This is a genomic window from Roseomonas sp. KE0001 (assembly GCF_016107285.1).
GTDB lineage: Bacteria > Pseudomonadota > Alphaproteobacteria > Acetobacterales > Acetobacteraceae > Pseudoroseomonas.
The window spans coordinates 111,079-223,693 of sequence record NZ_RCVQ01000007.1 but is presented as its reverse complement, the minus strand read 5'-3'; the positions used below and the strand labels follow the sequence as shown (position 1 = coordinate 223,693).

Below are 112,615 nucleotides of genomic sequence, written 5' to 3'. Positions count from 1 at the left end.
TTCGAGTCCCCCCTCTCGCATATCCGCGCGATCCCTCCATTCCCCGCCTCCGTCGCGTTCCCTCAGGGCGGCCCCGCATTCATCCCCAGATCCGGTGGATCAGCCTGGGGATAAGTCACGGACAAGCCGGCGAGGCGACCGGCGGGGCGTCGCCCCGATGGCGGAATCCGCTGTGCCTGACAGCAAACTCCGCAAGTCGGAAAATCCCCGGTCCCGCCTCGTCTCGGCGCCGCATCGTCCCGCGCGCCGGCCTCAGCGGTCGGTGAGCCGCAACTCGATGCGGCGGTTGCGGGCCAGGGCCTCGGGCGAGTCGCCGGGGTCGAGGGGCTGGTGCTCGGCGAAGGCGGTGGCCGCCACATGCTCGGCCGGCAGGCCCTCCGCGATCAGCAGCTGCGCCACGGCGATGGCGCGGGCGGAGGAGAGCTCCCAGTTCGAGGCGTAGCGCGTGCTGCCGCGGATCGGGCTGCGATCGGCGTGGCCGTCGACGCGCAGCACCCAGGGCAGGTCCGGCGGGAAGCGGCGGCTCACCTCCAGCAGCTCCCTGGCCAGGGATTGCAGCTGCTGCCGGCCGGTGGCGGAGAGTTCGGCGCTGCCGACCGGGAAGAGCACCTCGCTCTGGAAGACGAAGCGGTCGCCGACGATGCGGACATCCGGCCGGTCGCCCAGCACCGCGCGCAGCCGGCCGAAGAAGTCGCTGCGATAGCGCTGCAACTCCTCGACCCGCGCCGCCAGCGCGGCGTTCAGCCGCTGGCCGAGCTGGGTGATCTGCGCGTCCTTGTCGCGCCCTTCCTGCTCCTCGCGGCTCAGCAGAGCCGAGACGCGGGCGATCTCGTCGCGCAGCTCGGTGACCTGCCGCGTCAGCAGCGCCACCTGGGCCCGCGCGCTCTCGGCCAGCCGGGCATGCTCGCCGCTCTGCGCCTCGGCCGCCGCGCGCGCCTCGCCCTCGCTGCCGGCACGGGCCAGGGCCTGCTCGGCGCGGCGCTCCAACTCGTCGCGCAGCGCGGTGAGCTGCTGCACCTGCTGGGTCAGGCGGGTGATGTCGGCCAGCCGTGCCTCGATGGTGGCGCGGTCGGCGGTGACGGTCTGGTTGAGCCGCGCGGCCTCGGCGCGCAGGGCCTCCACATCGCGGCGCGCGGCGGCGAGCTCGGCGACGGTGGCCTCGCGCGCCGCCTCGGCCTGGCCGGCGCGACCCTGTGCCTGGGCGAGCTGCTGCCGCGCGGCGGCCAGGGCCTCGCGCTCGGCCGCCAGGGCGCGGCGCGCCTCGGTCAGGTCGCGCACCGTCTGGGCGGTGTCGCCGCCCAGCGTCTCGGCGCGCGACTGGGCGGCGCCGAGACGCTCCTCCAGGCTGGCGATGCGGCTGGCGGCGCCGCCGGCGGCGAGTTCGAGATCGGCCAGCCGCGCCGCCAGGCCGTCCCGCGCGGCTTCCAGCGCGGCGCGCTCGCTGCCCTGTCGGTCGCGCTCGGCGCGCAGGCTGCCGACCTGCTCCAGGGCGGCGTCGCGCGCGGCGGCGGCGGCGCGCAGCTCGTCGCCCATGCGGGCGAGATTGCCGCGCAGCTCCTCCCCCTGGCTCCGCTCCAGCGACAGCATGTCGGCCAGCTCGGCGACCTGCCGGTTCAACCGGTCGAGCGCCTGGTCGCGCGAGGAGAGGGTGACGGAGAGGAAGCCCTGGGCCAGGACGAAGACCAGCAGGACGAAGATGATGACCATCAGCAGCGTGGACAGGGCGTCCACATAGCCGGGCCAGGCATTGACGCCCTCGCGCTGGCCGCGCCGGCCGCTCCCGAGCGCCATGGCTCAGCCCCCTCCGGCCGGCGCCTGCCTCATCGCGGCCCGTCCTCGGCCAGGGCGGCGATGGTGCGGGAGAGGACCTTGATCTCGCTGCGGATCTCGGCGGTCGCCTGGGCGCGGCCCTGGGCGACATCCTCGGTCAGGCGGGCGAGGTAGAGCTCGATGTTGCGCAGGTGGATGCGGGCGGCGTCATCCTCCGCACTGCCCTCGGCGAGGCGGGCGATCGCCGGGGCCAGGCCGGACTGCGCCTCCGCCATGCGCTGCATCAGCACCTGGCTGGCGCGCATCTGCTCGGTCATCACCGAAAGCCGTTCGGTCAGGGTGTGCAGGGCCTGGGCCGAGGCGGCGCGGCCTTCCTCGCCGCGCGCCATGATGCGCTGCAGGTTCTCGAGGTTCTCGGCGGTTTGCTCCAGCAGCGCCTGGACATAGGCGGGCACCGAGCCGCCCATCTCGCCATCCCCGCCCAGCACGCCGGAGGAGAGGCGGGTGACGCCGGCGAGCCATTCCTCCAGCTCGTAGTAGAAGCGGTTCTGCGCCTGCCCGGCGGTCAGGTCGAGGAAGCCCAGCACCAGGGCGCCGGCGAGGCCGAGCATGGAGGAGGAGAAGGCGATGCCCATGCCCGACAGCGGCTGCGCCAGGCCGGACTTGAGCTGGTTGAACAACTGGTTCAGGTCGCCGGAGCCGACCGACATGGAGTTGATCACCTCGGCCACCGAGCCGATGGTCAGGATCAGGCCCCAGAAGGTGCCGAGCAGGCCGAGGAAGATCGACAGCCCGGTCATGTAGCGCGACAGCTCGCGGCTCTCGTCGAGGCGGGAGGCGATGCCGTCGAGTACGCCGCGCATCGCCGGGGCGGAGAGCGAGAGGCGCTCGCCGCGGCGGGCCGAGAACATCGAGGCCATCGGCGCCAGCAGCCGTGGCGCGGCGCGCGGCGTGGCGCCGGTGCGGTTGCCGCGGAAGCCTTCCAGCCACTCCACCTCCGGCTTCAGCCCGAGCACCTGGCGGATGTTCCAGGCGATGCCGAGCAGCAGGACGCCGAGGATGACCGTGTTCAGCACCGGATTCGCCGCGAAGGCGGTCAGCAGATTGCCCGAGAGCACGACGCAGAGCAGGGCGACGGCGGCCAGGAAGGCCAGCATCCGCAGCAGGTAGTGGGTCGGGCGTGTCATGGGCGGGTCGTGCTCGGCTGGAGGGCCGGGCTCTCCGGCGCGGCGCGGAGAGTGGGCGGTATCAGCAGGATGGCGTCGCGGGCCTCGGAGGTGCGTCCCAGGGGGCGGGTGTCGATGCGCGTGCCGTCCAGCCCGCCGCGCTCGAGGGCGGCGCGGATGGCCAGGCCATGCGCCAGGGAATCGCGACGTGCCACCGAGACATCCTGCACCGGCCCGGCGACCTGCGCCAGCAGCGTCACGCGGCCGGCGGTCGCGGTCGCGAGCCAGCGGCCGATCTCGGCGAGGGCGGCCGCGGCGGCGGCGTCCGGCGCGCCGCGCGCGGCCGGGCCGGTGACCAGCCAGCCCCCCTCGGGCGCCGGCGCGATGCCGCGGGGGAGGGCGATGTCCGGGCGCGGCAGCGGAACGCCCGGGCGCGGCGCGCGGCTCAGATCGGGCGGCGCGGGCGCGGCGGCGGCGGGCGGCGGCAGCGTGGCGGCCTCCTCGCCGGCGGCGGCGCGGCAGGAGGCGGCCGGCGGGAGCAGCAGGGCGAGGCCCAGCAGGGCGGCCCGCCCCGCCGGGGCCGGGCTGCGCGTCAGCGGCGGGCGGGAGCGGCGGCGCGCGGGGATCGACGGGGGCGGGGCCATGATGCGCGCACCCTAGGTTGCGGCGGCGGCGGCGGCAACAGCACCGCCCGCCCGCGCCGGCGGATCAGGCCTCGCCGCGGCCTTCGGCGCGGGCGCGGCCCACCACGGCGATGCCGTCCTGCACCACCTCGCGCAGCTTCGGCTGCAGGAAGGGGTTGCCGGCGACGATATGGCCGCTGGCGTAGCAGTCGCCGCCCTCCGGATCGGTCGCGATGCCCCCGGCCTCCTTCAGGATGACCAGCCCGGCGGCGACGTCCCACTTGGCCATGCCGAGCTCCCAGTAGCCCTCGTAGCGCCCGGCCGCGGTCCAGGCGAGGTCGAGCGAGGCCGAGCCCATGCGGCGGATGCCCGCCACATGCGGCATCAGCCGGGCGAGGGTGGCGCTGAACTCCGCCTTACGCTGCACCTTGGCGAAGGGGATGCCGGTGGCGAAGACGGCGGAGAGCATGTCGCGCCGGCCGGAGACGCGCAGGCGGCGGTCGTTCAGGAAGGCGCCGCTGCCCTTCTCGGCCCAGAACAGCTCGTCCGCGGCGGGGTTGTAGATCACCCCGGCGACGACCTCGCTGGTGGTCTCGCCGGTGCGCCTCTCGATGCCGATCGAGACCGACCAGTGCGGGATGCCGTGCAGGAAGTTGGTGGTGCCGTCGAGCGGATCGACCACCCAGCGCCATTCCCAGTCCTTGTCGCCGCTCTCGCCCTGCTCCTCGCCCAGGAAGGCGAAGCCGGGCCGGGCGCGGCCCAGCTCGGCGCGCAGCGTCTCCTCGGCGCGCATATCGGCCTGGGAGACGAAGTCGCCCGGACCCTTCATGCTGACCTGCAGCTGCTCCACCTCGCCGAAATCGCGCAGCAGGCGGCGGCCGGCCTTCTGGGCGGCGGCGACGACGACGTTCAGGGCGGGGGAGAGGCGGGCGGAAGGGGCCACGGCGCGGATACTCCGGCGGAAGGGGACGGTGGGTCGGTCGGCGGCCCCGGGGGGGAGCGGAAGGGCCGCCGCGAAGGGCCTCAGCCCTTGGCGCGCTCGACGTAGGAGCCGTCCTCGGTCTTCACCACGATCCGCTCGCCGGCGGTGATGAAGGGCGGCACCATGGTCTTGACGCCGTTGGAGAGAAGGGCGGGCTTGTAGGAGGAGGAGGCGGTCTGCCCCTTCACCACCGGGTCGGCCTCGGCCACCTCCAGCGTCACCTGCTGCGGCAGGTCCATGGCCACCGGGTCGCCCTCGATGAGCTTGACGGAGACCGTCATGTTCTCCTCGAGGAAGGGCAGGCGGTCGCCCAGGATGGCGGCCGGGACGATGGTCTGCTCGAAGGTCTCGGGATCCATCAGCACCAGGTTGTCGCCATCGGCGTAGGAGTAGGTGAACTCCTTGTCCTCGGTGGTCAGGCGCTCGACGGTGTCGGCGGTGCGCCAGCGGTCATCCTTCTTGGTGCCGGTCTTGATGTCGCGCATCTCGACCTGGATGAAGGCGCCGCCCTTGCCCGGGGTGATGATCTGGATCTTCAGCACGGTCCAGCGGCGGCCCTCATACTCGATGACCTGACCGGGGCGCATCTGATTGGCCTGCTGCTTCATGGGCGGGGCACCTGCTCGATGGAGACGTGAAGGAACGAAAAGGGCGGCAGGCGGCATGGCGCCACCGTCCGGGCGGCGCGCGCTTTAGCCTGTCCGGGCGGCATCAGGCAACCTCGCGGTCGGGACGGGGTGAATTTCGCCGGCGGTCAGGCCATCAGTGCGCCACGTGCCCGAACACGGCCTGCAGCAGGGCGAAGAGCGCGCCGCCGGCCAGGAAGCCCACCAGCGTGCCGTTGATGCGCACGAACTGCAGGTCGCGCCCGACCCGCAGCTCGATCTTCTCCACCACCGTGGCCGTGTCCCAGCGCGCCACCACGCCGGCGATGAAGTCGGCGAGCTGCGCCTGGGCGGAAACCAGGCTGCCGCGCAGCGTGGCCTGGGCGAGGTGGTTGAGCCGGGCGCGGGCGCCCTCATCCTCGGCCAGCAGCGTGCCGAGATTGGCGAAGGTGCCGGTCAGGAGGCTGACGCTGCGCCCGGAGGGATCGGCCGCGTCCGCTGCCAGCGCCGCCTTCAGCCGCGACCAGACATCGAGCAGCCAGGCGGCGACGGTCGGGTGCGCCAGGGCCTGCCGCAGCGCCCGGCCGATGGCGGTGGCCCGCTCGGGGTCGTTCTCCAGGCGCTCGATCTCGCTCTCCAGCCAGGCCTCGAAGGCATGGCGGAGGGCGCTGTCGTCCGGCGCCACCTTCTCCAGCTCCTGGTTGATGCCGGTGAGGATGCGGCGCGCCACGGTGCCGCCGGCCAGCCAGCCCACCACCGCGCCGCCCTCGGCGCGCACGCGGGCCTGGATGGCGGCGCGCAGATCCTCCTCCTTGGCCGCGAGCAGCGCCTTGATCTGGCTGAGCGCCAGGCCGAAGACCGCCTGGTGCTGGCCGCTGGCCATCATCGCGCGCAGCAGCCGCGCCAGCATCCGCGCCGCCGCCGGGCCGGAGACCATGCGCGGCAGCAGGCGCAGCAGCACGCGCCGGGCGCGGCCATCCTCCACCGCGTCCAGCAGACGGGGCAGGCTGGCGGCCAGGGCCTCGGCGGCGGTGCGGCTGGTCGCCGGGTCGGCCAGCATCCGCCGCAGCAGCGCGGCGAGATCGAGCCGCCCGAGCACGCGCTGCATCTCCGCCTCGGTGAAGACATGGTTGGCGACGAAGCGGCCGAGGCCGCGCCCGAGGCGCTCCTTCTGCCGCGGGATGATCGCGGTGTGCGGGATGGGCAGGCCGAGCGGGCGGCGGAACAGCGCCGTGACCGCGAACCAGTCGGCCAGCCCGCCGACCAGCCCGGCCTTGGCGGACGCCTGCAGCAGCTCCGTCCAGTACCCGGGCGGCAGGCGGTAGGCGCCGAGCATCAGCGCCGCCATGAGCAGCAGCAGCCCGCCGGCGAAGCGGCGATAGCGCCGGAGGTTGCGGCGGAGCTCGGCCTCCGGATCGGGCGGAAGCGGTCGTTCGGGAGGGGGGGCCATGCCGTGCATCGGGCCAAAGGTAGTGCGCCTTCCCCCCGGCCGGGAGCCGGGCGGGCGAGAAAGGCGCCTTGCCTCGGCCGGCGGGGATGTTATTTCATACCATGTGATGACCCGCGCCGGCTTCTCCCTGCCCGATCCCCTCGACCTTGCCGCTGGCGCCGCCGCGCGGCTGGTGCTGGCCGTGCCGCTGCTGGCGCTGCTCTGGGGCGGCGTGGCCTGGGCCCTGTCGGTATGAACGTCTTCGGCATGAACCCCGGCGGCATGAACCCGGTTCTGGACCACGGCATCGAGTTGGCCGACCTGACCCTGACGCATGGCCGCCGGCCGGCCGTGCACCATATCAGCGGCCGCTTCGCGCCGGGCAGCCTGACCGCCATCGTCGGCCCCAACGGCGCCGGCAAGTCCACCCTGCTGCGCGCCATCGCCGGGCTGCACACGGCGCAGGAGGGGCGGGTGCGCTGCCGCCGGCAGGACATTGCCCTGCTGCCGCAGGCGGCGGCGCTGGACCGCGCCTTCCCGATCTCCTGCCGGGAGGTGGTGGAGCTGGGCCATTGGGGCCGGGCCGGCGCCTTCCGCGGGCTGCGGCCGCAGGAGCGCGCCGCGGCGCGTCGGGCGCTCGCCGCCGTCGGGCTGGAGGGCTTCGAGGCGCGGCCCGTCGGCAGCCTGTCCGCCGGCCAGTTCCAGCGCGTGCTCTTCGCCCGGCTGCTGGTGCAGGACGCGCCCGTGATCCTGCTGGACGAGCCGTTCAATGCCGTCGATGCCCGCACCGCCGCCGATCTGCTGGCCCTGGTGCGCCGCTGGCATGGCGAGGGCCGCACCATCCTGGCCGTGCTGCACGACCTCGAGATGGTGCGCGAGCAGTTCCCCGAGACCCTGCTGCTGGCGCGCGAGCCCATCGCCTGGGGGCCGACGGCCGAGGTGCTGACCGCCGCCAACCGGCTGAAGGCGCGCATGATGGCCGAGGGCTGGGACCAGGAGGCCGAGGCCTGCATCCGCAGCGCCGCCTGACGCCATGCTGGCGCTGCTGCACGACTACGCCTGGGCGCCCTTCGCCGAATTCGGTTTCCTGCGCCGGGCGCTGATCGGCTGCCTGGCGCTCTCCCTCGCCGCGCCGCCGCTCGGCGTGTTCCTGGTGCTGCGGCGGATGAGCCTGACCGCCGACGTGCTGGCGCACGGCATCCTGCCCGGCATCGCCGCCGGCTTCCTCGTCGCCGGCCTGTCCGTCACCGCCATGTCGATCGGTGGCCTCGTCGCCGGTCTGGCGGTGGGCATCGGCGCCGGGGCGCTCTCGCGCGCCACGGGGGGGCGGGAGGATGCGGCGCTGGCCGCGCTCTATCTCGTCGCCCTGGCGCTGGGCGTGACGCTGATCTCGACCCGCGCCGGCTCGGTGGAGCTGTCGCACCTGCTGTTCGGCAGCGTGCTGGGCGTGGACGATCCGGCGCTGCTCATGATGGCGGGCGTGGCGAGCCTGACGCTGCTGGTCCTGGCCTTCGCGTGGCGGCCGCTGGTGCTGGAATGCTTCGACCCCGGCTTCGCCGCCGCCGCCGGGGCGCGGGGCGGCGCCTGGCACATGCTCTTCCTGGCGCTGGTGGTGCTGAACGTGCTGGCCGCCTTCCAGGCGCTCGGGACGCTGATGGCGGTGGGGCTGATGATGCTGCCCGCCGTGGCGGCGCGGCACTGGGGGCGGAGCGTCGGCGGCATGACCTATGCGGCCGTCGGCATTGCCCTGGTCTCGGCCTGGGCGGGGCTGCTCTTCTCCTACCACCTCGACCTGCCGAGCGGCCCGGCCATCGTGCTCGTGGCGGGGGCGAGCTGGGTGCTGTCGGTTCTGGCCGGGCCGGTGGATGGGCTGCTGCCCCGCCTGCTGCGGCGCTCGCACCTCACCGGCTGAGCGGCCGGTTCCGTCAGGTCCGGCGCGCGGGGCGGTCGCCGACCGGGATGCCGCCGTCGCCGAAGGGCTGGGTCGGGGCGGAGCGCGGCGAGGGCGCCGGGGCCGAACTGCCGAAAGGCTGGGTCGGTGCGCCGCCCCGCAGGCTGTGCCGCTCCATGCAGGCGATGACGGCCTCGGTCACGGCGGAGGTTCCGCGCAGGTTGAAGCTCCAGTCCGGCTCCGAGCCCGCCGGAAAGGTGAGGGACATGGCGAGGCCCCCGCGGAACTGCCGCAGGAAGTCCACGATCTTCTCCGTGCCCGAGAGGTTGAAGTTGATCCACCGGCCTTCGCCGCGCGCGGTCGCCGTCCAGGCGGGAAGGCCGTCGATCGTCAGGGCGACGGGAATGGCGGTGCCCTCCGGGATGCGCCAGTTCTCCTTCTTGACCTGGATGCTGAAATGGTCGTTGCCGGAGAAATGCTTGATGGCGAAGAAGCGCCCGGCGGATCCGGCCGTGCTGAGCCCGCAGAGCGCGGTGCCCACGTTGCTCCGGCCCTGGAAGGCGTCCCATCCGCCCGCGCGGGCGATATCATGGACCTGAGCCGCGGCGGGAGCGGCGAGGCTCAGCAGGACGGCGATGGCGAGGGCAACGGGGCGGGACACGGCGCGGGCTCCTGTCAGTGAGATAATCTCATGACACGAGACTATTGCCGTCCCGTCGTCCCAGGAACCAGAATCGGCCGATCGCACCGGATCGTGTTCAACCGTGGGTGCCCCGCCCCGGCCTCAGGCCACGCTCCGCAGCAGCTCCGGCGCCGCGCCCAGCAGGCCGGCCGCGCTGCCGATCAGTCCCAGGGTCAGCACATAGCCCAGGATCGCCATGGCCCCGTCATTGGCCACCAGGGCCAGGGCGAAGACGGCGATCACCGCCGCCACGACGGTGGTGGAGAAGGGTAGCATCTCCAGCGGGGGGATGCAGAGGGCCAGCACCATGCAGGTGGCGGCGATGGCCCGCGTGCCCAGCCCCTGCGTCACGCCGGTCAGGCGGGGACGGAACAGGCGGTCGACGAAGCGGGCCGGCCGCCGCAGCAGGCGCATCGCCCGATGCAGGCGGTGGCAGCCGAGGCTGTGGCGGCACAGGCGTCGCGGCACCCAGGCCTCCCGCCGCCCCAGCACCATCTGCCCGGCGAGCAGCAGGATCATCAGCGCCATCGCCGTCGGCAGGCCGATGATGCCGGAGAGGGGCGACACCACCACGACCGAGGGCAGCAACAGCAGCGCGCCGAAGGAGCGTTGCCCGATCTGGTCCAGGATGGCCTGGCAGGAGACGGTCTCGGCATGGGCGCAGGCGGCCTCGACGCGGTCGAGCAGGTCGTTCAGCCCGGCGGGCGGCGGAAGAGGGGCGATGCGCCGGCGCTGCATGGCGCCCTGGAAGGCGCGCGCGATGAGGTCGCGGCTAAGCCCGCCTCCGGAACGCCCGTCCGGGCCCCGCCCATCTCGCCCGCGCCCTGTCGCCATGCCACTCTCCCTCCTCCCGACCCATGAGGAGAATCCATGACCGGAACCACCCTTGTCCGCCGCCTGGCCGAGGAGCAACGCCTCTGCGGTGCCACTGTTGCCAATGGCCTGGTCTTCCTGGCCGGCCAGGTGGCGGATGACGCCAGCCTGGGTGCCGAGGGCCAGACCGCCGACATCCTGGCGCAGATCGACGCCCTGCTGGCCGAGGCGGGCACCGACAAGCGCGCGCTGCTGCAGGTGCAGATCGTGCTGACCGACATCGCCGACGCGCCGGCCATGAACCGCGCCTGGGACCGCTGGCTCGATCCCGCCCACAAGCCCGCGCGCATGACCATCGAGGGGAAGCTGGTCGATCCGCGCTGGAAGGTGGAGATCACCGGCATCGCCCTGGCGCCGCGCTGACGCCGGCCGGCGCGGCCGCGGGGAGCAGGCGGAGAATGCTCTCGAAAGCGTGAGGAAAACGCTTCAATCCGGCAAGGCTTCGCGGCATTCTTCCGGGCGGCGGTCGCCATGCCGGGGTCAAAGCCCGGCCGCGCTTCCGCCGCAATCGCCGGACAGGCTGCTGTCCTACGCCGAGAGAGTGGCCGCCGCATGACCAGCGCATCGCATCCCCAGGCCTCCGGGTTCCTCCGGTGAGCGACGCCGGCATCCCGCTGATGGCGGCGGAAGGCTGGGCGGGTCGCCGCGTTCTGGTGACGGGCGGGGCCGGCTTCCTCGGCAGCGGGCTCTGCCACGCCCTGGCGGCGCGCGGCGCCCGCGTCACCGCGCTGGACGCCATGCTGCCCGAGGGCGGCGCGAACCGCGCCAACCTGGCAGGGGCGGGGGTCGAGCTGGTCGAGGCCGATCTGCGCGAGGCCGATCTGGCGCCGCTGACGCGCGGCCTCGACGCGGTCTTCAACCTCGCCGCCCAGACCAGCCACGCCGGCAGCATGGCGGACCCGTTCGCGGATCTCGCGATCAATGCCACGGCGCAGCTCCGGCTGATCGCGGCGCTGCGTCAGGGCTCCCCCGGCGCCGTCGTGGTGCATGCCTCGACCCGCCAGTTCTATGGCCGTCCGCTCTACCTGCCGGTGGATGAGAGGCATCCGCTGAACCCGCCCGATGCCAACGGCGTCTCCAAGCTGGCGGGCGAGCAGTACTGGCTGATGGAGGGCCGGGTGACGGGCCGCCCGGTGGTCTCGCTGCGGCTGACCAATTGCTACGGTCCACGCCTGCGCGTGAAGGATGCCCGCCAGACTTTTCTCGGCATCTGGTTCCGCCGCCTGCTGGAGGGCGAGCCCTTCGAGGTCTGGGGCGGGGCGCAGCTGCGCGACCTCGCCTATCTGGACGACGTGGTGGCCGCCTTCCTGGCGGCGGCCGTGACCCCCGCCTGCCACGGCGGGGCCTTCAACATCGGCGGTGCCGCCCCGGTCTCCCTGCGGGATCTGGCGGAGGCCGCCATCGCCGCCCATGACGGGCAGGGCCGGTACGTGGTCAAGGAATTCCCCGCCGACCGCGCGCCCATCGACATCGGCAGCTTCCATGCCGACGACACCGCCTTCCGCAAGGCCACCGGCTGGGCGCCGGCGGTCGGGCTGCCGGAAGGGCTCCGCCGCAGCCTGGACTGGCTGCGGCCGCGCCTCGCCGACTACCTTTAACCAACTGTCACTGCCGGCCGAGCGGCCGCGCCGAGGAGATGGGCCGATGGACGTGCCCGTGATCACCGTTCCCCAGGCAGACCCGGGCGCCGCCTACCGCGCCCAGCAGCCGGCGATCGATGCCGCCGTCGGCCGCGTGCTGCAGTCCGGCTGGTACATCCTGGGCTCGGAAGGCGCGGCCTTCGAGCGGGAGTTCGCCGAATGGCTGGGCCTGCCGCGCGCCGTCGGCTGCGCCAATGGCACCGACGCGCTGATGCTGATCCTGCGCGGCCTCGGCATCGGGCCGGGGATGAGCGTGGTCACCGTATCGCACACCGCCGTCGCCACGGTCGCCGCCATCGAGATGACCGGGGCGACACCGCTGCTGATCGACATCGACCCCGACACCTACGGCATGGACCCCGAGGAACTGGCCGCCGTGCTGGAGGACCCGCCGCCGGGCCTGCCGCCGATCCGCGCCGTGATCCCGGTGCACCTCTACGGCCATCCCTGCGACATGACGCCGATCATGGCGGCCTGCCGGGCGCACGGCGTCGTCGTCATCGAGGACTGCGCCCAGGCGCATGGCGCGCGGATCGACGGGCGGATGGTCGGCACGCTGGGCGACGCCGCCGCCTTCAGCCTCTATCCCACCAAGAACCTGGCCGCGCTCGGCGATGCCGGCATCCTGGCGACGCGGGACGAGGAGCTGGCGGGGAACATCGCCGCCATCCGGCAATACGGCTGGAAGCGGCGCTACATCTCGGACGCCATCGGCGTGAACAGCCGGCTGGACGAGATCCAGGCCGCCGTGCTGCGCGTCCGCCTTCCGCTGCTGGCCGCGGGCAATGCGCGCCGCCGGGAGATCGCCGCGGCCTATGACGCCGCCCTGGCCGGCTCGGCCATCGCCGCGCCGGTCCGCCGGGCCAATGTCGAGCATGTCTATCATCAGTACGTCATCCGCAGCCCGCAGCGGGACGAGCTGGCGGCGCGGCTGCGGGCGCTGGGCATCGGCACGGGCATCCACTACCCGGTGCCGGTGCATCTGCAGGAGGCCTATCTCGGCCGCACGCCGGTCGGCCCCTCGGGCTGCGCCGAGACCGAGCTGGCCAGCCGCGAGGTGCTCAGCCTGCCGATCCACCCCGAGTTGACCGACCGGCAGGTGGAGACGGTCTGCGCGGCGCTGCGCGTCGTCGCGGGGTGATACGGACGCGCCTTCGAGCTCCGCCGCATCGGTGAGGCCCGATGGGCGCCGCCCGCGACGCGATGCGCGGAAGGACGGTGGAATCGCGGCAGGGCTCGCCGGTCATGATGGTCCGGCCTGCCCGGAGCGCGGCGGGAGCGGGGGTGAAATCCTGGCGAAGCCCGGCCGCTTTCGCCTATAGGACGCCGCTGCCCTTCCCCCCGTGCCCTTCCCTTGGCGGATCGATCCCGCCCCATCCGGAAGAACCGTGCCATGCTGCGCCTGACCGAACTGAAGCTGCCGCTCGACCACCCGCCGGAGGCGCTGCGCGCCGCCGTCCTGGCGCGGCTCGCGATCCCGGAGGCCGAGCTGCTCGGCCTGGAGGTGTTCCGCCGCGGCTACGACGCCCGGCGGAAGTCCGACATCCAGCTGATCTACACCCTGGACCTGACCTTAAGCGACGAGGCCGCGGTGCTGCGCCGGCACGCGGGGGACCGCCAGATCGGCCCCAGCCCGGACATGCGCTACCGCTTCGTGGGACGCGCGCCCGAGGGGTTCGCCAACCGTCCGCTGGTCGTGGGCGCCGGGCCCTGCGGTCTGCTGGCCGGGCTGGTGCTCGCGCAGATGGGCTTCCGTCCCATCATCCTGGAGCGCGGCAAGGTGGTGCGCGAGCGCACGAAGGACACCTGGGGCCTGTGGCGCAGGTCGGTGCTGAACCCGGAGAGCAACGTGCAGTTCGGCGAGGGCGGCGCCGGCACCTTCTCCGACGGCAAGCTCTACAGCCAGATCAAGGACCCGCAGCATCACGGCCGCAAGGTGCTGGAGGAGTTCGTCAGGGCCGGCGCGCCGGAGGAGATCCTGACCGTCTCCAAGCCGCATATCGGCACCTTCCGCCTGGTGACGATGGTCGAGAGCATGCGCGCGACGATCGAGAAGCTGGGCGGCGAGTACCGCTTCCAGAGCAAGGTGACGGACCTCGAGATCGAGACGCGCGGCGGCGCGCGGCAGGTGCGCGGCGTGGTGCTGGAGAGCGGCGAGCGGATCGGGGCCGACCATGTGGTGCTGGCCCTCGGCCACAGCGCGCGCGACAGCTTCGCGATGTTGCAGGCGCGCGGCGTCTACCTGGAGGCCAAGCCCTTCTCCATCGGCTTCCGGATCGAGCATCCGCAGGGGATGATCGACCGCTGCCGCTTCGGCGATTTCGCGGGGAACCGGACGCTGGGCGCCGCCGACTACAAGCTGGTGCATCACGGCCGCGACGGCCGCTCGGTCTACAGCTTCTGCATGTGCCCGGGCGGCACGGTGGTGGCCGCGGCCAGCGAGCCGGGCCGTGTCGTCACCAATGGCATGAGCCAGTATTCCCGCGCCGAGCGCAACGCCAATGCCGCCATCGTCGTCGGCATCGAGCCGGAACGCGACTATCCCGGCGGGCCGCTGGCCGGCATCGCGCTGCAGCAGCGGCTGGAGGAGCTGGCCTTCGAGGCCGGCGGCGGCGACTATCGCGCGCCGGCGCAGACGGTGGGCGACTTCCTGGCCGGGCGGCCCTCCACGGCGCTCGGCGAGGTCATCCCGTCCTACAGGCCGGGTGTGACGCCGACCGACCTCGCCGCCTGCCTGCCGGACTACGCGGTGGCCGCCATCCGCGAGGCGATCCCGGCCTTCGACCGGCAGATCCGCGGCTACGCCCGGGCGGACGCCGTGCTGACCGGCGTCGAGACCCGGACCTCTTCTCCGGTGCGCGTCCGCCGCGGGGCGGACGGGCAGAGCCTGAACACGCAGGGCCTGTTCCCGGCCGGGGAAGGGGCGGGCTATGCCGGCGGCATCCTCTCCGCCGGCGTGGACGGCATCCGGACGGCCGAGGCGGTGGCGCGCAGCCTGCTGGACCGGCCCCTGGCCGAGCGGGCGGCCTGAGCCCCGCATCGCCCTCGCCTTTTTCCACTTTATGCCGCAATCTCACCAAAATGAGAGCTTAGCCATCGGGCTGCCGCCGCATGGCCGCGAATCGAAGCCCCGAGGGGCGACAGGGGGTTGGTGACGTGAGTTACAGCTTGCCGGGCGCGCCAGGGGAGCTTCCTCGCGGCGAGCAACGCCTGCGGGATGACACGCGGCTGCGCTGGATCTGCCTGGGCCTGGTGGGCGCGACCCTCGGCCTCGTGCTCTTCGCCCTGCTCCGTTCGCCGATGAAGGACGACGTCGCCTGGCTGCTCTGGGTGGCCCGGCAATGGCTGCGCGGCGAGGAGCTCTACATCGACATCGTCGAGGTCAATCCGCCGCTGATCGTCTGGGTCAGCGCCATCCCGGTGATGATCGCCGATGCGCTCGGGCTCACCGCCAAGCAGGTGGCGCTGCCGCTCTTCGCCGCCGCCGCCCTCGGCTCGGCCTGGGGCACGGCGCGGCTGCTGCGGGGCGTGGCGCCGCTTTTCGCCCAGCCGGTGGCGACCTTCGCGGCCATCGCCTGCGTGCTGCTCGCCATGCCCGGTGTGGAGTTCGGCCAGCGCGAGCACCTCATGGTCATCGCCGTGCTGCCGCATCTGGCGCTGCTGGTCCGCAAGCTGGAAGGCCTGCCGGTCCGGCGTGGCCTCGCGCTCGGCGCCGGGGCGCTGGCGGGGCTGGGCTGCGCCCTGAAGCCGCGCTATCTGCTGGGGCTGGCGGTGATCGAGCTGGCCGGCTGGCTGCATCGGGGCTTCCGCATCCGCTTCTCGCCGATCGCCGCCTTCGCCGTCGCCGGGCTCTACGCGGCCAGCATCCTGGTCTTCTATCCCGCCTTCGTGGAGCGCGCCGTGCCGCTGGCGCTGACCCTCTATGGCGGCACGGATTCCAGTTTCTGGGTGCTGCTGCGGGAATCGCGCCTGCTGCTGGCCGGCCTTGCCGTCTGTGCCCTGCTGCTGGCGGTGACGCCGCGGCGCGATCCGCTGTTCAGCCTGCTGCTGGTCCTGACCGGCTTCGCCGCCGCCGCCACGATCGTCATGTTTCTGGACGGCAAGAACTGGTTCTACCACCGCATCCCCGCCCTGATGATGGTGACCTTCGCGCTGCTCTGCTGGGTCATCGAGGCGTTGCGGCGCGGCGCCGGCGCGGCGCGTCTGCGGCCCGTCCTGCTGCTGGCCGCCCTGGCGCCCCTGACGCTTTTCGCCGCGCAGACCTCCGGCCGCCTCTATGAGCGCCTGGTGCTCGCGGTGGAGCCGGACACCACCACGGAGGTCCGGCTGGAGCGGCTGATCCGGCGCGAGAAGGTGCGCAGCTACGTCGCCTTCTCCGAATGGATCGGCCTCGGCTTTCCGGTGATCAACGACACCAACGTGACCTGGGCCTCGCGCTTCGATTCCATGTGGGCGCTGCGCGGCGAGATCTGGAAGGCGCGACAGGACGGCGTGGCGCCGGAGGAATGGCCGATCCGCCACTGGGTGGTGCAGGACTTCATGGAGGGCTGCCCGGACCTCGTCGTGGTGGACCGGCGAGGGGAGGCGATGAACTACCCCGCCATCCTGTCCCAGGCGAATGCCGGCTTCGCCGCCGTCTGGGCCCGCTACCGGCAGATCGCCGTGGTCGATGGGCTGCAGGTCTATCGCCGCCAGGGCGAGGGCTGCGGCCAGGCGGCCGGCACCGGGTGAGGTGCCGCCCGGCCGGGCCACAGGGCCGGCGGTTCAGAGGTTCGCCGCCTCCAGCCGCAGGATCGCCCGCGCCAGCGCCTGGGCCCGAGGCACCATGCTCGCGACCTCCAGATACTCCTCGGGGCTGTGCGCCTTGCCGCCGACCGGCCCGACGGCGCAGAGCGTCGGCGCGCCCTGGGCGGCGGTGAAGCCGCTGTCGGCGCAGCCGCCGGTGAACTCGCCCGCCGTCTCGAAGCCGCTGTCGGCCGCCGCCGCCCGGTAGAGTTCGAAGGCCGCCTCGGTGCCGGCGTTCCGGGCCAGCGGCAGGAACTCGCCCTTGATCGACAGTCGGGCGCTGGTGCCGGGGACGAAGCTCCGCTCCACGATCTCGTGGATGCGGCCCATCACCATGTCGCGGTCGGCGGGCTCGACATAGCGCAGATCGATCTGCCCCTGCGCCCAGGGCGCGACGGTGTTGACGCTCTGCCCGCCCGAGACCAGCCCGACATTCAGGGTGATGCCGCGCGCCAGGTCGGTCAGCGCATGGATCGCCCGCACCTTGCAGGCCAGCTCCTCGATGGCGCTGATGCCGGCCTCGAAGTTGCCGCCGGAATGCGCGGCCTTGCCGGCGATGTCCATCACCATGAAGACGCCGCCCTTGCGACCGGTCACCACGCCGCCCGAGGGCCGGCCGGGCTCGCTGTTGAAGACCACGCGGGCCTGCCGCGCCTCGGCCTCGATCACCGGCCGCCCTTCCGGCGAGCCGATCTCCTCATCCCCCGTGAACAGCCCGACCAGCGGTCCCGGCGCCCCGCCGCAGGCCTGGAAGGCGGCCAGGACGAACATGTTCTGCACCAGTCCCGCCTTCATGTCGCAGACGCCCGGGCCGGTGGCGATGCCGCCCTCGACGCGGAAGGGCCGGCGCGCCGGCTCGCCCTTGGGAAAGACGGTGTCGCGGTGACCCATCAGCACGATGTTGCGCCGCGCATTGCCAGCGCCGCCGGCCCCCGCCGCCTCTCCGGCCACGGTGGCGCGCAGGCAGTCGCCGTAATCGCGGCCGGGGATCACCTCGACGGGAATGGCGTGGCGGCCGCAGAACGCCTTCACGCGCTCGCCCACCGCATCGACCCCGGCCTTGTCGTAGCTGCCGCCATCGGTGTTCACCATGGCCTCCAGCTCGTCCAGCATCTCCTGCTGGCGCCCGGCCAGCCAGGCCGCGATGCGGGATTCCAGATCGCTCATGCGACTCTCCTCTGCCTCGAAAGGGCGCCAGGGTGGCCGAAGCCGCGGGTGGCGGGAAGGCATGGACGCCCCGGCGCCGGAACGGCAAGATGCGGCCGGCCGGTTCGACCGCCCAACGGGAGACAGCCATGCAGCTTCGGCGGCGCCTGCCGGTTCTGGCCTGCGCGGTGGCGCTTCTGGGCCTCTCGCTCAGCGCCCTGCTCATGGCGCAGTGGAGCGAACAGCTCCGGGACATGCGGGAGGCCCACCGGCGCAGCTTCCGTGCCGCCGACGTGGCGCGTTCCCTGTGGTCCGACCTGCACGATGCCGAGACCAGCCTGCGCGGCTTCATCCTGACCGAACGGGCCGGCGACCTCGGCGACTACGAGGCGGCGATGAGGCGGATCCCGCCCCGCCTGGCGGAGCTCCGCCGGATGGAGCCGCTCAGCCCGCGCGAACGCAGCCTGGTGGCGCGGCTGGAGGAATGGACCGATCTGCGGCAGGATGCCCTGACCCACAGCCTCGCCATCGTCCGCCGGGATGGCTTCGAGGCCGCGCGCGCCAGGATGCAGCAGGATGACGGGCGCGAAGGCACGCAGGCCATCCAGTCCCTGATCGACGAGCTGCTGGCGACCCGGCGGGCGGAGCTGGAGAGGAGCAGCGCGCTCACCGAGGCGGGCGACCGGCGCAATCTGCTCCTGGGCGTGGTGGCCTTCCTGATGGCCGCGGCGATCATCCTGGGCGGAGGCCTGCTGATGATGCGCGGCAACCGGCGGCTTCGCCTCGCCGAGGCGGCGCTCGATGCCAAGAGCGCGGTGCTGCAATCGACGCTGGAGAGCAGCCAGGAAGGCATTCTCGCCTTCGATGCGGGGGACGCCCTGGTCGCCTGGAACCGGCGCTGCGCCGAACTGCTGGACCTGCCGGCCGGGCTGATGCGCGCCGGCACGCCCCGCGCCGCCTTCGAGGCTCTGGAACTGGGGCGCGGCGCCGGCGCGTCCGGGATCTTCCTGGCGGGGGAGGGCCGGGCCGGGCCCCTGGCGGCGCGCCGGGGCGAGCGGATCCTGGAGGTGTATCGCAATCCGATGCCGGAGAGGGGATTCGTCCTGACCTGCATCGACGTGACGCGGCGGGAGCGGGAGGAGGAGCGCGCCCGCCAGGTGCAGCGGATGGAGGCGATCGGCCAGCTCACCGGCGGGATCGCGCACGACTTCAACAACCTGCTGCAGGTGATCAGCACCAACCTCGATCTGCTGGCGATGCAGATCGGCGGCAGCGAGACGGCGCGCCGGCAGCTGCGCCATGCCCGCTCCGGTACCGAGCGCGGCGCGCAGCTCACCCGGCAACTCCTGGCCTTCGCCCGGCGGCAGCCGCTGGCGCCGCGCGTCCTGCATCTCGGACGGCTGGTGGAGGAGACCGCCGAACTGCTGCGCCGCACCCTCGGCGAACGCATCGCCGTGGAGACGCGGGTGGCGCCGGACCTCTGGACAACGCGGATCGACCCGGCGCAGCTCGAGAACGCGCTGCTCAACCTCGCCATCAACGCGCGCGACGCCATGCCGGAGGGAGGCCGTCTGGTCCTGTTGCTGGCCAATGCCACGGCGGAGGAGATCCGCGGCCGGGAGCGCGCGGATCCGCCGGTGGGCGATCACGTGCTGCTCGCGGTCGAGGACAATGGCATCGGCATGGGGCCGGAGGTGCTGGCGCGTGTCTTCGAGCCATTCTTCACGACCAAGTCGGAGGGGCATGGCACGGGGCTCGGCCTGCCGCAGGTCTATGGCTTCGTGCGGCAGTCCGGCGGCCATGTGCGGATCCACAGCGCGCCGGGACACGGCACGGCGGTCCGGCTCTATCTTCCGCGCAGCCTGTCGGCGGCCGATCCGGAGGCACCGCCGGAGGAGGCGGCGCCCGCGCCGAGCGGCCAGGGCACCATCCTGGTGGTCGAGGACGATGCCGAGGTGCGCGAGGCGGTGGTCGACATGCTGCGGCATCTCGGCTACCGGGTGCTGAAGGCGGAGGACGCTGCGGCCGCGCTGACCGTCCTGTCGAGCGGGCTGCATGTCGACCTGCTGCTGACCGATGTGATCATGCCCGGGCCGATCCGCACGCCGGAACTGGTGCGCCGGGCCTGCGAAATGATGCCGAGGCTGAAGGTGCTCTATACGTCAGGCTATATCGCGGACGCGCTCATCCATGACGGCAGGCTGGACCCCGGCGTGCAGTTGCTGAGCAAGCCCTATCGCCAGGAGGATCTGGCGCGGCACCTCCGCCGCGCCCTTCCCGGCGGTCCATCCGAAGGGCCGCCGGGGGAGCCGCCGAAGGAGCCGTCTGAAGAGCCTTCGCCGCGGCTGGCCGCGCCGGCCGGCCGGGCGGGCGGCGCCGCGCCGGCGGGCGAGGCCGGTCAGGCCGAGGGCTGGCCCGAGGGCGAGGTCGTGCTGCTGGTCGAGGACGATCCGCTGATCCGCATGAACCTGGCGCAGATGGCAGAGCTCTTCGGCTTGGTGCCAGAGGAGGCGGATCGCGGCGAGACGGCGCTGGCCTGGCTGCGCAGCCACCCGGCGCCCGCCGTCCTGGTCACCGATCTCAGCCTGCCGGGCATGAGCGGGCTGGCGCTGGCCAGCGCGGCCAGGGCGCTGCATCCCGCGCTGCCGGTGGTGCTGGCCAGCGGCCACGCCGAAAGCTCGATCGACCTGCCTCCGGAGCTGCGCGGGGGCCTGGTCTTCCTGGCCAAGCCCTTCGCCATGCACGAGCTGGAGGCGGCGCTCCGGGAGGCCTGCCGCAAGGCCACCGCGATGCACTGAGGCGGTCCGGCGGCGGGCGGTCCGGCGGACCGCCTCCCGGCGCCGGGACCGTCAATGATGGTGGTGATGACCGGCGCAGGCCTGCGCCTCCGGCCGGGCGACGGGCGGGGCGGTGGCCAGTTCCAGCGCCCGCGCGGCCCGCAGGCAGAGATCGTCGCGCAGCTGCGCCGCGGCGATCTGCACCCCGCGCGGCATGCCCGCCTCGTCCAGGCCGAAGGGCACGGTGATCGCGGGCTGCCGCGTCAGGTTGAAGGTCAGCGTCCACGGCGCCCAGTCGCGCCACAGCGCCTCGGCCGGCTTCACGGTCGGCGCGTCGGCATCGAAGGCCGCGGTCGGCGTGGTCGGGCAGAGCAGCAGGTCGTAGCGCTGGTGGAAGCGCGCCATGGCGTGGGCCGCCTCGGCCCGCAGCGCCTCCGCCGCCATGAGGTCGAGGGCGGACAGGCCGGCCTCGCGCCCCGCCACCTCCAGCAGGCCGGGATCGAGCAGGGCGCGCTTCTCGGGGGCCGTCGCGGCGACCTGCCGCGCCAGGGCGGCGCCCCGGATCCGCCCGAAGGCCGCCCGGGTGTCCGGCAGGTCGGGGTCGGCATCCTCGACCAGGGCGCCCTGTTCCGAGAGCAGGCGCGCCGCCGCCAGCACCGCCGCCTCGCCCTCGGCATCGACCGGCAGCGCGGCGCCGAGCCGGCGCACCACGGCAACACGTAGCCCGGCCACGCCCCGCTCGATCCCCTCGCGCCAGTCGCGCGGCTCCTCGTGCAGGCAGAAGGGATCGCGGAGGTCCGGCTGCGCCATGGCGGACAGCATCAGCGCCGCATCGCGCACCGAACGGGTCATCGGCCCGGCACAGGAGAGCTGGCCGAAGCCGCCGGGGAAGAGGTCCTGCGGCCATTGCGGCACACGGCCGTGGCTGGGCTTCAGGCCGACGAGCCCGCAATAGGCGGCCGGGATGCGGATCGAGCCGCCGGCATCGGTGCCGGCATGCAGCGGCCCGAAGCCGGCCGCGCCCGCCGCCCCCGCGCCGGAGGAGGACCCCCCCACCGTGCGCTGCGGATTCCAGACGTTGCGGGTGATGCCGTGGAGCGGGCTGTCCCCCGGCGTCTTCCAGCCGAACTCGGTGGTGGTGGTCTTGCCGAAGATGACGGCGCCGGCCGCCTTCAGCCCGGTCACGGCCGGGGCGTCCCCGGCGGCGGGCCGGGGGTCCGTGGTCTTGCTGCCGCGCCGGGTCGGGAAGCCCTGAAGGTCCATCACGTCCTTGACCGTGACCGGTACGCCGTCGAGCGGCCCGATCGGCCGGCCGGCGGCCCAGCGCGCCGCCGACTCCCCCGCCTGGGCCAGGGCGCGCGGGTTCAGCACGGCGAAGGCATTGACCCAGGGGTTGTAGCGGGCCACGCGCTCGAGCACCGCCTGCAGCGCCTCCACCGGCGAGAGGCGGCGGCGGGCATAGAGGTCGAGGAGCTGCTCGGCCGTCATCAGGGCCGGATCGGTATCGGACATCGGGGACTTCCGCTTCCTGCTTCGGCGCCGGTTCTGGGCCAGCGGCCAGGGTGGCGCAACCGCCGCCCGGTGCCACCCAGGACTGCCCGGCGGGAGGGGCGGCCCGCGCCGATCCAGGCCGCAGGATGTGCATGCTGCATTGCAGCAACGCCTGCCGGCCATGCAAACGCGGGGACGCCGGCGGCGTTGGCTGGAAGGTCCTCTCAGGGAGTGCATGCCATGGCTCAGCCGACCGTCGCCGACATCTTCGCCGAGACCCTCGCCACCGCCGGGGTGGAGCGCATCTATGGCGTGGTGGGAGACAGCCTCAACGCGCTGACGGAGTCGCTGCGGGCGCAGGGGCGCATCGACTGGGTGCATGTGCGGCACGAGGAGGCGGCGGCCTTTGCGGCGGGGGCGGAATCCCAGCTCACCGGCCGGCTGGCGGTCTGCGCCGGCTCCTGCGGGCCGGGCAATCTGCACCTGATCAACGGCCTCTACGACGCGCACCGCTCGCGCACCCCCGTGCTCGCCATCGCCGCGCAGATCCCGAGCCCCGAGATCGGCTCGGGCTACTTCCAGGAGACCCGGCCCGAGGCGCTGTTCCGCGAGTGCAGCGTCTATTGCGAGACCGTCTCCGATGTCTCGCAGATGCCGCGCACCCTGGAGCTGGCCATCCGCGCCGCCGTCGGCCGGCGCGGCGTCGCCGTGGTCGCGATGCCGGGGGATGTGGCGATGCGGGCCGCGGCGGCCCCGGCGCGCGCGACCGCCGAGGCGCTGCTGCCGCCGGCGCCCCTGTCGCGCCCCGGGGAGACCGACCTCGACCGCCTGGCCGACCTGCTGAACGGCGCTGGCAAGGTGACGCTGCTCTGCGGCCGGGGCTGTCAGGGCGCGCATGCCGAGTTGCTGCAACTGGCCGAGGCGCTGAAGGCGCCCATCGTGCATGCGCTGGGCGGCAAGGACTTCGTCGAATACGACAATCCCTACGATGTCGGCATGACCGGGCTGATCGGCTTCTCCTCCGGCTACCACGCCATGATGGGCTGCGACGCCCTGCTGATGCTCGGCACCGACTTTCCCTACCGCCAGTTCTACCCGGAGGATGCCCGGGTGGCGCAGATCGACCTGCGGCCGGAGAATCTGGGCCGGCGCACGCGGATCGACCTCGGCCTCGTCGGCGATGTCGGCGCCACGCTGCGGGCGCTGCTGCCGCGGCTCGCCGTGAAGCAGGACCGCCGCTACCTCGACGCCTGCCTGAAGCACTACCGCAAGGCGCGCGAGGAGCTGGACGAGCTGGCCCAGGGCAGCGCCGGCAGGCCGCCGATCCACCCCCAGCACCTGGCGCGGGTGCTGAGCGAGCAGGCCGCGGAGGATGCGGTCTTCACGGCCGATGTCGGCACGCCCACCGTCTGGGCGGCGCGCTATCTCCGCATGAACGGCCACCGGCGCCTGCTCGGCTCCTTCGTGCACGGCTCGATGGCCAATGCCCTGCCGCAGGCGATCGGCGCGCAGGCGGCCTTTCCCGGCCGGCAGGTGGTGACGCTCTCGGGCGATGGCGGCTTCGCCATGATGCTGGGCGATTTCCTGACGCTGGCGCAGGAGAGGCTGCCGGTGAAGGTGGTGGTGTTCAACAACGGCTCGCTGGGCTTCGTCGAGCTCGAGATGAAGGCGGCGGGCCTGCTGGAGACGGGGGTGGAACTGGTCAATCCGGACTTCGCCGCCATGGCGCGCGGCGCCGGCGCCTTCGCCCTTCGGGTCGAGGATCCGGGCGCGCTGGAGGATGCCGTCCGATCCGTGCTGGCGCATCCGGGCCCGGCGCTGCTGGACGTGGTGGTGAACCGTCAGGAGCTGACCATGCCGCCCAAGCTGACCCTGGAGCAGATGAAGGGCTTCAGCCTCTACACCGCGCGGGCCGTCATGAATGGCCGGGGCGACGCCGTGATGGAACTGGTGCGGACCAACCTGTTCCGCTGAGGCGGCGTGGACGGCGGTGCGCGATACCGGCAGACTGGCCGGCATCATGATCGCCCAGCATCCCTTCCGCCTGTTCCTGAACCCCAACCCCGGCACGCCGGGCGTGGTGGTCCTGCCCGAGAGCGGCTTCCGCCGCGCCGCCGCCGAGATCTCGGCCTGGCCCGGCTATGCCGTGACGCCGCTGCGCGCGCTCGACGCCATCGCGCGGCAGGCAGGGCTCGCCGCGGTGCATTACAAGGACGAGGGCGGGCGCTTCGGCCTGGGCAGCTTCAAGGCCCTGGGCGGCGCCTATGCCGTGGCGCGGCTCCTGGTGTCGGGGCTGGCGCGGCGCGGCGTGGCGCAATCGGCCAGCGTGGCGGACCTCATGGCGGGGCGGCATGCCGGCGCGGCGGCGGACGTCACCGTGACCTGCGCCACCGATGGGAATCACGGCCGCTCGGTCGCCTGGGGCGCGCAGCGCTGCGGCGCCCGCTGTGTCATCTTCGTGCACGAGGCGGTCAGTCCGGGCCGGCGCGAGGCCATCGCCGCCTACGGCGCCGAGATCCGCGTGGTGCCGGGCAACTACGACGACGCCGTGCGCGTGGCGGCGGAGACGGCGGAGCGGGAGGGCTGGTTCGTCGTCTCCGACACCTCCTACCCCGGCTATACCGAGGTTCCGCGCGACGTCATGCAGGGCTACCGGCTGATGGCCGAGGAGGCCATGGCGGCGCTGCCCGCCCCGCCCACGCACATCTTCATCCAGGGCGGCGTCGGCGGCGTGGCGGCGGCGGTCTCCGCCCAGGCCCGCGCCCGGTACGGCGAGGCGGTGCCGCGCCTGGTCGTGGTCGAGCCGGAGCAGGCCGCCTGCCTGCTGGCCAGCGCCGAGGCTGGCCGTCCGTCCACCGTCACCGGAGACCTGCACACGCTGATGGCCGGGCTGGCCTGTGGCGAGCCGAGCCTGCTCGCCTGGCAGGAGCTGGAGCGGGCGGCCTTCGCCTTCATGGCCGTGCCGGACGCGGCGGCGGTGGATGGCATGCGGCTGCTGGCGCGCCAGTCGCCGCCCGTGGTGGCGGGGGAGAGCGCCGTCGCCGGCCTGGCCGGCCTGCTGCTGGCGGTGGCCGACCCCGCGGCGCGCGACGCGCTGGGCCTCTCCGCCGACAGCCGCGTGCTGCTGTTCGGCACCGAGGGCGCCACCGATCCGGCGCTTTACGCGGAGTTGGTCGGCACGCCGCCCGGCTGAGTGTCTCCAGAGCGTCACGCAACCGAAAAGCCTCTGTCACCCGAAGCCGTTAAGTCCCGCCCCCGATCTGGAGAAGGGGAGCGGGATCATGCATTTCCGCAGGACGGCGCTGATCGCCGCGATGGCCATCGCTCTCGGCGCCACGGGCGCTGAGGCGCAGGAGCAGCGGCAGAAGTTCAACTGGTGGTACGGGCTCTCCGGCCAGCTCGGCGAGGTGATGCAGCAGTACTGCCGGAACTTCAACGCCTCGCAGACCGAGTTCGAGATCGTCTGCACCGGCCAGGGCGAGTATCAGGACGCGCTGCAGAACACCATCGCGGCCTTCCGCGCCAAGGCGCACCCGACCATCGTGCAGGTCTATGACGTCGGCACGACCGACCTGATGCTCTCCGGCCAGTACGTGCCGGCGCGCGAGCTGATGGCCCAGAACGGCTACACGGTGAAGTGGGACAACTACATCTCCTCGATCGGCAACTACTACGCCACCAGCAAGGGGGAGATGCTGAGCTTCCCCTTCAATTCCTCCACCGCCGTCATGTACTGGAACCGCGACGCCTATCGCGCCGTCGGGCAGGAGGCGCCTCCCGCCACCTGGCAGCAGGTCGAGCGCGCGGTGCGCGCGCTGAAGGCGCAGGGCCATGCCTGCCCGATGGCGATCGACTTCGATTCCTGGCAGCACTGGGAACAGTTCAACGCCATCCACAATCTGCCGATGGCGACGAAGGGCAACGGCTTCGGCGGGCTCGACGCCGAGATCAGGATCGCCCCGCTGTTCCGCCAGCACGCCAACACCCTGTACAACTGGTACAAGGAAGGGCTGATCCAGGTCCGCACCCGGCAGGGTGGCCGCAACCTGCCGGAGAGCTTCGCCTCGGGTGACTGCGCGATGATGATGTCCTCCATCGCCAACCACGCCGCGATCACCCGGACGCAGAAGCAGGGGCTGGACTGGACCCCGGCCATGCTGCCGCTCTACGAGGGCCACAGCCGCACCAACAGCATGGTGGGCGGCGCCTCGCTCTGGGTCCTGAAGGGCCGCCCGGCGGAGGAGTACAAGGGCGCCGCCGCCTTCCTGAACTTCATCGCGCAGCCGCAGCAGGAACTCTTCATGGCGCAGAACACCGGCTACATCCCGGTGACGCGCGCCGGCTACGAGGGCATCAAGGCCAGCGGCTTCTATGACCGCCCCGAGAATCGCGGGCGCGACATCGCCGTCGAATCCCTGCTGGCGACGGAGCCCACCGAGAATTCGCGCGGCCTGCGCCTCGGCAACTTCATGCAGGTGCGTGCCCTCTACGCCAGCGAGATGCAGGCCGCCTTCGCCGGCCAGAAGACGGTGGACCAGGCGCTGGACGCCATCGAAAGCGAGGGCAACAAGCTGCTCCGCCGCTTCGAGCAGACCTATCGCGGCAAGAGCCTGCCTTGACGCCGCCGCCGCGCGGGGAGGCATCCCCCCGCGCGGCTCTCTCCTGACCCGATCGGGGATGACCTCGCTTGCAACGCCGCGCCACCTTCCGCTCGCCCTGGCTGCCCTGGATGCTGGTCCTGCCGCAGCTTCTCATCATCTTCGTCTTCTTCTACTGGCCGACCGGGGAGGCCTTTCAATGGGCCTTCACCCTGGAACAGCCCTGGGGCGGCGGCCGGGAATGGGTCGGCTGGCAGAACTTCGCCGAGGTCTTCTCGAGCCAGCACTACTGGTCCTCGGTGCGGATCAGCATCCTCTACGCGGTGGCGACCTCGGCCCTGGCCATCGGCATCGGCCTGCTGCTGGCGCTCTTCGTCGACCGCGAGGTGGCGGGCAGCCGCGGCTGGCGCCTGGCGCTGATCTGGCCCTACGCCATCGCCGCGCCCGCCATCGGCATGATCTTCCGCTTCGTCTTCGATGCGCGCGCCGGCGTCTTCAGCCTGTTCAACGCCATGATGCCGGGCCTGTGGGACCCGTCGCTGAACGGCACGCATGCCCTGCTCATGCTGATCCTGGCCGGCGCCTGGCAGCTCGTCGCCTACAACTTCGTCTTCTTCCTGGCGGGTCTGCAATCCATCCCGCGCGGGCTGAACGAGGCGGCGGCGATGGACGGCGCCGGGCCGCTGCGGCGCATGCGCGACATCCAGATGCCGCTGCTGGCGCCGACCTTCTTCTTCCTCGTCATCATCAACCTGACCGACAGCTTCACCAACAGCTTCGGCCTGGTGGACATCATGACCGCCGGCGGTCCGGCCCGCGCGACCGACCTCATGGTCTACAAGATCTATTCCGACGGCTTCAAAGGCCTCGACTACTCGGGCGCGGCCGCGCAGAGCATCGTGCTGATGGGCCTGGTCGTCGCGCTCACCTTCATCCAGTTCCGCTTCGTCGAGCGGAAGATGCACTACCGCTGAAGGGGACGCATCATGGTCGAACGCCGCCCCTGGCTGGATCTGGCCACGCACCTGCTGCTGGCGCTCTCGGCGCTGTCGCTGCTGCTGCCGGTCTGGCTCGCCTTCGTCGCCGCCACGCATGACCTCGCCGGGGTCAACCGCATGCCGATCAACTGGCTGCCCGGCGCGCATCTCTGGGAGAATGTCGTGGCGGCCTGGGAGCGCGGCCACTTCGCCCAGCGCTTCCTGACCAGCCTCGGCGTCGCGCTCGGCGTCACCATCGGCAAGATCGCGCTCGCCATGCTGGCCGCCTTCGCCATCGTCTTCTTCGAATGGCGGGCGCGGATGGTGGTGTTCTGGATCATCTTCATCACGCTGATGCTGCCGCTGGAGGTCCGCATCGTGCCGACCTACGCGGTGGCGGCCAACGCGCTGCGGCCGTTCCAGGCGATCCTGGACGTGACCGGGCTGACCGGGCTGATCGAGGCCGTGGCCGGCATCCGCATCAGCCTGGAATGGCAGATGCTGAACAGCACGGTGGGGCTTGTGCTGCCGCTTGTCGCGACCGCCACCGGCACCTTCCTCTACCGCCAGTTCTTCCTGACCATCCCGGAGGAGCTGGTGGAGGCCGCGAAGATGGATGGCGCGGGGCCGCTGCGCTTCCTGCGGGATGTGCTGATGCCGCTCTCGCGCACCACCATGGCCGCGCTCGCCACCATCCTCTTCGTCTATTCCTGGAACCAGTACCTCTGGCCGCTGCTGGTGACGACGGAGCCCGACCGCGCGACGGTGATGGTCGAGCTCGCGCGCATGGTGCCGCGCGGCGACAGCCTGCCGGAATGGAACATCGTCATGGCCGGCGCGCTGCTGGTCATGCTGCCGCCGCTCGCCATCGTCGTGCTCATGCAGCGATGGTTCGTGCGCGGCCTGGTGCAGACGGAGAAGTGAGACATGGCCGCCATCGAGTTCATCGCCGCGCGCAAGAGCTACGGCGCCAGCATCGCCATCCACGAGCTGGATCTCGTCCTGCCGCCCGGGGCCTTCACCGTCATCCTCGGCCCCTCGGGCTGCGGCAAGTCCACGCTGCTGCGCATGATCGCCGGGCTCGAGGGCATCAGCGGCGGCGAGCTGCGCATCGGCGGCGCGCGGATGAACGAGCGGGAGCCGAAGGACCGCGGCTGCGCCATGGTCTTCCAGAACTACGCGCTCTATCCGCACATGACGGTGGCGGAGAACATCGGCTATCCGCTGAAGGTGGGCGGCGTGCGGCGGGCCGAGCGGCAGGCGCGGGTGGCGGAGGCGGCGGCGGCGCTCGGCCTCGATGCGCTGCTCGATCGGCGGCCGGGCCAGCTCTCGGGCGGCCAGCGGCAGCGCGTGGCCATGGGCCGGGCCATGGTGCGCCGGCCGCGCGTCTTCCTCTATGACGAGCCGCTCTCCAACCTCGACGCCAAGCTCCGGGTGCAGATGCGGCTCGAGCTGCGCCGCCTGCACGAGCAGCTTGGCGCCACCTCGGTGCTGGTCACGCACGATCAGCAGGAGGCGATGACGCTCGCGGACCACCTGGTGGTGATGCGGGGCGGCCGGGTGGAGCAGGAGGGGCGCCCGCGCGAGGTCTATGCTGCGCCGGCCAGCCTCTTCGTCGCCGGCTTCCTGGGCACGCCGGCGATGAACCTTCTGCCGGGCGCGGTGACGCCGGACGGCGCCGGGCTCCGCCTGGAGGGGGGCGTGGTGGTGCCGCTGCCGCTTCGCCTGCCGGCCGGGCAGGCGGTGACCCTGGGCATCCGCCCCGAGCATGTGGGGGAGGGGGATCTGGAGGCTGAGGTGGCGCTGGTGGAGGATCTCGGCGCCAGCCTGCTGGTGCACGCGCGGCTGGCGGGCGGGGCGGCGATGGCCCTGCACCGGCCGGCGGAGCTGGCCCCGGCGCGGGGCGCCGCTTTGCGCCTGGGCTTCGACACCGCCCGCCTGCATTTCTTCGACAGCGGGAGCGGGCAGCGGATCGGCGGCGAGGGCGGCCGTGGCGCCTCGCCGGCGGGGGCGGGGGAGGCCGCGCGGCGGCCGGCGCTCCTGGCCACGACGTGACAGGCGTGCAAATATGGCAGCCTGTCTGAGAATATCCTGGGATCAGAACTGATGACGATGTCTCGCCGCACTCTCCTCGCCGCGGGCGCCGCCCTGACCGCGCCGCTGGCCATGCCCGCCCTGCTCCCCGGCACGGCGCGGGCGCAGGAGGCCTGGCCGAACCAGCCGATCCGCCTGGTGGTGCCCTTCTCGGCCGGCGGCCCGACCGACATCCCAGCCCGGCTGATCGCGGAGGAACTGTCGAAGACCCTGCCGCAACGCGTCATCGTCGAGAACCGCACCGGCGCCGGCACCGTGGTCGGCGCCGATGCCGTGGCCAAGGCCCCCAAGGACGGGCACACGCTGCTCTACACCACCATCGCCCAGGCGGCGATCCGCGCCATCTACCCGACGCTGCCCTTCGATCCGGTGAAGGACTTCGCGCCCGTCGCCATGGTCGGCACCATCCCGATGCTGATGATGGTGAACAAGGACGTGCCGGCGAAGACGCTGCAGGAACTGATCGAGCTGTTCCGCAAGAATCCCGGCGAGTTCGACTACGCCAGCACCGGCAACGGCGCCGCGCTGCATCTCGCGAGCGAGCTGTTCTTGAAGCAGGCCGGCGGGCTGAAGGTGAACCACATCCCCTATCGCGGCTCGGCCGCCGCCATGCCGGACCTGCTGAACGGCACGGTGGCGATGATGCTCGACGTGGCCAACAGCGCGCTGCCCTTCGTCCAGCGCGGCGAGGTGCGCGGCCTGGCCATCTCCTCCGCCGAGCGCATCCCGCAGCTGCCGGACATGCCGACCTTCAACGAGGCCGGCGTGCCGGGCTACGAGGCCTATACCTGGCACATGGTGCTGGCCCCGGCGGGCACGCCGCAGCCGATCGTCCAGCAGCTCAACGAGGTGATCAACAAGGTGATGGCGATGGACACGGTGAAGGCACGCCTCGCCGACCTGACCATGACCACCCGCAGCGACACCACGCCGCAGACCGCCGCGAAGTGGCTGACGGATGAGATCGCCAAGTGGGAGCCGATCATCAAGGAGGCCGGCATCAAGGCCGACTGAACCTTTCCGCCGCCCTGGCACCGCGGATGCCGGGGCGGCGCGCTCTCAGCCCAGTTCCGGCCGCGGGGCCGCGGCGGCGGCCTCGGCGGGAAAGACCGGCAGCAGCCGGCCGTGCTGCCACTGTGACAGCACCAGGGGCGCGCGCCGGTTCTGCCCGGCCTCATCGAAGGCCGCGCCCCAGCCGAAGGGGCCTTCCGCCGCGCTGATGTCGAGCGCCAGCACCGCCGCCCGGATGCGCCCCGCCTCCAGCGAGCCGGCCTGGTGCAGCGCCTCCAGGCAAAGCGTCGCCCCGGCGCAATTGGCCAGGCTGTGGCCGGAACGGGGCGGATGGCCGTAGGTGCCGGTATAGGCCTCGGCCAGCTCGCGCGCCGCCTCGCCGGCCGGCCCGGCCGCGGCATAAGGCGGCACGTCGGCGCTCATCACGCCCTCGAAGGCCCGGCCCATCGCCTGCGCGGTATCGGCGAGGCTGTATCCGGCCCCGGCGCCGATCACCATGGCCGGGCGCCACTGCGCCTCACGCATCGCGCGGAACAGCGTCAGCACCTCGCCGGCGGGCCCCGTGTGCAGCAGGAAGCGGGCGTGGCCGGCGCGCAGCCGCTGCACCATCGCCGGCAGGTCCTGCCCGCCCGGCACATAGGGGAAGCGGCCCAGCAGTCCGGGCGCGCCGCGCAGCCCCGCCTCCTGCAGCCCGCCCACCGCCCGGCCGCAGAGGCCATCCTCGTGCAGCACCGCGATGCGCGGCTCGCCGCCCTCGCCGGGCCAGAGGGCCGGCACCAGCTGCGACACGGCGCGCAGCGACAGCAGGGCGAGGTCGCCGGCATGCGGGCAGGTGCGGAAGACATGGCGGAAGCCGCGCCCGGTGATGGAATCCGCCGTGGCGCCCAGCTCGAAATAGGGCATGCTCTGCAGCTCGGCCGCCTGGGTCGCGGCGGCGGAGAGGACCGACGCGCCGGTGCCGAAGATCGCCGCCACGCGCTCGGGGCCCGCGGCCGAGAGGCGCCGCACCGCCTCGCCGGCCTGCGCCGCGTCCGCCGCCTCCGCGCGCACCAGCCGCAGCGGCCGGCCCTGCACCCCGCCCAGGCGGTTGCGGGCCTCGACCGCCAGCTCCAGGCCGCGGAAGCTCTCATCGCCCAGAAGGGCGAAGGGGCCGGAGGAGGGATAGATGGCGCCGATCCGCAGCTCCGCCGCGGAAGCGCGTGCCTGCGCCCGCGCGGACCGGCGCGGCCATGCTCCGAGCGCGAGGGCAAGCCCCGGCAACACGCGGCGGCGGACTGGCGGCATGGACCCCTCCGGCAGGGCGGGCGGAGGCCCATGCTGGGGCCACCGCGCGCGCCGTGCAACAGCCGCGTGCCTTTTCGGTGACAGATGGTCCGCGCCGCTTGACGGAACCTCCCGTGGCGCCGACCCTCCGCCTCCGCAGGATGATATCTGCGCGAGGAAGGGACGCCGATGACGAAGCCGCCGCAGGAGATGACGTTCATCACCCATGGGGAGGGCGGCGGGCCCGAGGTGCTGGTTCCTGCGCGCGGCCCCCTGCCGCGGCCGGGGCCGGATGAGGTGCTGATCCGCGTGCTCGCGGCCGGGGTGAACCGGCCGGACGTGCAGCAGCGCAAGGGCCTCTATCCCCCGCCGCCCGGCGCCAGTCCGGTGATCGGCCTCGAGGTCGCCGGCGAGGTCGTCGCCGTGGGGGCCGAGGCGCGCCGCTACAAGCCGGGTGACCGGGTCTGCGCCCTGGCCAATGGCGGCGGCTATGCCGAGTACTGTACCGCGCCCGAGGCGCAGACCCTGCCCTGGCCGTCGGGGTTCGACGCCATCCGCGCGGCGGCGCTGCCGGAGACCTATTTCACCGTCTGGGCGAACCTGTTCGGCCATGGCCGGCTGAAGGCGGGCGAGACGGTGCTGATCCATGGCGGCACCTCCGGCATCGGCGTCACCGCCATCCAGCTCGCCAAGGCCTTCGGCGCGCGTGTCCTCGCCACGGCCGGCAGCGACGAGAAATGCGCCGCGATGCTGAAGCTCGGCGCCGATGCCGCGATCAACTACCGGACCCAGGACTTCCTCGAGGAGGTGCGCCGCCTGACCGACAAGGAGGGCGTGGACGTGCTGCTCGACATGGTCGGCGCCGCCTACTTCCAGCGCAACCTGCGCTGCATGGCGAAGGACGGCCGGCTGGTCATCATCGCCTTCCTGCAGGGACATGAGGCGGAGAAGGTGGACCTGCGGCCGATCATGCTGAAGCGCCTGACCGTGACCGGCAGCACCATGCGCCCGCGCACCACCGCCGAGAAGGGCGCGATCGCCGCCGAGCTGGAGGCCAGGGTCTGGCCGCTGCTGGCGCGGGGCGAGAGCGGGCCGCTGATCCACAAGGTCTTCCCGCTCGCCGAGGCCGCGGCCGCGCATGCCCTGATGGAGAGCAGCACACACATCGGCAAGATCATGCTGGCGGTCGCCGACCACTGACCTGCGGATGCTCCGCCTCGCCGATCTCCGGCTCCTCCTCATCGCCGTCACCCTCTTCGGAGGCGCCTGGCCGATCACCAAGGCGGCGCTGGCGGATGCCACGCCGCTCTGGTTCGCGGTCTCCCGCACGCTGCTCGGCGCGCTGGTCGCCGGGGTGGCGCTGCTGATCCTGCGCCGGCTGCGCCTGCCGGCGCGGAGCGACTGGCCGGCGGTGCTGGCGGTCGGCCTGCTGCAGCTCGGCGGCTTCTTCGCGCTCAGCCATCTGGCCGTGGCGCTGGTTCCAGCCGGGCGGACCGCCGTGCTGGCCAATGTGACCATCTACTGGCTGGTGCCGCTCTCGGTCCTGGTGCTGCACGAGCAGATCTCGCCCGGGCGCTGGCTGGCGGCGGGGCTGGGGCTCGCCGGCGTCGCCGCCCTGGCGGGCCCCTGGGCGGTGGACTGGGGCGAGCCGGGCGTGCTCCTCGGCCACGGCATGCTCGTGCTGGCGGCGCTGCTCTGGTCCTGCGCCATCATCGTCACCCGCCGGGTGCCGCCCCGCGCGACCATGCTGGAGAACCTGCCCTGGTGCTTCCTGCTGGGCGGGACGGTCCTGGTGCCGATGGCGCTGCTGATGGAGCCGGGGGGCGGCATCGGCCCCGGCGCCTGGCCGCATGCGCTGGCCGTCGGCTGCATCGTCGCGCCGCTCGGCACCTGGGCGGTGATCGAGGCCGGCCGGAGGTTGCCGGGCGCGGTCTCCTCCGTGGGCTTCCTGCTGGCGCCGGCGATCGGCGTCATCGTCTCCACGCTCTGGCTGGGCGAGCCGTTGGGGATGGACGTGATCATCGGCGGGCTGCTGATCGGCAGCAGCGTGATCGTCGCCACGCGCGGGTGAGGGGGGAGCGATGCGGTTGCGGAGCGTCGGCATGGGAGAGGGCGGCACGCCTCTGGTCCTGCTGCACGGGCTGTTCGGGCAGGCGCAGAATTTCGCCGGGGTGCAGAGAGCGCTGGCGGCCTCGCGCCGCGTCCTGGCGCTGGACCTGCGCAACCATGGCGCCTCGCCGCACGATGCGGAGATGAGCTATCCCGCCATGGCCGCGGATGTGGCGGAGACCCTGGCGGCGGAAGGCGCCACCCCGGCCATTCTGCTCGGGCACTCCATGGGCGGCAAGGTGGCGATGACGCTGGCGCTGACCCGCCCGGACCTCGTCGCCCGGCTGGTCGTCGTGGACATCGCGCCGGTGGACTATCCACCGGCCTTCCGGCCCTATGCCGAGGCCATGCTGGCCCTGCCGCTGACCCCCGGCCTGACGCGGCGACAGGCGGATGCCGGCCTCGCGGCCGCCATTCCCAGTCCCGGCGTGCGGGGCTTCCTGCTGCAAAACCTGGACCTGGGCGGCGCCGTTCCGGCCTGGCGCAACGGCCTGGCGCAGACCGCCGCGGCGCTGTCCGTGATCGAGGCCGCGCCGCCCTGCCCCGACGGCGCCGGCTATCCCGGCGCGACGCTGATCATGGCGGGCGAGACCTCGGATTACATCCGCGCCGAGCACCGCCCCCTGTTCCGGACGCTGTTTCCGGCGGCGCGCTTCGCCACCGTGAAGGGCGCCGGTCACTGGGTCCATGCGGAGAGGCCGGAGGGCTTCCTCGCCGCGCTGGGCGCCTTCCTCGACTGAGAACCCGCCGGGCGCCGAGGCGGCCCGGCCGGCGCCTCAGGCCGCCGCGGCGGGCATCTCCCGCAGCAGCTTGTCGAGGGTCAGCGGATAGTCGCGCAGGCGCACGCCGGTCGCGTTGTACACCGCGTTGGCGACCGCCGCGCCGACGCCGCAGATGCCGAGCTCGCCGATGCCCTTCGCCTTGATGGGGGAAGATTTGTCGTCCTCCTCCTGCAGGAAGATCACGTCCATATGCGGGATGTCGGCATGCACCGGCACCTGGTACTCGGCCAGGTCGTGATTGATGAACAGGCCGTGCCGGCGGTCCACCACCGCCTCCTCCATCAGCGCCGCGCCGATGCCCATGGTCATGCCACCCAGGCACTGGCTGCGCGCCGTCTTGGGGTTCAGCACCCGGCCGGCGGCGGCGACGCTGAGCATGCGGCGGATGCGGATCTCCGCCGTGTCGGCATCCACCGCGACCTCGCAGAAATGCGCCCCGAAGCTCGCCTGGGCATACTTCTCGCTGAGGTCGCCGAACTCGATGCCGGCCTCGGCCACCAGCCCCTCGGCTCCGGCGATATCCGCCAGGGCGATGCGCCGGTTGCCGGCGCGGATCCCGCCATCCTCGAAGACGGCGTCATCGGCGTTGAAGCCGGCCTTGCGCGCGATCATGCCTCGCAGCTCCGCCGCCGCGGCGTAGACGCCGGCACCGGAGCTGTTCGCCCCCCAGGAGCCGCCGGAGCCGGAGGCCTTCGGAAAGTCCGTGTCGCCCAGCCGCACCGTCACCGCCTCGAGCGGCAGGCCCAGCATCTCGGCGGCCACCTGCGCCAGGATGGTGTAGCTGCCGGTGCCGATATCGGTCATCTGCGTCTCGACGGTGAGTTGGCCCTGGCCGTCGAGGCGCAGCCGCGCCTGGGAGGGCTGCGCGAGGTTGGGCCGCACGGCGGCGGCGACGCCGAGGCCGATCCGCCAGCGCCCCTCGCGCCGCAGGCCCGGCGCGGTGCGCTTCTCCCAGCCGAAGCGTTCCGCGCCGACACGGAGGGATTCGACCAGCTTGCGGCTGGAGAAGGGCTTCGCCGGACCTTCCTCCGGGGCGTATCCGACGTCGTTGCGCACCCGCAGCTCGATGGGGTCCATGCCGAGCTTCTCGGCCAGCTCGTCCATGGCGCATTCCAGCGCCAGAAGGCCGACCGCCTCGCCGGGCGCCCGCATCGAGCCGGCGAAGGGAAGATCGAGCGTGGCGAGGCGGTTGCGCGTCATGCGGTTCTCGCCGGCATAGAGCAGGCGGGTCTGGCTGGAGGCCTCCTCGGCGGTGCCGCCGCTCTCCTGGTCGCCCGACCAGCTTTCATGCGCGATGGCGACGATCCGCCCGTCCTGCTCGGTGCCGATGCGGAGGCGCTGGATGGTCGCGGCGCGATGGGTCGTGTGGTTGAAGATCAGCGGCCGGCTGAGCGCCACCTTGACGGGCCGGCCGAGCAGCCGTGCCGCCAGGGCGGACAGAACGGCATCGGCATAGACCTCCAGCTTGGAGCCGAAGCCACCGCCGACATACCGGCTGACGACACGCAGCTTCTCCTGCGGCATCCTCAGCGTCGCGGCGACGCCTTCCTGCGCCCAGTGCATGATCTGGTGCGAGGTGAAGAGGGTGAGGGTGTCGCCCTCCCAGAGGGCCATGCTGGCATGGGGCTCCATCATCGCCTGCGACTGGTCGGGCGTCGTGTAGGTGACGTCGAGGGTCACCGGCGCCCGGGCGTAGCCGGTCTCGAAGTCGCCGACATCGGTGCGCGGTGGCGTCTGGCCGGACTCCGGCAGCTTGGCCTGGTCGCGCTCCTCGGCCAGGTCGTAATGCCCCGGTGCCGCGTCATAGGCGATGTCGATCAGCGCCGCGGCCGCGCGCGCTTCCTCCAGGCTCTCGGCGACGACGAGGGCGACGGCCTGGCCATAATGCAGGATCTCCGGCCCCTGAAGCTGCGGCGCCGCGTAGTCGCTGTCCTCGCCCTGCTCGGGCGCGTTCTCATGGGTCAGGACCAGCAGCACGCCCGGCGCGGCCTCCGCGGCGCGGCGGTCGATACGGGCGATGCGCCCCTTGCCGATGCTGGCGCCGAGGATCCAGCCATAGGCCGCGCCGGGCGCCTCCGCATGGTACTCATAGGCATAGGGCGCGCGGCCCGACACCTTCAGCGGCCCGTCGATGCGGTCGCGCGGCTGGCCGAGGACGCGGCCACGGTCGGACGGGTTGGGGCCGGCGGGCGTGTCGAACTTCATCGATCTTCTCCTCGGCCCTGCCGGGCCTGCGCCAACACGCCGGCGAGGGTCCGCCGCAGCAACGGCAGCTTGTAGGCGTTCTGCCCGGTCGGACGGGCGCCCCGCAGCACCGCCTCGGCGGCCGCCTCGGCATCCCCGCCATCGGCCAGCCGGTCCTCCGCCTCCGCGACGCGCCAGGGCTTGTGCGCGACGCCGCCGAAGGCGAGGCGCGCCGAGGCGATGCCACCCCCCGAGGCACCCTGGCCGGGATGGACCACGGCGGCCACCGACACGCTGGCGAAGGCATAGGAGGCGCGGTCGCGCACCTTCCGGTAGAGGTGGATGCCGCCCGCCGGCGGCGGCAGGGTCACGGCGGTGATGAACTCGCCATGCCGCAGCACGGTCTCGATCTCGGGCGTGTCTCCGGGCAGGGTATGGAAGTCGGCGATCGGGATCCGGCGGGCCGCGCCCTCGGCGTCGATGGTCTCCACCACGGCATCAAGCGCCCGCATGGCCACGGCCATGTCGGAGGGATGCGTCGCGATGCAGTGCTCACTGGTGCCCAGGATGCCGAGGTTGCGGCTGAAGCCGCCGATGGCGCCGCAGCCCGAACCCGGCCGCCGCTTGTTGCAGGGCATGGCCGGATCGTAGAAGTAGGGGCAACGGGTGCGCTGCAGCAGGTTGCCCGCGGTGGTCGCCTTGTTGCGCAACTGCCCCGAGGCGCCGGCGACAAGGGCGCGCGACAGCACGGCATAGTCGCGCCGGACGCGCGGATCGGCGGCCAGGTCGGTGTTGCGCACTAGCGCGCCGATCCGCAAGCCCCCTTCCGGAGTCTCCTCGATGCGGTCGAGGCCGAGTCGGTTGACATCGACCAGGTGCCTCGGCGCCTCGATCTCCAGCTTCATCAGGTCGAGCAGGTTGGTGCCGCCGGCGATGAAGCGGGCCTCGGGATTGCGGGCGACGGCGGCGGCGGCGGCGGCCGGGCTCTCCGCCCGCTCGTAGGTGAAGGCCCTCATGCGCCCTGTTCCTGGACTTCGCGGATGGCCTCGATGATGTTGGGATAGGCGGCGCAGCGGCAGATGTTCCCGCTCATGCGCTCGCGCAGCTCCGCCTCGCCGAATTCGATCCGCTCCAGATCCTCCGTGACATGGCTGGGAATGCCGGCCCGGATCTCCTCCAGCACCGCGACCGAGGAGCAGATCTGGCCGGGCGTGCAATAGCCGCACTGGAAGCCGTCGTGCCTGACGAAGGCGGCCTGCATCGGGTGCAGCGCCTCGGGCGTGCCGAGGCCCTCGATGGTGGTGACGCTGTCGCCCTCATGCATCACGGCGAGCGTCAGGCAGGCGTTGATGCGCCGCCCGTTCACCAGCACCGTGCAGGCGCCACACTGGCCGTGATCGCAGCCCTTCTTGCTGCCGGTCAGTCGCAGATGCTCGCGCAGCGCGTCCAGCAGGGTGACCCGTGGATCGAGCCGCAGGCTGCGTTCCTTGCCATTCACCGTCAGGCGCAGGTCCAGGCGGGGCGCGGCGGCGGAGCCCGCCGCCATGGAGGCCTCGCTCGTCATCGCCGACCCCGGCGCCTGCCGGCGCGGCGCGGCATGCGCGTCATCGATCATGCTTCTCGTCCCTGTCTCGCGAAGGCCCGCGGGGGCGCGGACCGCCACGCCATGGCGCGCCCGGGCGGGGGCGCGGTCCCTTGGCGATGGGCTGACCTGGTGGCAGGCCGGGTCAGCGCCGATGCGAGCTATAAACCCTCATGCGGGACGAGGTTTCCGGCCGCCGGCCAGGTCGGCCCGGATCCTGGCTCAGATCGCGGCGGGCGTCTTGAAGCGGCCTTCCTTGGCGAGATCGGCGGCGCGCCACAGATACCACGCGGCGGCCGAGCGGTACGGCGCCCAGGCCAGGCCGATCTCGGCCAGGGCCTTCGGCTTCGGCTGCGCCTCCAGCCCGGCGGCCAGGCGATAGCCCTCGCGGACGCCGAAATCGTCCACCGGCAGGATGTCGGGCCGGCCGAGGGTGAAGATCAGCAGCATCTCCACCGTCCAGCGCCCCACGCCGCGCAGCGCCACCAGCCGCTGGATCAGCTCCTCATCCGACAGGCGCGCCGCGGCGGCGCGGCTCGGCACCAGGCCGCCCACGGACTTCAGCGCGATGTCACGGATCGCCGCCTGCTTGGCGCCCGAGAAGCCGCAGCCGCGGATGGCGTCCTCGGGCAGGGCCAGCACGCCCTCGGCATGCGGGAAGTCCTGGCCGGGAAACAGCGCGATCAGGCGGTTCAGCATGGCTTCGGCGGCGCGGCCATGCACCTGCTGATGCGCGATCGCCCGCACCAGCGCCTCATAGGGCTCGCGCCGCAGCGGCTTCAGGGTCATGGCGCCGACCTGGCGGATCACCGGCCCGAGGACCGGGTCCGTGGCGAGGTGGGCGCGGGCGGCGCGGGGCGCCAGTCCGCGGGCCGGGCGGCTCGGCGGGCGCATCAGCGGAAGAACAGGGTGGGCAGGGCGGTGGTCAGCGCGGGCATGTAGGTGATCAGCATCAGGCAACAGAGGATCACGGCGATGAAGACGAAGAGATAGCGCATCATGGCCTCGATGCCGCAACCCGCCACCTGCGCCGCGGCGAAGAGATTGACGCCGAAGGGCGGCGTGATCATGCCCAGCGCCAGATTGACCACCATGACGGTTCCAAAATGCACGCCGTCGATGCCGAGGCGCTGCGCCGCATCGGCCAGGATCGGCGCCAGCACGATGATGCTGGCGCTGGTCTCGACGAACATGCCGACGATGAAGAGGAAGACGTTGACGCCGAAGAGGAAGCTATTGCCGTTGTCGAAGGTCTCCACCAGCCAGGCGGCGGCGGCGTCCGGCACGCCCTGCCGGTTCAGCAGATAGGAGAACAGCGCCGCGCAGGCGATGATGAACAGGATCACCGAGGAGGAGATCACCGACTTGCGCAGGATCGGGTAGAGGTCGCGCCAGGACAGCTCGCGGTGCAGGAACATGCCGACCAGCACCGCGTAGAAGACCGCGACCACGCTCGCCTCGGTCGGCGTGGTCACGCCGCCATAGATGCCGCCCAGCACCACGACCGGCATGAGCAGGGCGAAGCCGGCCTGGCGGAGCGCGGCGAGGAAGGGCAGGCGGCCATCGCCGTCATGCTTGCCCCAGCCCTGGATGCGGCACCAGACCAGCACGGTGCCGACCAGCGCCATGGCCACCAGCGCTCCCGGCACGAAGCCCGCCAGGAACAGTTCGGGGATCGAGACCTGCGTGGCGACGCCGTAGAGAATCATCGGGATCGAGGGCGGGATGATGACGCCGAGTTCCGCCGCGGTGGCCTGCAGGGCGGCGGCGAAGCCGATCGGATAGCCGTGCCTGACCAGCGCCGGGATCATGATGGTGCCGATGGCGAAGGTGGTGGCGACGGAGGAGCCGCTGATCGCCGCGAAGATCATGCAGGTGACGATGCAGGTGGCGGGCAGGCCACCCTGCACGCCACCGACCATGGACTTGGCGAACTCGACCAGCCGGCGACTGATCCCGCCCACATCCATCAGGTTGCCGGCCAGGATGAAGAAGGGGATGGCGGCAAGAGGGAACCTGTCGAGCGCCACGAAGATCTGCTGCGCCGCCACGATCAGGGGGAAGCGCGTCCAGCCCTCGATGCCGATGATGGCGGCGAGGCCGATGGCCACGGCAACGGGAATGCCGATGGCGAAGCCGACGAGCATGACGCCGAGCATGGCGCTGGTCATACGGCGTTCTCCAGCTCGGTCGAGCGGTGGTCCAGGAAATGCCCCAGCGCGCCCAGGATGGCGAGGAGGGCGCCCGCCGGGATGGCGGCGTAGCCCCAGGACATCGGCACCTCGAGCCCGGCCATCTCCTGGAACCGCACGCGCAGCGCCATGCTCCAGCCGAACCAGAACAGCACGCCCATCAGCAGCCAGTTGGCGAAGAGCGCCACTGCCTGAAGCCCGCGCCGCAGCGCCCCATGGCTGTAGCGGTGCGCCACGTCGATGCTGACCAGGGCGCCGGCGCGCAGCGCCATGGCCAGGCCCAGCATGGCCATCCAGATCAGCGCCGTCCGCACCAGGGCCTCGCTCCAGATGGCCGGCGTCCCGGTCGCGAAGCGGGCGATGACCTGCCACAGCCCGGCGAAACAGGCGACGACCAGGGCCAGGCTGGCCAGGAGGGCGGCGAGCCCGATGCCGATCCGGTCGATCCTCAGGATCGCGCCGCGGGTCGCCGGGGCGGAGCGGCCGATCCAGAGGGCCAGCAGGGTTCCGAGGAAGCTGGCCACGCCGATGACCTGAAGGGGTATGCTGTTCACGTCCGCGCTGGTCCCGGGCTTGTCTGGATCGCCGCGTTCGGCTGGAGCATGGGTGGGGTCCCGGAGGATCATGGCGGAGAAGGCGGACCGCCCGGCGGCCGGGCGGCGCGGTCGGTCAGGGCTGCGGCTTCCAGTCGCGCAGGCGCTTCAGCAGCCCGGCGTCGAGATCCTTCTCGTACTGGGCGAAGGCGGTGGCGAGGGCGCCCTGGAACTGCTCGGTGTCGATGCGGGTCACCACCGTCATGCCGCGCCGGCGCAGCTCATCGATGCCACTCTGTTCATCGGTGCTGACCTTGGCGCGGTTGGCGTCGCGCGCCGCGCGGGCCGCGTCCATGAAGAGGGCCTTGTCCGCGGCATTGAGCCCGTTCCACAGCGCCGGCGAGCCGATCAGCAGGGCCGGCGAGTAGACATGGCCGGTCAAGGTCAGGAACTTCTGCACCTGGTTGATGTTGTTGGCGACGATGACCGGGATCGGATTCTCCTGGCCGTCCACCGTGCCCTGCTGCAGGGCCGGGATCAGCTCGGAGAAGGCCATCGGCGTCGGCAGCGCGCCCAGGGTGGAGAAGGCGCGCATGTGCACCTGGTTCTCCATGGTGCGGATCTTCAGGCCACGGATGTCGGCCGGGGTCTGGACCTCATGGCGGCTGTTGGTCAGATGCCGGAAGCCGTTCTCCATCCAGATGATGCCGACCAGCCCGCGGGCCGGGAACTTCGCCAGGATGTCCTGCCCGATCTGCGAGTCGAGCGCGCCGCGCGCATGGGCGTAGTTCCGGAACAGGAAAGGCACATCCACCGTCCGCACCTCGGGGACGAAGTTGCCGACGGGGCCGGTGGAGGTGATGGTTAGATCCAGCGTGCCGATCTGCACGCTCTCGATCATCTCGCGCTCATTGTCGTTGCGCTGGATGGTGACGCGGTAGCGGCCGTTGGAGGCCTTTTCCAGGCTCTCCTTGAAGGCCATGGCGCCGGCGCCGTAATGGCTGTTGGCGGTGGGCAGCGGGTGCTGCAGGGTCAACTGAGTCTGCGCCGCGGCCGGCGTGACGGCCGACAGCCCCGCGACGAGCCCGGCAGCGAGTGCCGCGCGGCGAATGATGCCCATGATCATGATCCTCCCTTGTCCCCGGTTCGCCCCGGACCGCCTTGGAGGTCCCTTCTAGGGGAGGCCCTGCCGCCTTTCAATCTGTTGCGGCGGAGCCGCGCGAATGATCTGATTGCTGCGGCACACGGGGTGGGGAAAGACGAGTCTTGCGCGCGGCAGGCATGAAGGCCCCAGGGTGAGGCAGGGTCCGGGTGAGGAAGCCCCCTACATCCAGCGCGGCACCCCCGCCTTTCGTCGCACCAACCTGGCCTTCCTCTGCGCCGGCTTCGCCACCTTCGCCCTGCTCTACGTGGCGCAGCCGCTGCTGCCGGCCTTCTCCGAGGCCTTCGGGGTCAGCCCGGCCGCGGCGAGCCTGTCGCTCTCCCTGCCGACAGCGGTGATGGCCGTCTGCATGCTGGTGGCCAGCGCCGCCTCCGAGGCGCTGGGCCGCAAGCCGGTCATGGTCGCCTCCGTCATCGCCTCCGCCCTGCTGACGCTGGCCGCCGCGGCGGCGCCGGGCTGGAGCAGCTTCCTGGCGCTGCGCGTGCTGCTCGGCATCGCCCTGTGCGGCCTGCCCGCCGTCGCCATGGCCTTCATCGCCGAGGAGGTCGACCCGCGCTCCAGCGGCTATGCCATGGGCCTCTATGTCAGCGGCACGGCCATGGGCGGCATGCTGGGCCGTGTGGGGGCCGGCCTGCTGCTGGACTGGGGCGGCTGGCGCTGGGCGGTGGGGGGCGTCGGCGCCCTCGGCCTGGTTTCGGCGCTGGTCTTCTGGTGGTGCCTGCCGGCCTCGCGCCGCTTCGTGCCGCGGCCCCTGGCCTGGCGCGGGCTGGCCGCCGGCTTCGCGTTGCACCTGCGGGATGGCGGCATGCGGCTGCTCTTCCTGCTGGGCTTCCTGTTCATGGGCAGCTTCATCACCGTCTACAACTACATCGGATACCGCCTGCTGGCGCCGCCCTTCGCGCTCAGCCACGCGGGCGTCGCGCTGGTCTTCAGCATCTACCTGATCGGCATCGGCAGCTCTGCCCTGGTCGGCGGCCTGGCCGACCGCTTCGGCCGGCGGCGGGTGCTGTGGCTGACGGTGCTCGCCATGCTGGCCGGGCTGGCGCTGACCCTCTCCGGGGCCCTGCCGGTGATCGTCCTGGGGCTGGCGGTGCTGACCTTCGGCTTCTTCGGCTCGCATGCGATGGCCAGCGCCTGGGTCGGCCAATGGGGCGGGGCGGCACGCGCCCAGGCCTCCTCGCTCTATCTCTTCGCCTACTACATGGGCGCGAGCCTGCTCGGCCCGCTGGGCGGGCTGGCCTGGGAACGGGGCGGATGGGCGGGCGTGGCCGCCCTGCTCTCCGGCGGGCTGGCGGTGGCGCTGCTGGCCGCGCTGCGGCTGGGGCGCCTGCCGCGGCGCGGCTGAGATGGCCTGCCGCAGCGCGGCTGAGATGGCCCGCCGCCGCGCGGCTGAGGCGCCGCTTCCCTTCAGCCGCCGCGCGGCCCGAGCAGGATCAGCGCCGCCCCCAGCAGGCAGACGGCACCGCCGATCAGGTCCCAGCGGTCGGGTGCCACACCCTCGGCCAGCCAGAGCCAGAGCAGGGCCGTGGCGATATAGACCCCGCCATAGGCGGCATAGGCGCGCCCGGCCGCGGCGCTGTCCACCTGCGCCAGCAGCCAGGCGAACAGCAGCAGCAGGGCAAGGCCGGGCAGCAGCCAGAGCGCGCCGCGCCCGAGCCGCCACCAGGCCCAGACGGCGAAGCAGCCGCCGATCTCGGCCAGCGCCGCACCCCCGTACAGCAGCGCGGCGCGGACCATGCCCGGCTCAGCCGTGCCGGATGGCGATGGTCTTGAGCGAGGCGAAGCCGGCCAGGGCGGCGAAGCCCTTCTCGCGCCCATGGCCGCTGCGCTTGACGCCGCCGAAGGGCAGTTCCACGCCGCCGCCGGCGCCATAGTTGTTGATGAAGACCTGCCCGGCCCGGATCCCGCGCGAGAGGCGCATGGCGCGGCCGATATCGGCGGTCCAGACGCCGGCCACCAGGCCGAAGGGCGTGCCGTTGGCGATGGCCAGCGCCTCGGCCTCGTCGCTGAAGCGGATCGCCGTCAGCACCGGGCCGAAGACCTCCTCCTGCGCCAGCCGGTGATCGGGCGCGACATCGGCGAGCAGGGTGGGCGGCACGTAGAAGCCGCCCTCCGGCGCGTTGGAGGCGATGCGCCCCTGGCCGGCGAAGCTCAGCCCGTCGGCACGGGCGGCCTGCAGGAAGGACTTCACCCGCCTCTGCTGATCGGCGTTCACCACCGGGCCGAGGTCGAGGTCACGCTCGGCCGGGCCGGCCTCCAGCCGCCCGAAGCGCGCCGAGAGATCGGCGACGAGGCGGTCGAAGACCGGCGCCTGGATCAGCACGCGCGAGCCGGCGGAGCAGGTCTGGCCGGCATTCTGGATGATGCCGTTCATCACCGTGGCGGCCGCGGTGTCGAGGTCCGCATCCTGGAAGACGATCTGCGGGCTCTTGCCGCCCAGCTCCAGCGTCACCGGGATGGTGTGCTTCGCCGCGGCCGACTGCACCAGCGTGCCGACCTCGGGACTGCCGGTGAAGGAGACATGCGCGATGCCCGGATGCGCCGTCAGCGCCGCGCCGGCCTCCTCGCCAAGGCCGGTGACGACATTCCAGACGCCCTCGGGGAAGCCCGCCTCGGCGGCCAGCCGCGCCAGCATCAGCGAGGAGAGCGAGGCGTCCTCGGCCGGCTTCAGCACGCAGGCATTGCCCATGGCGAGCGCCGCGCCGACCGAGCGGCCGACGATCTGCATCGGGTAGTTCCACGGCACGATATGGCCGGTGACGCCATGCGGCTCCCACAGCGTCATGACCGTCATGCCGTCGGCATAGGGGATGGTGTCGCCATGCATCTTGTCGGCGCTGCCGCCGTAGAACTCGAAGTAGCGGGCGCAGGCGGTGGCGTCGGCGCGGGCCTGGCGGATCGGCTTGCCGACATCCTGGCTCTCGGCCTGCGCCAGGGCCTCGGCGTCGCGCAGGATCAGCGCCGCCAGCCGGCCGAGCAGCCGGCCGCGCTCCGTGGCCGACAGGCGGCCCCAGGGGCCGTCGAGTGCCGCCTGCGCCGCGCGCACGGCGGCATCGATCTCCGCCGTGCCGCCCCGCGCGATCTGTGCCATGACGCCGCCATCCGAGGGGTTGATGACGGGGATCATCCGCTCGGCGGCGACCTCGCGGCCGTTGATCCAGTGTCCATGAGTCTGCATGGCGTGCCCCTCCGATCTTTCGCGGGGAGGGTTTACGCCTTCGGTGGCAGCGGGCAAGCCCGCACGGGCGGCGGCGGCGGGCAAGCCCGCGGGGCCGTCATCGGCGCCCTCATCGAGCAAAGGCGAGCCACCCCCAGCCCATCAGCACCACGGCCAGCATGGAGGGCAGCAGCAGGCGCCAGATCTGCGCCGGCCGCGTGCCGTCGGCGAGCAGGCCGCAGATCATCGCCGTGACGCCGAAGCTCATGCCGGCCGCCGCCGCCCCGGCCGAGTTGTGCAGCCCGCCGGCGAAAGCCGGCATCAGGCCGGCCGCCTGGCCCAGGGCCGCCTGCACCGGCATCAGCGCCGCGTTGGAGCCGACATTGCTGCCGGTGACCATGCCGGAGACGAAGCCCAGCGGCGGAATCGCATAGGCGGCGAAAGGGCCGAGCGCGCCGGCCGCCGCGTCGGCCAGGGCCGTGGCGACGCCCGCGCCGGCCAGCCAGCGGCCGAGCACGACATAGAGGATCATCGCCACCACCGGCCGCCGCGCGCGCTTCAGCGTGTCGGCCAGGGCCGCGCCGGCGCCGAGAGGGCGGAGCGCCAGCAGCAGCAGTGCCACCGTCCAGAGCACCACCGCCACATGCGTGACGGGCAGGGGCGGCAGGTCCGGCCAGGGATGGAGGGCCGGGGCGCCGTGCCAGGATCGGGCCAGCAGCAGCGCGGCGGTCAGCCCCGCCCAGGGCGCCAGCATGGTCAGCGCGCGCCGCCAGCCGGCCGGACCGCGCGGCGGGTCGAGCCGCCAGAGCACCCAGAGCAGGGGCAGGCCGGCGGCCAGGATGCCGGCGGTCTCGAAGGGCAGCGCCAGGTTGGCCAGCAGCAGCAGCCCGGCCAGGAGCAGCATCAGCAGGAGCTGGGCCAGCTTCTCCCGCCCCGGCACCGGCACGCCGGCGCGGGCGGAGAGGCGCCAGAAGAGCGGCGTCAGGGCCAGCAGCCAGAGCACGTGCGGCCCGGCCGTGGCCAGGGCGAGGGCCTGTGGCGGCACGCCGATCAGCGCCGCGCCCAGCGCCGTGCCCGGGCCGAGGCCACCCCAGGGCACCAGGGTCAGTGCCAGCAGCGCCAGCGCCCCCGCCGGCGCGCCGCCGAGGCCCATGCGGCGCAGCCCGGCCAGCGCGAAGACGGCGCCCACCGCGAAGCCGGTGACGCTTTCGACGAAGGCCCCGCCCAGCAGCGTGGCGGCGAAGACGCGCCGGGGCGAGAGGGTGAGGCTCGCCTCCTCCGCCGGGGCGAGGCGGGTCACCGCCATGTGGAAGAGCAGGCCGCCCGCCAGCACGCCGACGGGCTGCATCGCCAGATAGATCGCGCGCAGGGTCTCCCAGGCCAGGAAGCCCGGCGCCAGGCCGGGTTGCGGCAGGGTGAGCAGCACCGCCGGCAGGCTGGCCGCCAGCCCCGCCAGGCAGGCCACGGCCGGGCCGGCGCGGCCGGAGATCAGCAACAGCAGGAGCAGGAGGAGCGGCGCGGCTTGCAGCAGGAGGAGCATGGGGCGCCCATCCTCGGCCAGGGGCGGGCCGGGCGCCAGAGGGACGCGCCAGAGGGACGCGCCAAGGGGACGCGCCAAGGGGCGTGCGCGAAAGGGGGGGGCGTTGCCGCGCCCGCGACCAGCCGTCATCCTGGCGCCACGCGGCACCGGCCCCGCTTCGGCCCCCGTTTCAGCCCAGGACGGCGAGGCCACCGGCCCGCCGCGGCTCAGAGGAGGAAATCATGTCCCTGTCCCTGGTGGCTCCGCGCAAGCTGCTCATCGGCGGCGGCGCGCTGACGCAACTGCCGCAGCTGCTGCGCGAGTTCGGCCTGTCGCATCCGCTGGTCGTCACCGATCCGTGGATCGTCTCCTCCGGCATGATCGACCGGGTGCTGGCGCCGCTGGCGGCGGCGGGCATCGCCGCCAAGGTCTTTTCCGACACCGTGGCCGACCCGACCGACACGGTGGTGGAAGCGGGAGTCGCGGCGCTGCGCCAGGGGCATTTCGACTGCCTGATCGGCTTCGGCGGCGGCAGCCCGATGGACACGGCCAAGGCCATGGCCATCCTGGCGGCGGCGCAGCCCGGCCAGCATATCCGCGCCTTCAAGGTGCCGGCCGCCGCCGATCGCGCCGCCCTGCCGGTGCTCTGCGTGCCCACCACCGCCGGCACCGGCAGCGAGGCGACGCGCTTCACCGTCATCACCGACACTGCGCGGGACGAGAAGATGCTGATCGCCGGACTGGGCGCGCTGCCGCTCGCGGCGCTGGTGGATTACGAGCTGACCTTCAGCGTGCCGCCGCGCATCACCGCCGATACCGGGATCGACAGCCTGACCCATGCGCTGGAGGCCTATGTCTCGCACCGCGCCAATCCGCTGGCCGATCTCTATGCCGCGGCGGCGATGAAGCTGATCGCCCGGCACCTGCGCGTGGCCTATGCCGATCCGCAGAACCCGGCGGCACGGGCCGGGATGATGGAGGGGGCCACGCTGGCGGGGCTGGCCTTCTCCAACAGCTCGGTGGCGCTGGTGCATGGGATGAGCCGGCCGGTCGGCGCCCATTTCCACGTGCCGCACGGCCTGTCCAACGCCATGCTGCTGCCGGCGGTCACCGCCTTTGGATTGCAGGCGGGGCTGTCCCGTTATGCCGAGGCGGCACGGATCATGGGGCTGGCCGAGGCGGGCACGCCGGACGCGGCCGCCGCCCAGGCCCTGCTGCGGGAGTTGCGGGCGCTCAACCAGGAGCTGGGCGTGCCGAGCCCGCGCCAGTTCGGCATCGCGCCCGAGGCCTGGGAGGCGGCGCTGCCGGTCATGGCGGAGCAGGCCCTGGCCTCCGGCAGCCCGGCCAACAACCCGCGCGTGCCGACGGCGCCGGAGATCATCGCCCTCTATCGGGAGGCCTTCGGGCCGGGCTGAGGCGGCGGCGCCTCAGGCGGGGCGGCGGGCCAGCCGGGCGCCGGCGCGCCGCGCCGCCACCCAGGCCGGCAGAACCTGGGCGGGCAGCGGGCGGCCGATGGCATAGCCCTGGGCATTGTCCGCCCCCGCCCGCGCCACGGCGCGCCACAACCGGCTGTCCGAGACCCCCTCGGCGGTGACGGTCATGTGGCGGTTGTGGGCCAGGGTGATGAGGCGCTCGACCTCGGCGCGGGCGCGCCGGCTGCCGGGCATGGCGCCGACCAGATGGCGGTCCAGCTTGATGCCGGCGAAGGGCAGCTCGATCAGCTGGGCGCGGTCCTCCTCCAGGCCCATGTCGTCGATCAGCACCGGGTGGCCGGCGGCCTGCAGTCGCAGCAGCGCCTGCCGCAGCGCCGAGCGGTCGCGCACCGGCGTGGTCTCGGTCAGCTCCAGCACCAGGGCCGAGGGCGGGAAGCCGCTGGTCTGCTGCAGGCGCCGCAGGGCCCCCAGCACGTCGCGCTGCAGCAGCACATCGAGCGGCAGGTTCAGGCTCAGCGCGGCGCCGATCCGCATCGGCGCCGGGGCCAGCTCGTTGAAGGCCGCCCGGGCCACGGCCAGGGAGAGGGCGCGGGTCTGGCCGCTGCGCTCGGCCAGGGGCACGAAGGCATCGGGGCTGAGCGGCGTGTCGTCCCGCCGCTGCCAGCGGGCCAAGCCTTCCAGCAGGACCGGGCGCTGGTCGGCGATGCGGAAGACCGGCTGATACCGCACCGTGATCTCGCCGCGCTCCAGACCCCGCTCCAGCTCGCGCGGGTCGTCCGTCGGCACCTGCAGCTTCTCGGCCGCGAGGCGGCGCAGGGCCTGGGCGACGACATGCGGGCGGGGCGCGGCCACGGCCACGCCGGCCGGCGGGGTGGGGCTTCCCTCCTCCTGGATCAGGACGATGCCCGTGGGGGAGAACGGATCGGCGGCGGCGGCGAGCAGGGTGGGCAGGTGCTCGCCGGCGGCGGCGGCCTCGCAGATCATGTGCCGGGGCGGCGTCGAGACGCCGAAGAGGCGCGCCAGGGCCTCATGGCCATCCGGAACCACCACCGGGGGCCGCGTGCGCAGATCCTCGGCGACGGTGTGCGCCAGTTCGATCAGGCGGAGGTCCCGCGCCAGGACGAGCAGCGTCGGTATGCCGTCTCCGGTCGTGGGCTGTAACCTGATCGCCATAAACGCTCCTCCCGGCAGCCGTCAGAAGCGATGTGCCGGTCTCGGTGATCTATGGTTACTTTTGTCCAAACTCAAAGGATTGTCTCATATTTTTGATTAAATTTTGGCCGAATTGAGCGGTAGAGTGGCACGACCCGGCATGGACTGCCTAAGCCCTAAGGGGTAGGGCCCCACTGCTCAACTGCGGCGTGCGAGGGTTGGTTCCATTTCTGGCCGGAATGCCGGCCGCCGGAGTCGGACCCGCGGCAGGCCGCCGCCGGGCCCTGACCCTGGTATCAGCGCCCCGGGCTGTGTTGCGGGGCGCGGGCCTGGGTGGCCGGGGCCTCGGTCCCCCGCCGCAACCGGTTCTCGCCCAGGAAGAGCAGGATCGGCGCCGCGATGAAGATCGAGGAGGTGGTGGAGGCGACGATGCCGAAGACCATGGTCCAGGCGAAGCCCGCCAGGGCGTCGCCCCCGAACAGCGCCAGCGGCAGCGCCGAGAGCAGCAGCGTCATCGAGGTGCCGATGGTGCGGTTCAGCGTCTCGTTGATCGACTTGTCGATCAGCTGCCGCAGCGGCATGGTCTTGTACTTGCGGAGATTCTCGCGCATCCGGTCGTAGACCACGACCTTGTCGTTGATCGAGAAGCCGATGATGGTCAGCACCGAGGCCACCGTGGTCAGGCTGAACTCGATCCGCGTGACCGCCAGGAAGCCGACGACCTTGGTGGTCTCCAGGATCAGCGTCGCGATGGCGCCGACGGCGAACTGCCATTCGAAGCGGAACCAGATATAGGCCATCATCGCCAGCATCGAGATGCCGAGCGCGATTAGGCTGTTCTGGAACAGCTCGGCGCTGACCCTGTTGCCGACCGCCTCGGTGCGCAGGATGCGCGCGCCCGGCGCCACCTGCTCCAGCGCGCCGCGCACACCGTTCACCGCGCCCTGGGTGGCGCCCTCGTCACCCTGCACCGGCAGGCGCAGCAGCACCGTGCTGTCGTCACCGAACTGCTGCAGGCCGACATCGCCGAGGTTGAGCCCGCTCATGGTGGTGCGGAGGGTGGCGAGATCGGCCGGGCCCTGGGTTCGGATCTCCATGATGACGCCGCCGCGGAAGTCGATGCCCTTCTCCAGCCCGGGGTAGAAGGCCAGGACGAGCGAGAGGACGGAGATCACGGCGGAGAAGATGATCCCGATCACGCGGCCGCGCATGAAGGGGATGGCGGTGTCGTCCGGGACGATGCGGAACAGGGGGCGGGAGAGGAACATGCGGTGTGTCTTCCTCAGACCGGCAGGGCCTTGGGGCGGCGCGAGCGGTACCAGGCGGCGACCATCAGCCGCACCAGCACGGTGGCCGACCACATCGAGGCGATGGTGCCGATCGCGACGGTCACGGCGAAGCCCCGCACCGGGCCGGAACCCAGCACGTAGAGGCAGGCCATGGCGATCAGATTGGTCAGGTTGCTGTCCAGGATGGTGCCGGAGGCCTTGGTGAAGCCCGCCTCCAGCGCGTTGATCGGCGTCCGGCCGGCGCGCACCTCCTCGCGGATGCGCTCGTTGATCAGGATGTTCGCGTCCACCGCCGTGCCGAGGGTCAGCACGATGCCGGCGATGCCCGGCAGGGTCAGCGTGGCGCCCAGCAGGGACAGGGCGGCCATCAGCAGCAGGATGTTCACCACCAGCGCCAGATTGGCGAACCAGCCGAACAGCCCGTAGGCCAGCCCCATGTAGCCGATGACGAAGACCGCGCCGACGCCGAGGCTGATCAGCCCGGCGCGGATGGCGTCCGCGCCCAGCTCCGGCCCGACCGTGCGCTCCTCCACCACCGTCAGCGGCGCGGGCAGGGCGCCGGCGCGCAGCAGCACGGCGAGGTCGTTGGCGGTGGCGGCGGTGAAGCTGCCGCTGATCTGGCCGCGCCCGCCGGTGATCGGCTCGTTGATGCGCGGCGCGGTGATCACCTTGTTGTCCAGCACGATGGCGAAGGGCTGGCCGACATTCTGCCGGGTGATCTCGGCGAAGCGCCGCGTGCCGATCGAATCGAAGCTGAAATTCACCACCCATTCGCCGGTCTGCGAATTCTGCCCGGCGCGGGCGTCGGTCAGGTTGGCGCCGTCCACCTCGATGCGCCGCCGCACGGCGATGCGCCCGCCGCCCTGCTCCATCTCCAGGAACTCGACGCCAGGGGGCGGCACGGCGGCCTGCGGATTGGCGCCCGCATCCACCAGCCGGAAGGTCATGCGCGCGGTGCGGCCGAGCAGCTCCTTGATCCGGTTCGGATCCTCGACGCCGGGCAGCTGCACCAGGATGCGGCTCGCCCCCTGGCGGGCGATCAGCGCCTCGGCCACGCCGGTCTCGTCCACGCGGCGGCGGACGATCTCGATCGACTGCTCGACGGCGCCGCTGGCGCGGGACTGCAGCGCGGCGTCGCTCAGCGTCGCGGTGATGGTGCCGTCGGCGGCGGAGGTCAGCGTCACATCGGGCGCGGTGGCGCCGCCGCCCACCGGGACGGGGGTGGCCAGTTCGCGCAGCGCCGCGAGCGCCGCCGGGATCTGCGCCGGATCGCGCAGGCGGAGCGAGAGGCGCTCATTGGCCGGATCGGCCTGCAGGTTCAGATAGCCGATATTGGCGGCGCGCAGCCGGGTGCGGGCGCCGTCGGCCAGGCTCTCCAGCCGCTCCCGCACCACCGCCCTCAGATCCACCTCCAGCAGCAGGTAGGATCCGCCGCGCAGGTCGAGCCCGAGGGAGATCTGCCGCGCCGGCAGCCAGGAGGGGATGGCGGAGCGGGGGACGAGATTGGGCAGCGTCAGCAGCACGCCCAGGAGGATGACGCCCAGAATGGTGGCGACCTTCCACCGTGCGAAATACAGCATGGCCGAGCGGGCCCCCCTCGTGCCCGCGGCGGCAGCCGGCCGGGGGCGAATGACGTCTCTGACAAGCGCGGTCTCTCAGGCTCCGGCGGGGCGGGCCCGCCGGAGCGGCGGAAAATGATGCGCCCGCGCCGCGCGCGCAACCCGTGTTGCGTTCCGCCACGCTCGCGCACCCGCTTTTGGCAAGGCGGGGCGGAGTCTGTACATCGCGTCCGATGGATCCGGGTTGGCGGGAAAGGCCATGGGCATGCTGAAGCTGGGCATTCTGGGGGCGGGGCATTTCGGGCGCTTCCACGCGCTGAAGGCGGCCAAGGCCGCATCCGGCGGGAGGGTCGCCTTCCTGGGCCTGGTCGATGCCAGCCCCGAGCGGGCGGCACAGGTCGCCGCCGAGGCCGGATGCCCCGTCCTGGCGCCGGCGGCGCTCCTGGCCGCGGCCGATGCGGTGATTATCGCCGCCCCCACCGCCTTCCACCACGAGCTTGCCACGGCCGCGCTCGCGGCGGGCTGTCATGTCTTCGTCGAGAAGCCGATCGCCGCCACGCTGGAGCAGGCCGACGCGCTGGTGGCGCAGGCGGCGGCGGCGGGCCGGGTGCTGCAGGTCGGGCATGTGGAGCGCTTCGGCGCCGGCATGGCAACCCTGCAGGGCAGCGCCGGGGTCGGGCGGCCGCTCTACATGGAGGCGGTGCGCATCGCCCCCTTCCGCCCGCGCAGCCTCGACATCACCGTCATCCTCGACCTGATGATCCACGATCTCGACCTGGTCATCGCCCTGGCCGGCGCCGAACTGGTGGGGGTGGAGGCGGTGGGCGCGAAGGTCGTCTCGGACCGTATCGACATCGCCAATGCCCGGCTCCGCTTCGCCAACGGCGCCCAGGCGACCGTGACCGCGAGCCGCGCCAGCCTCAGGATGGAGCGTCGCCTGCGCGTCTTCGGCACCGAGGGCTATGCCAGCCTGGATTTCCTGGCGCGGGAGCTGAAGCTGGTGCGCCGCGGGCGGGGCGCCGCGCTGGAGCAGATCCCCGGCCACGGCATCGAGACCCTGTCCTGGCAGGAACACGACAACCTGGAGGCGGAGCAGGCCGCCTTCCTGGCCGCCTGCCGGGGCGAGGCGCCGGTGGTGGTGGACGGCCGGGCCGGGCGGGCGGCGCTGGACGCCGCCCTCCGGGTCGAGGCCGCGGTGGCCAGCGCCCTGCGCGCGGCCGGGATCTGAGCGGAGAGGGGCCTTACTGCGCGAGCAGCACCCGGTGGAGCGGGCCGCCAGCCAGATCGAGGCGCGCGGCGGACGCGATCTCGGCGTCACTCAGCAGGCACCGCCAGCGCCGTCCCGCCAGATCCTCCGGGAGGGGGATGCCCACGCCCGGCCGGTCCGCGGTCTCCTCCAGCCCGGCGCCGCGCAAGGGCACCACGACCAGCAGCGCCGCCCCGCCCTGGCGGCGGCAGAAGGCGAGCAGCCCCTCCGCCCCAGGCCCCTCGGCCGCCAGGGGCTCGTAGCGCCCCTCGGCGAAAAGCACGGGGACCTCGCAGCGGGCGCGCAGCAGGCGGTGGATGACCGCCTGCTTCACCGCGCCCGAACGCCAGGCCGGGAGCAGCGCCGCGGGGCTCTCCCCGCTCTCCAGCGCCGCGCGGCGGAGCGCGTAGTCCACTGGGCGCCGGTTGTCGGGATCGACCAGGGATTCGTCCCAGAACTCCGTGCCCTGGTAGAGATCGGGCACGCCGGGCACGGTGTAGCGCAGGATGGTCTGGCTCAGGCTCCGCACCGCCCCGGCGGCGGCGAGCCGGGCGGCGAAGTCCTGAAGGCCGGCGGCCAGGTCGGGATGCGTGGCGGGATCGACCACGCCGCGCATCCAGCCCTCCGCCGCCGCCTCATACGCCTCGTCCGGCATGGCCCAGCCGGAGCGCCGCTTGGCCTCGCGCAGCGCCTTGCGCAGCCAGCCGGCGAGCCGCTCCTGCCAGGCGCCGACGCCGGCCCGGTCCTGCACCTCGAGGCCGAGCGGCCAGGAGGCCAGCAGCATCTGCAGGATCATCACCGCGTCGCCCGGCTCCGGCGCGGGGCCGGCGGGCAGGTCCCGCACCAGGTCGCCCGCCTGGGACAGCGCGCCGCGCAGCATGGCCGCCCAGTCGTCCGGGATGTCGGACAGGGCGGCGAGGCGCATCCGCAGATCCTCGCCCCGCTTGTGGTCATGCGTGGCCGTGGCCAGCATGGCGACCGGATGCGCCGCGCCGCGCGCCGTGCAGGCGCGGTGGAAGGCCTCGGGCGGCAGCGAGAACTGGTCAGGATGCGAGCCGACCTCGTTGCGGGAGAGCAGCCGCCCGTAGCGGTAGAAGGCCGTGTCCTCCACCGACTTGGCCGCGGTAGGGGAGGAGAGCTGCTGGAAGCGGGCGCGGGCGCGCAGCAGGTCCTGGCGGGCCTCGCCGGGCGGGCGGGTGCGGATCTTCTCCTCGGCCAGCCAGAAGAGAAGATGCGTCAGCACGACGTGATCGGTCGGATGCAGGCGGGCGCGGGCCGCCTCGGCCACCTGCTGCAACACCCGCGCATCCTCCGTGCTCGGCCGTCCGGCGCGGGTGTAGATGCGGTAGACCGGGAAATGCAGCAGCATCTCGGCCAGGACGCGACGGATGGCGTTGAAGGAGAAATCGCGCGAGCGGATGTGGCCGCGCGCCAGGTGGTGCAGGGCGCGGGCGCAGCCATCGAGCTCGGCGGCGAGGTTGTCGCGCAGGATCTGCTTGCGCGCGGCCAGCTCCTCGGCGGGGAAGTCGGCATCGCGGCCCGAGGTCTCGCGCCAGAGGGCGGAGAGCGGCGCCTCGCCCGCCGGGTTGTGCAGCACGGCACCGACCTGGTCCATGAAGTCGTAGCCCGTGGTGCCGTCGGTGCGCCATTCGGCGACCAGCGGCTCGCCCGGGGCCAGGATCTTCTCGACCAGGATGTAGGGCGGGCCCTGGGGCGCCTCCGCCGGGCGACGCGCGCCGGCGGCCATCATGCGGCGGCGCAGCTTGCGGCAATAGCCGCGCGGATCCGCGAGGCCGTCGACATGGTCGATCCGCACGCCGTCGATCAGCCCCTCGGCATAGAGGCGCAGGAGCAGCTCGTGCGTCGCGTCGAAGACCTCCGGATCCTCGGCGCGCAGCCCGGCGAGGCCGGTGACGTCGAAGAAGCGGCGCCAGTTGATCTCGTCCGTCGCGGTGCGCCACCAGGCCAGGCGGTAATTCTGCCGCTCCAGCAGGGCGTGCAGCCGCGCGGCGCCGTTCAGCGTCGCCGGATCGTAGTCGGCGAAGCCGTCATCGGCGTCCAGCAGCGCATTGGCCTCGCGCGGCGCGATCGGGAAGCGGTTGTCGAAATGGGCGACCGAAACGCCGGTCGGGCCTTCCGCCACCAGCTTCAGCTCGCCCTCCGCCAGCGCCTCGCCATAGGGGCGGCCCAGGAAGGGGGCCAGCATCTTGCCATGCAGGGACGGGTCGGCGCTGTCCCAGTCGATGTCGAAGAAGCGGGCGTAATCGCTGTCTCGGCCCTTGGCCAGGACGTCCTGCCACCAGGGGTTGTGCGGTCCGTCCACCCCCATGTGGTTGGGCACGATATCGAGCAGCAGGCCCATCCCCTCAGCCCGCAGCGCGGCGACCAGCCGCCGCAGCGCCGGCTCGCCGCCCAGCGCGGGATTGATCGCATCGTGCGCGGTGATGTCGTAGCCATGGGTCGAGCCCGGCGCCGCCGGCAGCAGCGGGGAGGCATAGAGATGGCTGATCCCGAGCCGGGCGAGGTAGGGCACGATGCCGACCGCGTCATCCAGTGTGTAGCCGGCGTGGAACTGGATGCGGTAGGTGGCGCGCGGAAGGGTCGTCGCGGGCGGCGTCAGGGGGGTGTTCACTCGGGGGCTCTCCGGGCGCGCGCCAGGACGCGCAGGCGATGGTCGAAGGCGGGGTGCCGGAACAGGAGCTCGACCGGCGGGTCCAGCCGGCGGCGCCAGTTCGGATGCTCATCAACGGTGCCGGGCATGTTGGGTTGCTCGACCGCGGCGAGCGCATCCTCGAGCGGCAGCAGGGCGAGGTCGCAGCGGGCGCGGCCGATATAGGCGGCGGCGGCATCCGCCACCCGCGCCGCCTCGTCCGGCCCCGGCACATCGCCTTCCGCGACATGGGCCTGGCGGAAGGCGGCCCAGAGCTTCGGCCGTTCCGCGGCCCGGGTGGCGGCCTGGCCGTCGATGGTGCTGCCCAGCTCCTCCCGCCAGACCAGGTCGCGCCCCTCCCACCAGCCGGCGACGGTCGGCAGGTCGTGCGTCGAGGTCATGGCCACGGCTTCGCGCGTCCAGCGGACAGGGTCCTTGAAGCCGGGATTCTCCGCCGGCCCCGTCTGCTCGAACCACATGACGCGCATCCCGGCGAGGCCGGCCTTCTGCAGCCTGGGCCGGAACCCATCCGGCACGGTGCCGAGATCCTCGCCTATGGCGACGGCGCCATGCAGAAAGGATTCGAGGGCGACGAGGCGCAGCATGTCGGTCAGCGGATAGCGCAGGTAGCAGCCCTCGGCCGGGGAGGCGCCCTCGGGCACCAGCCAGAGCCGGCGCAGGCCGAGCACATGGTCGAGCCGCACGCCGCCGGCATTGCGGAAGGCGGCGCCCAGCATCTTGCGGAAGGCGGCGAAGCCGTTGGCGATCAGGCCGGCGGCGGCATAGGTGGTGATGCCCCAGCCCTGGCCGCGCGTGTTGAAGATGTCGGGCGGCGCGCCGATCTCGACGCCGGAGAGGAACTCCTTCTGCCGCGCCCAGGCATCGCTGCCGCCGCCATCGACGCCGATGGCGAGATCGGCGATCAGCCCGATGCGGGCGCCATGCGCGCGCGCCGCGGCCTGCGCCGCCGCGAGACCGCGATCGGCCAGCCACTGCAGGAAGGCGTGATACTCCACCTGCTCCGCATGCGCCGCCGCGAAGGCCGCGACATCCGGGCTCTCCGGGTCCTGCAGCCCGGCCGGCCAGTCGCGCCAGTGCCAGCGGCCCGGGCCGGCGGCGACCTGCTCCGCCTGGATGGCCTCGAAGCGGGCGTGATTCTCGAGCGAGCGCCCGCCCGCGGCGCGGAAGGCCTCGAATTCCGCGCGCAGGGAGGCCGGCGCGGTGTCGCGGAAGGCGGTGTGCAACTGCCGCAGCCGGGCCAGCCGGGCCTGGGCGGCGTCGGGCCAGTCGATCAGCGGCAGGGCCTCCAGCCGCGCCCATTCCGCCCGCAGCTCGGGCGGGAAGGGGGGCGCGTCGTCCAGCAACTCCTCGCCATCGGCATGGCGGACATCGAGCCGCAGCCGGCTCGAGGGAGCATAGGGGCTGAAGCGCGTCGGGTCGGCGGTGAACTGCGCGTGCACGGGGCTGATGGCGATGGCATCGGCGCCTTCCCGCGCGGCACCGGCGGCGAAGGCGGCGAGCGCCCGGTAGTCGCCGATGCCGCCATCCCCCGCGCGCTTCAGCGCGTAGAGCTGCACCGCCAGCCCCCAGGCACGGCCACCGGGACAGGCATCGGTGATGCGGTGGCCGTGTTCCGGCGCCACGGCGAGCGTCACCTGCCGTCCGCCGGCTTCGAGCGTGTAGTAGCCGGGCAGGCTCGGCGCGGTCATCATCGCGCCGCGCGGGGCCGGGGCGGCCTCGCCTTCCACGCGGGTGCCGTCGGCGGCGGCCAGGAGGTAGCGGCCCGGACTGAGCGGGATCCGCAGCGGCGCGCCGGCGGCGGCCGTGATCAGGGGCGGCGGGCTGGCGCGCCGGGCGGCCTGGAAGGCCGCGAGGCTCTCGCGGATCTGCGCCGCGCTGCCGGCGGGATGGCCCAGCGCCGACAGCACGTGGCGCAGCGTCTGCGGCGCCGTGCGCTGCGGGCGGCCATTGGCGTCCTCCCACTCGGCCATCAGCCCGACGGCGCGGGCCAGCCGGCCGAGGGCCTCCGCCTCGCTCACAGCGCGGGGTCCGAGAGCCACGCGGCGGCGGACCAGGGGCCGAGGCGCCCCTCCGCCACATCGCCGCTGCTCGCCAGCAGGGGACCGGAGCCGGGCGGGCATTCCACCGCCCGCGGGCCGAGCTGCGCCGCCAGGGTCAGCACGGCGCCATCCCCCAGGCGCCACTGCACGCGCAGGCCGGTCTCCCCCAGCATGGCGCCATTCAGCAGCGTGGTCCCGGCGAGCCGCGGCGCCAGGCGCGCGGCGCGCAGCTTCAGCAGGCCCGACACATGCGCCGCCATCGCCGCCTGCTCCGGCTGCCCGGCCTCGGCCGCATCCGGGCGGCTGGCGGCGAAGGTGTCGGGGTGGTTGGGGTCGGGAATGCGCTCGCGCCGCTCCGGATCGGTGAAGGCCGCGAACCTGGCGAATTCCTTGCGCCGCCCCTCGCGCACCGCCTGGGCCAGATCGGGGTCCGGGAAGCCGGTGAAGAAGAGGAAGGGCCGGCGGGAGCCGTATTCGTCGCCCATGAAGAGCATCGGCACGGCGGGGGACATGAGCAGGACGAGCAGGGCGGCGCGCGTCGCCTCGCCGGAAGCCAGGCTGTAGATCCGCTCGCCCATCGCGCGGTTGCCGACCTGGTCATGGTTCTGCAGCGCGTTGACGAAGGCCGAGGGCGGCAGATGGCCGCTCTTCTGGCCACGCGCATGGCCGAGATTGGCCGAGACCTCGCCCTGATAGACGAAGCCCTCGGTCAGCGCGCGCAGCAGCTTCCCGGCCGGACGGTCGGCGTAGTCGGCGTAATAGGCGTCGGTCTCGCCGGTCAGCAGGACGTGCAGGCAATGATGCGCGTCGTCGTTCCACTGCGCGTCGAAGCTGGTCTCGAGCAGGCTCGCATCGTTGTTCTCGTTCTCCAGCACCAGATAGACCGTGCGGCTGCCGCAGGCGGCGCGGACGCGCTCCGACAGCTCCGGCAGGAAGGACGGGTCGGGGATGGCATGGACGGCATCCAGCCGCAGCCCGTCGAAACGGTACTGCGTCAGCCAGAAGATGGCGTTCTCGATGAAGAAGTCGCGCACCGGCGCCTCGCGGAAGTCGATGGCGTCGCCCCAGGGCGTCGGCTTGTCCTTGCGGAAGAAATCCGGCGCGATGCTGTGCCAGTAGTTCCCGGCGGGGCCGAAGTGGTTGTAGACCACGTCGAGCATCACGGCGAGGCCGTGGCCATGCGCGGCGTCGACCAGCGCCTTCAGGTCGTCCGGCGTGCCGTAGGCCTCGTCCGGCGCATAGGGCAGCACGCCGTCATAGCCCCAGTTGCGCGCGCCCGCGAAGTCGTTCACCGGCATCAGCTCGATGGTGTTGACGCCAAGCGCGGCGAGGCGCGGCAGCTCCGCCATGATGCCGCGGAAACCGCCCATGGCGCCGGCATGCAGTTCGTAGATGACGCTCTGCGGCCAGGGATGCGTCGTCCAGCCATCGTTCTGCCAGCGATAGGCGTGATGGTCGACCACGACGCTCCAGCCATCCACGTCACCGTCCTGCGCCTGCGAGGCGGGGTCGGGCACGGTCGGGCCGTTACCCAGGTGAAAGCGGTAGCGCGTGCCGGAGGGTGCCGGCAGGGTGACGCTCCACCAGCCGTCAGGCTCGCTCCGCATCGGATGGGTCCCGGCGGCGGGGCCCTCGCGGCATTCCAGCGTGACTCCCGGCTGGCCGGGCGCCCAGAGGCGGAAGCGCGTGCCGCCATCCGGCCGGGGCAGCGGGCCGAAGGCGAAATCCAGGGGCCGGGCTTGAGTCATGCGGGACGATCCTTCGTGGAGAGCAGGGCCACCAGGAGCTGAACGGAGCGGCCGGAGACGGTAACTTCCGATCCGGCGATGGGTTGTTCCGCGTCATCGGGGCGCGCGCTGTCGAGAGCGAGGGACCAGGCCAGGGCGGGTTCCGGCAGGCGGAAGCGATGCGCCGCGGCCGTGCCGTTCACCAGCAGCAGCGTCACCTCCACCTGATCCGACGCGCCGCCGGCAGTGGCGCGGCGCAGCGCCAGCAGCCGCGCCTCGGCATCGTGCCAGTCCTCCTCCATCAGCGGATCGCCCGCCTCGTCGAACCAGGCCGTGTCGGCGATGCCGGGCCATGGCTCGGTGCGCCCGTGCAGGAAGACCGGGCTGCGCAGCGTCGCGAGGCGGCGGCGCAGGGCGGTGGCACGGGCGACGAAGCGGAGCAGGGCCGAGCCCGCCGGCGCCTCGGCCATCGACCAGTCCAGCCAGGAGACCGGATTGTCCTGGCAATAGGCGTTGTTGTTCCCCTGCTGGCTGCGGCCGAACTCGTCGCCAGCGAGCAGCATCGGCGTGCCATGCGCGGCGAAGAGGGTGAGCAGCATGGCGCGCTTCACCTGCTCGCGCCCCGCCAGGATGGCGGGATCGTGGGTCGGGCCCTCGACGCCCCAGTTGGCGCTGAAATTGGCGCCGTGCCCGTCGCGGTTCTCCTCGCCATTCGCCTCGTTGCGCCGCTCGGTGTAGCTGACCAGATCCTGCAGGGTGAAACCGTCATGCGCGGCGACGAAGTTGACCGAGGCCCAGGGGCGCCGCCGGCGATGGTCGAACAGCTCGCCCGAGCCCGAGAGGCGCGCCGCCAGCTCGGGTCGCAGCCCGGAATCGCCACGCCAGAAGCGGCGCAGCCCGTCGCGGAAGCGGTCGTTCCATTCCGAGAAGCCGGGAGGGTTCCGGCCGAGCTGGTAGCCGCCCGGCCCGATGTCCCAGGGCTCGGCGATCAGCTTCAGGCGCGACAGCACCGGGTCCTGCCGGATGGCGTCGAAGAAGCCGGAGCCGGCATCGAAGCCATCCGTCTCGCGCCCCAGCGTGCTGGCCAGGTCGAAGCGGAAGCCATCCACCCGGAAGGCGGTGGCCCAGTAGCGCAGACTGTCCATCACCATCTGCAGCACGCGCGGATGCGAGAGGTTGACGGTATTGCCGCAGCCGGTGTCGTCGATGTGGTGTCGCTCGTCGCCCGGCGTCAGGCGGTAGTAGCTGGCATTGTCGAGACCGCGCCAGGAGAGGGTGGGGCCGGTTTCGCCGGCCTCGCAGGTGTGGTTGTAGACCACATCGAGGATCACCTCGATCCCGGCGGCGTGCAGGCGGCGGATGGCGACGCGGATCTCGTCCAGGCCGCCGGTCGAGAGATAGGCGGGCTCCGGCGTGAAATAGGAGAGGGTGGAATAGCCCCAGTAGTTGCGCAGCTGCCGCTCGACCAGGAAGCGGTCCTGCAGGAAGGCATGCACCGGCAGCAGCTCGACGGCGGTGATGCCGAGGCGCTGCAGATGTTCGATGATGCGCGGATCGGCCAGGGCGGCGAAGGTGCCGCGCTCGCGGGGCAGCAGGTCGTCGCGCTGCACCGTGAGGCCGCGCAGATGCGCCTCGTAGATGACGGTCTGGTCCCAGGGCACCTGGGGCGGGCGGTCGTCGCCCCAGTTGAAGGTGTCGTCCACCACCACGGATTTCGGCATGGCGGCGGCGGAATCGCGGCGGTCGAAGCTCAGGTCGCCGCGCGGGGCGCCGATGCGGTGGCCGAAAAGCGCGTCGGTCCAGCGCAGCGTTCCGGCCATCTGCTTACCGTAGGGGTCGAGCAGCAGCTTGTGCGGGTTGAAGCGATGGCCTTCGCGCGGGCGGTAGGGGCCATGCGCGCGGTAGCCGTAGATCAGGCCCGGACGCGCCTCGGGAAGATAGCCGTGGAACACCTCGTCGGTGCATTCGGGCATCGGCAGCCGGGCGACCTCGCGGCGCCCGGCGGCATCGAAGACGCAGAGATCGACCTGCGTCGCATGGGCGGAGAAGACCGCGAAGTTGATGCCCAGCCCGTCCCAGGTCGCGCCCAGCGGATCAGGCCGTCCGGGCAGCAACCAGTCCGGCAGCAGGGGCAATTCAACGCTCCATCGGTGTCAGCACCAGGGTGGACAGGCCGGGAAGCTCGAGCGCCAGGCTGTGGTCCAGCCCGTGGCAGGGTTCCGCGGTTGCGTGAACCATGCCGCCATTCCCGCCATTCGCGCCACCATAAACAGCCGCGTCGGAGTTGAAGACCTCCGCCCAGGCGCCGCCAAGGGGAGCCCCCAGGCGGTATCCCTGGCGTGGCACGGGCGTGAAGTTGCAGACGACCAGCATCGGCGCGCTGCCCTCGGGGCCGAGGCGCAGGAAGGCGAAGACGCTGTTCTGACTGTCGTCCAGCACCACCCAGCGGAAGCCCGCCGGGTCGCAATCCAGCGCGTGCAGGGCGGGATGCTCCCGGTAGAGACCGTTGAGGTCGCGCACCAGCCGCTGCAGCCCGGCATGGCGGGGCTCGTCCAGCAGGTGCCAGTCGAGCGAGGTGTCGTGGTTCCACTCCCGCCACTGGCCGAACTCGCCGCCCATGAACAGCAGCTTCTTGCCCGGGTGGGTCCACATGAAGGACAGGTAGGCCCGCAGGTTGGCGAATTTCTGCCAGTCGTCGCCGGGCATCTTGCGGATCAGCGAACCCTTCCCGTGCACCACCTCGTCATGCGAGAGCGGCAGCATGAAGCGTTCGGAATAGGCATAGACGATGCCGAAGGTCATGCCGCCATGCTGGTACTGCCGGTAGACCGGGTCCTGCTCCATGTAGTGGAGCGTGTCGTGCATCCAGCCCATGTTCCACTTGAAGTCGAAGCCCAGTCCGCCGTCGCGGGCCTTGCGCGTGACCCCGGGGAAGGCGGTGGATTCCTCGGCGATCAGCAGCTTGCCGGGACAGCGCTCGGCGATGATCGCCGACAGTTCCTGCAGGAAGGAGATCGATTCCAGGTTCTCGCGCCCGCCATGGATGTTCGGGACCCACTCGCCCTGCGCCCGGCTGTAGTCGCGGTAGAGCATGGAGGCCACGGCATCGACGCGCAGGGCATCGATGCCATAGGTTTCCAGCCAGTGCAGTGCGCTGCCGATCAGGAAGTTCCGCACCTCCCGTCGGCCGAGGTTGTAGATCAGCGTGTTCCAGTCCTGGTGGAAGCCCTCGCGCGGGTCGGCATGCTCGTAGAGCGCGGTGCCGTCGAAATGCGCCATGCCGTGCGCGTCGGTCGGGAAATGCGCCGGCACCCAGTCCAGGATGACGCCGAGCCCCGCCTCATGGCAGCGCTCGACGAGCCGTGCGAAATGCTCCGGCGGACCGAAGGGCGCGTGCGGCGCATACTGGCCCAGCGGCTGATAGCCCCAGGAGCCGCCGAAGGGGTGCGACATGATCGGCAGGAACTCGACATGGGTGAAGCCCATGCCGGTGACGTAGGGGATCAGCCGGTCGCCCAGCTCCTCCCAGCCCAGCTCGCGGTTGCCGTCGCCGCGCATCCACGAGCCGGCATGCACCTCGTAGACCGAGATCGGCAGGCCGGCCGGGTCCTGCTGCGGAGGCGGGGTGCGCAGGGCGCGGATCGCGCCGGTATCGGCGACGATCGAGCCGGTGGCCGGCGGCGCCTCGGTGCGCCAGGCCACGGGATCGGCCTTCAGCGGCAGCACGCTGCCATTGGGGTCCAGCAGCTCGTACTTGTAGATGGCGCCCGGCTCCAGGCGCGGGATGAAGATCTCCCAGACGCCGGCCTCATGCCGCAGGCGCATGGGATGGCGCCGCCCGTCCCAGCTGTTGAACGTGCCCACGACGGAGACCCGGCGCGCGTTCGGGGCCCAGACGGCGAAGCGCACGCCCGGCACGCCCTCGATCACCGTCGGGTGGGCACCCAGGCAGTGGCCGATATCGCGATGCGCGCCTTCGCTCAGCAGATGCAGGTCAAGCTCGCCGAGGAGGGGAGGGAAGGCATAGGGGTCCTCCGTGACCTGCACGGCCTCGCGCCACTGGATCCGCAGGCGGTAGGACCCTGCCGGGCAACGGCCCTCGAACAGACCCTCCGCCACCGGATGCAGGGACACCGCCTCGCCCTCGCCCTCCGCCGTCACGGCCAGCGCCCCGGGGAGAAGGACGCGCAGGATGCGGCCGGAGGCCGTGTCATGGGGGCCGAGCACGGCGAAGGGATCGCCGTGCCGGCCGTCCAGCAGGGCACGCAGGGCGTCGGGATGAAGGTCCGTCTCAGTCATGCGGCGCATCCTTTCCCGTCAGCCGGGTCATCATGTCGTCCATCCCGCGCATCGGGATGGGGAGCCAGCCAGGGCGGTTGGCGGCCTCGTAGCAGACCTCGTAGGCCGCCTTCTCGAGCAGGAAGAGGTCGAGCAGCGCCGCCTCCGCTTCCGGCGCCACCCAGGGGCGGGGTGTCTTCGCATGCACCGCGCGGTAGGCGTCGAGGAAGGCCGCCGCGGCGCGGTTGCGGAAGACCTCCAGCAAGGCGCCATGGCGCCCCGCGCTCTCGTCCGTCGCCGTGCCGTGGTTCGGCTGCGCCGTGGCGACGACATAGTCGAAGGACCGCAGCAGGCCCGCCACGTCGCGCAGCGGCGAGGTCTTGGCGCGGCGCTGCTCCAGCGACTTGGCCGGTTCACCCTCGAAGTCGATGATGCAGGCATCGCCCTGCGTCACCAGCACCTGGCCGAGATGGAAGTCGCCATGGATGCGCGTCTTCAGCGCTCCGTCGGCGGCGGCGGCCAGCCGATCCACCGCGGTCAGGATCTCCGACCGGGCACCCGTCAGGCGGGCGGCGATCTCCGCGTCCTCGGGCTTGTCCCACGTCCGCGCGCCGCCGATCGCCTTCAGCGCCGCCTCGACCTGGCTCCGCGCCCCCCGCGCCCAGGCCTTGCCATCCTTCTCGCCGGCGACTTCCGGGCGGAAGGCCTCGTTCTCGCTGTCCTGCGCGAGCAGGGCGTGCATCTCGGCCAGGCGCCGGCCGAGCGCCGCGGCGAAGGAGGTGTAGCCGGCGAAGACCTCGTCCTGCTCGCCGATCGTCACCTCCGTCAGCGCCATCTCGCTGATGGCGCGGTTGAGGAACTCGATGGTCCATCCCCAGCCATCGCCCTGGTTGCGCACGAAGCCCTGCACCACGACCAGGGTGCGCGGCACGCCATCCGGCGTCACCCGCACCACCTCGCCCAGGAGCGGCGCGGTCTGCGCGAAGCCGAGCTCGGTCAGGTGGCGCGTCATCTCCGTCTCGGGACTGATGCCCTCGGTGATGCGGCGGACCAGCTTGAGCGCCGCTTGATCGCCGATGATGAGCGAGGAGTTGGACTGCTCCGAGGAGAGGCGGCGGATCTCGGCGTCGGGCGGGATGGCGGCGAGATCGAAGAGCGAGGTCGGCAGGAAGCGGATCTCGCCTTCCTGCAGCGGCATCACCGCCTTCTCCGCCAGGCCGCGCAGCACGCCCCAGGGCAGCGCGTCCAGCGCGAAGGCATCGGTCAGCACGCCGACGCGCCGGCCGCGGCGGACGCGGGCCAGGGCGAGCTGCTGCGTCAGCACGGGGAGGTTCTGATCCTCCCAGGCGATGCCGAGCGGCAGCTGGTAGCGCGCCATGCCGGCCTCCTCGGCCACCTCGACCTCGGCCAGCAGCACCTCCACCGTGCGGCCGGCCAGGGCCTCGGCGAAGGCCAGATGCGGCTCGATCCTGGGCCCGTTCTTGCCGGCGAACCAGCGCCGCTTGGCGAGGTATTGCGGCAGCGCCTCCTGCTCCAAGATCCGACGAGGAGCGGGAGCCAGGGCCTCGGCCAGACCGCCACGCAGGACCAGCGTGGACAGCTCGGTCATGACCTCGGGCGCGGGCGCGTGCCAGCTCGGCATGGCGGCCTCCGTTGCCAGGATGAACCAGTAGAAGCCATAGGGCGGCAGGGTGAGCAGGTAGGTGAGCTGGCCGATGGGCGGGAAGGTCGAGCCGCCCACCAGTTCCACCGGCACGCGGCCGGCATAGGCGGAGAGGTCGAGTTCCACCGCCTGGGCCGTGCGGGAGAGGTTGCAGACGCAGAGGATGGTTTCGCCGTCATGCTCGCGGAGATAGGCGAGGATCTTGCGGTTGCCGGGATAGAGATAGCCGAAGCTGCCGCGGCCGAAGGCCCGGTGGCGGCGGCGCACCGTCAGCATGCGCCGCGTCCAGTTCAGCAGCGAGTGCGGGTCGGCCGACTGCGCCTCGACATTCACCGCCTCATAGCCATAGACCGGGTCCATGATGACCGGCAGAACCAGGCTGGCGGGATTGGCGCGCGAGAAGCCGCCGTTGCGGTCGGGCGACCACTGCATCGGCGTGCGCACGCCGTCGCGGTCGCCGAGATGGATGTTGTCGCCCATGCCGATCTCGTCGCCATAGTACATCACCGGCGTGCCAGGCATGGAGAGCAGCAGCGAGTTCATCAGCTCGATGCGGCGCCGGTCATGCTCCAGCAACGGCGAGAGACGGCGGCGAATGCCGAGATTGATGCGCGCCCGCCGGTCGGAGGCATAGGTCTCCCAGAGATAATCCCGCTCCTTGTCGGTCACCATCTCCAGCGTCAGCTCGTCGTGGTTGCGCAGGAAGATCGCCCATTGGCAGTTCTCGGGAATGTCCGGGGTCTGCCGCAGAATGTCGGTGATCGGGAAGCGGTCCTCCTGCGCCATCGCCATGTACATGCGGGGCATCAGCGGAAAGTGGAAGGCCATGTGGCATTCGTCGCCATCGCCGAAGTACTGCTGCGTGTCCTCCGGCCACTGGTTGGCCTCGGCCAGCAGCATGCGGCCGGGCGCGTGCTCGTCCAGCGCGGCGCGGATCTGCTTCAGGACGACATGCGTCTCCGGCAGGTTCTCGTTGTTGGTGCCGTCGCGCTCGATCAGGTAGGGGATGGCGTCCAGCCGCAACCCGTCGACCCCGGCATCGAGCCAGAAGCGCATGACGGAGAGCACCTCCTTCATCACCTGCGGATTGTCGAAGTTCAGGTCGGGCTGATGGCTGTAGAAACGGTGCCAGAAATAGGCACCGGCCACCGGATCCCAGGTCCAGTTCGACTTTTCCGTGTCGAGGAAGATGATGCGGGTGCCGTCGTACTTCTTGTCGGTGTCCGACCAGACGTAATAGTTGCGGTGCGCCGATCCCGGCTTGGCGCGGCGGGCGCGCTGGAACCAGGGATGCTGGTCCGAGGTGTGGTTGATGACCAGCTCGGTGATGACGCGCATGCCCCGCGCATGCACTTCCTCGATGAAGCGGCGGATGTCGCGCATCGTGCCGTACTCGGGGTGCACCGCCTTGTACTCGGCGATGTCGTAGCCGTCGTCGCGCCGGGGCGAAGGATAGAAGGGCAGCAGCCAGATGGCATCCACACCGAGGGCTGCGATGTAGTCCAGCTTCGCGATCAGGCCCGGAAGGTCCCCGACCCCGTCATTGTTGGAGTCGAAGAAGGACTTGATGTGCAGCTGGTAGATCACCGCATCCTTGTACCAGAGCGGGTCCGCCGGATGGTGCGGCTTGTCGTTGGACGGCATGGATCAGGCCTTGTCGGCGGCGCTCAGGCGCCAGATGGCGAAGGGCAGGGCGTGCGGGTCGAGGCGGAGGAAGCGGTGGGTCCCGCTCCAGACCTCGCTGCCGCCCTGCATCAGGTTCTCGGCGAGCAGGGGCGCGCCCGAGGGCAGCCCCATCACCCATTGCGGCAGTTCCACATGGCTCTCCAACGGCTGATGGGGGTCCATCGAGACCGCCACGAGAACCACGTTGGAAAGGTCGGGCGTCGCTTTCACATAGTACAGGATGCCTTCGTGATTCGAGGCCAGGAAGGTCACGCAGAGATGCGTCTGCAGCGCCGGGTTGGCGCGCCGGATGCGGTTCAGGGCGGTGATCTCGCCGGTGATGTTGCCCGGCCGGTCGTAGTCCCAGACCTTGATCTCGTATTTCTCGCTGTCGAGGTATTCCTCCTTGCCGGGCTTCACGGGCCGGGCCTCGCAGAGCTCGAAGCCGTTGTAGACACCCCACAGTCCCGAAAGCGTCGCCGCCAGCGCGGCGCGGATCAGATGCCCCGGTCGGCCCGAATGCTGCAGGAAGACCGGGTTGATGTCCGGCGTGTTGACGAAGAAATGCGGGCGGAAGAAGTCGCGCTGCGGCGCCTCGTTCAGCTCCTCCAGGTACTGGCGCATCTCCCAGGCCGAGTTGCGCCAAGTGAAGTAGGTGTAGGACTGCGAATAGCCGACCTTGGCCAGGCGGTACATCACCTTGGGGCGCGTGAAGGCCTCGGAGAGGAAGACCACCTCGGGGTCGCGCGACCGCACCTCGGCAATCATCCACTCCCAGAAGGGCAGGGGCTTGGTGTGCGGGTTGTCGACGCGGAACAGCTTGACGCCCTCCGCCACCCAGAACAGCACGACGTCGCGCAGCGTGATCCACAGCGAGGGAATGGCGCCGGGCTTGTAGAAATCGACGTTGACGATGTCCTCGTACTTCTTCGGCGGGTTCTCGGCGTAGCGGATCGAGCCGTCCGGCCGCCACTCGAACCACTCGGGATGCTCGCGCAGCCAGGGATGGTCGGGCGAGCACTGGATGGCGAAGTCGAGCGCCAGCTCCAGCTCGTGCTCGGCCGCCGCGGCCCTGAGGCGGCGGAAATCCTCCAGGGTGCCGAGCTCGGGATGCACCGCGTCGTGCCCTCCCTCCTCCGAGCCGATGGCATAGGGGCTGCCTGGATCGTCCGGGCCGGGGGTCAGCGTGTTGTTGCGCCCCTTGCGGTTCTTCTTCCCGATTGGATGGATCGGCGGGAAGTAGAGGACGTCGAAGCCCATGTCGCGGACGCGCGGCAGCGCGCGAATGACGTCGTCGAAGGTGCCGTGGCGCGTCGCGTCGCCGCTCTGCGAACGCGGGAAGATCTCGTACCAGGAGGAGAAGCCCGCCGCCCGCCGCTCGGCGTCGAGCGGCACGGGCGTGTGGCGCAGGCGATGGTCGCGCGGATCGGCCGTGTGCATCAGCGCCCGCGCCTCCGCGCCGGTGAAGAGCGTCACCGCTTCGGCGTCCTCCGCCGCGGCGATGCGCGCGGCGAGCGCCGCGAGAGCCTCCGCCGCCTCACCCTGCAGGCGCGGCTGCGCCGCCTCGAGCAGCGCCATGCCCTCGCGCCGCTCCAGCGCGACATCGACGCCCGCGGCGTGCTTCTTGCCGATCTCGTCGGAGAAGGCGGCGTAGTGATCGACCCAGGCCTCGACCGTGAAGAGATAGCGGCCGACCCGGTCCGGCACGAATGTCGCGGTCCAGACGTCGTTGACCGTCAGGACCAGCGGCACCTCCTGCCACTCCGCCCCGTCGGCCGCGCGCCAGAACAGGCTGGCCGAGAGCTTGCCGTGTCCGTCGGTGAAGATATCGGCCGTCACCGTGACGGGCTGCCCCACGCTGCGCTTGACCGGGAAGCGCCCGCCATCCACCGCCGGCAGGACATTCTCGATGGCGATGCGCGGCGCCTCGGCCGCGGCCAGGGCGGATTGCGTGCTGTCGCCGATCGGCAAACGCACCGGCGCGACATCATGGATCGGCATGCAGCGGACTTCTCCCGCGGCCAGGACAAGCTGGCCGGTCTCGTTCAGGACATCTTCCGGCAGACGGCCGGGGCAGGGCAGCGCGCCCGTCAGCTGGCCGGCCCCCAGCCGGGCCGGCTGGCGCAGGGAGGGATTGGCCACCACCATGAGCCTGGCCTGCCGGGCGCGTTCCGGCCGCGGATCGCCGGCCAGCGGGGCGTGGCGCAGCAGCACCACGGGGGCGCCCGGCGCCGAGAGCAGGGCGGGCGGCAGCCGCGTGGCGGCGGCCGGCTCGCGGGCCCTCTCCACATTGGCGGCCGCCACGGCGGCGCGCAGGTCGATCCGGGGCGAGGCCAGCAGCTCGGCGAGATGCCGGGCCGCGCCGCCGTCATGGCGCATATGATGGATGTCGCCGCATTCGAAGCCCATCGGCATCAGCCAGGCGCTGCCCGCCCCGGCGGCGAAGTCCAGGGCCCGCCGCGCCGCCAGCTCCGCCTCGTGGCGATCGGCGAAGCGGCTGCCGATGCGGGGCGCGAAAGGCGCCTCGGGCATGGTCAGCAACGGCGCGATCCGCGCCAGCCGCGTAACCTCCTCGCCCCACCAGGCCGCGCGGAAGTCCCACCACGGCAGGGAGGAGACAGTCAGGTCGAAGCCGAGATCCTTCAGCCCCTCCACCTCGCCCACCGGCAGGCCGGGGGTCCAGGCGATGAAGCCCGCCGTCGGGGCCGATTGCCGCAGCGTGTCGATCAGCGATCGCCAGAACGCGCCACCTCCCCAGCCCGGCTGCAGACAGCGGAACCCGGCGACACCCGCCTCCGCCCAGTCCCGCAGCCGGTCCTGCCACCAGCCCGCCAGCTCGGGGGAGGGGCGCAGCCGCGCGCCGCCCCGCATGTCGGGCTCGCGGCGCGGATCGGGCGGCGCGCCGGCCTCCAGCCGCTCCGCCGCCAGGCCCTGGCGCAGCGCCGGGGCCTCGGCGGCCATGCGGTCGGGGACCAGGTCGAGCAGCAGGGAGAGGTTGTGGACGCCGGCCATCTCCGCCATGCGCCGCAGGGCCGGCAAGGCCTCGCCGCCGCCGAGGGCGGGATGCAGCCGGGCATGGTCCCGTGTCAGAAAGAGGTTGCCGGACGCGCCGGGCTCGAAGGGGGGCGCGATGGCCAGGCTGTCGAAGCCCAGATCGACGATCCGCCCAAGCGTCTCCGGCCATGCTTCCAGGGGGCCGGCGGCCAGCGGATTGAGGTAGTAGATGGCCTTGGGGAAAGCTGCTCCAGGCAAGGGCGGGTCCTCTTTGCCGGTTCTGGGGGCCGGCTCCGGGTTGCGGCACGCGGCCCGCATCCGGAGTGGCGCTGGCTCGAGGCGGCAACGTCAGGGTCGCATGCAAGTTTCGTGAAGCTTGGGCCGTGCCGCAAGGGCCTGGAAACCGCCCGGAAAGGGCTGCGTTAGCCCCCGGAGCACGAGAAGAGGGGGGGGGGAAGGAATGTCGACCAGCCCTGGACCGGTCCCGGCCCGATCCGGCCGGTGTCCGCCATGTTGACGCTCGAGGCGGAGGGCGTCGCGCTCGACCGGCGCTGGCGCGCGGTCCGCGACCACACCGAACGTCTCGCGGCCAGCCTCTCGGACGAGGACCAGTGCGTCCAGTCCATGCCCGATGCGAGCCCAGCCAAGTGGCACCGGGCCCATACCACCTGGTTCTTCGAGCAGTTCCTGCTGCAGCCGCACCTGCCGGGCTACGCGGTGTTCGACCGGCAGTTCTCCTTCCTCTTCAACAGCTACTACGAGCAGGTCGGTCCCCGGCATGCGCGCCCGCAGCGCGGCCTGCTGACCCGTCCGCCGACCGGCGCCGTCGCGGCCTACCGGGCGCATGTGGACGCGGCGATGGAGCGCCTCCTGGCGCGCGAGCCCTCGCCGGAGCTTCTGGAGATGGTGGAGCTCGGCCTGCAGCACGAGCAGCAGCACCAGGAGCTCCTGGTCACTGACATGCTGCACGCCTTCTCCTTCAATCCGCTGCGGCCCGCGCTGGCGCCGGACTGGCGGGAGCCGGCGCCGTTGTCCCGCGAGGCCGCCGCCATGCGGCCGCTGGAGGCGGGGATCATCCGCATCGGGGCGCTGAACACGGGCTTCGCCTTCGACAATGAGCGCCCGTGCCACGACGTGCTGCTCAACGGCTCGCGTATCGCATCGCATCTCGTCAGCAACGCCGAATGGTGCGCTTTCATGGCGGAGGGGGGATACCGCAAGCCTCTGCTCTGGATGTCGGAAGGATGGGCGGCGGCGCAGCAGCAGGGCTGGGAGGCGCCGCTCTACTGGGAACGCCACGACGGCCACTGGCTGCAATTCACCCCCGCCGGCCTGCGGCCGCTCGATCCGCTGGCGCCGGTGCGTCACGTGAGCTGGTACGAGGCGGATGCCTTCGCCCGCTGGGCCGGCAAGCGCCTGCCCACCGAGCAGGAATGGGAGGGCGCGGCGCGGCGCGGCCTGCTGGAGGATGCGGGGCGCTTCGTCTGGGAGTGGACCGGCAGCGCCTACCGTCCCTATCCGGGGTTCCGCCCGCCGGAGGGGGCCGTCGGCGAGTACAATGGAAAGTTCATGATCAACACCATGGTGCTGCGGGGCGGCTCGCAGGCAACACCGCCCGGCCATGCGCGGCCCACCTACCGGAACTTCTTCCATCCCGACCGGCGCTGGCAGTTCACCGGCCTGCGCCTGGCAGAGGAGGGCTAGCCCGATGGATATGCCGACGAGCCAGACGCGCTTCGATCCGGCCACCGCCGAGGTGGCGCTGCGTGGGCTGCGAGCGCCCCGCAAGACCCTGCCGCCGCATCTCCTCTACGACCCCGAAGGCTGCCGCCTCTTCGATGCCATCACCACCCTGCCGGAATACTACGTCACCCGCACCGAGCTCGGCCTGCTGCGCGACATCGGCCCGGAGCTGCGCGCACGGATCGGGCCGGGCACCGCGGTGGTCGAGTACGGCGCCGGATCGGTGACCAAGGCGGCGCTGCTGCTGGCGGCGCTGGAGCAGCCCCGCGCCTATGTGCCGCTCGACATCGCCGCGGGCGCGGTGGCCGCCACCGTGGCGGCGATGCAGTCCCGCTTCCCGGCGCTGGCGCTGCATCCGATCGTGGGCGACTTCCAGCAGCCGCTGGCCCTGCCGCCGCTGCCGCGGCCGCTGCTCGGCTTCTTCCCCGGCTCGACCATCGGCAATCTCGACCGCGAGGCGGCGCTGCGCTTCCTGCGAACGGCGCGGGCCACGCTGGGGGAGGGGGCGCGCTTCCTGCTCGGTGTCGATCTGCCGAAGTCGCCCGAGATCCTCATCCCCGCCTATGACGACGCCGCGGGCGTCACGGCCGCCTTCAACCTGAACCTGCTGCACCGCCTCAACCGGGAGGCCGCCGCCAGCTTCCAGCCCGGGCATTTCCGCCACCGGGCCATCTGGAACGTCGAGGACAGCCGGATCGAGATGCATCTGGAGAGCCAGGTGGCGCAGTCGGTGGCGGTGGCGGGCGTGCCGATCGCCTTCGGCGCGGGCGAGACCATCCACACCGAGAGCAGCTACAAGCGGCGGCCAGAGGACATGATCGCGCTGGCGGGCGAGGCGGGATGGCGGTCGGAGGCGATCTGGACGGATGCCGGCGACCTGTTCTCGCTGCATCTCCTGGCCTGACACGCAAGGAGGGCGGCCGGCGATCCCGGCCACCCTCCTCCTTCTTCTCCATACCGGATCGCCTCAGCGGCGGCGGCTGCGGCCACCGGTCAGCAGGCGGGCCGTGAGGGCGGAGGCCGCCGTCACCAGAATGGCGGAGAGGATCGGATTGCTGGTCAGCGGCTGCGTCAGCCGGTTGAACCGGGCGATCAGACCATGGCCCTGCACCGCCGGTGCCGCCACCGTGCTGTCCTCATCCTCGTCGAGCATGGCGGCGTAGCGGTCGCGCGTGGCGCGGACCTGACGGTGCTGGCGGTGCAGCAATCCGCGGGCTTCCTGAGGCAGATCGGCTTCCAGGGCCTCGTCATAGGCATCCTCGAGCGCCGCCTCGCCCCGCACCACCTCGCGCAGCACCCGACGGCGGCCCTGGCCGAAAAGGCTGCCCTTGAGGTCGAGGAAGACGCGATGCGCGGCGCCCAGCGTGCTGCCCGAGCGGCGCGGCTCGCCTCCTTCGAGGTGCAGCAGGCGGTCGAGATCCTGCGCCATCTTCTCCCGCCGCTCCGCCAGCTCCGCGAACTCGATGCGCAGGAAGCGGTCGGAGGTCAGCCGACGGCCCTGATCGTAGCCCCGATGGCTGTCATGCAGATAGGCGCTCAGGGTCTTCAGGGCGGAGCTACCAGACGAGGTCCGCTGGGGGGCGGTCAGGTCATTCATCTCTCGAACATCCTTCAACGGTGTATGGCCACCCCTTCCGCCGTCAGGCCTTGTTGGACGGCGGCGGCGGCTCGCATTCACCGGTCCCGTATTCGGTTTCCGGGAAATGCTTGCGCGCGCTGGGCGGGGTCGGCTGCGGCTGCGGGTCCTCCCGCGGCGGCGTCTCCGGCGGTGGCGGTTCGGGCGAGGGCGGGTCGATCGGCGGGCTCTCGGGCGGAGGCTGCGGCGAGGGCACCTCCGGCGTCAGCTGGCTGCGCCGCGCCTCACCGGCGGAACCGGAAGCCGTGTTCGTGGCCTCACCCTGTGGCGGGCGAGGGGGGGTCAACTGATCGGACATGGTGTTCCTCCCGTTCCTGTTCCGGCCATCGCGGCCGATGGTCCGCCGCCGTCTCGCACTCAGGGCGCCCGATGTTCCGGGTCCGAGGCGGGGACGGGCGACGGAAGCGCCGGCCGGGGGCCGGTCTCTCCCGCCACCGGACGCCGCCTCAGCAACCGCTCCGCCAGTTCGGCGCGCAAGGCGGAGGAAAGGCTGTCCGGCACAGGCCGCTCAAGCCGGCCCGAGGGCTTCAGCCGCGGGCGGCCTGGTTTCAAGTTCAGCATGCTGTCGTCATCCAGAGGCGTGGCGGGAAGCTAGGCGGGCTGGTGTCAGCCCTGCTCCTCCGCTTCGGCACCGCGGTTCGCGGCGCGGCCATGAGTCGCCTGTCCGCCCTTGCGTCCGGCGCTGGCCGCGAGGCTGCGGTCACGTGAGAAGGAGCGGTCCCCCGCCTGCACGGCCTGTCCACCCTTGCGGCCCGCTTCGGCGGCGAGAGCCGGGTCCTGGGCGAAACTGCGCTTGGCCGCTGGAACGCTCTGCCCGCCCTTGGAGGCGATGTCGCGCTGCTTGGCCTGGTCCATCGAGGCAAAACCCTGCTTACCGCCCTTGCGCTGGGTCATCCCTGTGATCCTTCCCTGGTACGCCCGCCAGCGGCGAGCCTGGTTGCACCGGGCCTCACGGTCCTCGCCGGCGCCGCTCCCACCTGCTCAGCGAGCCCACGCGGGAGCGACGCCCGGCAACGCCGCGGGCACCTATCGCAAAAACGCCCCGCCAGCGGCTTCGTTGCAGGTTTTCCCATTGATGCAACACGACATTCTCACGCCGGCCAAGCCTCAGCTCACCATGGCGGCGACGATGAACGCGACGATGACCAGGACGAGGGACGCCAGGAGAACCCAGCGCATACGGCCAAAGGTGACCCCCTGCCGTACCTTGGTGGTCGGGATCGGCTTCTCCGGCATGGGCGCCTCGTGATGCCCGGGCGGCGGCTCGATGACGCGTTCGCGGGCCGGGGTGTCGTCTCGGGCATCGGACATGGCGACTTCTCCTCGCTGTGGCAGGCCATCCTGGCAGTCGGATGCCGGTGGAGCCGGTGGTATGCAGATGGCATGCAGAGGGGAAACGCGGGGTGGCAGCAGAGTTGCATCCCGCGCGCGCCTGGAACCCCACGGCCTCGCCGGGAGTTATTTCCGCGAGGGCCGTTCCGGCCCGCAGCTGGAGGAGACCATCATGGCGGATCCGACCACCGACCCCACCGGCCCGTCCGCACGACGGCATGACGAGATGGTCAACGAGATCGCCCCCGGCGGCAGCGCGCGGCTGATCTCCTCGGACCGGGTGGAGGGCACCGCGGTCTTCGATCCCTCCGGCAACCGGCTGGGGTCGATCGAGGCGCTGATGATCGACAAGGTCCGGGGGGTGGTCGAATACGCCGTCCTGTCCTTCGGCGGCTTCCTCGGTATCGGCAGCTCCCACTACCCTCTGCCCTGGGACCAGCTGCGCTACGACATCGGCCTCGGCGGCTATGTCGCCGATGTCAGCGCCGAGCAGCTCCAGCAGGCCCCGTCCTTCCGGCGGGAGGAGGCGGTCGACTGGTCCGACCAGCAATGGGGTGAGCGGGTGCGCGGCTTCTACGGCCCTTCCCCCTACGGCTCACGCGACGACGCCTGAGACGAGGCCGGACGGCCGGCGCCGTCCTCGCGACGCGCCGGCTGCCGGGAGAGTGGGCCGCGAGGCCCTGCGTCGTTGTCGTAACACTTGAATTCTCTGCTGCGGGGACGCCGTCGGCGACACTGCGTCGCCGGCGGCGCCGTTGTTCCGGCGCGTCGAGATCCAGATCGATTGCTGTCAAAACCTTACAGTCAGGAGCACAAAGCAAATCAATACTGCGAGGGCAGGGGGTGGCTAGGATGCGTGCGCGTGGCAAGGCCAACGCCCTTCATGGTGGAGGGTACTTGGATGTTACGCAACCATAACGGTGGCACGACCACCCAGCCGGAGACCCTCCATGTACCTCGATCGCAACACCCCCGTCGTCGCCGAGACCGCTGGCCGCAGCCTGCCGCCGGCGCATGTCGCCCTGTCGGCCCTGCGCTTCGACAATCTCGAACTCCGCCTGGAGCCGGAAAGCCGCACCGCCTGGTGCACCATGCGCCCGCAGGGTCGCCCGAGCTACACCCTCGAACTGATGCAGGATGTGCATCGCATGCAGGACGCCATGTCCGCGCTCTTCGCGGAGCGCGCGGCGCTGGGCGAGCGGCCGGCGGACTGGTTCGTGATGAACTCGGCCGTGCCGGGCATCTACAATCTGGGTGGTGACCTGGCGCACTTCGCCGAGCGCATCCGCTCGCGCGACCATGCCTCGCTGGTGCGCTACGGCCACATCGCGGTGGAGGCGATCCACAAGAACACCGTCGCCTTCGGCCTGCCGCTCATCACCATGGCGCTGGTCCAGGGGGACGCGCTGGGCGGCGGCTTCGAGCACGCGCTCTCCTTCGACATGATCGTCGCCGAGCGCAGCGCCAAGATCGGCCTGCCGGAGATCCTGTTCAACATGTTCCCCGGCATGGGCGCCTACAGCTTCCTCTCGCGCCGCATCGGCCGTCGGCAGGCCGAGGAGCTGATCACCTCCGGCCGCATCTACACCGCCGCGGAACTGCACGCGATGGGCGTGGTCGATGTGCTGGCCGAGGATGGCGAGGGCGAGGTGGCGGCGCGCGACTACATCGCCCGCCACAGCCGCAAGCACAACGCGCACCTGACGATGCACCGCGCCCGCCGCCGGGTGGACCCGGTGACGCTCGACGAACTGCGCGACGTGGTGGAGATGTGGGCCGGGGCGGCGATGAACCTGGGCGAGGCCGACCTCAAGAAGATGGGCCGGCTGGTGGCGGCGCAGGAGCGCCGGCTGGGCAGCCTGCCTTCCGCGGGGCTGGCGCACGCCGCAGAGTGATGCGCGGCCTCACGAACAGACCGGTCGCATGAGGACGCGCCCGTCTTCCCGGCGGGGGGCCGGGACGGGGTGGCTCAGCCGCGATGCTCGCCGGCGCCGGCATCGTCCGCGAGATCGCCCCTGTAGGCCCGGCGCGTCCGCTCGAGCTCGGCACGGGCCCGCTGCGCGAGGTCCGCCCCCTCGCGCATCATCGCCTCCCGCCCCAGGCGGCGCCATTCGGTGCAGAGGCGGGCGAGCGCCAGGGCGCCGACATTGGCGGCGCTGCTGCGCAGGGCATGCGTCTCGGAATGGAAGCGCGTCGCGTCGCCGGCCAGGGCGGCGGCGGCGATCTCCTCGATCAGCGCCCCCGCATCGTCGAGGAAGTCGCGCGCGAGTCCCTGCAGGAACTCCTCGCCGCCGAGCTGACGCAGGTTCTCCACCACCTCGTCATCCAGCGCCGGGCTGGTCGGGCGGAAGCGCGGGTGGCTGGCGATGGCGGTCACCGGCCCGGCGGGCGCGGCCTGGCCCGGGCGGGGCGGGCGCGCCCGCTCCTCCACCAGGCGCAGCAGCTCGTCCGGCCGGATCGGCTTGGTCACGTGGCCGTCCATGCCGGCCTCGGCACAGCGCCGCACCGCCGCCTCCGTGGCGTCGGCGGTCAGCGCCAGGATCGGCAGATGCGGCTGCCCGAGCGCCATGACGCGGAACAGCTTCGTCGCCTCGATGCCATCCGTGTCGGGCATGTTCACGTCCATCAACACCAGATCGAGGCTGTCGGCCTCCTGCTCCAGGATGTCGAGCGCGGCATCGCCATTGTCGGCCAGCCGCACGGCATGGCCGGCCCGTTCCAGGATCTTGGCGACAACGCGTTGGTTCACCCGGCTGTCATCCGCCACCAGCACGCGCAGTGGCCGCGCGGGCCGCCGAGCGGGAGCGGGAGCAGCCCCGGCCTCCTCCGGGGGTGCCGCCTCCTGCGGCTCGTCGCCGGCCGGGGCGGGGGCCAGGGCCAGGGCCAGGCGCAGCGCATGCGCCAGTTCCTCGCCGGTGGCCTGGGGCGGCAGCAGGGTCTCGGCCGCGCGGCGCAGCGTCTCGGGCGGCAGCGCCGGCGCGGCGCCTGCCTCGTCCACCAGCAACCGGGGATGCGCCGGCGCGTCGGCGGGCAGGGCGACCGGCGCATAGGCCAGCAGCAGGCAGCGCCCTTCCGGCCCTTCGGGGCGGGCCCGCATCAGGCGTGCCGCCTCCTCCACACCGGCCGCCGGCCGTGCCTCGGCGCCGAACTCCGCCAGCTTCTCGGCCAGGGCCGCCGCCCGGATCGGCGCCGGGTCGAGCAGCACCACGGCGAGGCCGGCGAGAGAGGGGCGGGGCTGCGGCGTGACCGCCTCGGCCAGGACGGTGAAGCGGAAGGTGCTGCCCTGTCCGGGGATGGAGGTGACGCCGATCTCGCCCCCCATCAGCCGCACCAGCCGGCGGCAGATGGCCAGGCCCAGCCCGGTGCCGCCGAAGCGGTTGATGATGGTGGAATCGGCCTGGGTGAAGTTCTCGAAGATCCGCTCCTGCGCCTCGGGCGCGATGCCGATGCCGGTGTCGGAGACCTCCACGGTCAGGCGCAGCCGGGTCTCGCCCGGCGCCGGCGGCGCGGCGTCCAGGGCGACGGTGACCCCGCCCTCCGCGGTGAACTTCACCGCGTTGCCGGCCAGATTCAGCAGCACCTCCATCAGGTGCCGGCGGTCGCCGCGCAGCAGCAGCGGCGTGCGCGGCGTGACGTGCAGGGAGAAGCGCAGTCCCTTGGCGCGGCACTGCGCGGCCAGCAGGCGGCGCAGCTCGGCGAGCAGCGGGCCCACCTCGATGTCCACCGTCTCGGTCGGCATGCGGCCGGCCTCGATGCGCGACAGGTCGAGGATGTTGTCGATCAGCGCCAGCAGCGAATGCGCGGCGGTGTTCACCGTCTCCAGCATGTCGCGCTGCTCGCCGTCGAGCCGGGTATCGCGCAGCAGGCCGCCCATGCCGATGATGGCATTGAGAGGCGTCCGCAGCTCATGGCTGACGCTGGCCAGGAAGAGCGACTTGGCCTGGCTCGCCTCCTCCGCCTGCTGCCGCGCGGCGGACAGGCGGCGGATCAGCGTGCCGGCATAGAGCGGCAGGATCAGCAGGCCGATCAGCAGGCCGATCGACAGGTGGAGCTGGCCGTTCCAGTAGGGCGTGGTCAGGATGACGAGGCCGAAGCCGAGGAAGGCCACCAGCATGGCGACCCGCAGCGAGGACAGGCCGAAACGGAAGCCGTTGCCGAAGATCACCCAGAGATAGATCGGGAAGAACAGCGCCACCGGTTCCTCGCCGATGTGCAGCTGCCAGGACAGGAAGCCGCAATCCAGCAGCAGCGCGGCCAGCCGGCGCGGCGGCGAGGCGGCGGGCACGAGCAGGATATGGCCCAGGATGCCAAGGGCGAGGGCGACATAGACCGCCATGGCCAGCAGCGCGTCCCGGGAATCGCCGCCGACCAGCAGGAAGAGGATGATGACCGCCGCGAAAGCGAGGCGGTTGAAGCTCATCTCGTGCTCGCTGTCCGGACGCCCCCGCAGCCGGTTGCGCAGCCAGGCCAGCGGCCCGGGGCGGCGTCCGGGCGGCGGCGTGGCGGCCTTGCTCACGGCACGCCGTAGGGCTCGGCGGGACTGGCCGCCGGGATGAAGGCTCCCGCCGGGTCATGCTCCGCCAGCAGCCGCGACAGGGCTTCGGCCGGGATGGGCGGGCTGAAGTAGTAGCCCTGCACCTCGTCGCAGTTCTCCTGGGAGAGGCGCGCCAGCTGCTCGGCCGTCTCGACGCCTTCCGCCACCACCGAGAGCCGCAGCGAATGGCCCAGCGCCACGATGGTGCGCACGATGGCGGCATCGTTCGGATCGCTGACCATGCCGCGGACGAAGGACTGGTCGATCTTCAGCCGGTCCACCGGGAAGCTCTTGACGTAGTTGAGGGAGGAATAGCCGGTGCCGAAATCGTCCACCGAGACGCAGACGCCGAGCTGCCGCAGCTCCTGGAGCATGACGGCGGATTCCACCGCCTGCTCCATCAGGATGCCCTCGGTCAGCTCCAGTTCCAGGAGCGCCGGGTCCAGTCCGGTCTCGGCCAGGGCGCGGCGCACGATCTGCCCGACATCCTGGCGGCGGAACTGGATCGGCGAGAGGTTGACGCCGATCCGCAGCGGCCGCCCCGCCCGGGCCCAGGCGGCGGCCTGGCGGCAGGCCTCCCGCAGCACCCATTCGTTGATCGGGCCGATCAGCCCGGTTTCTTCCGCCACCGGCAGGAAGACGCCCGGGCTGACCAGGGCGCCGCCGCCCCGCCGCCAGCGCAGCAGCGCCTCGGCGCCGACGATGCGGTGCGTGCGGAGCGAGATCTGGGGTTGGTAGTGCAGCACGAACTCGTCGCGCTCGAGACCCAGGCGAAGGTCGCGCTCGACGCGCATGGCCTCCCGCGCCCGCTCGTCCATGGCGGCGGCGAAGAAGCGCCATCCGTTCCGCCCCTCGGCCTTGGCGCGGTACATGGCGAGGTCGGCGTTGCGCAGCAGCCCCGCGGCATCGCGGCCATCGCGCGGGGAGACGGTGATGCCGAGGCTGGCGCTGGTGGACAGGACCTGGCCATCGCAGGCGAAGGGCGCCGAGAGGCTCTCGACGATCCGCGCGGCCAGCGCCGCGGCATCCTCCGGCCCGGAGATGCCGGCCTGCAGGATGGCGAACTCGTCGCCGCCCAGGCGCGAGACGGTGTCCTCCGGACGGACCGACTGCTGCAGCCGCCGCGCCACCTCCTGCAGCAGCTGATCGCCGAGGTGATGGCCGAGCGCGTCGTTCACCGACTTGAAGCGGTCGAGATCGAGGAAGAGGAGCGCGAAGGCGTGCCTGCTGTTCCGCCCGCGCGCCAACTCGTGCCGCAGCCGCTCGCTGAGGAAGATGCGGTTCGGCAGGCCGGTCAGCGCGTCGTGATGCGCCATGTGGCTGAGCCGCCGCTCGGCCATCTTGCGGTCGGTGACGTCGAGCGAGGTGGTCAGCACCGTGACGACCTGTCCGGCGGAGTCGCGCAGCGGGGATTTGGTAGTGACCAGCACCCGCGCCTCGCCGCTGGGGCCGACCGCCTCCTCCTCCTGCTCGGCCAGGGCCGCGCCGGTCTCGAAGACGTGGCGGTCCCGCTCGCGCGAGGCGGCGCCGCGCTCGGCACCGAAGACCCGCTCGATCTCGTTGCCGACCAGCGCCTCCGGCGTCGATCCGGAAAATGCCGCCTGACTGGCGTTGACGAAGACGCAGCGGCCCTGGCGATCGGCGGCGGTGATCATGGCGGGGACGGTGTCGATCACCTGCGCCAACGCCTTGCGGCTGTCGCGCAGCAGCGCCTCGCGCGTGCGGGCGCTGTCCTCCAGCTCCTGCTCCAGGCTGCGCGCGCGGCGCTGGATCACCTGCTGCTGCCAGCGCATCCGCAGCAGGTTGCGGGCGCGGGTCATGAACTCGTAGTGGTCCACCGGGCTGAGCAGGAAGTCGGTGGCGCCGGCCTCCAGCGCCCGCAGGCGGTAGGCACGGTCGTTGTAGGCGGTGATGACGATCACCGGCACGTCGGCGACGGCGGGATTGTCGCCCAGGGCGCGCAGCCGGCGGGTGAACTCGGCGCCGTCCATGCCGGGCATGCGGAAGTCGGTGACCACGAGGTCCACGCTGTTGCCGCGCAGCCATTCGAGCGCCTGCTGGGGATCGCCGAAGGCCTCGACCCTGGCGCCGCGGTCCAGGGAGGCGGCGAGGCGCGAAAAGATGTCCCGGTTCGTTGTCCTGTCGTCGAGGATCAGGATGGTTACCATAATGTCTTGAAGACCTGTCCCCGGCTCGTGCGGCGTCGCGGCCGGAGGCCGCGTCACAAATCATATACACGGGGGAGAGGCCGCTGCACAAAGCACAATCATGAGGCGAATAACCCGACCACCTTGCGGCCTTCCGTCCGGAGATGCCTGGAGAGGACCACCGGAAGGGCGGGTGCGACGGGCCGGACAAGGTGGCTTGCCGGTCTTCCAGGGGGCCGGTAGCGTCCTGCCCCAAAGGTGCCTGCGGCCCGCCGGGCCCCCAGGCCAGGCCCGGAGAACGCCGCCATGATCGACCTTCACTACTGGACCACCCCGAACGGCCACAAGGTCACGATGTTCCTGGAGGAGGCCGGTCTCCCGTACCGGATCCACCCCGTGAACATCGGCAAGGGCGAGCAGTTCCGCCCCGAATTCCTGGCCATCGCGCCGAACAACCGCATCCCCGCCATCCTCGACACCGAGCCCGCGGATGGCGGCGCGCCGGTGTCGCTCTTCGAGAGCGGCGCCATCCTGCTCTACCTGGGCGACAAGATCGGCCGCTTCATCCCGCCCCCGCAGGAGATCCGGGGCCGCGCCGAGGTGCTGCAGTGGCTGTTCTGGCAGATGGGCGGCCTCGGTCCGATGGCGGGCCAGAACCACCATTTCAACGTCTATGCGCCGGAGAAGATCCCCTACGCCATCGACCGCTACGTGAAGGAGACCAACCGCCTCTACGGCGTGCTGGACCGGCGCCTGGCCGACCGCGCCTTCGTGGCCGGGCCGGACTACAGCATTGCCGACATGGCGATCTATCCCTGGATCGTGCCGCATGAGCGGCAGGGCCAGAAGCTGGAGGACTTCCCCAACGTCGCGCGCTGGTTCGCGGCCATCAAGGCGCGGCCGGGAACGGTCAGGGCCTATGCCCGGGCGGAGGAGTTCAGCGCCCAGGCGATCAAGCCGGAGGACAGCCGGGCGGTCCTCTTCGGCCAGACCTCGACCACCGGAAAGCAGGGCTGAGACGATGGCGCTCCGGCTCTACGAACTGACCGGCGAGGACCCGGAGCGCCGCTTCAGCCCCTATTGCTGGCGCAGCCGGATGGCGCTGGCGCACAAGGGGCTCGACGCCGCCTGCATCCCCTGGCGTTTCACCGAGGGCGAGGCCCTCGCCTTCTCCGGCCAGGACAAGGTTCCCGTCCTGCGGGATGGCGAGACGGTGGTCGCCGATTCCTGGGCCATCGCCCTGTATCTGGAGCAGGCCTATCCCGACCGGCCGAGCCTTTTCGGCGGTGACCCGGCGGCCACGCGGTTCATCAACGCCTGGGCCGATGCGACGCTGAACGCCCATCTGGTCCGGCTGATCGTCAGCGACATCCCGCGTTGGCTGGGCGAGGGGCAGCGCGCCTATTTCCGCGCCAGCCGCGAGGCCCGCTTCGGCCAGCCCCTGGAACAGGTGACTGCCGGCCGCGAACAGCGCCTGCCGGAGTTCCGGGCCAGCCTGCAGCCGCTGCGGCTGCTGCTGCGCGACGCGCCCTTCCTCGGCGGCGAGGCGCCGCGATACGGCGACTACGCGGTCTTCGGCGGCTTCCAGTGGGCGCGGTCGGTCTCGGAGCTTGCGCTGCTGGAGCCGGACGATCCGGTGGCCGCCTGGCGCGAGCGCATGCTGGACCTGTTCGGCGGCCTGGCCCGCCACGCCCCGGCGGCCTGAGGCACAGGATACCGCAAGCGGCAACCCTGAGCGCGGCGGCTCGTTCTCTCCACAGAACTTGCTGTTAACCGCCACAGTCAGGGAGCTGCCCATGGAGTATGAAACCATCTGGCTTGCCGAGCAGGAGGGGGTGCCGAACAACCCCCGGCTGCCAGTGCTGATCTACCGCGAGGCCTTCGAGGCCCGGCGGGCCGAGGCGGCGGAGGCGCTGTTCGCCGGCCATGGCTGGCCGCCCGCCTGGCGGGACGGCATCTACGGCCATGTCCATTTCCACACCACCGCGCATGAGGCCCTGGCCATCATCGAGGGCGAGGTCCTGCTTCAGCTGGGCGGGGAGGGCACGGTGCCGCAGCGGCTGCAGGCCGGCGACGTGGTGGTGCTGCCTGCCGGCACCGGCCACAAATGCCTGCTGGCAAGCGAGGATCTGCTGGTGGTGGGCGCCTATCCCGAGGGTCAGCGGCCGGATGAGCAGCGCGCCGAGCCCGGCCAGGCCGCGGCGGCGCGGGCCCGCATCGCCCGCCTGCCGGACCCGCCGGCCTGTCCGGTCACCGGCCAGCCCTATCGCCGCCGGCCCTGAGAGCCGGTCACGCGGCGGCGATGGCCGCCCGCATCGCCCGCACCCCGGCCTCCGGCCCTTCCGGATGGCTCCACACTGCCCCGACCACCGCCAGGAAATCGGCCCCCGCCCGCACCAGGGGGGCGCAGTTCGCCGCGGTGATGCCGCCGATGGCGACCGAGGGCAGCTCGAACATCTCCGTCCACCAGGTGAGGATCTCCGGCTCGGCGCGATGCTCGGCCTGCTTGGTCGCGGTCGGGAAGAAGGCCCCGAAGGCGACGTAATCGGCACCGACCTCACCGGCCTCCATCGCCAGGTGCCGGCTGCCGTGGCAGGTGATGCCCAGCGTCCGGTCCGGCCCGAGCAGCTTGCGGGCCGCCGCGTGGTCGCCATCCTCCTGGCCGAGATGCGCCCCGTCGCAGCCATGCGCCACGGCCAGGTCGGCGCGGTCGTTCATCAGGACGGCGACGCCGCGGGACTGCGCGACCGGGCGCAGCGCGTCGATGGCGCGCCGCAGTTCGTCCTCCGGCACATCCTTCAGCCGCACCTGCAACGCGGCCACCTCGCCGGCGTCCAGCGCGCGGGCCAGCAGGTCCGGGAAGTGGCCGGGATCGATCCGGGGCGGGGTGATCAGGTAGAGCTGGCAGTCGGGCATGGGAGGCTGGGATCCAGGAGTGGCGGCGGAGCGGGGATGGCCCGCCCCGGCCGCCGGGTCAGGCCTTGTAGACGGCGATGATGTCCGACAGCAGCCTCAGCGCCTCCGCCTTCGGGCGCTGGAAGGTGTTGCGGCCGATGATCGAGCCGTTGCCGCCGCCGGCGTGGATGCCCCTGGCCATCTCGACGAGCGATTCGCTGGTGCCCGCCTCGCCGCCGGAGAAGACCACCAGCCGCCGGCCGCCGAAGCAGGCCTGCACCACATGGCGGATGCGCCCGGCCAGGCTGCCGATCTCGGGCACCGGGTTCTTCTCGTAGGTCTTCTTCGCGGCGTCGAGGGAGATCGCCTCCGTCGGCGGCTTCACCTTGATGATGTGCGCCCCCAGCAGCGCCGCCATGTGCGCGGCATAGGCGCAGATGTCGAGTGCCGTCTCCGCCGTCTTGTCGAGATTGGGGCCGCGCGGATAGCTCCACACTACCACCGCGAGACCGGCCGACTTGGCCTCCTCGGCCAGCTCGCGCAGCTCCTCCATCATCTCGAACTGGTATTCCGAACCCGGATAGATGGTGAAGCCGATGGCCGAGCAGCCGAGCCGCAGGGCATCCGCCACCGTGCCCGTCACCGCCTGGTCCTTGGTGGTGGAGAGGCTGTTCGAGGAATTGACCTTCAGGATGGTCGGGATGGCGCCGGCATAGGTCGCGGCGCCGGCCTCGATCATGCCGAGCGGGGCGGCATAGGCGTTGAGCCCGGCCTCGATCGCCAGATCGAAGTGATAGCGCGGGTCATAGGCGGCGGGATTGGGCGCGAAGCTGCGCGCCGGGCCGTGCTCGAAGCCCTGGTCGACCGGCAGGATCACCAGCCGGCCGGTGCCGCCCAGCTTCCCCTCCATCAGGATGCGGGCGAGGTTCGCCTTGGTGCCGGGATTGTCGCTCTCGTACCAGGAGAGGATGTCCTTCACGCGGGGTGTCAGCTGCATCGTCCGTCCTTCCGTGTCGGCGTTGTTTCCGCCGGATTCTGGCCGTACAGGCTTAGCCGAGCCCCCCCCAGGATGTCACCAGCGGGGGATGTCACCAGCGGGGGATGTCACCGGCGCCGCCGTCGAGCCAGGCGTCCAGCGCGCGCTCCATGGCGCTGCCGAGCGGCGGCCGCAGCACCAGGGAAGGGGGCGCCCGCCGCCAGGCCGCGGCGCCCAGCGCGACGGCCACGGCCTCCACCGCCGGCCGCCCCGGCGCCCCGGCGCCCAGCACCACGGCGGGTAGGCCGGCGCGCAGTGCGGCGAGGGCGAAGCCGGGGGCATCGCCGCAGTCCAGAACCGGCAGGCAGGGCTGTCCCGGCCAGTCGCGCCGGGCGGGGGCCAGCATCGCCAGGAAGGTCTCCGGCGTGAGCCAGCGCGCGGCGCCGGGGGGCGACAGGAGGGGCAGCGTGGCGCCGGGGCAGCGCCGGGCGGCGGCGGCCAGGGCCATCCGCGCGCCGGCGGCATCATGCACGGTCACGGCCGGAGCCAGGATCATGCGCCCCCGCATAGCGCGGCGAGGCCTGGCCCGCCATGGTCCGGGGAGGCGGCGGCGGCGGGCTTCCAGGCTCCGATGGAAGGCGGGCGGAAGCACCGCCGGACGGGCATCCGTTGACCCTGGATGCTTGCGCCGCTTAAAGCCTTCATCATGAGGTATCACGCTGGGGCGAAGGCGGCGGCATGAGCGACGCGGTGGATCAGGCCGCTGCACGGCTGGAACGGGCGGTCGAGCGGTTGGCGGCGGTGCTGGGCCGGCTGGACACGGCGGCGGGTGCGCCGCCCGGCGTTCCGCCGGAGGCCCTGGCGGCGCTCTCCGCGCGGCTCGACGACGCGCTGCTGCGGCTGCGGGGCGCGCTGGCGGAGGTGGAAGGGGCCGAGGCCCCGGCGGAGCCCGCCGGGCCGGGGCTTGATGAGACGACGTCGCCCGGCCTGCCGGACGACGAGCACAAGGAGAGCTGAGCTTGGGTCAGGTCACGGTTCGCGTTGGCGGCTATACCCATCCCGTCTCCTGCGAGGACGGCCAGGAGGGGCATCTGATCGCGCTCGCGGCGGATGTCGACCGGCGGGTTTCCTCGATCCGCGCCATGGGCGGGCAGTTCGGCGAGAGCCGCCTGCTGCTGCTGGCCGCCCTGCTGCTGGCCGACGAGATCCATGACCTGCGCGTCGAGCTGTCCCAGGCCCGGGCGGGCCAGTCCGGTGCCGCCCCCGCCGCCGATCCCCGCCTGGCCGAGCGTCTCGGCCGGCTCGCGGAACGGATCGAGGGCATTGCCGCGACGCTCGACCGTCCCTAAATGTCCGTTGCGGGGCTGTCGGGCGCGTCAGGCAATTTATCCCTGGGGCCAATAAGCATCCTCCGGGAGCTGGCTCTGGCCGGATCGTGGTCCGGCTATCTGGCGCCCACCTGCGCTAGCAGGCCTTAGGAGGATAAGACGCCAACGGCCATGGCGGCTCCGCGCAACATTCCCTCCCCCCTCGAAGCCGGCCTGCCGGACCCCCCGTCGCTCGCAAGCGCGAAGGCGGCGGCGCGACTCCGCGCCCTGGAACGGCGCGACGCCCTGGACGATACCGGGGTCGATGCCGGGGCGGGCGAGGCCCTGGCCGGCCATCTGCTGCGGGCCGCCCCGCCGCCGCCCGGCGCCGTGGTCGGCGGCTTCTGGCCGATGGGCGCCGAGATCGACATCCGGCCGCTGCTGCACGCGCTCGCCGCCCGGGGGCATGTTCTGGCCCTGCCGGTCACGCCGCCGCGCGGCCGGCCGCTGCTCTTCCGGCGGTGGCGGCCGGGAGAGGCGCTGGTGCCGGGCCGCTTCGGCACCTCCGTCCCTGCCGAGAGCGCCGGGACGGCGGTGCCGGACTGGCTGCTGGTGCCGCTGCTGGCCTTCGACCGCCGGGGCCTGCGCCTCGGCTATGGCGGCGGCTATTATGACCGGACCCTGGCCGCGCTGCCGGCGGCGACCGCGATCGGCGTCGGCTATACGGCGCAGGAGGTGGCGTCGGTGCCGGCCGGCCCCAATGACCGGCCGCTGGCCGGCATCGCCACCGAGCGTGGTTATATCCCCATCGAGAAGGTTTGAGTGACGTGCGGATCCTGTTTCTCGGCGATGTCGTCGGCCGCTCCGGGCGCGACGCGCTGACCGCGGCCCTGCCGGAGCTGCGCCGGCGCCTCGCCGCCGATGCGGTGGTGGTCAACGTCGAGAACGCCAGCCACGGCTTCGGTGTCTCTCCCGACATGGTGCGCGCCTTCCTGGCGGCCGGGGCGGATGTGCTGACGCTCGGCAACCATTCCTGGGACCGCAAGGAGATCATCGGCTTCATCGATGGCGAGCCACGGCTGATCCGCCCGCTCAACTACCCGCCCGGCACGCCCGGGCGCGGCGCCACGGTGGTCGAGGTCGCGGGCGGGCGGAAGCTGCTGGTGATCAACGCCATGGGCCGGCTGTTCATGGAACCGCTGGACGATCCCTTCCGCGCCGTGCAGGCCGAGCTGGCGCGGCACAGCCTGGGCGCCGCCGGCACGGTGCAGGCGGCGATGATCGACATCCATGCCGAGGCCACGAGCGAGAAGATGGCCATGGCGCACAGCTTCGACGGCAAGGTCAGCCTGGTGGTGGGCACCCACACCCACGTGCCGAGCGCCGACCACCGCATCCTGCCCGGGGGCACGGCCTACATGACGGATGCCGGCATGTGCGGCGACTATGACAGCGTCATCGGCATGCAGAAGGGCGGCGCGGCGCTGCGCTTCTGGAAGAAGGTGCCGGGGGAGAAGCTGGCTCCGGCCGAGGGGCCGGCGACGCTCAGCGGCGTCCTGGTCCGCACCGACGACGCCACCGGCCTGGCGCAGAAGGTGGCGCCGGTCCGGCATGGCGGGCTGCTGGCGCCCGCCATGCCGGACTTCTAAGGCTCAGGCTTCCGAGGCTCAGTAGAGGGTCGCGCTGACCCGCGGCGCCGCCTCGGCGTCATAGGCCGCGGCGTCGACGAGGCCGCCGGTGTGCGCGGCCAGCAGCTCGCCGGCGCTCGGCAGGTCCTGCGGCTTGGCCCGCTCGCCCCAGACGCGGGAGCGCAGGATGGCGCGCTGGCACTGCATGAACACTTCCCGCACCTCGATCAGCAGCACCGTGGCCGGCGTCTGGCCCTGCACCGCGTAGCGCTCGCACAGCGCCGGATCGGTGCTGATCCGCCCCAGCCCGCCGATGCGCAGCGTCTCGCCCGCGCCGGGAACCAGGAAGAGCAGGGCCAGGGCGGGGTTGTCGACGATGTCGCGCAGCGCGTCGATGCGGTTGTTGCCGCGCCGGTCCGGCAGGGCGAGGGTCTTCTCGTCCAGCACGTCCACGAAGCCGGGCGCGTCGCCGCGCGGCGTGCAATGCGGCCCGCGCGCGCCGAAGGTGGCCAGGGCGCAGAAGGGGCTCGCCGCGATGAAGCGGGCCGTGCGCGGGTCGATCCGGTCGGCCACCTTCTTCATCACCAGCTCGCGCGGTGGCGCGTAATGCGCCTGCAGCGCCTCCTGGCTGGTGATCAGATGGTCCGCCGCCGCGGCGGGACGGGTGGCGTCGTTCATGCGCGGCCTCTTCCTTCTCAGCGCGTTCCGGCCAGGTCGGGCCGGGGTGCCCGACCCCGGCGCGGACCGCCGGCCATCCGGGACAGCACCTCGTCATGCCAGACAAAGCGGTGCAGCACCACCATGGCGACATGGCCGGCGATCAGCGCCAGCAGGGCCCAGCCGAGCCAGCCGTGCAGGGCGTTGCCCGGCGCCACCATCCAGCCGATCGGGCCGCCCTGGAAGCCGGGGAAGAGGGGAAGCCCGAAGGGGGCGAAGGCGCGGCCGGAGCCGTAGCTGCGCAGCAGGGCCAGGGCCGGCACGATGAGCATCAGCGCATAGAGCGCGAGGTGGCCCGCCATGGCGGCGTAGCCGAGCCAGCCCCGGTCGGGCTGCGGCCGCCACCGCATGTTGAACAACGCCCAGCTCCCCCGCGCCAGCACCAGGAGCAGCAGCAGGAAGCCCACCGAGGCATGCGTGCCGACAAAGACGCCGGCCACCGGATGCCGGCCGAGCGTGACCTTGAGGATCATCCCGAGGAACTGCCAGGCGAACAGCGCGGCCATGCCCCAGTGCAGGATGCGGCTCACGCGCCCGAAGCGCCGGGGCGTGTCGCGCCAGGGAAGAGTTTCCATGCAGGCCTCCTGGATATTGCACTGCAGTAAGGTGCGGTTCACCCGTTGTCCATCAAGGGGAGGCGTGGCCGCCGCGGGTGGGGGGGGCGGGCCGCGCCCCCTCGCATCCCGCGCCGGGCGGCGGTATAGCTCCGCGCAAAGCCCGGAACATCCCGAGAATCCCGGAGTAGCATCGCGTGGCCGGCCATTCCCAGTTCAAGAACATCATGCACCGCAAGGGCGCGCAGGACGCCAAGCGCGCCCGCGTCTTCGCCAAGCTGATCCGCGAGATCACGGTCAGCGCCCGCCAGGGCCTGCCGGACCCCGCGGCCAATCCGCGCCTGCGCTCGGCCGTGCAGGCGGCGCGGGTGGCGAACATGACCAAGGACACCATCGACCGCGCCATCAAGAAGGCCACGGGCGCGGCGGGGGGCGAGGATTACGTCGAGGTGCGCTACGAGGGCTACGGCCCGGCCGGCGTCGCCGTCATCGTCGAGACGCTGACCGACAACCGCAACCGCACCGCCTCCGACATCCGCTCCGCCTTCTCCAAGTATGGCGGCGCGCTGGGCGAGACCGGCTCGGTCTCCTTTCAGTTCGAGCGCAACGGCGTGGTGCGCTACCCGGCCGAGGCGGCCGATGCGGAGGCGATGCTCGAGGCCGCCATCGAGGCCGGCGCGGCGGATGTCGCCAGCGGCGAGGAGGGGCACGAGGTCCTGACCGCCATCGAGGATCTCTTCGCCGTGCGCGACGCGCTGGAGGAGAAGTTCGGCCCGGCCGAGAGCGCCAAGCTGGAATGGCGGCCCAATGTCACGGTCGAGCTGGACGAGGAGAAGGCGCGCTCGGTGCTGAAGCTGATCGACGTGCTCGACGAGCACGACGACGTGCAGACGGTGACGGCGAATTTCGAGGTGCCCGACGCCGTGCTGCAGAAGCTCTCGGCCTGACGCGGGGCATGGGGGGCGCCATCCGCCTGCTCGGCCTCGATCCCGGCCTCCAGCACACCGGCTGGGGCGTGGTGGAGAGCCATGGCAGCCGGCTGCGCCATCTGTCGGATGGCGTGATCTCGACCGACACGGCGCTGTCCCTCGCGGAGCGGCTCTGCCAGATCCACCGCGCGCTCAACGCGCTGATGGAACACTGGTGCCCGGAGGAGGCGGCGGTGGAGCACACCTATGTCAACAAGAACCCGGGTGCGGCGCTGAAGCTCGGCCAGGCGCGCGGCGTGGTGTTGCTGGCGCCCGCCCTGGCCGGCCTGCCGGTCGCCGAGTACCAGGCGATGGAGGTGAAGCGCGCCGTGGTCGGCACCGGCCATGCCGACAAGGTGCAGGTCTCGGCCATGGTGCGCCGCCTGCTGCCCGGCGCCACGCTGCGGCGGGCCGATGCCGCCGATGCGCTGGCCGTCGCCATCTGCCACGCGCACCACCGCGCCAGCCGGCTGGCGCTGGCGAAGGGCTATGTGCCGGCATGATCGGCAAGCTGACCGGCAGGCTGGACACGCCCTTCGAGGGTGGCTGCATCTTCGATGTCAACGGCGTCGGCTATCTCGTCGCCTGCTCGGCCCGCACGCTGGCCGCCCTGCCGCAGCCCCCGGGCACCGGCGCCCTGCTGGTGGAGACGGTGGTGCGGGAGGATGCCATTATCCTCTACGGCTTTGCCGAGGCGGCGGAGCGCGACTGGTTCCGCCTGCTGACCGCCATCCAGGGGGTCGGCCCCAAGGTGGCGCTGGCCCTGCTCTCGACGCTCTCCCCGGCTGACATGGCGCGGGCGCTGATGGCGGGCGACCGCGGGGCGCTCAGCCGGGCGCCGGGGGTGGGCGCCAAGCTCGCCGCGCGGCTGGTGGCGGAGCTGCGCGACAAGGTCGGCGCGATGCCGACCGGGCCCGGCGTCTCGCCCGGCACCGTGGCCGTCGCGGCGCAGTTGCCGCCGGCCGAGAAGGCGGTGGCCGAGGCCATCTCGGCGCTGACCAATCTGGGCTGGAAGCGGCCCGAGGCCGGCGCCGCCGTCGCCCGCGTGGCCGAGCGGCTGGGCGAGGGGGCGGCGCTGGAGCCGCTGATCCGCGAGGCCCTGAAGGAGTTGGCGCCGCGATGATCCATCTGCCGTCCGGGCGCCCGTCATGAGCGGCCCGTCGAGGAGCGAGGGGGTGCTGGACCCGCAGCGGGGCGAGGAGGATGCCGCCGAGGCCACCCTCCGCCCGCAGGTGCTGGACGACTTCACCGGCCAGAAGGCGCTGCGCGAGAACCTCGCCGTCTTCATCCAGGCGGCGAAGGCGCGGGGCGAGGCGCTGGATCATGTGCTGCTGCACGGCCCGCCGGGCCTCGGCAAGACCACGCTGGCGCAGATTGTAGCGCGCGAGCTCGGCGTGGGCTTCCGCGCCACCTCGGGCCCGGTGCTGCAGAGGGCCGGGGACCTCGCCGCCATCCTGACCAACCTGCAGCCGCGCGACGTGCTCTTCGTCGATGAGATCCACCGGCTGCAGCCGGCGCTGGAGGAGACGCTCTATCCGGCAATGGAGGACTTCCAGCTCGACCTGATCATCGGCGAGGGGCCGGCGGCGCGCACCGTGCGGATCGACCTGCCGCCCTTCACCCTGGTCGGCGCCACGACGCGGGCCGGGCTGCTGGCGACGCCGCTGCGCGACCGCTTCGGCATCCCGCTCCGACTGCAGTTCTACACACCGGCCGAGCTGCTGCTGATCGTCCGGCGGGGGGCGCAGAAGCTCGGCTTCGAGCTGAGCGCGGAAGGGGCGGAGGAGATCGCCAACCGCTCGCGCGGGACGCCGCGAATCGCCGGGCGGCTGCTGCGCCGGGTGCGCGATTTCGCCCTGGTCTCCGGCCACCACGCCGACCGCGCCATGGCCGATGGCGCGCTGAACCGGCTGGAGGTGGATGCGAAGGGCCTCGATTCGATGGACCGCCGCTATCTCCGCCGCATCGCCGAGCACCATCATGGCGGGCCGGTCGGCGTCGAGACCCTGGCCGCCGCCCTGGCCGAGGGGCGCGACACGCTGGAGGAGGTGGTCGAGCCCTATCTGATCCAGGAGGGCTTCGTGCTGCGGACGCCGCGCGGGCGGGTGCTGGGCGAACCCGGCTGGCGGCATCTGGGCATGGCGCCGCCGGCGGGCACCCAGACCGACCTCCTGCGGGACAACCTCTGATGGCAGAGGCGCCCCCTGCTGCGGTCTGGCCGCACCGCTTTCCGGTCCGGGTCTATTTCGAGGACACGGATGCCGGCGGCATCGCCTACCACGCGACATATCTGCGTTGGGCAGAACGCGGGCGGACGGAATCGTTGCGTGCCATAAACTTGCCGCATCAACTTATGATTCAACGTCACGCTTCGTTGCTCGTGGTGCGGCGCATGGAAGTGGAGTATGTGGCCCCCGCCCGGCTGGACGAACCCCTGGTTGTGGAAACCCGGATTCTCCGCTTCGGCGGCGCTTCCGTCGATCTGGAACAGCGGGTGCTGGACGAGGCGGGCGGGGTGAAGGCGGCGTTGCGGGTGGGGCTGGTCTGCGTGCGCGCCGAGGGGATGCGCCCGGTGGCCGTCCCCGAGCCCTGGCGCGGCGCCTTCCGCGCGGCGCTGGACGATGGACCTGCCCCGGCCTGAAGCGGCCGGAGGCGATAGAAGGAGATTGCCGTGGGTGACAGCGTGAGCGCGTCGAACCTCGGTCAGGTGGCACACGATCTTTCGCTCTGGAGCCTGTTCCTGCAGGCGGACTGGGTGGTCAAGGCGGTCATGATCGGGCTGCTGCTGGCCAGCGTCTGGGTGTGGGCGATCGTCTTCGAGAAGATCACGACCATCCGGCGGGTGAACCGTGCCGCCGATGCCTTCGAGGACCGGTTCTGGTCCGGTGGCAGTCTCGATACCCTGCAGCAGCAGGAGGGCGAGCGCCCGACTCACCCGATCGCCGCCGTGTTCGGCGCGGCGATGCGCGAGTGGCAGCGCAGCGCCGCCCGGCCCGAGGGCGAGACCGGCCATCTCGCCGGTGTGCAGCAGCGCGCCGAGCGGGCGATGAACGTCGCCATCCAGCGGGAGATGGACCGCATGGAGCGCTGGATGGTGTTCCTGGCCTCGGTCGGCTCGGTGGCCCCCTTCATCGGCCTGTTCGGCACCGTCTGGGGTATCATGAACAGCTTCTCGGCCATCGCGGGGATGCAGAACACCAACCTCGCCGTGGTCGCGCCGGGCATCGCCGAGGCGCTCTTCGCCACCGCCATCGGGCTGGTCGCCGCCATTCCGGCGGTGCTCGCCTACAACAAGATCACCACCGACCTGGCGCGCTTTGCCAGCCGGCTGGAGGGCTTCGCGGCCGAGTTCGGCGCCATCCTGTCGCGCCAGGCCGAGGAGCGGGGCTGACGCCATGGCGATGTCCAGCGGAGGGCCGGGCGGCCCGGGCCGGCGCGGCCGCTACCGCGCCATGGCCGAGATCAACGTGACGCCGCTGGTGGACGTCATGCTGGTGCTGCTGATCATCTTCATGGTCGCGGCGCCGCTGATGACGGTCGGCGTGCCGATCGACCTGCCGAAGACCAGCGCCAGCGCGCTGAACCAGGAGACCGAGCCGCTGACCATCTCGGTCAATGCCGAGGGCCGGATCTTCGTGCAGGAGAGCGAGGTGCCGCTGGAGAACCTGGTGCCGCAGCTGCGCGCCATCATCGAATCCCAGCCGGCCGGCGCGCCGGAGCGGCGCATCTTCGTGCGCGGCGACCGCGGCATCAATTACGGCCGGGTGATGGAGGTCATGGGCACTGTCTCCTCCGCCGGCTTCACCAAGGTGGCGCTGCTGGCCGAACAGCCCTCCGGTGCCCCCTCCGGCGCCCCCTCCGGCACCCCGGCGGCGCAGCCCGGGCAGGCGCCCGCGCCCGCGCAGCCGCGGCGCTGAGACGGGACCGGACGGACCTCCTCATGGCCCCGCATGGCCTGCGATTCTGGGGCGGCATCTCGGCGGCGCTGCACGCGCTGGTCGGTCTGCTGCTCCTGTTCCAGCTTCCCGGGCGGGAGTTGCCGCCGCCGCAGGAAGCGATCCCGGTCGAGCTGGTGACGCCGGATGCGCCCCAGCTCGCCCAGGCGCCCGCGCCCCTGCCGATGCCGGCGCCGCCCGCCCCGGAGCCCGAGCCCAATCCCACGGTGAACCAGCCGGCTACGCCCGAGGCGCGGCCGACGCCGCCGAGCCCGCCGCCGCCCCCGCCGCCCCCGCCCCCGGCACCGGCCCCCACCCCCGCGCCGCCGGCGCCCACGCCACCCGCGCCGACGCCGCCAAGCCCGACGCCGCCGGCCGCCGCGCCGCGCCCGATGCCGCCCGTGCCCACGCCGACCCCGCCCGCGCCGCAGCCGCAGGCGCTGCCGGCGCCGCCACCCCCGGCCCCCGCGCCGCCGGCGCCGCAGGGCGAGGTGGCGCCGCCGCAGCAGCAGGCCGCGGCACCGTCTCCGCCCCTGCCGATGCCGCCGCCGCCCTCGCCAGCGCCGCCCGCGCCGACCCCCGCGCCGCAGGCCGCGCAGCCGGCGCCGCCGCGCCCGGAGACCCGGCCCTCCGCCGCCCCCCCGGCGCAGCAGCCCAGCCAGCAGCCCGGCACCGGCCGCACCCCGCCACCGCCCAACACCACCGAGCGCAGCCAGTCCGTGCTGAGCACGCTGGAGCGCCTGCGCGCCAGCCAGCAGCAGAACCAGCCGCCCCGCGCCCGCCCCTCCGAGGCCGCCGGCCGCCCGGCCGCCGGTGGCGGCGCGCCCAGCGGCACGGCCCTGCTCACCGCCGGCGAGCGCCAGGGCGTCGCCGACAAGATCAGCGAATGCTGGTCGGTCGATGGCGGCATGATGGGGATCGACCAGATCACGGTCGAGGTGCGGGTGGACATCGACCAGGGCGGGACCATCCGCAATGTGCGCCCGGCCGGCGGCACGCCGGGCGACCCGCGCGTGCGCGCCGTGTACGAAAGCGCGCGCCGCGCGTTGCTCGATCCGAAGTGCAGCCCTTTGCCTCTACCCCGCGAGAAGATCCTGTCACTCAACAACACGGTCTTCCGCTTCAGCCCGAGGGGACTCGTCCGATGACCCAGCAGAACATTCTCTTCTCCCGCCGCCTCGCCCTGATGGGCGGAGCCGGCCTGCTGGCCGCGCCCTCCCTGGTGCGGGCCCAGGCGCCGGCGCCCGGCGGCGTCTCGGCGGCCGGCCAGACCATCGACATCACCCGCGCCCGCACCGATCCGATCCCGATCGCGCTGCCCGACTTCGCCGGCTCCTCGCCGCAGGCGCAGCAGCTCGGGCGCAACATCATCCAGGTGATCACCAACAACCTGCGCAATTCCGGCCTGTTCCGGCCGCTCGACCGTGGCGCCTACATCCAGTCGGGCGAGGCCGCGGCTGCCGGGCCGCGCTTCCAGGACTGGCGGGTCATCGGCGCGCAGGCGCTGGTCACCGGCCGGGCCGAGCCGCAGGGGGACCGCGCGCGCATCGAGTTCCGTCTCTGGGAGGTCGGCTCCGAGCAGCAGCTGCAGGGCACCGCCTACACCGCGGCGGCCAACAACTGGCGGCAGATCGCGCATGTCATCTCGGACGTGATCTATGAGCGGATGCTGGGCGAGAAGGGCTATTTCGACACCCGCATCGTCTATGTCGCCGAGACCGGTCCGCGCGATCGCCGCACCCGGCGCCTGGCCATCATGGACCAGGACGGCGAGAACAACCGCTTCCTGACCGATGGCAGCTTCCAGGTGCTGACCCCGCGCTTCCATCCGAACGCGCGACAGATCGCCTTCATGTCCTATGCCAACAACCAGCCGCGCGTGTACCTCTTCGACCTGAACAGCGGCCGGCAGGAGGTGCTGGGCAACTTCCAGGGCATGACGCTCTCGCCCCGCTTCAGCCCGGACGGGCGCAGCGTGGTGCTCTCCTCGGCGCGCGGGGGCGATGCCAATATCTTCGTGGTCGACCTCGCCTCCCGCCGCGAGCGGCAGCTGACCTCCGGCGGCGGGCTCGACGTCTCGCCGAGTTTCTCGCCGGACGGCACGCAGATCGTGTTCAACTCCGACCGCGGCGGTGACCAGCAGCTCTATGTCATGGATGCCAACGGCGGCGGCGTCCGGCGCATCTCCTTCGGCAATGGCCGTTACGCCACGCCCGTCTGGTCGCCGCGGGGGGATCTGATCGCCTTCACCCGCATCTCCGGCGGCCGCTTCGGCATCGGCGTGATGCGCCCCGACGGCTCGGGCGAGCGCATCCTGTCCGAGGGCTGGAGCATGGAGGGCCCGACCTTCGCGCCGAATGGCCGCGTGCTGGCCTTCTACCGCGAGAGCCAGGCGCGCGACACGCGGGGCGGCGGCTACGCGGCCCGGCTCGCCATGATCGACATCTCCGGCTTCAACGAGCGCCAGGTCATCACGCCGACGGACGCGACCGATCCGAGCTGGTCGCCGCTGCTCTCCTCCTGAGGCGGGGCCGGGCCGGACGCCCTTGATTGTAAGTAAGGACTTACAGATTGGCGACGAGGACTTGTCTGTCCGGCCCGATGGCAGAAGAAAGGGCCAGGAGAGGGGCGCGCCTCCACTCCTCGCAAGAAAATGGGCAACTATTCACGCAGGGACGGATTGTCTGCCTTGAACGCGCCCCAATCCCGGCGTAACCGCGGCTGTAATTCGATCTGACACGGGAATCGAAATGATGCAGACCAAGCTTCTGGGTGCCCTGGCCGCCGTCGCGCTGCTGGCGGCCTGCGCCAGTGAGGACACCTCCGGCGCCGCCACGGGCGCCGGCGCGGGGGCCGGCGGCCTCGGCGCCGGTGCCGGCATGAGCGGCGCGATCCGCCCCGGCAGCCAGGAGGATCTGGTGGCCAATGTCGGCGACCGCGTCTTCTTCGCCACCGACAGCAGCTCGGTCGGCGCCGATCAGCGGCCGACGCTGGAGCGGCAGGCCGCCTGGCTGGCGCAGTATCCGCAGGCGCAGGTGACGGTCGAGGGCCATGCCGACGAGCGCGGCACCCGCGAATACAACCTGGCTCTCGGCCAGCGCCGCGCCAATGCGGCGCGGGACGTGCTGGTGGCCCAGGGTGTCGCCGGTGGCCGCGTCAGCACCATCTCCTACGGCAAGGACCGCCCGGCGGCGCTGGGCTCCTCGGCCGATGCCTGGGCGCAGAACCGCCGCGCCGTCACGGTGGTGCGCTGAGGGCCCGTCACGCCCCGCGTTGACGCGGGGCGGCTGGGTTGAGACAAGCGGCGGCATCCGCGAGCGCGGTTGCCGCCGTCTTCATGTCCGCGCTCCGCCGCCTGGTTTTGCCTCCCTGCCTCGTCTCTCTGGGCCCGCCCGCTTCCCGGAAAGGATCCGCGCCATGCTCCGCAAGCTCCTCCTCCTCGCGCCGCTGCTGCCGATGCTGGGCGCCGCCCCGGCGCTGGCGCAGATGGAGAGCCGGGAGGGCATCGCTCTGCAGAACCAGATCCTGCAGCTGCGCCAGGAGATGGAGGCCCTTCGGCGTGGCGGCGGCGGGGGCTATGCCGCCCCGGTCCCGGTGGCGCCGCGCGGCGCCACCGCCGGGGGCAACGAGTTGCTGAGCCAGTTGCTCGATCGTGTGAACAGCCTGGAGGAGGAGGTACGGCGGCTGCGCGGGCAGTCGGACCAGCTCGACTACCGCCTCCGCACCAACCAGCAGGCGCTGGAGAAGCTGCAGGGCGACATGGATTACCGGCTGCAGCAACTCGAGCAGGGGGGCGGGGGCGGCCGACAGGGCGCGGCCCCGCCGGCGCGGCCCGCGCAGCCCGCCGCCGAGCCGGCCGCCGCCGCGCCGCGCACGCCCGAGCGGGCGCTGTCCGAGGGCCAGGCCGCGCTGAGCCGCCGCGACTACGCCGCCGCCGAGGCCGCGGCACGCGAGGTGATCGCCAGCCGCAACAGCGCCCGCGCGCAGGACGCGCAACTGCTCCTGGGTGATGCCCTGCTGGGCCGCCAGCAGTATCAGTCGGCCGCGCTGGCCTATGACGACGCCTATCAGCGCAACCGGCGCTCGGGACGGGCGCCGGAGGCCCTGCTCGGCCTGTCCAATGCCTTCCTGGGCTTCGGCGCCAAGCGCGAGGCCTGCGCCACGCTGGCCGATCTGCGCAGCCAGTTTCCCCAGCTCTCCGGCGGTCTGGCCAGCCGCGCGGCCGAGGCGCGGCGCCGCGGCGGCTGCTAAGGCCCGGGGGCGGCGGCCCCCGCCATGCGCGCGCCCCCGGACGCGGCGGAGTTCGCCGCCCTGATGGAACCGCTGGGCCCCTTCGGCGCGGCGCCCCGCTTCGCCGCCGGCGTCTCGGGTGGCCCGCATTCCCTGGCGCTCGCCCTGCTGGCGCGGGATTTCGCCGCGGCGCGGGGCGGCAGCGTGCTGGGCCTCGTCGTCGATCATGGCCTGAGGCCCGGCAGCGCGGTCGAGGCCGACTGGACTGTCCGCCTGCTGCGCCGGCTCGGCCTGGAGGCCGAGGTCCTTGCCCTGGCCATGCCCCCCGGCGCCGCCCTGCAGGAACGGGCGCGGCAGGCCCGCCTGGCGGCGCTGCTGGCGGCCTGCACCCGCCACGGGCGGCCCTGGCTGCTGCTCGGACAGCATGCCCTGGACCAGGCGGAGACGGTGCTGTTCCGGGCCCTGCGGGGCAGCGGCGCGGCCGGGCTGGCCGGCATGGCGCCGCTGCGCGCCACGGCCGAGGCGCTGATCCTGCGCCCGCTGCTCGGGCTGCCGCCGGCCCGGCTGGAGACGCTGCTCGCCGCCCAGGGCCTGCGGCCGCTGCGCGATCCCTCCAATGACGATCCCCGCTTCGCCCGCGTGGCGCTGCGGCAGGCGATGCGCGATCCCGGCGGCACCGGGTCCGGCACGGCAGCCCTGGTCGCCGCCGCCGCCGCCTTCGCCGGCCGCCGGCGAGGCAGCGAGGCCGCGCTGCGCGCGCGGCTGGCCGCGGCGGCCGTGCTGCATCCGGAAGGCTGGGCGAGCCTCGACCGGGCCGCGCTGGGCCGCGACGCCGTGGCGCGGGATGCCCTCGCGGCGCTTCTGCGGATGATCGGCGGCGGCGGCCACGCGCCGGCCACGGCCGCCGTGGCGGCCCTGCTGGAGCGCGGCGGCGGCACGCTGGGCGGGGTTCTCTGGTCGGGCGACACGCTCAGCCGCGAGCCGGCCGCCTGCGCCGCGCCGGTTCCGGCGCGCCCCGGGGCGGTGTGGGACGGTCGCTGGCGCCTCGCGACGGTGCGGGAGGGGGGGCTGGCCCTGGAGGGGCTGGTGCTGGGCGCGCTGGGTCCGGGGCGATTGCGGCGGGCGGAACGGCGGGGCCTGCCGGCGCCCGTGGCGGCGGGCCTTCCGGCGCTGTGGCGGGGCGGCGCCCTGGTGGGCGTGCCGGCGCTGGGCCTCGGCGTCGCGGCGAAGGCGGAATTCTCTCCCGCCGGAGGGCCGATCTGAGGCTATAAATGTCGTCCGTGTAAGATCAGGCGCACGGCGTGGTTTCGGAATTGCGTCGGGCGCCCTATCTTACGCAGGCGCTGGGCCGGCATGTGCAGGCTGGCCGGCACACGGATGGGAACCGCACGGTGAACAATTTCGGCCGCAATCTGGCGCTTTGGGTGATTGTGGCGCTGCTTCTGGTGGCGCTGTTCAATCTGTTTCAGCCTTCGTCCTCGAACCGCCAGACGGGCCAGCAGGTCGCCTACAGCGACTTCCTGAATGAGGTGAATGGCGGGCGCGTCCGCGATGTCACCATCCAGGGCCGCACCCTGACGGGGCAGCTCGCGGATGGCCGCAACTTCTCCACCTACACGCCCGAGGATCCGAGCCTGGTCAGCCGGCTGACCGACAAGGGCGTGCGGGTCGTGGCGCGGCCGGAGGAGAGCGACGTCAACCCGCTCTTCCACTACCTGCTCTCCTGGTTCCCGATGCTGCTGCTGATCGGCGTCTGGATCTTCTTCATGCGCCAGATGCAGGGCGGCGGCGGCCGGGCCATGGGCTTCGGCAAGTCCCGCGCCCGGCTGCTGACCGAGAAGCAGGGCCGCGTCACCTTCGAGGACGTGGCCGGCATCGACGAGGCCAAGGGCGAGCTGGAGGAGATCGTGGACTTCCTGCGCGACCCGCAGAAGTTCCAGCGCCTCGGCGGCAAGATCCCCAAGGGCGTGCTGCTGGTCGGCCCCCCGGGTACCGGCAAGACGCTGCTGGCCCGCGCCATCGCCGGCGAGGCCAATGTGCCGTTCTTCACCATCTCGGGCTCCGACTTCGTCGAGATGTTCGTGGGCGTCGGCGCCAGCCGCGTGCGCGACATGTTCGAGCAGGGCAAGAAGAACGCGCCCTGCATCATCTTCATCGACGAGATCGACGCGGTGGGCCGCCATCGCGGCGCCGGCCTCGGCGGCGGCAATGACGAGCGCGAGCAGACGCTGAACCAGATGCTCGTCGAGATGGACGGCTTCGAGGCGAATGAGGGCGTCATCCTCATCGCCGCCACCAACCGCCCCGACGTGCTCGACCCCGCCCTGCTGCGCCCCGGCCGCTTCGACCGCCAGGTGGTGGTGCCGAACCCGGACGTGCAGGGCCGCGAGAAGATCCTGCGCGTGCACATGCGCAAGGTGCCGCTGGCCTCCGACGTCGATCCGAAGACCATCGCGCGCGGCACGCCGGGCTTCTCGGGCGCCGATCTCGCCAATCTGGTGAACGAGGCGGCCCTGCTGGCCGCCCGCGGCGGCCGCCGCACCGTCGGCATGCACGAGTTCGAGATGGCCAAGGACAAGGTGCTGATGGGCGCCGAGCGCCGCAGCCTGGTGATGTCGGACGACGAGAAGAAGATGACCGCCTATCACGAGGCCGGTCATGCCCTCGTCGCCCTGCATGAGCCGGAATGCGATCCGGTGCACAAGGCCACCATCATCCCGCGCGGGCGGGCGCTCGGCCTCGTCATGTCCCTGCCGGCCGGCGACCGCTACAGCAAGCACAAGAGCAAGCTGAAGGCGGAGCTCGCCATGGCCATGGGCGGCCGTGTCGCCGAGGAGCTGATCTTCGGCTCCGACAAGGTGTCCAACGGCGCCTCGGGCGACATCAAGATGGCCACCGACCAGGCCCGCCGCATGGTCACCGAATGGGGCATGAGCGAGAAGCTCGGCATGATCGCCTATGGGTCGAACGACCAGGAGGTCTTCCTCGGCCATTCCGTGACCCAGTCGAAGAACGTCTCGGAGGCCACGGCGCGCGAGATCGACGCCGAGATCCGCAGCATCATCGACGACAGCTACGCCCGCGCCAAGCACACGCTGCAGACCCATATCGAGGAGCTGCACGCCCTGGCCAAGGGGCTGCTGGAGCACGAGACCCTCTCGGGCGATGAGATCCGGCTGGTGATCCGCGGCGAGCCGGTGGTGCGCAACCGCCCCGACGAGCCCACCCCGGCCGGGCGGGGCAGCGTGCCGAGTTCCGGCCGGCCGCGCCCCGGCGGCGGTCCCGGCCTGAGCCCGGCGCCGCAGCCGGGCACCTGAGCCGCCCGTCGCCTCCACGGCCGGCCTGCGTTAAGAAGGACCCCCTCTGGGGTCCTTTTTTCATTCGGGGAGATGGCCGGGATGGCCGAGCGCTGGATCGAGCCGCTGGGCCTGTTGCAGGGCGCCGCCGCGCTCCAGGCGGTGCGGGATGGTCATGCCCTGCCGCTGGCGGGCGGCCCGGCGGCCTTCGCCCTTGTCCGCCTGATCGAGGACCGGCGGGACCTCGGCATCCATTCCGCCCGCGGCCTGCCGCCGGGCTGGGAGGCGCTGCTGCCGCCCCTGATTCGCCGCCCCCAGGCCTTCGCCGGCCTTCCGGACGACCGACCCCTCGTCATGGGCATCCTGAACGCCACGCCGGACAGCTTCTCCAATGGCGGCCAGCACCTGGACCCCGCCGCCGCCATCGCCGCCGGCCATGCCATGCTGGAGGCCGGGGCCGATATCCTCGACATCGGCGGCGAGAGCACCCGCCCCGGCGCGCCGCCGGTGACGCCGGAGGAGGAGATCGCCCGCATCCGCCCGATCCTGCGCGAGCTGGCCAAGGCGGCGGTGGTCAGCGTCGACACCCGCCACGCCGCCACCATGCGCATGGCGCTGGAGGAGGGGGCCGAGATCGTCAACGACATCACCGCCCTGCGGCAGGACGCGGCCTCGGTGCGGCTGGTGCAGGAGGCGCGGGCGCCGGTGGTGCTGATGCACATGCCCGTGCTCGACCCCCGCCGCATGCAGGAGGCCACCGGCTATGCCGATGTGGTGCTGGAGGTGGCGCGCTTCCTGCGCCAGCGTGTCGAGACGGCCGAGGCGCTGGGCATTCCGCGCGGGCGCATCGCCATCGATCCGGGGCTGGGCTTCGGCAAGACGGCGGCGCAGAACCTGGCCCTGATGGAGCGCCTGCCGCTGCTCGCCGGCATCGGCTGCCGGATCCTCGTCGGCGCGTCGCGCAAGCGCTTCGTCGGCAGCGTGACCGGCGTCGCCACGCCGGCCGGCCGGCAGGCGGGGAGCCTGGCGGTCGCGCTGGCCGCCGCCGCGGCCGGGGCCACGATCCTGCGCGTGCACGATGTGGCGGAGACGGCGCAGGCCTTGCGCATGTGGCGGGCCTGCGCCGAGGGACGCTCGGCCGCGCTGGACTGAGAGGGCTGCCTGGGGGGGTGCCTGAAGGGCTGGCGGCGGCGCATCGCGCCGCTTGGTCGCCCGCCGGCCTGCCTGTATGACAGGCCGGGAGCGAGCGGCGACAGGGCGCCCGCGGACGGGGAGGGAGCCCAGGCATGACGGAGACCCAGCGCCGCCTTTTCGGCACGGACGGCATTCGCGGCGTGGCCAATCGCGCGCCGATGGATGCGGGGACGGCGCTGCGCCTGGGTCAGGCGGCCGGCCGCTTCTTCAATCGCGGGGCGCACCGGCACCGGGTGGTCGTCGGCAAGGACACCCGGCTCTCCGGCTATATGCTGGAGCCGGCGCTCACCGCCGGCTTCGTGGGCGCCGGCATGGATGTGGTGCTGGTCGGGCCGCTGCCGACGCCGGCCATCGCCATGCTTGCCCGCAGCCTGCGCGCCGATCTCGGCGTCATGATCTCGGCCAGCCACAACCCCTTCGAGGACAATGGCATCAAGCTCTTCGGGCCGGACGGGCTGAAGCTGTCGGACCGCGAGGAGGCCGAGATCGAGGCGCTGATGGCCGGCGATCTCAGCGCCCAGCTGGTCTCCCCGTCGCGTCTCGGCCGCGCCAGCCGCCTGGAGGACGCGCCCGGCCGCTATATCGAGGCCGTGAAGGCCAGCTTCCCGAAGGGCCACAGCCTGGCCGGGATGCGCATCGTCGTCGATTGCGCGCATGGCGCGGCCTACAAGGTCGCGCCGACCGTGCTGTGGGAGCTCGGCGCCGAGGTGGTGCCGCTCGGCGTGGCGCCGGATGGCTTCAACATCAACCGCGACTGCGGCTCGACGGCGCCGGGCCGCATGGCCGAGCTGGTGCGTGAGCGCCGCGCGGATCTCGGCATCGCCCTGGATGGCGATGCCGACCGGCTGGTGCTGGCCGATGAGCAGGGGCAGGTGATCGACGGCGACCAGATCCTGGCGGTGATCGCGCGCTCCTGGACGGCGCAGGGCCGGCTGCGCGGCGACGCGGTGGTGGCCACGGTCATGTCGAACCTGGGGCTGGAGCGTTACCTGGCCGGCCTCGGCCTGCGGCTCGACCGCACCCGCGTGGGGGATCGCTATGTCTCGGAGCGGATGCGCGAGACCGGCTGCAACCTGGGCGGCGAGCAGTCCGGCCACATGATCATGTCGGATTTCGGCACCACCGGGGACGGGCTGGTGGCGGCGCTGCAGGTGCTGGCCGTGCTGGCGGAGGAGAAGCGGCCGGCGAGCGAGGTCTGCCGCCGCTTCACGCCCCTGCCGCAGCGCCTGGTGAACGTCCGCTTCGCCGGGCCGACCCCGCTCGCCGATCCCGCCGTGGCCGAGGCCATCGCGGCGGCCGAGGCCCGCCTCGGCGCACGGGGCCGGGTGCTGATCCGCGCCAGCGGCACGGAGCCGATGATCCGCGTCATGGCCGAGGCGGAGGAGGAGGCGCTGGTCGAGGAGACGGTGGAGGGGCTGGCGGCGCTGATTCGCGCCCGGGCCGCCGCCGGCCCGCGCAAGTCCGCGCGCGCGGAAGCCGTGGCGGGGGGGGCCTGATGCGCGGCCGCGTCCTGATCATCGCCGGCTCCGATTCCGGTGGTGGTGCCGGCATCCAGGCCGATATCAAGGCCTGCACCGCGCTCGGCGCCTATGCCGCCACGGCGATCACGGCGCTGACGGCGCAGGACACGCTGGGCGTGCATGGCGTGCATCCGGTCCCGCCGGACTTCATCCGCCAGCAGATCCGCCTGACGCTGGAGGACATCGGCGCCGACGCCCTCAAGACCGGGATGCTGGCCGACAGCCCGACCATCGAGGCCGCCTGCGACGCGCTGGCGGCGCATCCCGCCCGCATTCCGCTGGTGGCCGATCCGGTGATGGTGGCCAAGGGGGGCCACGCCCTGCTGGCGCCGGAGGCGGTGGCGACGCTGAAGCGGCGCCTGCTGCCCCTCGCCAGCGTCGTCACGCCGAACCTGCCCGAGGCGGAGATCATGGGCGGGCGGCCCATCGCCGGCATCGAGGACATGCCGGCGGCGGCGCGGCGCATCCTGGAGCTTGGCGTGCCGGCCGTGCTGCTGAAGGGTGGCCACCTGCCAGGCGAGCGGCTGGTCGATATCCTGGCCACATCCGAGGGCATCGAGCGCTTCGAGAGCGCGCGCATCGACAGCCGCAACACCCACGGCACCGGCTGCACCCTGGCCTCGGCCCTGGCCGCCGGCCTCGCCCAGGGCCTCTCCCTGCGTGACGCGGTGGTCCGCGCCCGCGCCTATGTCCGCGCCGCGCTGCTGGCCGCTCCGGGCTTCGGCCGCGGGCATGGGCCGCTCGATCACGCCGTGACGCTCGATCCGGCGCGGCTCGCAACCCTGGCATGAGCGGGCGGGGGTGCCGTGGCCCCCGCCTTCCCGGGCAAGCTCGGGCGTGACGCAGCCGTGCAGAGAGCCGCCATGACCCCGCCGCCGACCGACGCCCTGCCCAGCCGGGTTCCCTTCTTCCAGGTCGATGCCTTCACCAGTCATGCCTTCCGGGGCAATCCGGCGGCCGTGATCCCGCTGCGAGCCTGGCTGCCGGAGGCGCTGATGCAATCCATGGCGGCCGAGCACAACCTCAGCGAGACCGCCTTCCTGGTGCCCGACGGCCCCGGCCGGTGGCACCTGCGCTGGTTCACGCCGCGCATGGAGGTGCCGCTCTGCGGCCATGCCACCCTGGCGACCGCCTGCGTGCTGGCGCGGGAGTTCGGCGAGGCCGGCACGCTCCGGTTCCGCACCGCCTCGGGCGAGCTGCGCGTGGACCAGGCGGAGGAACGCTTCATCCTCGACTTCCCGGCCAATCCGCCGCGCCGCGCCCATGGCGGTCCGCCCGGCCTCGCCGCCGCGCTGGGCGCCGTGCCGCGCGAGGTCTGGAAGGCGCGGGACTGGATCTGCGTCTTCGACAGCGCCGAGACGGTGCGCGCGCTGCAGCCCGACCACCGGCGCATCGCCAGCCTGCCCGACAGCGCGGCGGGCGGCCAGGCAGCGCGCGTCGTCGTCACCGCGCCGGGAGATGACGGCCGGCACGACGTGGTCTCCCGCTACTTCGCCGCCCGCGTGGGCATCGACGAGGACCCGGTGACCGGCGCCGCGCATGTCCAGCTCGTGCCCTACTGGGCGGACCGCCTGGGGCGCGAGAGCATGGTCTGCCATCAGGCCAGCGCGCGCGGCGGCACGCTCTGGTGCGAGCGGCGCGGCGACCGCGTGCGGATGGGCGGCGACGCCGTGCTCTATGCCCGCGGCGAGGTGCTGCTGCCCGCCGCTTGATCCCGGGCCACAGGCGGCGCAAACCGCCCCCCCATCCGCGATCCGAGGACCCCACCGCCATGGCACAGGACAACCCGGCCAATCCGCGCCCCGCGCGGCGCCCGGCCAACCCGGCCTTCTCCTCCGGCCCCTGCGCCAAGCGGCCCGGCTGGTCGCTGGCCGCGCTCGAGGGCGCGCTGCTCGGCCGCAGCCACCGCGCCACGGAGCCCCGGGCGCGCCTGGCCGAGGTGATCGCCCGCTCCAGGGCGGTGCTGGGCATGCCGGAGGACTGGCGGCTCGGCATCGTCCCGGCCTCCGACACCGGTGCGGTGGAGATGGCGCTCTGGTCGATGCTCGGCCCGCGCGGGGTGGATGTGCTGGCCTGGGAGAGCTTCTCCGGCGAATGGGCCAACGACATCACCCGCCAGCTCCGCCTCGAGGACGTGCGGCTGCGGCAGGCGCCCTATGGAAGCCTGCCCGACCTGTCCGATGTCTCGCCGGAGCGCGACCTGGTCTTCGTCTGGAACGGCACCACCAGCGGCGTGCGGCTGCCGGATGCCGGCTGGATCGCGCCGGACCGCCGGGGCCTCGCCATCTGCGACGCCACCTCGGCCGCCTTCGCCATGGACCTGCCCTGGGACCGGCTCGATGTCGTCACCTGGTCCTGGCAGAAGGCGCTGGGCGGCGAGGCGGCGCATGGCATGCTGGCGCTCTCTCCGCACGCCGTGGCCCGGCTGGAAGGCCACACGCCCGCCTGGCCACTGCCGAAGATCTTCCGCCTGACGCGGGGGGGCAGGCTGATCGAGGGAATCTTCCAGGGCGACACCATCAACACGCCCTCCATGCTCTGCGTCGAGGATGCGCTGGACGGGCTGCGCTGGGCGGAATCGATCGGCGGGCTGCCGGCCCTCATCGCCCGGTCCGAGGCCAATCTGGCGGCGGTGACGGCCTGGGTGGAGAGCCAGCCGGAGGGCTCGCGGCGCATGGCCTTCCTCGCCGAGCGGCCGGAGACGCGCTCCTGCACCTCGATCTGCCTGCGCATCGTCGCGCCCTGGTTCACGGCCCTGACCGCCGATGGCCAGGCCGCCGCCAGCCGGGTTCTGGCCACGACGCTGGAGCGGGAAGGGGTGGCGCTGGATGCCGCGCCCTATCGCGACGCGCCGCCCGGTCTGCGGCTCTGGGGTGGCGCGACGGTGGAGACCGAGGATCTCCGCGCCCTGTTCCCCTGGATCGACTGGGCGCTGGCCGAGGTGGAGGCGCAGTTCGGCGCCTGAGGCAGCCATCGCCGAGGCCTGGAGGGCTGGCTCAGCCGCCCGCCGAGGCTGAGAGGGCCAGGATGTCCTGCCGCCCCGCCGTGGGCATCCGCGTGGCCTCGCGATAGGCCTCGATCGGCAGCGGTCGGCCGAACAGGTAGCCCTGGAACTCGTCGCCGCCCTCCGCGGCGAGCAGAGCGCGCTGGGCTTCCGTCTCGACGCCCTCGGCGATCACCGGCATGCCAAGCTCCTGGCCGAGCCGTATCACGGCGCGGATGATCGCCAGGCTCTGCCGGTTCTCCAGATCCTGGATGAAGCCCCGGTCGAGCTTGATGCGGGAATAGGGAAAAGCGCGCAGGGCGCTCAGCGAGGAGTAGCCGATGCCGAAATCGTCCATGGCGACATGCACGCCGCAGCGGCGCAGCCGCTCCAGATTGGCCAGGACCTGCGTATCGCCGGAGATCAGCATCGTCTCCGTCACCTCGATCTCCAGCCGCGACGGCGCCAGGCCCGTCTGTTCCAGCAGCAGCAGGACGGAGGGGGCGAATTCGGCCTTGCGCAGCTCGGCGACGGAGACGTTGACCGCGATCCGCAGCGGCCGCTCCCAGCCCGCCGCCTCGCGGCAGGCCGTCTCGCGCACCCAGGCGCCCAGGCTGCGGATGAAGCCGCTGGCCTCCGCCATGGGGATGAAGATATCGGGCGGGATCGGACCGCGGACGGGATGGCGCCAGCGCACCAGCGCCTCGAAGCCGATCACGGCGCCGCTCGCGGCCTCGACCTGCGGCTGGTAGGCGAGGCTGATCTCGCCGCGCTGCAGGGCCATCGTCAGGTCGGCCTGCAGGGCCTTCTGGTCGTGCCGCTCCCGGTCCATCTCGGTGGTGTAGATGGCGTGGCGGTTGCGGCCGAGGCGCTTGGCCTCGTAGAGCGCCACATCGGCCTTGGCCAGGAGATGGAGGCCGCTCAGGCCGGGCGTGGGGAAAAGGACGGCGCCGATCGAGGCGCCGATACGGAGGCGAAGATCCTCCCGGAGCTGGAAGGGCTCGGCCATCCGCCGGAGCAGCCGGTTCGCCAGTTCCTCGACCATGCCGGGCGAGACCTCGCCCTCGACCACGAGCACGAACTCGTCGCCCCCGGGCCGCGCCAGGACATCACCCTGGCGGATCTCGTCCAGGCAGCGCTTGGCGACGGCGCGGAGCAGGAGGTCGCCCGCGGTATGGCCATGCTCGTCGTTGACGTCCTTGAAATGGTCCAGGTCCATGCAGAACACGGCGAGGCCGCTCTGGCCCGAGCGGGCGCGGAGAACGGCGCGGGCCAGGCGCGTCTGCAGGCTGTGCCGGTTGTGCAGACCGGTCAGGGAATCCTGGTGGGCCAGGCTGTACATCCTGGCCTCGGCCGCGATCCGCTCCCGCATGTCCCGCAGCGCCACGGCGAAGCCGCTCTGCTGCCGGGCCAGTTCGATGCGGCGGGCGCGCAGCTCGACCGGCACCGGCCCCTCCGGGCCGCGCAGGCCGACCAGCACCGGGCTCCGCTGCCCTTCCTTCAGCACCTCCTCCATGCGGGGCTGGGGCAGGGACAGCAGCTCGGCCAGGGACGTTCCCGTGGGATCGGCGCCCAGCAGGGCGGCGAGGTTGTGGTTGCCGTGGCGGATGACGAGCCTGTCGTTGCAGATCGCCAGCCCGTCGAAGGCGGCCTCGGCGAGGCCGTGCAGGCGCAGCGCGGCATGTTGCAGGGCAAGCCGGCTGCGCAGCCAGATGATGCCGGGAACCGAGAGCAGCAGCATCGCCATAAAGCCGGCGGCGAGGCGGATCTCGCCCTGCCGCAGGGCCCAGTCCGCGGGGGTGGGAATCCCGAGCGGCACGAATTCGGTGGCGGTCATGCTGCCCATGTGCAGGCTGATGATGCCGAGGACCAGAAAGCCGGCGGTCCAGATCCGGCCGCGCCAGAGGCCTTCCGGCGGGGTGAAGGCGAGCGCGCTGAAGCCCGCGCCGGCCAGGACCGCCACGGCCGCGCCGGTGGTGTCGATGGCCACCACGCCGGGAAAGATCACGGCCTGGATACCGTAGAAGTGCATGACGCCGACGGACAGGCCGAAGATCACGCCCGACAGCGGTCGCCAGATCCGCCGCGGCGCCAGAAACTGGGCGTTCAGGGCGATCCCGGTGCCGAGGATGATGATGGCGCCGGAGACGGCGGTGGCCAGCGGTGCATAGGAGAACACGTTCCGCGTGTCATAGGCGAGCATGGCGACGAAATGGGTCGCCCAGACGCCCGACCCCAGCGGAAGCGCGATCAGGGTGATGAGGAGGCGCTCGATCCGGCTCTGCGGCGTCTCGACGACGCCGACCTTCAAACTGGCGGCGAGGCTGGTCAGCAGGCAGATGGCGACAGCGACCCCCAGGGTGCCGGCATCATGCTCGCGCAGGCATGTCCAGGCGTCGTACAAGCAAGCCTCCTTATCGATGCCGCCTCAAGACGCTCTCCCCTGTCCGGAACCATCCCTCCGTGCAGGAGCCTGCTGGGCCGGCATGGAGGGATGACGGAGAAAAACAGGGAAATCATTGCGGGATGGGCAGGCAGTACAACCCCATGTTGTAGTGTCAGACTACACAGCAAGGGCTTTCGGCATCGATAAGATCGTGGCGGAGGCGGCGCTGGAGGGCTCATGCCCGCGCCGGGTCGTGGCCGGCCATGCCGATATGCCGAGGCCGTGTCTCCCTCCGGCGATACCCGCCGCGGCGATCGGGCGCTATAGCTCCGCCCCGTCACCGCGGAGGACTTCATGACAGTCGGCATCGAGATGGGCCGGACGACCGGCGGGCAGCCCGCGCTCCTCGACCTCGAGGAGCTGCTGGCCACCCGCCTGCTGGTGCAGGGCAATTCCGGCTCCGGCAAGTCGCACCTGCTGCGCCGGCTGATGGAGCAGTCCGCCCCCTGGGTGCAGCAGGCGGTGATCGACCCGGAGGGCGATTTCGTCACGCTCGCCGATCGCTTCGGCCATCTGGTCATCGACGCCGCCGAGCACAACGAGGCGGCCCTGCAGCGCGCCGCCGACCGGGTGCGCGCCCACCGCGTCTCCGTCGTGCTCAACCTCGAGGGGCTGGACGCGGACGGGCAGATGCGCCACGCCGCCGCCTTCCTGGGCGGGCTGTTCGACGCCGACCGCGACCACTGGTCGCCCATGCTGGTGGTGGTGGATGAGGCGCAGCTCTTCGCCCCCGCCGCCGCCGGCGAGGTGTCGGACGAGGCCCGCCGCGCCTCGCTGGGCGCCATGGCCAATCTGATGTCGCGCGGGCGCAAGCGCGGGCTGGCCGGCGTCATCGCCACCCAGCGCCTGGCCAAGCTGGCCAAGAACGTCGCCGCCGAGGCCTCGAACTTCCTGATGGGGCGCACCTTCCTCGACATCGACATGGCCCGCGCCGCCGATCTGCTGGGGATGGAGCGGCGGCAGGCGGAGATGTTCCGCGACCTGCCGCGCGGCAGCTTCGTGGCGCTCGGCCCCGCCCTGTCGCGCCGGCCGCTGCCGGTCACCATCGGCGCGGTGGAGACCGAGTCGCGTGGCACCAATCCGGGTCTGATCCCCCTGCCGCAGACCGCGCCGGAGGCGGCGCGGGAACTGGTCCTGGCCGCGACCGCGGAACCGGACCCCGTGCCGCGCCCGGTGCGGCGGGCTCCGTCGCCGCCGCCCGACATCCTGGCACAGCTGGCCCAGGCCCGCCCGGCGGTGGCGACACCCCGCGCAGAACCGGCGATGACCGCCGAGGAACAGGCCGAGCGGCGGCGGCGGATGGACGAGATCCTGCGGCAGATCCTGGCCGAGCCCGAGGCCGCCTTCCGCAACGGCTCGGTGCTGTACCAGGATTTCCTGGTGCGGCTCCGCATCCACGCCATCCCCGGCAAGCCGCCGGAGATCCCGGCCTTCCGTCGCATGCTCTCCGTGGCCCGCGCCGGCATCAGCGCCGAGGCCGCCGAGGGGGAGGCGTGGCAGGCGGTGGAATCCCGCGCCGCCGCCCTGCCGGAGGACACCCAGGGGGTGTTCCTGCTGCTGGCCCGCGCGGCGCTCGACCGGCTGCCCTGCCCGTCGGACGCGACCATCGCGGAGGCCTATGGCACGCGTTCGGCCGGGCGGGCGCGGCGGCTGCTGAGCTGGCTGGAGGAGCAGGGGGCGATCGTGCAGCGCCCGGATGCGGCCGGGCGGCGCATCGTCGCGCTGGTGGGGCTGGGGTGGGAGACGGCGCCGGGAGAGGCGGCGGCGTGAGAAATCCCGCGCGCCGGGCTCAGCCGCCGGCCGCCATCTCCGCCAGCACGGCGTGCGCCGCCCGG

General features: G+C 72.4%; 96 protein-coding genes, 1 tRNA gene and 1 other RNA gene (2 of these 98 running past the window's edge). 54 read left to right on the top strand and 44 right to left on the bottom strand.

Translation table 11 applies throughout. The annotated features are described in order from the left end of the window. Nucleotides 1-20: transfer RNA gene (locus D9598_RS15410), tRNA-Leu, on the top strand; it begins 61 nt to the left of the window's first position. Between the two features lie 232 nt (nt 21-252). Here D9598_RS15410 and D9598_RS15405 read toward each other — a convergent pair. The 6 genes from D9598_RS15405 to D9598_RS15380 all read right to left on the bottom strand — a co-directional run bounded on the left by D9598_RS15405 (nt 253) and on the right by D9598_RS15380 (nt 6,596). Continuing rightward, nucleotides 253-1,791 (bottom strand): peptidoglycan -binding protein, encoded by a 1,539-nt coding sequence (locus D9598_RS15405; protein WP_198367420.1) that lies wholly within the window; start codon nt 1,789-1,791, stop codon nt 253-255. A 29-nt stretch (nt 1,792-1,820) separates the two neighbouring features. Further along, the gene (locus D9598_RS15400) at nt 1,821-2,957 is read right to left on the bottom strand and encodes a MotA/TolQ/ExbB proton channel family protein (protein ID WP_198367419.1); all 1,137 of its coding nucleotides are present in this window, start codon (nt 2,955-2,957) and stop codon (nt 1,821-1,823) included. Continuing rightward, nucleotides 2,954-3,580 carry a hypothetical protein gene (locus D9598_RS15395; protein ID WP_198367418.1) on the bottom strand — a complete coding sequence of 209 codons (627 nt, stop codon included), beginning with the start codon at nt 3,578-3,580 and terminating at the stop codon, nt 2,954-2,956. The genes D9598_RS15400 and D9598_RS15395 overlap by 4 nt, the downstream gene beginning before the upstream one ends. Before the next feature lie 64 nt (nt 3,581-3,644). After that, on the bottom strand, nt 3,645-4,502 hold the full coding sequence (locus D9598_RS15390) for an inositol monophosphatase family protein (protein ID WP_198367417.1): 858 nt from the start codon (nt 4,500-4,502) through the stop codon (nt 3,645-3,647). A gap of 80 nt (nt 4,503-4,582) precedes the next feature. After that, nucleotides 4,583-5,149: an elongation factor P gene (gene efp, locus D9598_RS15385; protein WP_198367416.1), complete on the bottom strand. Its 567-nt coding sequence runs from the start codon at nt 5,147-5,149 to the stop codon at nt 4,583-4,585. 154 nt (nt 5,150-5,303) lie between these two features. Further along, a complete protein-coding gene (locus tag D9598_RS15380; RefSeq protein ID WP_232477274.1) occupies nt 5,304-6,596 on the bottom strand; it encodes a DUF445 domain-containing protein in 1,293 nt (430 codons plus the stop codon). A gap of 106 nt (nt 6,597-6,702) precedes the next feature. On the opposite strand from D9598_RS15380, the gene D9598_RS21410 reads away from it, so the two are divergent. From D9598_RS21410 to D9598_RS15370, 3 genes are read left to right on the top strand one after another with little or no spacing between them, the layout of a single operon-like run. Beyond that, on the top strand, nt 6,703-6,831 hold the full coding sequence (locus D9598_RS21410) for a hypothetical protein (protein ID WP_255528774.1): 129 nt from the start codon (nt 6,703-6,705) through the stop codon (nt 6,829-6,831). A 26-nt stretch (nt 6,832-6,857) separates the two neighbouring features. Next, nucleotides 6,858-7,604 (top strand): metal ABC transporter ATP-binding protein, encoded by a 747-nt coding sequence (locus D9598_RS15375; RefSeq protein WP_232477272.1) that lies wholly within the window; start codon nt 6,858-6,860, stop codon nt 7,602-7,604. A gap of 4 nt (nt 7,605-7,608) precedes the next feature. After that, entirely contained in the window at nt 7,609-8,487 is an 879-nt protein-coding gene (locus D9598_RS15370; RefSeq protein ID WP_198367414.1) for a metal ABC transporter permease, read from the top strand. A gap of 13 nt (nt 8,488-8,500) precedes the next feature. Here the strand turns inward: D9598_RS15370 and D9598_RS15365 are convergent, their stop codons facing one another. Both D9598_RS15365 and D9598_RS15360 read right to left on the bottom strand, forming a co-directional pair. Then, complete coding sequence (locus D9598_RS15365; RefSeq protein WP_198367413.1) at nt 8,501-9,127, bottom strand: hypothetical protein; 627 nt, start codon at nt 9,125-9,127, stop codon at nt 8,501-8,503. Between the two features lie 123 nt (nt 9,128-9,250). Continuing rightward, nucleotides 9,251-9,982 carry an exopolysaccharide biosynthesis protein gene (locus D9598_RS15360; protein ID WP_198367412.1) on the bottom strand — a complete coding sequence of 244 codons (732 nt, stop codon included), beginning with the start codon at nt 9,980-9,982 and terminating at the stop codon, nt 9,251-9,253. Nucleotides 9,983-10,018: 36 nt separating this feature from the next. Between D9598_RS15360 and D9598_RS15355 the strand changes: the two genes are divergently transcribed. From D9598_RS15355 to D9598_RS15335, 5 genes are all read left to right on the top strand, one after another. Further along, nucleotides 10,019-10,384 (top strand): RidA family protein, encoded by a 366-nt coding sequence (locus tag D9598_RS15355; protein WP_198367411.1) that lies wholly within the window; start codon nt 10,019-10,021, stop codon nt 10,382-10,384. Nucleotides 10,385-10,638: 254 nt separating this feature from the next. Then, nucleotides 10,639-11,619: an NAD(P)-dependent oxidoreductase gene (locus D9598_RS15350; protein WP_198367491.1), complete on the top strand. Its 981-nt coding sequence runs from the start codon at nt 10,639-10,641 to the stop codon at nt 11,617-11,619. Nucleotides 11,620-11,665: 46 nt separating this feature from the next. Beyond that, nucleotides 11,666-12,802 (top strand): DegT/DnrJ/EryC1/StrS aminotransferase family protein, encoded by a 1,137-nt coding sequence (locus D9598_RS15345; protein WP_198367410.1) that lies wholly within the window; start codon nt 11,666-11,668, stop codon nt 12,800-12,802. A gap of 252 nt (nt 12,803-13,054) precedes the next feature. Then, the gene (locus D9598_RS15340) at nt 13,055-14,692 is read left to right on the top strand and encodes an NAD(P)/FAD-dependent oxidoreductase (RefSeq protein WP_198367409.1); all 1,638 of its coding nucleotides are present in this window, start codon (nt 13,055-13,057) and stop codon (nt 14,690-14,692) included. Between the two features lie 125 nt (nt 14,693-14,817). Continuing rightward, nucleotides 14,818-16,392: a hypothetical protein gene (locus D9598_RS15335; protein WP_198367408.1), complete on the top strand. Its 1,575-nt coding sequence runs from the start codon at nt 14,818-14,820 to the stop codon at nt 16,390-16,392. A gap of 33 nt (nt 16,393-16,425) precedes the next feature. Here the strand turns inward: D9598_RS15335 and D9598_RS15330 are convergent, their stop codons facing one another. Continuing rightward, nucleotides 16,426-17,613, bottom strand: a complete 1,188-nt coding sequence (locus D9598_RS15330) for a M20 family metallopeptidase (RefSeq protein WP_198367407.1) — start codon at nt 17,611-17,613, stop codon at nt 16,426-16,428. Between the two features lie 128 nt (nt 17,614-17,741). On the opposite strand from D9598_RS15330, the gene D9598_RS15325 reads away from it, so the two are divergent. Next, nucleotides 17,742-20,390: a response regulator gene (locus tag D9598_RS15325; RefSeq protein ID WP_198367406.1), complete on the top strand. Its 2,649-nt coding sequence runs from the start codon at nt 17,742-17,744 to the stop codon at nt 20,388-20,390. A gap of 51 nt (nt 20,391-20,441) precedes the next feature. On the opposite strand, the gene D9598_RS15320 is transcribed toward D9598_RS15325, so the two are convergent. Continuing rightward, a complete protein-coding gene (locus tag D9598_RS15320; RefSeq protein WP_198367405.1) occupies nt 20,442-21,881 on the bottom strand; it encodes an amidase in 1,440 nt (479 codons plus the stop codon). Between the two features lie 219 nt (nt 21,882-22,100). Between D9598_RS15320 and poxB the strand changes: the two genes are divergently transcribed. From poxB to D9598_RS15285, 7 genes are all read left to right on the top strand, one after another. Continuing rightward, nucleotides 22,101-23,834 carry a ubiquinone-dependent pyruvate dehydrogenase gene (gene poxB, locus D9598_RS15315; protein ID WP_198367404.1) on the top strand — a complete coding sequence of 578 codons (1,734 nt, stop codon included), beginning with the start codon at nt 22,101-22,103 and terminating at the stop codon, nt 23,832-23,834. Between the two features lie 16 nt (nt 23,835-23,850). Further along, nucleotides 23,851-25,053, top strand: coding sequence for a diaminopropionate ammonia-lyase (locus D9598_RS15310; RefSeq protein ID WP_370592049.1), 1,203 nt, complete (start codon nt 23,851-23,853; stop codon nt 25,051-25,053). Between the two features lie 88 nt (nt 25,054-25,141). Further along, nucleotides 25,142-26,479, top strand: coding sequence for an extracellular solute-binding protein (locus D9598_RS15305; RefSeq protein WP_198367403.1), 1,338 nt, complete (start codon nt 25,142-25,144; stop codon nt 26,477-26,479). A gap of 68 nt (nt 26,480-26,547) precedes the next feature. Continuing rightward, the gene (locus tag D9598_RS15300) at nt 26,548-27,432 is read left to right on the top strand and encodes a carbohydrate ABC transporter permease (protein ID WP_198367402.1); all 885 of its coding nucleotides are present in this window, start codon (nt 26,548-26,550) and stop codon (nt 27,430-27,432) included. A 12-nt stretch (nt 27,433-27,444) separates the two neighbouring features. Next, the gene (locus tag D9598_RS15295) at nt 27,445-28,359 is read left to right on the top strand and encodes an ABC transporter permease subunit (protein WP_198367401.1); all 915 of its coding nucleotides are present in this window, start codon (nt 27,445-27,447) and stop codon (nt 28,357-28,359) included. A gap of 3 nt (nt 28,360-28,362) precedes the next feature. Continuing rightward, the gene (locus D9598_RS15290) at nt 28,363-29,490 is read left to right on the top strand and encodes an ABC transporter ATP-binding protein (RefSeq protein WP_198367400.1); all 1,128 of its coding nucleotides are present in this window, start codon (nt 28,363-28,365) and stop codon (nt 29,488-29,490) included. Nucleotides 29,491-29,541: 51 nt separating this feature from the next. Further along, entirely contained in the window at nt 29,542-30,543 is a 1,002-nt protein-coding gene (locus tag D9598_RS15285; protein ID WP_370592048.1) for a Bug family tripartite tricarboxylate transporter substrate binding protein, read from the top strand. 45 nt (nt 30,544-30,588) lie between these two features. Here the strand turns inward: D9598_RS15285 and D9598_RS15280 are convergent, their stop codons facing one another. After that, nucleotides 30,589-31,824 (bottom strand): ABC transporter substrate-binding protein, encoded by a 1,236-nt coding sequence (locus D9598_RS15280; RefSeq protein ID WP_198367399.1) that lies wholly within the window; start codon nt 31,822-31,824, stop codon nt 30,589-30,591. A 168-nt stretch (nt 31,825-31,992) separates the two neighbouring features. Here D9598_RS15280 and D9598_RS15275 point away from each other — a divergent pair, with 168 nt between their 5' ends. Genes D9598_RS15275 through D9598_RS15265 form a run of 3 tightly spaced genes read left to right on the top strand, consistent with a single transcriptional unit; the run spans nt 31,993 to nt 34,652 of the window. Beyond that, complete coding sequence (locus D9598_RS15275; protein WP_198367398.1) at nt 31,993-33,003, top strand: NAD(P)H-quinone oxidoreductase; 1,011 nt, start codon at nt 31,993-31,995, stop codon at nt 33,001-33,003. A gap of 7 nt (nt 33,004-33,010) precedes the next feature. After that, on the top strand, nt 33,011-33,874 hold the full coding sequence (locus tag D9598_RS15270) for a DMT family transporter (protein WP_198367397.1): 864 nt from the start codon (nt 33,011-33,013) through the stop codon (nt 33,872-33,874). A 10-nt stretch (nt 33,875-33,884) separates the two neighbouring features. Then, nucleotides 33,885-34,652 (top strand): alpha/beta fold hydrolase, encoded by a 768-nt coding sequence (locus tag D9598_RS15265; RefSeq protein WP_198367396.1) that lies wholly within the window; start codon nt 33,885-33,887, stop codon nt 34,650-34,652. Nucleotides 34,653-34,688: 36 nt separating this feature from the next. On the opposite strand, the gene D9598_RS15260 is transcribed toward D9598_RS15265, so the two are convergent. The 7 genes from D9598_RS15260 to D9598_RS15230 form a co-directional block, all read right to left on the bottom strand. After that, a complete protein-coding gene (locus D9598_RS15260; protein WP_198367395.1) occupies nt 34,689-36,899 on the bottom strand; it encodes a xanthine dehydrogenase family protein molybdopterin-binding subunit in 2,211 nt (736 codons plus the stop codon). Further along, nucleotides 36,896-37,894 carry a xanthine dehydrogenase family protein subunit M gene (locus tag D9598_RS15255; protein WP_198367394.1) on the bottom strand — a complete coding sequence of 333 codons (999 nt, stop codon included), beginning with the start codon at nt 37,892-37,894 and terminating at the stop codon, nt 36,896-36,898. The genes D9598_RS15260 and D9598_RS15255 overlap by 4 nt, the downstream gene beginning before the upstream one ends. Further along, nucleotides 37,891-38,493 carry an aldehyde dehydrogenase iron-sulfur subunit PaoA gene (paoA, locus tag D9598_RS15250; RefSeq protein ID WP_198367393.1) on the bottom strand — a complete coding sequence of 201 codons (603 nt, stop codon included), beginning with the start codon at nt 38,491-38,493 and terminating at the stop codon, nt 37,891-37,893. Before paoA ends, D9598_RS15255 begins: the two co-directional genes overlap by 4 nt. 189 nt (nt 38,494-38,682) lie before the next feature. Then, the gene (locus D9598_RS15245; protein WP_198367392.1) at nt 38,683-39,354 is read right to left on the bottom strand and encodes a DNA-3-methyladenine glycosylase; all 672 of its coding nucleotides are present in this window, start codon (nt 39,352-39,354) and stop codon (nt 38,683-38,685) included. After that, the gene (locus tag D9598_RS15240) at nt 39,354-40,631 is read right to left on the bottom strand and encodes a TRAP transporter large permease (RefSeq protein ID WP_198367391.1); all 1,278 of its coding nucleotides are present in this window, start codon (nt 40,629-40,631) and stop codon (nt 39,354-39,356) included. The genes D9598_RS15245 and D9598_RS15240 overlap by 1 nt, the downstream gene beginning before the upstream one ends. After that, complete coding sequence (locus tag D9598_RS15235) at nt 40,628-41,206, bottom strand: TRAP transporter small permease subunit (RefSeq protein WP_198367390.1); 579 nt, start codon at nt 41,204-41,206, stop codon at nt 40,628-40,630. The genes D9598_RS15240 and D9598_RS15235 overlap by 4 nt, the downstream gene beginning before the upstream one ends. 115 nt (nt 41,207-41,321) lie before the next feature. Beyond that, entirely contained in the window at nt 41,322-42,305 is a 984-nt protein-coding gene (locus D9598_RS15230; protein ID WP_198367389.1) for a TRAP transporter substrate-binding protein, read from the bottom strand. Between the two features lie 175 nt (nt 42,306-42,480). Between D9598_RS15230 and D9598_RS15225 the strand changes: the two genes are divergently transcribed. Beyond that, nucleotides 42,481-43,692, top strand: coding sequence for an MFS transporter (locus tag D9598_RS15225; RefSeq protein ID WP_198367388.1), 1,212 nt, complete (start codon nt 42,481-42,483; stop codon nt 43,690-43,692). 62 nt (nt 43,693-43,754) lie between these two features. On the opposite strand, the gene D9598_RS15220 is transcribed toward D9598_RS15225, so the two are convergent. The 3 genes from D9598_RS15220 to D9598_RS15210 all read right to left on the bottom strand — a co-directional run bounded on the left by D9598_RS15220 (nt 43,755) and on the right by D9598_RS15210 (nt 47,044). Then, on the bottom strand, nt 43,755-44,084 hold the full coding sequence (locus D9598_RS15220) for a YnfA family protein (RefSeq protein ID WP_198367387.1): 330 nt from the start codon (nt 44,082-44,084) through the stop codon (nt 43,755-43,757). A gap of 7 nt (nt 44,085-44,091) precedes the next feature. Next, nucleotides 44,092-45,525: an aldehyde dehydrogenase family protein gene (locus D9598_RS15215; protein ID WP_198367386.1), complete on the bottom strand. Its 1,434-nt coding sequence runs from the start codon at nt 45,523-45,525 to the stop codon at nt 44,092-44,094. A 109-nt stretch (nt 45,526-45,634) separates the two neighbouring features. Beyond that, nucleotides 45,635-47,044 carry an L-lactate permease gene (locus D9598_RS15210; protein ID WP_198367385.1) on the bottom strand — a complete coding sequence of 470 codons (1,410 nt, stop codon included), beginning with the start codon at nt 47,042-47,044 and terminating at the stop codon, nt 45,635-45,637. A 221-nt stretch (nt 47,045-47,265) separates the two neighbouring features. Between D9598_RS15210 and D9598_RS15205 the strand changes: the two genes are divergently transcribed. After that, nucleotides 47,266-48,438 (top strand): iron-containing alcohol dehydrogenase, encoded by a 1,173-nt coding sequence (locus D9598_RS15205; RefSeq protein ID WP_198367384.1) that lies wholly within the window; start codon nt 47,266-47,268, stop codon nt 48,436-48,438. 12 nt (nt 48,439-48,450) lie between these two features. Here the strand turns inward: D9598_RS15205 and D9598_RS15200 are convergent, their stop codons facing one another. The 3 genes from D9598_RS15200 to secD all read right to left on the bottom strand — a co-directional run bounded on the left by D9598_RS15200 (nt 48,451) and on the right by secD (nt 52,477). Then, nucleotides 48,451-49,629, bottom strand: coding sequence for an EAL domain-containing protein (locus D9598_RS15200; RefSeq protein ID WP_198367383.1), 1,179 nt, complete (start codon nt 49,627-49,629; stop codon nt 48,451-48,453). Between the two features lie 275 nt (nt 49,630-49,904). Continuing rightward, nucleotides 49,905-50,876, bottom strand: a complete 972-nt coding sequence (gene secF / locus D9598_RS15195; RefSeq protein ID WP_198367382.1) for a protein translocase subunit SecF — start codon at nt 50,874-50,876, stop codon at nt 49,905-49,907. Between the two features lie 14 nt (nt 50,877-50,890). Continuing rightward, a complete protein-coding gene (gene secD, locus D9598_RS15190; RefSeq protein ID WP_198367381.1) occupies nt 50,891-52,477 on the bottom strand; it encodes a protein translocase subunit SecD in 1,587 nt (528 codons plus the stop codon). 238 nt (nt 52,478-52,715) lie between these two features. On the opposite strand from secD, the gene D9598_RS15185 reads away from it, so the two are divergent. Beyond that, nucleotides 52,716-53,684, top strand: coding sequence for a Gfo/Idh/MocA family protein (locus D9598_RS15185; RefSeq protein WP_232477270.1), 969 nt, complete (start codon nt 52,716-52,718; stop codon nt 53,682-53,684). Nucleotides 53,685-53,697: 13 nt separating this feature from the next. Here D9598_RS15185 and treY read toward each other — a convergent pair whose 3' ends face one another. From treY to D9598_RS15150, 7 genes are read right to left on the bottom strand one after another with little or no spacing between them, the layout of a single operon-like run. Continuing rightward, nucleotides 53,698-56,334, bottom strand: a complete 2,637-nt coding sequence (treY, locus tag D9598_RS15180) for a malto-oligosyltrehalose synthase (protein WP_370592047.1) — start codon at nt 56,332-56,334, stop codon at nt 53,698-53,700. After that, entirely contained in the window at nt 56,331-58,391 is a 2,061-nt protein-coding gene (gene malQ / locus D9598_RS15175; RefSeq protein WP_370592046.1) for a 4-alpha-glucanotransferase, read from the bottom strand. Before malQ ends, treY begins: the two co-directional genes overlap by 4 nt. Next, entirely contained in the window at nt 58,388-60,160 is a 1,773-nt protein-coding gene (treZ, locus tag D9598_RS15170; protein WP_198367379.1) for a malto-oligosyltrehalose trehalohydrolase, read from the bottom strand. The genes malQ and treZ overlap by 4 nt, the downstream gene beginning before the upstream one ends. Then, a complete protein-coding gene (gene glgX, locus D9598_RS15165; RefSeq protein WP_198367378.1) occupies nt 60,157-62,274 on the bottom strand; it encodes a glycogen debranching protein GlgX in 2,118 nt (705 codons plus the stop codon). The genes treZ and glgX overlap by 4 nt, the downstream gene beginning before the upstream one ends. A 1-nt stretch (nt 62,275) precedes the next feature. Further along, nucleotides 62,276-64,438, bottom strand: coding sequence for a 1,4-alpha-glucan branching protein GlgB (gene glgB, locus D9598_RS15160; RefSeq protein WP_198367377.1), 2,163 nt, complete (start codon nt 64,436-64,438; stop codon nt 62,276-62,278). Beyond that, nucleotides 64,431-67,724: a maltose alpha-D-glucosyltransferase gene (gene treS / locus D9598_RS15155; RefSeq protein ID WP_198367376.1), complete on the bottom strand. Its 3,294-nt coding sequence runs from the start codon at nt 67,722-67,724 to the stop codon at nt 64,431-64,433. Before treS ends, glgB begins: the two co-directional genes overlap by 8 nt. A gap of 3 nt (nt 67,725-67,727) precedes the next feature. After that, on the bottom strand, nt 67,728-70,997 hold the full coding sequence (locus D9598_RS15150; protein ID WP_232477269.1) for a maltotransferase domain-containing protein: 3,270 nt from the start codon (nt 70,995-70,997) through the stop codon (nt 67,728-67,730). Nucleotides 70,998-71,249: 252 nt separating this feature from the next. On the opposite strand from D9598_RS15150, the gene egtB reads away from it, so the two are divergent. Next, nucleotides 71,250-72,443 (top strand): ergothioneine biosynthesis protein EgtB, encoded by a 1,194-nt coding sequence (gene egtB, locus D9598_RS15145; protein WP_198367374.1) that lies wholly within the window; start codon nt 71,250-71,252, stop codon nt 72,441-72,443. A gap of 4 nt (nt 72,444-72,447) precedes the next feature. After that, a complete protein-coding gene (gene egtD, locus D9598_RS15140) occupies nt 72,448-73,386 on the top strand; it encodes an L-histidine N(alpha)-methyltransferase (protein ID WP_198367373.1) in 939 nt (312 codons plus the stop codon). Between the two features lie 63 nt (nt 73,387-73,449). Here egtD and D9598_RS15135 read toward each other — a convergent pair whose 3' ends face one another. The 4 genes from D9598_RS15135 to D9598_RS15120 all read right to left on the bottom strand — a co-directional run bounded on the left by D9598_RS15135 (nt 73,450) and on the right by D9598_RS15120 (nt 75,429). After that, entirely contained in the window at nt 73,450-74,079 is a 630-nt protein-coding gene (locus D9598_RS15135) for a PA2169 family four-helix-bundle protein (RefSeq protein ID WP_198367372.1), read from the bottom strand. A 43-nt stretch (nt 74,080-74,122) separates the two neighbouring features. Then, nucleotides 74,123-74,416 (bottom strand): hypothetical protein, encoded by a 294-nt coding sequence (locus D9598_RS15130; RefSeq protein ID WP_198367371.1) that lies wholly within the window; start codon nt 74,414-74,416, stop codon nt 74,123-74,125. A 308-nt stretch (nt 74,417-74,724) separates the two neighbouring features. Then, a complete protein-coding gene (locus tag D9598_RS15125; protein ID WP_232477267.1) occupies nt 74,725-75,012 on the bottom strand; it encodes a general stress protein in 288 nt (95 codons plus the stop codon). 213 nt (nt 75,013-75,225) lie between these two features. Next, entirely contained in the window at nt 75,226-75,429 is a 204-nt protein-coding gene (locus tag D9598_RS15120; RefSeq protein WP_198367370.1) for a hypothetical protein, read from the bottom strand. A gap of 193 nt (nt 75,430-75,622) precedes the next feature. Between D9598_RS15120 and D9598_RS15115 the strand changes: the two genes are divergently transcribed. Next, a complete protein-coding gene (locus D9598_RS15115; protein ID WP_198367369.1) occupies nt 75,623-76,063 on the top strand; it encodes a PRC-barrel domain-containing protein in 441 nt (146 codons plus the stop codon). A 337-nt stretch (nt 76,064-76,400) separates the two neighbouring features. Next, nucleotides 76,401-77,345, top strand: coding sequence for a crotonase/enoyl-CoA hydratase family protein (locus tag D9598_RS15110; protein WP_198367368.1), 945 nt, complete (start codon nt 76,401-76,403; stop codon nt 77,343-77,345). 74 nt (nt 77,346-77,419) lie between these two features. Here the strand turns inward: D9598_RS15110 and D9598_RS15105 are convergent, their stop codons facing one another. Both D9598_RS15105 and D9598_RS15100 read right to left on the bottom strand, forming a co-directional pair. After that, nucleotides 77,420-79,966 carry an ATP-binding protein gene (locus tag D9598_RS15105; RefSeq protein WP_198367367.1) on the bottom strand — a complete coding sequence of 849 codons (2,547 nt, stop codon included), beginning with the start codon at nt 79,964-79,966 and terminating at the stop codon, nt 77,420-77,422. Then, complete coding sequence (locus D9598_RS15100) at nt 79,963-82,152, bottom strand: EAL domain-containing protein (protein ID WP_198367366.1); 2,190 nt, start codon at nt 82,150-82,152, stop codon at nt 79,963-79,965. The genes D9598_RS15105 and D9598_RS15100 overlap by 4 nt, the downstream gene beginning before the upstream one ends. Nucleotides 82,153-82,437: 285 nt before the next feature. Here D9598_RS15100 and D9598_RS15095 point away from each other — a divergent pair, with 285 nt between their 5' ends. The 3 genes from D9598_RS15095 (at nt 82,438) to D9598_RS15085 (ending at nt 84,413) form a co-directional block, all read left to right on the top strand. Next, nucleotides 82,438-83,148 carry a glutathione binding-like protein gene (locus D9598_RS15095; protein ID WP_198367365.1) on the top strand — a complete coding sequence of 237 codons (711 nt, stop codon included), beginning with the start codon at nt 82,438-82,440 and terminating at the stop codon, nt 83,146-83,148. A 4-nt stretch (nt 83,149-83,152) separates the two neighbouring features. After that, the gene (locus D9598_RS15090; protein ID WP_198367364.1) at nt 83,153-83,836 is read left to right on the top strand and encodes a glutathione S-transferase family protein; all 684 of its coding nucleotides are present in this window, start codon (nt 83,153-83,155) and stop codon (nt 83,834-83,836) included. A 91-nt stretch (nt 83,837-83,927) separates the two neighbouring features. Further along, complete coding sequence (locus tag D9598_RS15085) at nt 83,928-84,413, top strand: cupin domain-containing protein (RefSeq protein WP_198367363.1); 486 nt, start codon at nt 83,928-83,930, stop codon at nt 84,411-84,413. Between the two features lie 7 nt (nt 84,414-84,420). Here D9598_RS15085 and thiE read toward each other — a convergent pair whose 3' ends face one another. The 3 genes from thiE to D9598_RS15070 form a co-directional block, all read right to left on the bottom strand. Next, the gene (thiE, locus tag D9598_RS15080; RefSeq protein WP_198367362.1) at nt 84,421-85,047 is read right to left on the bottom strand and encodes a thiamine phosphate synthase; all 627 of its coding nucleotides are present in this window, start codon (nt 85,045-85,047) and stop codon (nt 84,421-84,423) included. Between the two features lie 58 nt (nt 85,048-85,105). Further along, complete coding sequence (locus D9598_RS15075) at nt 85,106-86,023, bottom strand: class I fructose-bisphosphate aldolase (RefSeq protein ID WP_198367361.1); 918 nt, start codon at nt 86,021-86,023, stop codon at nt 85,106-85,108. Nucleotides 86,024-86,114: 91 nt separating this feature from the next. Then, nucleotides 86,115-86,558, bottom strand: coding sequence for a hypothetical protein (locus tag D9598_RS15070; RefSeq protein WP_198367360.1), 444 nt, complete (start codon nt 86,556-86,558; stop codon nt 86,115-86,117). Nucleotides 86,559-86,740: 182 nt separating this feature from the next. On the opposite strand from D9598_RS15070, the gene D9598_RS15065 reads away from it, so the two are divergent. From D9598_RS15065 to D9598_RS15045, 5 genes are all read left to right on the top strand, one after another. Further along, complete coding sequence (locus D9598_RS15065) at nt 86,741-87,019, top strand: hypothetical protein (protein ID WP_198367359.1); 279 nt, start codon at nt 86,741-86,743, stop codon at nt 87,017-87,019. 2 nt (nt 87,020-87,021) lie between these two features. After that, nucleotides 87,022-87,351: a cell division protein ZapA gene (locus tag D9598_RS15060; protein ID WP_198367358.1), complete on the top strand. Its 330-nt coding sequence runs from the start codon at nt 87,022-87,024 to the stop codon at nt 87,349-87,351. Nucleotides 87,352-87,360: 9 nt separating this feature from the next. Then, a non-coding RNA gene (gene ssrS, locus D9598_RS15055) (6S RNA) lies at nt 87,361-87,515 on the top strand. Next, nucleotides 87,502-88,131: a 5-formyltetrahydrofolate cyclo-ligase gene (locus D9598_RS15050; protein ID WP_198367357.1), complete on the top strand. Its 630-nt coding sequence runs from the start codon at nt 87,502-87,504 to the stop codon at nt 88,129-88,131. Before ssrS ends, D9598_RS15050 begins: the two co-directional genes overlap by 14 nt. A gap of 5 nt (nt 88,132-88,136) precedes the next feature. After that, a complete protein-coding gene (locus tag D9598_RS15045; RefSeq protein WP_198367356.1) occupies nt 88,137-88,958 on the top strand; it encodes a TIGR00282 family metallophosphoesterase in 822 nt (273 codons plus the stop codon). Nucleotides 88,959-88,976: 18 nt separating this feature from the next. Here D9598_RS15045 and D9598_RS15040 read toward each other — a convergent pair whose 3' ends face one another. Together D9598_RS15040 and D9598_RS15035 are read right to left on the bottom strand one after the other, a co-directional pair. Beyond that, on the bottom strand, nt 88,977-89,615 hold the full coding sequence (locus D9598_RS15040; protein WP_198367355.1) for an MSMEG_1061 family FMN-dependent PPOX-type flavoprotein: 639 nt from the start codon (nt 89,613-89,615) through the stop codon (nt 88,977-88,979). A 17-nt stretch (nt 89,616-89,632) separates the two neighbouring features. Next, a complete protein-coding gene (locus D9598_RS15035) occupies nt 89,633-90,229 on the bottom strand; it encodes a cytochrome b (protein ID WP_198367354.1) in 597 nt (198 codons plus the stop codon). Nucleotides 90,230-90,405: 176 nt separating this feature from the next. Here D9598_RS15035 and D9598_RS15030 point away from each other — a divergent pair, with 176 nt between their 5' ends. From D9598_RS15030 to D9598_RS14945, 18 genes are all read left to right on the top strand, one after another. Beyond that, nucleotides 90,406-91,155 carry a YebC/PmpR family DNA-binding transcriptional regulator gene (locus tag D9598_RS15030; RefSeq protein WP_198367353.1) on the top strand — a complete coding sequence of 250 codons (750 nt, stop codon included), beginning with the start codon at nt 90,406-90,408 and terminating at the stop codon, nt 91,153-91,155. Nucleotides 91,156-91,163: 8 nt separating this feature from the next. Beyond that, nucleotides 91,164-91,679: a crossover junction endodeoxyribonuclease RuvC gene (gene ruvC / locus D9598_RS15025; RefSeq protein ID WP_198367352.1), complete on the top strand. Its 516-nt coding sequence runs from the start codon at nt 91,164-91,166 to the stop codon at nt 91,677-91,679. Next, nucleotides 91,676-92,299 (top strand): Holliday junction branch migration protein RuvA, encoded by a 624-nt coding sequence (gene ruvA, locus D9598_RS15020; RefSeq protein WP_198367351.1) that lies wholly within the window; start codon nt 91,676-91,678, stop codon nt 92,297-92,299. Before ruvC ends, ruvA begins: the two co-directional genes overlap by 4 nt. Before the next feature lie 25 nt (nt 92,300-92,324). Further along, nucleotides 92,325-93,365 carry a Holliday junction branch migration DNA helicase RuvB gene (ruvB, locus tag D9598_RS15015; protein WP_198367350.1) on the top strand — a complete coding sequence of 347 codons (1,041 nt, stop codon included), beginning with the start codon at nt 92,325-92,327 and terminating at the stop codon, nt 93,363-93,365. Then, nucleotides 93,365-93,817 (top strand): YbgC/FadM family acyl-CoA thioesterase, encoded by a 453-nt coding sequence (locus D9598_RS15010; protein ID WP_198367349.1) that lies wholly within the window; start codon nt 93,365-93,367, stop codon nt 93,815-93,817. The genes ruvB and D9598_RS15010 overlap by 1 nt, the downstream gene beginning before the upstream one ends. A gap of 30 nt (nt 93,818-93,847) precedes the next feature. After that, nucleotides 93,848-94,567: a protein TolQ gene (gene tolQ, locus D9598_RS15005; RefSeq protein ID WP_198367348.1), complete on the top strand. Its 720-nt coding sequence runs from the start codon at nt 93,848-93,850 to the stop codon at nt 94,565-94,567. Nucleotides 94,568-94,571: 4 nt separating this feature from the next. Continuing rightward, nucleotides 94,572-95,093, top strand: a complete 522-nt coding sequence (tolR, locus tag D9598_RS15000; RefSeq protein ID WP_198367347.1) for a protein TolR — start codon at nt 94,572-94,574, stop codon at nt 95,091-95,093. A 23-nt stretch (nt 95,094-95,116) separates the two neighbouring features. After that, nucleotides 95,117-96,259, top strand: coding sequence for a hypothetical protein (locus tag D9598_RS21505; RefSeq protein WP_198367346.1), 1,143 nt, complete (start codon nt 95,117-95,119; stop codon nt 96,257-96,259). Continuing rightward, nucleotides 96,256-97,635 carry a Tol-Pal system beta propeller repeat protein TolB gene (gene tolB, locus D9598_RS14990; protein ID WP_198367345.1) on the top strand — a complete coding sequence of 460 codons (1,380 nt, stop codon included), beginning with the start codon at nt 96,256-96,258 and terminating at the stop codon, nt 97,633-97,635. The genes D9598_RS21505 and tolB overlap by 4 nt, the downstream gene beginning before the upstream one ends. A 229-nt stretch (nt 97,636-97,864) precedes the next feature. After that, nucleotides 97,865-98,365: a peptidoglycan-associated lipoprotein Pal gene (pal, locus tag D9598_RS14985; protein WP_198367344.1), complete on the top strand. Its 501-nt coding sequence runs from the start codon at nt 97,865-97,867 to the stop codon at nt 98,363-98,365. Nucleotides 98,366-98,528: 163 nt separating this feature from the next. Continuing rightward, on the top strand, nt 98,529-99,362 hold the full coding sequence (locus D9598_RS14980; RefSeq protein WP_198367343.1) for a YbgF trimerization domain-containing protein: 834 nt from the start codon (nt 98,529-98,531) through the stop codon (nt 99,360-99,362). Between the two features lie 24 nt (nt 99,363-99,386). After that, nucleotides 99,387-100,604 (top strand): tRNA lysidine(34) synthetase TilS, encoded by a 1,218-nt coding sequence (tilS, locus tag D9598_RS14975; protein WP_198367342.1) that lies wholly within the window; start codon nt 99,387-99,389, stop codon nt 100,602-100,604. 128 nt (nt 100,605-100,732) lie between these two features. Then, nucleotides 100,733-102,658 carry an ATP-dependent zinc metalloprotease FtsH gene (gene ftsH / locus D9598_RS14970; RefSeq protein WP_198367341.1) on the top strand — a complete coding sequence of 642 codons (1,926 nt, stop codon included), beginning with the start codon at nt 100,733-100,735 and terminating at the stop codon, nt 102,656-102,658. A gap of 81 nt (nt 102,659-102,739) precedes the next feature. After that, nucleotides 102,740-103,789: a dihydropteroate synthase gene (folP, locus tag D9598_RS14965; RefSeq protein ID WP_198367340.1), complete on the top strand. Its 1,050-nt coding sequence runs from the start codon at nt 102,740-102,742 to the stop codon at nt 103,787-103,789. A 134-nt stretch (nt 103,790-103,923) separates the two neighbouring features. After that, a complete protein-coding gene (gene glmM / locus D9598_RS14960; RefSeq protein ID WP_198367339.1) occupies nt 103,924-105,327 on the top strand; it encodes a phosphoglucosamine mutase in 1,404 nt (467 codons plus the stop codon). Further along, nucleotides 105,327-106,142 carry a bifunctional hydroxymethylpyrimidine kinase/phosphomethylpyrimidine kinase gene (gene thiD / locus D9598_RS14955; RefSeq protein ID WP_198367338.1) on the top strand — a complete coding sequence of 272 codons (816 nt, stop codon included), beginning with the start codon at nt 105,327-105,329 and terminating at the stop codon, nt 106,140-106,142. The genes glmM and thiD overlap by 1 nt, the downstream gene beginning before the upstream one ends. Nucleotides 106,143-106,214: 72 nt before the next feature. Then, nucleotides 106,215-107,063 (top strand): PhzF family phenazine biosynthesis protein, encoded by an 849-nt coding sequence (locus D9598_RS14950; protein ID WP_198367337.1) that lies wholly within the window; start codon nt 106,215-106,217, stop codon nt 107,061-107,063. 59 nt (nt 107,064-107,122) lie between these two features. Next, the gene (locus tag D9598_RS14945; protein ID WP_198367336.1) at nt 107,123-108,316 is read left to right on the top strand and encodes a phosphoserine transaminase; all 1,194 of its coding nucleotides are present in this window, start codon (nt 107,123-107,125) and stop codon (nt 108,314-108,316) included. 31 nt (nt 108,317-108,347) lie between these two features. On the opposite strand, the gene D9598_RS14940 is transcribed toward D9598_RS14945, so the two are convergent. Then, a complete protein-coding gene (locus D9598_RS14940) occupies nt 108,348-110,738 on the bottom strand; it encodes an EAL domain-containing protein (RefSeq protein WP_198367335.1) in 2,391 nt (796 codons plus the stop codon). A 336-nt stretch (nt 110,739-111,074) separates the two neighbouring features. Here D9598_RS14940 and D9598_RS14935 point away from each other — a divergent pair, with 336 nt between their 5' ends. Then, nucleotides 111,075-112,550, top strand: coding sequence for an ATP-binding protein (locus D9598_RS14935; protein WP_198367334.1), 1,476 nt, complete (start codon nt 111,075-111,077; stop codon nt 112,548-112,550). Between the two features lie 19 nt (nt 112,551-112,569). Here D9598_RS14935 and ampC read toward each other — a convergent pair whose 3' ends face one another. After that, on the bottom strand, nt 112,570-112,615 hold the 3' portion of the coding sequence (ampC, locus tag D9598_RS14930; protein ID WP_198367333.1) for a class C beta-lactamase. Its footprint extends 1,103 nt past the window's final position; the window shows 46 of its 1,149 coding nt (coding positions 1,104-1,149); its start codon lies off the right edge, out of view — the gene reads right to left on this strand; the stop codon is at nt 112,570-112,572.

Excerpts from the sequence above, each read along its gene's own strand:
- D9598_RS15280 (WP_198367399.1), bottom strand. The coding sequence starts at position 31,824 with ATGCCGCCAGTCCGCCGCCGCGTGTTGCCGGGGCTTGCCCTCGCGCTC.
- D9598_RS15185 (WP_232477270.1), top strand. The coding sequence starts at position 52,716 with ATGGGCATGCTGAAGCTGGGCATTCTGGGGGCGGGGCATTTCGGGCGC.
- D9598_RS15110 (WP_198367368.1), top strand. The coding sequence starts at position 76,401 with ATGTACCTCGATCGCAACACCCCCGTCGTCGCCGAGACCGCTGGCCGC.
- D9598_RS15010 (WP_198367349.1), top strand. The coding sequence starts at position 93,365 with ATGGCAGAGGCGCCCCCTGCTGCGGTCTGGCCGCACCGCTTTCCGGTC.
- D9598_RS15360 (WP_198367412.1), bottom strand. The coding sequence starts at position 9,982 with ATGGCGACAGGGCGCGGGCGAGATGGGCGGGGCCCGGACGGGCGTTCC.
- D9598_RS15265 (WP_198367396.1), top strand. The coding sequence starts at position 33,885 with ATGCGGTTGCGGAGCGTCGGCATGGGAGAGGGCGGCACGCCTCTGGTC.
- D9598_RS15320 (WP_198367405.1), bottom strand. The coding sequence starts at position 21,881 with ATGTCCGATACCGATCCGGCCCTGATGACGGCCGAGCAGCTCCTCGAC.
- D9598_RS15200 (WP_198367383.1), bottom strand. The coding sequence starts at position 49,629 with ATGGCGATCAGGTTACAGCCCACGACCGGAGACGGCATACCGACGCTG.
- D9598_RS15340 (WP_198367409.1), top strand. The coding sequence starts at position 13,055 with ATGCTGCGCCTGACCGAACTGAAGCTGCCGCTCGACCACCCGCCGGAG.
- D9598_RS15305 (WP_198367403.1), top strand. The coding sequence starts at position 25,142 with ATGCATTTCCGCAGGACGGCGCTGATCGCCGCGATGGCCATCGCTCTC.
- poxB (WP_198367404.1), top strand. The coding sequence starts at position 22,101 with ATGGCTCAGCCGACCGTCGCCGACATCTTCGCCGAGACCCTCGCCACC.
- D9598_RS15205 (WP_198367384.1), top strand. The coding sequence starts at position 47,266 with ATGTCCCTGTCCCTGGTGGCTCCGCGCAAGCTGCTCATCGGCGGCGGC.
- D9598_RS15345 (WP_198367410.1), top strand. The coding sequence starts at position 11,666 with ATGGACGTGCCCGTGATCACCGTTCCCCAGGCAGACCCGGGCGCCGCC.
- efp (WP_198367416.1), bottom strand. The coding sequence starts at position 5,149 with ATGAAGCAGCAGGCCAATCAGATGCGCCCCGGTCAGGTCATCGAGTAT.
- D9598_RS15120 (WP_198367370.1), bottom strand. The coding sequence starts at position 75,429 with ATGTCCGATGCCCGAGACGACACCCCGGCCCGCGAACGCGTCATCGAG.
- D9598_RS15050 (WP_198367357.1), top strand. The coding sequence starts at position 87,502 with ATGGCGGCTCCGCGCAACATTCCCTCCCCCCTCGAAGCCGGCCTGCCG.
- ruvA (WP_198367351.1), top strand. The coding sequence starts at position 91,676 with ATGATCGGCAAGCTGACCGGCAGGCTGGACACGCCCTTCGAGGGTGGC.
- D9598_RS14980 (WP_198367343.1), top strand. The coding sequence starts at position 98,529 with ATGCTCCGCAAGCTCCTCCTCCTCGCGCCGCTGCTGCCGATGCTGGGC.
- D9598_RS14945 (WP_198367336.1), top strand. The coding sequence starts at position 107,123 with ATGGCACAGGACAACCCGGCCAATCCGCGCCCCGCGCGGCGCCCGGCC.
- D9598_RS15245 (WP_198367392.1), bottom strand. The coding sequence starts at position 39,354 with ATGCGCCCGCCGAGCCGCCCGGCCCGCGGACTGGCGCCCCGCGCCGCC.
- D9598_RS21505 (WP_198367346.1), top strand. The coding sequence starts at position 95,117 with ATGGCCCCGCATGGCCTGCGATTCTGGGGCGGCATCTCGGCGGCGCTG.
- D9598_RS15405 (WP_198367420.1), bottom strand. The coding sequence starts at position 1,791 with ATGGCGCTCGGGAGCGGCCGGCGCGGCCAGCGCGAGGGCGTCAATGCC.
- ruvC (WP_198367352.1), top strand. The coding sequence starts at position 91,164 with ATGGGGGGCGCCATCCGCCTGCTCGGCCTCGATCCCGGCCTCCAGCAC.
- tolR (WP_198367347.1), top strand. The coding sequence starts at position 94,572 with ATGGCGATGTCCAGCGGAGGGCCGGGCGGCCCGGGCCGGCGCGGCCGC.
- D9598_RS15115 (WP_198367369.1), top strand. The coding sequence starts at position 75,623 with ATGGCGGATCCGACCACCGACCCCACCGGCCCGTCCGCACGACGGCAT.
- D9598_RS15070 (WP_198367360.1), bottom strand. The coding sequence starts at position 86,558 with ATGATCCTGGCTCCGGCCGTGACCGTGCATGATGCCGCCGGCGCGCGG.
- D9598_RS15370 (WP_198367414.1), top strand. The coding sequence starts at position 7,609 with ATGCTGGCGCTGCTGCACGACTACGCCTGGGCGCCCTTCGCCGAATTC.
- D9598_RS15255 (WP_198367394.1), bottom strand. The coding sequence starts at position 37,894 with ATGAGGGCCTTCACCTACGAGCGGGCGGAGAGCCCGGCCGCCGCCGCC.
- treZ (WP_198367379.1), bottom strand. The coding sequence starts at position 60,160 with ATGACTCAAGCCCGGCCCCTGGATTTCGCCTTCGGCCCGCTGCCCCGG.
- D9598_RS15220 (WP_198367387.1), bottom strand. The coding sequence starts at position 44,084 with ATGGTCCGCGCCGCGCTGCTGTACGGGGGTGCGGCGCTGGCCGAGATC.
- D9598_RS15075 (WP_198367361.1), bottom strand. The coding sequence starts at position 86,023 with ATGCAGCTGACACCCCGCGTGAAGGACATCCTCTCCTGGTACGAGAGC.
- D9598_RS15350 (WP_198367491.1), top strand. The coding sequence starts at position 10,639 with ATGGCGGCGGAAGGCTGGGCGGGTCGCCGCGTTCTGGTGACGGGCGGG.
- pal (WP_198367344.1), top strand. The coding sequence starts at position 97,865 with ATGCAGACCAAGCTTCTGGGTGCCCTGGCCGCCGTCGCGCTGCTGGCG.
- D9598_RS15270 (WP_198367397.1), top strand. The coding sequence starts at position 33,011 with ATGCTCCGCCTCGCCGATCTCCGGCTCCTCCTCATCGCCGTCACCCTC.
- secF (WP_198367382.1), bottom strand. The coding sequence starts at position 50,876 with ATGTTCCTCTCCCGCCCCCTGTTCCGCATCGTCCCGGACGACACCGCC.
- thiD (WP_198367338.1), top strand. The coding sequence starts at position 105,327 with ATGCGCGGCCGCGTCCTGATCATCGCCGGCTCCGATTCCGGTGGTGGT.
- D9598_RS15375 (WP_232477272.1), top strand. The coding sequence starts at position 6,858 with ATGAACCCGGTTCTGGACCACGGCATCGAGTTGGCCGACCTGACCCTG.
- D9598_RS15090 (WP_198367364.1), top strand. The coding sequence starts at position 83,153 with ATGGCGCTCCGGCTCTACGAACTGACCGGCGAGGACCCGGAGCGCCGC.
- D9598_RS15295 (WP_198367401.1), top strand. The coding sequence starts at position 27,445 with ATGGTCGAACGCCGCCCCTGGCTGGATCTGGCCACGCACCTGCTGCTG.
- D9598_RS15035 (WP_198367354.1), bottom strand. The coding sequence starts at position 90,229 with ATGGAAACTCTTCCCTGGCGCGACACGCCCCGGCGCTTCGGGCGCGTG.
- D9598_RS15240 (WP_198367391.1), bottom strand. The coding sequence starts at position 40,631 with ATGACCAGCGCCATGCTCGGCGTCATGCTCGTCGGCTTCGCCATCGGC.
- D9598_RS14935 (WP_198367334.1), top strand. The coding sequence starts at position 111,075 with ATGACAGTCGGCATCGAGATGGGCCGGACGACCGGCGGGCAGCCCGCG.
- D9598_RS15275 (WP_198367398.1), top strand. The coding sequence starts at position 31,993 with ATGACGAAGCCGCCGCAGGAGATGACGTTCATCACCCATGGGGAGGGC.
- D9598_RS15130 (WP_198367371.1), bottom strand. The coding sequence starts at position 74,416 with ATGTCCGATCAGTTGACCCCCCCTCGCCCGCCACAGGGTGAGGCCACG.
- egtB (WP_198367374.1), top strand. The coding sequence starts at position 71,250 with ATGTTGACGCTCGAGGCGGAGGGCGTCGCGCTCGACCGGCGCTGGCGC.
- glgB (WP_198367377.1), bottom strand. The coding sequence starts at position 64,438 with ATGACTGAGACGGACCTTCATCCCGACGCCCTGCGTGCCCTGCTGGAC.
- D9598_RS15325 (WP_198367406.1), top strand. The coding sequence starts at position 17,742 with ATGCAGCTTCGGCGGCGCCTGCCGGTTCTGGCCTGCGCGGTGGCGCTT.
- ruvB (WP_198367350.1), top strand. The coding sequence starts at position 92,325 with ATGAGCGGCCCGTCGAGGAGCGAGGGGGTGCTGGACCCGCAGCGGGGC.
- thiE (WP_198367362.1), bottom strand. The coding sequence starts at position 85,047 with ATGCCCGACTGCCAGCTCTACCTGATCACCCCGCCCCGGATCGATCCC.
- D9598_RS15065 (WP_198367359.1), top strand. The coding sequence starts at position 86,741 with ATGAGCGACGCGGTGGATCAGGCCGCTGCACGGCTGGAACGGGCGGTC.
- D9598_RS15260 (WP_198367395.1), bottom strand. The coding sequence starts at position 36,899 with ATGAAGTTCGACACGCCCGCCGGCCCCAACCCGTCCGACCGTGGCCGC.
- glmM (WP_198367339.1), top strand. The coding sequence starts at position 103,924 with ATGACGGAGACCCAGCGCCGCCTTTTCGGCACGGACGGCATTCGCGGC.
- D9598_RS15380 (WP_232477274.1), bottom strand. The coding sequence starts at position 6,596 with ATGGCCCCCCCTCCCGAACGACCGCTTCCGCCCGATCCGGAGGCCGAG.
- tilS (WP_198367342.1), top strand. The coding sequence starts at position 99,387 with ATGCGCGCGCCCCCGGACGCGGCGGAGTTCGCCGCCCTGATGGAACCG.
- D9598_RS15395 (WP_198367418.1), bottom strand. The coding sequence starts at position 3,580 with ATGGCCCCGCCCCCGTCGATCCCCGCGCGCCGCCGCTCCCGCCCGCCG.
- D9598_RS14950 (WP_198367337.1), top strand. The coding sequence starts at position 106,215 with ATGACCCCGCCGCCGACCGACGCCCTGCCCAGCCGGGTTCCCTTCTTC.
- D9598_RS15210 (WP_198367385.1), bottom strand. The coding sequence starts at position 47,044 with ATGCTCCTCCTGCTGCAAGCCGCGCCGCTCCTCCTGCTCCTGCTGTTG.
- D9598_RS21410 (WP_255528774.1), top strand. The coding sequence starts at position 6,703 with ATGACCCGCGCCGGCTTCTCCCTGCCCGATCCCCTCGACCTTGCCGCT.
- D9598_RS15330 (WP_198367407.1), bottom strand. The coding sequence starts at position 17,613 with ATGAGCGATCTGGAATCCCGCATCGCGGCCTGGCTGGCCGGGCGCCAG.
- paoA (WP_198367393.1), bottom strand. The coding sequence starts at position 38,493 with ATGATCGATGACGCGCATGCCGCGCCGCGCCGGCAGGCGCCGGGGTCG.
- egtD (WP_198367373.1), top strand. The coding sequence starts at position 72,448 with ATGGATATGCCGACGAGCCAGACGCGCTTCGATCCGGCCACCGCCGAG.
- D9598_RS15355 (WP_198367411.1), top strand. The coding sequence starts at position 10,019 with ATGACCGGAACCACCCTTGTCCGCCGCCTGGCCGAGGAGCAACGCCTC.
- secD (WP_198367381.1), bottom strand. The coding sequence starts at position 52,477 with ATGCTGTATTTCGCACGGTGGAAGGTCGCCACCATTCTGGGCGTCATC.
- D9598_RS15400 (WP_198367419.1), bottom strand. The coding sequence starts at position 2,957 with ATGACACGCCCGACCCACTACCTGCTGCGGATGCTGGCCTTCCTGGCC.
- D9598_RS15095 (WP_198367365.1), top strand. The coding sequence starts at position 82,438 with ATGATCGACCTTCACTACTGGACCACCCCGAACGGCCACAAGGTCACG.
- tolB (WP_198367345.1), top strand. The coding sequence starts at position 96,256 with ATGACCCAGCAGAACATTCTCTTCTCCCGCCGCCTCGCCCTGATGGGC.
- D9598_RS15285 (WP_370592048.1), top strand. The coding sequence starts at position 29,542 with ATGACGATGTCTCGCCGCACTCTCCTCGCCGCGGGCGCCGCCCTGACC.
- D9598_RS15135 (WP_198367372.1), bottom strand. The coding sequence starts at position 74,079 with ATGAATGACCTGACCGCCCCCCAGCGGACCTCGTCTGGTAGCTCCGCC.
- D9598_RS15230 (WP_198367389.1), bottom strand. The coding sequence starts at position 42,305 with ATGGGCATCATTCGCCGCGCGGCACTCGCTGCCGGGCTCGTCGCGGGG.
- folP (WP_198367340.1), top strand. The coding sequence starts at position 102,740 with ATGGCCGAGCGCTGGATCGAGCCGCTGGGCCTGTTGCAGGGCGCCGCC.
- D9598_RS15290 (WP_198367400.1), top strand. The coding sequence starts at position 28,363 with ATGGCCGCCATCGAGTTCATCGCCGCGCGCAAGAGCTACGGCGCCAGC.
- D9598_RS15125 (WP_232477267.1), bottom strand. The coding sequence starts at position 75,012 with ATGACCCAGCGCAAGGGCGGTAAGCAGGGTTTTGCCTCGATGGACCAG.
- D9598_RS15100 (WP_198367366.1), bottom strand. The coding sequence starts at position 82,152 with ATGGTAACCATCCTGATCCTCGACGACAGGACAACGAACCGGGACATC.
- D9598_RS15085 (WP_198367363.1), top strand. The coding sequence starts at position 83,928 with ATGGAGTATGAAACCATCTGGCTTGCCGAGCAGGAGGGGGTGCCGAAC.
- D9598_RS15215 (WP_198367386.1), bottom strand. The coding sequence starts at position 45,525 with ATGCAGACTCATGGACACTGGATCAACGGCCGCGAGGTCGCCGCCGAG.
- treS (WP_198367376.1), bottom strand. The coding sequence starts at position 67,724 with ATGCCGTCCAACGACAAGCCGCACCATCCGGCGGACCCGCTCTGGTAC.
- D9598_RS15040 (WP_198367355.1), bottom strand. The coding sequence starts at position 89,615 with ATGAACGACGCCACCCGTCCCGCCGCGGCGGCGGACCATCTGATCACC.